This window comes from Mesorhizobium sp. C089B (assembly GCF_030323125.1).
In the GTDB taxonomy this organism is placed as follows: Bacteria; Pseudomonadota; Alphaproteobacteria; order Rhizobiales; family Rhizobiaceae; genus Mesorhizobium.
This window is the reverse complement of record NZ_CP100469.1, coordinates 2,985,568-3,097,763: the sequence shown is the minus strand read 5'-3', so window position 1 is coordinate 3,097,763 and position 112,196 is coordinate 2,985,568. Positions and strand designations below refer to the sequence as shown.

The 112,196-nt window shown below is 63.1% G+C and carries 108 protein-coding genes and 4 pseudogenes (2 of these 112 only partly in view); 46 read left to right on the top strand and 66 right to left on the bottom strand.

Translation table 11 applies throughout. The features are described from left to right. Positions 1-849: the 3' portion of a glutathione S-transferase family protein gene (locus NLY44_RS15375; protein ID WP_023744259.1), read on the top strand. Its footprint begins 138 nt before the window's first position; 849 of the gene's 987 nt are visible here — the last part of the coding sequence; its start codon lies beyond the left edge, outside the window; the stop codon is at positions 847-849. 16 nt (positions 850-865) lie between these two features. Here NLY44_RS15375 and NLY44_RS15370 read toward each other — a convergent pair whose 3' ends face one another. Continuing rightward, complete coding sequence (locus tag NLY44_RS15370; protein ID WP_031195394.1) at positions 866-1,366, bottom strand: NUDIX domain-containing protein; 501 nt, start codon at positions 1,364-1,366, stop codon at positions 866-868. Between the two features lie 71 nt (positions 1,367-1,437). Between NLY44_RS15370 and NLY44_RS15365 the strand changes: the two genes are divergently transcribed. Continuing rightward, on the top strand, positions 1,438-2,364 hold the full coding sequence (locus NLY44_RS15365) for a metallophosphoesterase family protein (RefSeq protein ID WP_023695843.1): 927 nt from the start codon (positions 1,438-1,440) through the stop codon (positions 2,362-2,364). On the opposite strand, the gene NLY44_RS15360 is transcribed toward NLY44_RS15365, so the two are convergent. The 4 genes and pseudogenes from NLY44_RS15360 to leuA all read right to left on the bottom strand — a co-directional run bounded on the left by NLY44_RS15360 (position 2,365) and on the right by leuA (position 7,675). Next, entirely contained in the window at positions 2,365-2,982 is a 618-nt protein-coding gene (locus tag NLY44_RS15360) for a hypothetical protein (RefSeq protein ID WP_023686189.1), read from the bottom strand. A gap of 84 nt (positions 2,983-3,066) precedes the next feature. After that, on the bottom strand, positions 3,067-3,870 hold the full coding sequence (locus tag NLY44_RS15355) for an alpha/beta fold hydrolase (RefSeq protein WP_023686188.1): 804 nt from the start codon (positions 3,868-3,870) through the stop codon (positions 3,067-3,069). A 103-nt stretch (positions 3,871-3,973) separates the two neighbouring features. After that, positions 3,974-5,742: pseudogene (locus NLY44_RS15350) on the bottom strand (tetratricopeptide repeat protein). Between the two features lie 193 nt (positions 5,743-5,935). Beyond that, positions 5,936-7,675 (bottom strand): 2-isopropylmalate synthase, encoded by a 1,740-nt coding sequence (leuA, locus tag NLY44_RS15345; RefSeq protein ID WP_027049872.1) that lies wholly within the window; start codon positions 7,673-7,675, stop codon positions 5,936-5,938. Positions 7,676-8,091: 416 nt separating this feature from the next. On the opposite strand from leuA, the gene NLY44_RS15340 reads away from it, so the two are divergent. Genes NLY44_RS15340 through NLY44_RS15330 form a run of 3 tightly spaced genes read left to right on the top strand, consistent with a single transcriptional unit; the run spans position 8,092 to position 10,354 of the window. Further along, positions 8,092-9,258 (top strand): ATP-grasp domain-containing protein, encoded by a 1,167-nt coding sequence (locus NLY44_RS15340; protein WP_023804784.1) that lies wholly within the window; start codon positions 8,092-8,094, stop codon positions 9,256-9,258. 5 nt (positions 9,259-9,263) lie between these two features. Continuing rightward, complete coding sequence (locus tag NLY44_RS15335; protein ID WP_023804785.1) at positions 9,264-10,040, top strand: esterase family protein; 777 nt, start codon at positions 9,264-9,266, stop codon at positions 10,038-10,040. Beyond that, positions 10,040-10,354, top strand: coding sequence for a nuclear transport factor 2 family protein (locus NLY44_RS15330; protein WP_031192978.1), 315 nt, complete (start codon positions 10,040-10,042; stop codon positions 10,352-10,354). The genes NLY44_RS15335 and NLY44_RS15330 overlap by 1 nt, the downstream gene beginning before the upstream one ends. Positions 10,355-10,364: 10 nt before the next feature. Here the strand turns inward: NLY44_RS15330 and NLY44_RS15325 are convergent, their stop codons facing one another. Further along, positions 10,365-11,900 carry an MFS transporter gene (locus NLY44_RS15325; protein WP_023804786.1) on the bottom strand — a complete coding sequence of 512 codons (1,536 nt, stop codon included), beginning with the start codon at positions 11,898-11,900 and terminating at the stop codon, positions 10,365-10,367. A 146-nt stretch (positions 11,901-12,046) separates the two neighbouring features. On the opposite strand from NLY44_RS15325, the gene NLY44_RS15320 reads away from it, so the two are divergent. Then, a complete protein-coding gene (locus NLY44_RS15320; protein ID WP_023669967.1) occupies positions 12,047-12,943 on the top strand; it encodes a LysR family transcriptional regulator in 897 nt (298 codons plus the stop codon). A gap of 53 nt (positions 12,944-12,996) precedes the next feature. Here the strand turns inward: NLY44_RS15320 and NLY44_RS15315 are convergent, their stop codons facing one another. The 5 genes from NLY44_RS15315 to NLY44_RS15295 all read right to left on the bottom strand — a co-directional run bounded on the left by NLY44_RS15315 (position 12,997) and on the right by NLY44_RS15295 (position 16,633). Next, positions 12,997-13,749, bottom strand: a complete 753-nt coding sequence (locus NLY44_RS15315; protein ID WP_023669968.1) for an SDR family NAD(P)-dependent oxidoreductase — start codon at positions 13,747-13,749, stop codon at positions 12,997-12,999. Between the two features lie 45 nt (positions 13,750-13,794). Beyond that, positions 13,795-14,883: an AbrB family transcriptional regulator gene (locus tag NLY44_RS15310; protein WP_023711109.1), complete on the bottom strand. Its 1,089-nt coding sequence runs from the start codon at positions 14,881-14,883 to the stop codon at positions 13,795-13,797. Between the two features lie 80 nt (positions 14,884-14,963). Then, complete coding sequence (locus tag NLY44_RS15305) at positions 14,964-15,272, bottom strand: putative quinol monooxygenase (RefSeq protein ID WP_023691624.1); 309 nt, start codon at positions 15,270-15,272, stop codon at positions 14,964-14,966. A 79-nt stretch (positions 15,273-15,351) separates the two neighbouring features. Next, positions 15,352-16,131, bottom strand: a complete 780-nt coding sequence (locus NLY44_RS15300) for an SDR family NAD(P)-dependent oxidoreductase (protein ID WP_023804787.1) — start codon at positions 16,129-16,131, stop codon at positions 15,352-15,354. Between the two features lie 73 nt (positions 16,132-16,204). After that, positions 16,205-16,633 (bottom strand): DsrE family protein, encoded by a 429-nt coding sequence (locus tag NLY44_RS15295; protein WP_023686179.1) that lies wholly within the window; start codon positions 16,631-16,633, stop codon positions 16,205-16,207. A gap of 100 nt (positions 16,634-16,733) precedes the next feature. Between NLY44_RS15295 and NLY44_RS15290 the strand changes: the two genes are divergently transcribed. Beyond that, the gene (locus NLY44_RS15290) at positions 16,734-17,822 is read left to right on the top strand and encodes a hypothetical protein (RefSeq protein WP_023804788.1); all 1,089 of its coding nucleotides are present in this window, start codon (positions 16,734-16,736) and stop codon (positions 17,820-17,822) included. 28 nt (positions 17,823-17,850) lie between these two features. After that, positions 17,851-18,555, top strand: coding sequence for a DUF4272 domain-containing protein (locus NLY44_RS15285; RefSeq protein ID WP_023804789.1), 705 nt, complete (start codon positions 17,851-17,853; stop codon positions 18,553-18,555). A 259-nt stretch (positions 18,556-18,814) separates the two neighbouring features. Here the strand turns inward: NLY44_RS15285 and NLY44_RS15280 are convergent, their stop codons facing one another. After that, positions 18,815-19,744: a cation diffusion facilitator family transporter gene (locus NLY44_RS15280; RefSeq protein WP_196813681.1), complete on the bottom strand. Its 930-nt coding sequence runs from the start codon at positions 19,742-19,744 to the stop codon at positions 18,815-18,817. 23 nt (positions 19,745-19,767) lie between these two features. After that, a pseudogene (locus NLY44_RS15275) lies at positions 19,768-21,917 on the bottom strand (anthranilate synthase). 359 nt (positions 21,918-22,276) lie between these two features. On the opposite strand from NLY44_RS15275, the pseudogene NLY44_RS15270 reads away from it, so the two are divergent. Beyond that, positions 22,277-23,047, top strand: a pseudogene (locus tag NLY44_RS15270) (isocitrate lyase/PEP mutase family protein). A 1-nt stretch (position 23,048) separates the two neighbouring features. Here the strand turns inward: NLY44_RS15270 and NLY44_RS15265 are convergent. The 4 genes from NLY44_RS15265 to NLY44_RS15250 all read right to left on the bottom strand — a co-directional run bounded on the left by NLY44_RS15265 (position 23,049) and on the right by NLY44_RS15250 (position 27,339). After that, entirely contained in the window at positions 23,049-24,104 is a 1,056-nt protein-coding gene (locus tag NLY44_RS15265) for a succinylglutamate desuccinylase/aspartoacylase family protein (protein ID WP_023804790.1), read from the bottom strand. Positions 24,105-24,195: 91 nt separating this feature from the next. After that, positions 24,196-25,374: an MFS transporter gene (locus NLY44_RS15260; RefSeq protein WP_023686172.1), complete on the bottom strand. Its 1,179-nt coding sequence runs from the start codon at positions 25,372-25,374 to the stop codon at positions 24,196-24,198. 115 nt (positions 25,375-25,489) lie between these two features. Next, positions 25,490-26,881: an FAD-containing oxidoreductase gene (locus NLY44_RS15255; RefSeq protein WP_023686171.1), complete on the bottom strand. Its 1,392-nt coding sequence runs from the start codon at positions 26,879-26,881 to the stop codon at positions 25,490-25,492. Beyond that, on the bottom strand, positions 26,878-27,339 hold the full coding sequence (locus tag NLY44_RS15250) for a membrane protein (RefSeq protein ID WP_023686170.1): 462 nt from the start codon (positions 27,337-27,339) through the stop codon (positions 26,878-26,880). Before NLY44_RS15250 ends, NLY44_RS15255 begins: the two co-directional genes overlap by 4 nt. 154 nt (positions 27,340-27,493) lie before the next feature. Between NLY44_RS15250 and NLY44_RS15245 the strand changes: the two genes are divergently transcribed. Then, positions 27,494-28,051 (top strand): sugar O-acetyltransferase, encoded by a 558-nt coding sequence (locus NLY44_RS15245; protein ID WP_023686169.1) that lies wholly within the window; start codon positions 27,494-27,496, stop codon positions 28,049-28,051. Between the two features lie 15 nt (positions 28,052-28,066). Here NLY44_RS15245 and NLY44_RS15240 read toward each other — a convergent pair whose 3' ends face one another. Beyond that, positions 28,067-29,062, bottom strand: coding sequence for a GlxA family transcriptional regulator (locus NLY44_RS15240; protein ID WP_023669983.1), 996 nt, complete (start codon positions 29,060-29,062; stop codon positions 28,067-28,069). A gap of 127 nt (positions 29,063-29,189) precedes the next feature. Here NLY44_RS15240 and NLY44_RS15235 point away from each other — a divergent pair, with 127 nt between their 5' ends. Then, positions 29,190-29,828, top strand: a complete 639-nt coding sequence (locus tag NLY44_RS15235) for an isochorismatase family protein (protein ID WP_023748141.1) — start codon at positions 29,190-29,192, stop codon at positions 29,826-29,828. Between the two features lie 521 nt (positions 29,829-30,349). Beyond that, positions 30,350-31,666: a hypothetical protein gene (locus NLY44_RS15230; protein ID WP_023804791.1), complete on the top strand. Its 1,317-nt coding sequence runs from the start codon at positions 30,350-30,352 to the stop codon at positions 31,664-31,666. 61 nt (positions 31,667-31,727) lie between these two features. On the opposite strand, the gene NLY44_RS15225 is transcribed toward NLY44_RS15230, so the two are convergent. From NLY44_RS15225 to NLY44_RS15215, 3 genes are all read right to left on the bottom strand, one after another. Beyond that, on the bottom strand, positions 31,728-33,407 hold the full coding sequence (locus tag NLY44_RS15225) for a formate--tetrahydrofolate ligase (protein ID WP_023741051.1): 1,680 nt from the start codon (positions 33,405-33,407) through the stop codon (positions 31,728-31,730). Between the two features lie 312 nt (positions 33,408-33,719). Beyond that, a complete protein-coding gene (locus tag NLY44_RS15220) occupies positions 33,720-34,844 on the bottom strand; it encodes a DUF2333 family protein (protein ID WP_023686165.1) in 1,125 nt (374 codons plus the stop codon). A gap of 16 nt (positions 34,845-34,860) precedes the next feature. Beyond that, on the bottom strand, positions 34,861-36,165 hold the full coding sequence (locus NLY44_RS15215; RefSeq protein ID WP_023691610.1) for a DUF6638 family protein: 1,305 nt from the start codon (positions 36,163-36,165) through the stop codon (positions 34,861-34,863). Positions 36,166-36,292: 127 nt separating this feature from the next. Here NLY44_RS15215 and NLY44_RS15210 point away from each other — a divergent pair, with 127 nt between their 5' ends. After that, positions 36,293-36,430, top strand: coding sequence for a hypothetical protein (locus NLY44_RS15210; RefSeq protein WP_023686163.1), 138 nt, complete (start codon positions 36,293-36,295; stop codon positions 36,428-36,430). A 68-nt stretch (positions 36,431-36,498) separates the two neighbouring features. Here the strand turns inward: NLY44_RS15210 and NLY44_RS15205 are convergent, their stop codons facing one another. From NLY44_RS15205 to NLY44_RS15175, 7 genes are all read right to left on the bottom strand, one after another. Continuing rightward, positions 36,499-38,409 carry an ATP-binding protein gene (locus NLY44_RS15205; protein ID WP_023806018.1) on the bottom strand — a complete coding sequence of 637 codons (1,911 nt, stop codon included), beginning with the start codon at positions 38,407-38,409 and terminating at the stop codon, positions 36,499-36,501. Positions 38,410-38,801: 392 nt separating this feature from the next. Then, entirely contained in the window at positions 38,802-39,296 is a 495-nt protein-coding gene (locus tag NLY44_RS15200; RefSeq protein WP_286457566.1) for a hypothetical protein, read from the bottom strand. A 59-nt stretch (positions 39,297-39,355) separates the two neighbouring features. Beyond that, positions 39,356-40,501, bottom strand: a complete 1,146-nt coding sequence (locus NLY44_RS15195; protein ID WP_023806017.1) for a hypothetical protein — start codon at positions 40,499-40,501, stop codon at positions 39,356-39,358. 27 nt (positions 40,502-40,528) lie between these two features. Beyond that, positions 40,529-41,617, bottom strand: coding sequence for a hypothetical protein (locus NLY44_RS15190; protein ID WP_023733373.1), 1,089 nt, complete (start codon positions 41,615-41,617; stop codon positions 40,529-40,531). 321 nt (positions 41,618-41,938) lie between these two features. Further along, entirely contained in the window at positions 41,939-42,322 is a 384-nt protein-coding gene (locus tag NLY44_RS15185) for a c-type cytochrome (protein ID WP_023733372.1), read from the bottom strand. 84 nt (positions 42,323-42,406) lie between these two features. Then, positions 42,407-43,585 (bottom strand): glycosyltransferase, encoded by a 1,179-nt coding sequence (locus NLY44_RS15180; protein ID WP_023695820.1) that lies wholly within the window; start codon positions 43,583-43,585, stop codon positions 42,407-42,409. Between the two features lie 14 nt (positions 43,586-43,599). Beyond that, positions 43,600-44,211, bottom strand: coding sequence for a thymidine kinase (locus NLY44_RS15175; protein ID WP_023683669.1), 612 nt, complete (start codon positions 44,209-44,211; stop codon positions 43,600-43,602). A 237-nt stretch (positions 44,212-44,448) separates the two neighbouring features. Between NLY44_RS15175 and NLY44_RS15170 the strand changes: the two genes are divergently transcribed. The 3 genes from NLY44_RS15170 to choV all read left to right on the top strand — a co-directional run bounded on the left by NLY44_RS15170 (position 44,449) and on the right by choV (position 47,553). After that, positions 44,449-45,384 carry a choline ABC transporter substrate-binding protein gene (locus NLY44_RS15170; RefSeq protein WP_023686157.1) on the top strand — a complete coding sequence of 312 codons (936 nt, stop codon included), beginning with the start codon at positions 44,449-44,451 and terminating at the stop codon, positions 45,382-45,384. Positions 45,385-45,520: 136 nt separating this feature from the next. Beyond that, entirely contained in the window at positions 45,521-46,375 is an 855-nt protein-coding gene (gene choW / locus NLY44_RS15165; protein ID WP_023669995.1) for a choline ABC transporter permease subunit, read from the top strand. Then, positions 46,372-47,553 carry a choline ABC transporter ATP-binding protein gene (choV, locus tag NLY44_RS15160; RefSeq protein ID WP_023669996.1) on the top strand — a complete coding sequence of 394 codons (1,182 nt, stop codon included), beginning with the start codon at positions 46,372-46,374 and terminating at the stop codon, positions 47,551-47,553. Before choW ends, choV begins: the two co-directional genes overlap by 4 nt. Before the next feature lie 97 nt (positions 47,554-47,650). On the opposite strand, the gene NLY44_RS15155 is transcribed toward choV, so the two are convergent. Next, positions 47,651-49,678 (bottom strand): transcriptional regulator, encoded by a 2,028-nt coding sequence (locus NLY44_RS15155; protein WP_050588536.1) that lies wholly within the window; start codon positions 49,676-49,678, stop codon positions 47,651-47,653. A 202-nt stretch (positions 49,679-49,880) separates the two neighbouring features. Between NLY44_RS15155 and NLY44_RS15150 the strand changes: the two genes are divergently transcribed. Continuing rightward, positions 49,881-50,966: a PLP-dependent cysteine synthase family protein gene (locus tag NLY44_RS15150; RefSeq protein ID WP_023686154.1), complete on the top strand. Its 1,086-nt coding sequence runs from the start codon at positions 49,881-49,883 to the stop codon at positions 50,964-50,966. Between the two features lie 19 nt (positions 50,967-50,985). Next, positions 50,986-52,461: a pyridoxal phosphate-dependent decarboxylase family protein gene (locus NLY44_RS15145; RefSeq protein ID WP_023695819.1), complete on the top strand. Its 1,476-nt coding sequence runs from the start codon at positions 50,986-50,988 to the stop codon at positions 52,459-52,461. 27 nt (positions 52,462-52,488) lie between these two features. On the opposite strand, the gene NLY44_RS15140 is transcribed toward NLY44_RS15145, so the two are convergent. From NLY44_RS15140 to NLY44_RS15130, 3 genes are all read right to left on the bottom strand, one after another. Next, positions 52,489-52,893, bottom strand: a complete 405-nt coding sequence (locus NLY44_RS15140; protein ID WP_023806016.1) for a YciI family protein — start codon at positions 52,891-52,893, stop codon at positions 52,489-52,491. A gap of 93 nt (positions 52,894-52,986) precedes the next feature. Then, positions 52,987-54,396, bottom strand: coding sequence for an ATP-binding protein (locus NLY44_RS15135; protein WP_023751261.1), 1,410 nt, complete (start codon positions 54,394-54,396; stop codon positions 52,987-52,989). Then, a complete protein-coding gene (locus NLY44_RS15130; RefSeq protein WP_023670002.1) occupies positions 54,393-55,109 on the bottom strand; it encodes a response regulator in 717 nt (238 codons plus the stop codon). Before NLY44_RS15130 ends, NLY44_RS15135 begins: the two co-directional genes overlap by 4 nt. A gap of 258 nt (positions 55,110-55,367) precedes the next feature. Here NLY44_RS15130 and NLY44_RS15125 point away from each other — a divergent pair, with 258 nt between their 5' ends. The 4 genes from NLY44_RS15125 (at position 55,368) to clpS (ending at position 56,880) form a co-directional block, all read left to right on the top strand. After that, the gene (locus tag NLY44_RS15125; protein WP_023683677.1) at positions 55,368-55,670 is read left to right on the top strand and encodes a hypothetical protein; all 303 of its coding nucleotides are present in this window, start codon (positions 55,368-55,370) and stop codon (positions 55,668-55,670) included. A gap of 39 nt (positions 55,671-55,709) precedes the next feature. Continuing rightward, the gene (locus NLY44_RS15120) at positions 55,710-55,940 is read left to right on the top strand and encodes a hypothetical protein (protein WP_023670004.1); all 231 of its coding nucleotides are present in this window, start codon (positions 55,710-55,712) and stop codon (positions 55,938-55,940) included. 153 nt (positions 55,941-56,093) lie between these two features. Continuing rightward, positions 56,094-56,441 (top strand): hypothetical protein, encoded by a 348-nt coding sequence (locus tag NLY44_RS15115; RefSeq protein ID WP_023713954.1) that lies wholly within the window; start codon positions 56,094-56,096, stop codon positions 56,439-56,441. A 133-nt stretch (positions 56,442-56,574) separates the two neighbouring features. Next, positions 56,575-56,880 (top strand): ATP-dependent Clp protease adapter ClpS, encoded by a 306-nt coding sequence (gene clpS / locus NLY44_RS15110; protein ID WP_023670006.1) that lies wholly within the window; start codon positions 56,575-56,577, stop codon positions 56,878-56,880. Between the two features lie 44 nt (positions 56,881-56,924). On the opposite strand, the gene NLY44_RS15105 is transcribed toward clpS, so the two are convergent. From NLY44_RS15105 to NLY44_RS15090, 4 genes are read right to left on the bottom strand one after another with little or no spacing between them, the layout of a single operon-like run. Beyond that, positions 56,925-59,009, bottom strand: coding sequence for a membrane protein (locus tag NLY44_RS15105; protein WP_023806015.1), 2,085 nt, complete (start codon positions 59,007-59,009; stop codon positions 56,925-56,927). A gap of 4 nt (positions 59,010-59,013) precedes the next feature. Then, a complete protein-coding gene (locus NLY44_RS15100; RefSeq protein WP_023806014.1) occupies positions 59,014-61,839 on the bottom strand; it encodes a DUF4159 domain-containing protein in 2,826 nt (941 codons plus the stop codon). After that, positions 61,836-62,750: a DUF58 domain-containing protein gene (locus tag NLY44_RS15095; RefSeq protein ID WP_023711132.1), complete on the bottom strand. Its 915-nt coding sequence runs from the start codon at positions 62,748-62,750 to the stop codon at positions 61,836-61,838. Before NLY44_RS15095 ends, NLY44_RS15100 begins: the two co-directional genes overlap by 4 nt. Next, positions 62,750-63,754: an AAA family ATPase gene (locus NLY44_RS15090; protein ID WP_023670009.1), complete on the bottom strand. Its 1,005-nt coding sequence runs from the start codon at positions 63,752-63,754 to the stop codon at positions 62,750-62,752. Before NLY44_RS15090 ends, NLY44_RS15095 begins: the two co-directional genes overlap by 1 nt. A gap of 144 nt (positions 63,755-63,898) precedes the next feature. Between NLY44_RS15090 and NLY44_RS15085 the strand changes: the two genes are divergently transcribed. Genes NLY44_RS15085 through NLY44_RS15075 form a run of 3 tightly spaced genes read left to right on the top strand, consistent with a single transcriptional unit; the run spans position 63,899 to position 66,428 of the window. Continuing rightward, positions 63,899-64,528: a DUF1285 domain-containing protein gene (locus NLY44_RS15085; protein WP_023670010.1), complete on the top strand. Its 630-nt coding sequence runs from the start codon at positions 63,899-63,901 to the stop codon at positions 64,526-64,528. Beyond that, positions 64,528-65,160: a CoA pyrophosphatase gene (locus NLY44_RS15080; protein ID WP_023683684.1), complete on the top strand. Its 633-nt coding sequence runs from the start codon at positions 64,528-64,530 to the stop codon at positions 65,158-65,160. Before NLY44_RS15085 ends, NLY44_RS15080 begins: the two co-directional genes overlap by 1 nt. Next, on the top strand, positions 65,157-66,428 hold the full coding sequence (locus NLY44_RS15075) for a CCA tRNA nucleotidyltransferase (RefSeq protein WP_031356134.1): 1,272 nt from the start codon (positions 65,157-65,159) through the stop codon (positions 66,426-66,428). Before NLY44_RS15080 ends, NLY44_RS15075 begins: the two co-directional genes overlap by 4 nt. Positions 66,429-66,434: 6 nt before the next feature. On the opposite strand, the gene NLY44_RS15070 is transcribed toward NLY44_RS15075, so the two are convergent. The 3 genes from NLY44_RS15070 to hemF form a co-directional block, all read right to left on the bottom strand. Continuing rightward, on the bottom strand, positions 66,435-66,620 hold the full coding sequence (locus tag NLY44_RS15070; protein WP_023670013.1) for a DUF1059 domain-containing protein: 186 nt from the start codon (positions 66,618-66,620) through the stop codon (positions 66,435-66,437). A gap of 228 nt (positions 66,621-66,848) precedes the next feature. Next, the gene (locus NLY44_RS15065; protein ID WP_023806012.1) at positions 66,849-67,109 is read right to left on the bottom strand and encodes a DUF1344 domain-containing protein; all 261 of its coding nucleotides are present in this window, start codon (positions 67,107-67,109) and stop codon (positions 66,849-66,851) included. A 301-nt stretch (positions 67,110-67,410) separates the two neighbouring features. Next, complete coding sequence (hemF, locus tag NLY44_RS15060; protein ID WP_023806011.1) at positions 67,411-68,325, bottom strand: oxygen-dependent coproporphyrinogen oxidase; 915 nt, start codon at positions 68,323-68,325, stop codon at positions 67,411-67,413. Positions 68,326-68,600: 275 nt separating this feature from the next. Here hemF and NLY44_RS15055 point away from each other — a divergent pair, with 275 nt between their 5' ends. Next, the gene (locus tag NLY44_RS15055; protein WP_023683688.1) at positions 68,601-68,858 is read left to right on the top strand and encodes a hypothetical protein; all 258 of its coding nucleotides are present in this window, start codon (positions 68,601-68,603) and stop codon (positions 68,856-68,858) included. Here NLY44_RS15055 and soxR read toward each other — a convergent pair. After that, positions 68,855-69,301, bottom strand: a complete 447-nt coding sequence (gene soxR / locus NLY44_RS15050; RefSeq protein WP_023806010.1) for a redox-sensitive transcriptional activator SoxR — start codon at positions 69,299-69,301, stop codon at positions 68,855-68,857. The genes NLY44_RS15055 and soxR overlap by 4 nt on opposite strands. A 146-nt stretch (positions 69,302-69,447) precedes the next feature. Then, positions 69,448-69,906 (bottom strand): tRNA (cytidine(34)-2'-O)-methyltransferase, encoded by a 459-nt coding sequence (locus NLY44_RS15045; protein ID WP_023806009.1) that lies wholly within the window; start codon positions 69,904-69,906, stop codon positions 69,448-69,450. 445 nt (positions 69,907-70,351) lie between these two features. On the opposite strand from NLY44_RS15045, the gene NLY44_RS15040 reads away from it, so the two are divergent. From NLY44_RS15040 to NLY44_RS15020, 5 genes are read left to right on the top strand one after another with little or no spacing between them, the layout of a single operon-like run. Continuing rightward, positions 70,352-70,759, top strand: coding sequence for a hypothetical protein (locus NLY44_RS15040; RefSeq protein ID WP_023806008.1), 408 nt, complete (start codon positions 70,352-70,354; stop codon positions 70,757-70,759). 27 nt (positions 70,760-70,786) lie between these two features. Continuing rightward, a complete protein-coding gene (locus NLY44_RS15035) occupies positions 70,787-72,682 on the top strand; it encodes an ABC transporter ATP-binding protein (protein ID WP_023806007.1) in 1,896 nt (631 codons plus the stop codon). A 10-nt stretch (positions 72,683-72,692) separates the two neighbouring features. After that, on the top strand, positions 72,693-74,576 hold the full coding sequence (locus NLY44_RS15030) for an ABC transporter ATP-binding protein (protein WP_023806006.1): 1,884 nt from the start codon (positions 72,693-72,695) through the stop codon (positions 74,574-74,576). A 3-nt stretch (positions 74,577-74,579) separates the two neighbouring features. Continuing rightward, complete coding sequence (locus NLY44_RS15025) at positions 74,580-75,056, top strand: GNAT family N-acetyltransferase (protein WP_023733361.1); 477 nt, start codon at positions 74,580-74,582, stop codon at positions 75,054-75,056. Position 75,057: 1 nt separating this feature from the next. Further along, positions 75,058-75,366, top strand: a complete 309-nt coding sequence (locus NLY44_RS15020) for a DUF6665 family protein (RefSeq protein ID WP_023670023.1) — start codon at positions 75,058-75,060, stop codon at positions 75,364-75,366. Positions 75,367-75,386: 20 nt separating this feature from the next. Here NLY44_RS15020 and NLY44_RS15015 read toward each other — a convergent pair whose 3' ends face one another. Continuing rightward, entirely contained in the window at positions 75,387-75,731 is a 345-nt protein-coding gene (locus tag NLY44_RS15015; protein ID WP_023683696.1) for a cupin domain-containing protein, read from the bottom strand. 314 nt (positions 75,732-76,045) lie between these two features. On the opposite strand from NLY44_RS15015, the gene petA reads away from it, so the two are divergent. The 5 genes from petA (at position 76,046) to NLY44_RS14990 (ending at position 80,749) form a co-directional block, all read left to right on the top strand. Further along, complete coding sequence (petA, locus tag NLY44_RS15010) at positions 76,046-76,606, top strand: ubiquinol-cytochrome c reductase iron-sulfur subunit (protein WP_023670027.1); 561 nt, start codon at positions 76,046-76,048, stop codon at positions 76,604-76,606. Between the two features lie 16 nt (positions 76,607-76,622). Then, complete coding sequence (locus NLY44_RS15005) at positions 76,623-77,966, top strand: cytochrome b (RefSeq protein ID WP_023670028.1); 1,344 nt, start codon at positions 76,623-76,625, stop codon at positions 77,964-77,966. A 23-nt stretch (positions 77,967-77,989) separates the two neighbouring features. Then, a complete protein-coding gene (locus tag NLY44_RS15000; RefSeq protein ID WP_023806005.1) occupies positions 77,990-78,862 on the top strand; it encodes a cytochrome c1 in 873 nt (290 codons plus the stop codon). 186 nt (positions 78,863-79,048) lie between these two features. After that, positions 79,049-80,194: an alpha-hydroxy acid oxidase gene (locus NLY44_RS14995; RefSeq protein WP_023686136.1), complete on the top strand. Its 1,146-nt coding sequence runs from the start codon at positions 79,049-79,051 to the stop codon at positions 80,192-80,194. Positions 80,195-80,203: 9 nt separating this feature from the next. Beyond that, entirely contained in the window at positions 80,204-80,749 is a 546-nt protein-coding gene (locus NLY44_RS14990; protein ID WP_013529989.1) for an adenine phosphoribosyltransferase, read from the top strand. Between the two features lie 108 nt (positions 80,750-80,857). Here NLY44_RS14990 and NLY44_RS14985 read toward each other — a convergent pair whose 3' ends face one another. The 7 genes from NLY44_RS14985 to NLY44_RS14955 all read right to left on the bottom strand — a co-directional run bounded on the left by NLY44_RS14985 (position 80,858) and on the right by NLY44_RS14955 (position 87,138). Next, positions 80,858-81,322, bottom strand: coding sequence for a MaoC family dehydratase (locus NLY44_RS14985; protein WP_023733357.1), 465 nt, complete (start codon positions 81,320-81,322; stop codon positions 80,858-80,860). Beyond that, positions 81,319-81,780, bottom strand: coding sequence for a MaoC family dehydratase (locus tag NLY44_RS14980; RefSeq protein ID WP_023670033.1), 462 nt, complete (start codon positions 81,778-81,780; stop codon positions 81,319-81,321). The genes NLY44_RS14985 and NLY44_RS14980 overlap by 4 nt, the downstream gene beginning before the upstream one ends. Before the next feature lie 77 nt (positions 81,781-81,857). Beyond that, a complete protein-coding gene (gene corA, locus NLY44_RS14975; RefSeq protein ID WP_023806004.1) occupies positions 81,858-82,832 on the bottom strand; it encodes a magnesium/cobalt transporter CorA in 975 nt (324 codons plus the stop codon). Positions 82,833-83,034: 202 nt separating this feature from the next. Further along, positions 83,035-84,138, bottom strand: a complete 1,104-nt coding sequence (gene ychF / locus NLY44_RS14970) for a redox-regulated ATPase YchF (RefSeq protein WP_023806003.1) — start codon at positions 84,136-84,138, stop codon at positions 83,035-83,037. Between the two features lie 95 nt (positions 84,139-84,233). Beyond that, positions 84,234-84,974 carry an aminoacyl-tRNA hydrolase gene (pth, locus tag NLY44_RS14965; protein ID WP_023806002.1) on the bottom strand — a complete coding sequence of 247 codons (741 nt, stop codon included), beginning with the start codon at positions 84,972-84,974 and terminating at the stop codon, positions 84,234-84,236. A gap of 21 nt (positions 84,975-84,995) precedes the next feature. Next, entirely contained in the window at positions 84,996-85,640 is a 645-nt protein-coding gene (locus NLY44_RS14960) for a 50S ribosomal protein L25/general stress protein Ctc (RefSeq protein WP_023686131.1), read from the bottom strand. Positions 85,641-85,905: 265 nt separating this feature from the next. Beyond that, a complete protein-coding gene (locus NLY44_RS14955) occupies positions 85,906-87,138 on the bottom strand; it encodes an ROK family transcriptional regulator (RefSeq protein ID WP_245262497.1) in 1,233 nt (410 codons plus the stop codon). A gap of 239 nt (positions 87,139-87,377) precedes the next feature. Here NLY44_RS14955 and NLY44_RS14950 point away from each other — a divergent pair, with 239 nt between their 5' ends. The 4 genes from NLY44_RS14950 (at position 87,378) to NLY44_RS14935 (ending at position 92,814) form a co-directional block, all read left to right on the top strand. Then, positions 87,378-89,939: an ATP-binding cassette domain-containing protein gene (locus tag NLY44_RS14950; RefSeq protein ID WP_023806001.1), complete on the top strand. Its 2,562-nt coding sequence runs from the start codon at positions 87,378-87,380 to the stop codon at positions 89,937-89,939. Next, positions 89,936-90,925, top strand: coding sequence for an ABC transporter permease (locus NLY44_RS14945; protein ID WP_023806000.1), 990 nt, complete (start codon positions 89,936-89,938; stop codon positions 90,923-90,925). The genes NLY44_RS14950 and NLY44_RS14945 overlap by 4 nt, the downstream gene beginning before the upstream one ends. Before the next feature lie 46 nt (positions 90,926-90,971). After that, a complete protein-coding gene (locus NLY44_RS14940) occupies positions 90,972-91,973 on the top strand; it encodes a rhamnose ABC transporter substrate-binding protein (protein ID WP_023695802.1) in 1,002 nt (333 codons plus the stop codon). Between the two features lie 79 nt (positions 91,974-92,052). After that, positions 92,053-92,814 (top strand): glutamine amidotransferase, encoded by a 762-nt coding sequence (locus NLY44_RS14935; RefSeq protein WP_023805998.1) that lies wholly within the window; start codon positions 92,053-92,055, stop codon positions 92,812-92,814. Positions 92,815-92,836: 22 nt separating this feature from the next. Here NLY44_RS14935 and NLY44_RS14930 read toward each other — a convergent pair whose 3' ends face one another. After that, positions 92,837-93,268 (bottom strand): MarR family winged helix-turn-helix transcriptional regulator, encoded by a 432-nt coding sequence (locus NLY44_RS14930; protein ID WP_023705903.1) that lies wholly within the window; start codon positions 93,266-93,268, stop codon positions 92,837-92,839. Positions 93,269-93,419: 151 nt separating this feature from the next. Here NLY44_RS14930 and NLY44_RS14925 point away from each other — a divergent pair, with 151 nt between their 5' ends. Continuing rightward, the gene (locus NLY44_RS14925) at positions 93,420-94,262 is read left to right on the top strand and encodes an alpha/beta fold hydrolase (RefSeq protein WP_155929564.1); all 843 of its coding nucleotides are present in this window, start codon (positions 93,420-93,422) and stop codon (positions 94,260-94,262) included. Between the two features lie 80 nt (positions 94,263-94,342). Here NLY44_RS14925 and NLY44_RS14920 read toward each other — a convergent pair whose 3' ends face one another. Together NLY44_RS14920 and NLY44_RS14915 are read right to left on the bottom strand one after the other, a co-directional pair. Further along, positions 94,343-95,257, bottom strand: a complete 915-nt coding sequence (locus NLY44_RS14920; RefSeq protein WP_023705901.1) for an alpha/beta fold hydrolase — start codon at positions 95,255-95,257, stop codon at positions 94,343-94,345. A 141-nt stretch (positions 95,258-95,398) separates the two neighbouring features. Continuing rightward, positions 95,399-96,643: an MFS transporter gene (locus NLY44_RS14915; protein ID WP_023670046.1), complete on the bottom strand. Its 1,245-nt coding sequence runs from the start codon at positions 96,641-96,643 to the stop codon at positions 95,399-95,401. Between the two features lie 203 nt (positions 96,644-96,846). On the opposite strand from NLY44_RS14915, the pseudogene NLY44_RS14910 reads away from it, so the two are divergent. Continuing rightward, positions 96,847-97,719, top strand: a pseudogene (locus NLY44_RS14910) (AraC family transcriptional regulator). Positions 97,720-97,755: 36 nt separating this feature from the next. Here the strand turns inward: NLY44_RS14910 and NLY44_RS14905 are convergent. The 10 genes from NLY44_RS14905 to NLY44_RS14860 all read right to left on the bottom strand — a co-directional run bounded on the left by NLY44_RS14905 (position 97,756) and on the right by NLY44_RS14860 (position 105,916). Continuing rightward, positions 97,756-98,727 carry a Bug family tripartite tricarboxylate transporter substrate binding protein gene (locus NLY44_RS14905; RefSeq protein WP_023691573.1) on the bottom strand — a complete coding sequence of 324 codons (972 nt, stop codon included), beginning with the start codon at positions 98,725-98,727 and terminating at the stop codon, positions 97,756-97,758. Positions 98,728-98,873: 146 nt separating this feature from the next. Beyond that, a complete protein-coding gene (locus tag NLY44_RS14900) occupies positions 98,874-99,389 on the bottom strand; it encodes a hypothetical protein (protein WP_023686120.1) in 516 nt (171 codons plus the stop codon). 92 nt (positions 99,390-99,481) lie between these two features. Then, the gene (locus NLY44_RS14895; protein WP_023686119.1) at positions 99,482-100,417 is read right to left on the bottom strand and encodes a ribose-phosphate pyrophosphokinase; all 936 of its coding nucleotides are present in this window, start codon (positions 100,415-100,417) and stop codon (positions 99,482-99,484) included. 141 nt (positions 100,418-100,558) lie between these two features. Further along, complete coding sequence (locus NLY44_RS14890) at positions 100,559-101,155, bottom strand: hypothetical protein (RefSeq protein ID WP_023686118.1); 597 nt, start codon at positions 101,153-101,155, stop codon at positions 100,559-100,561. Positions 101,156-101,210: 55 nt separating this feature from the next. Then, entirely contained in the window at positions 101,211-102,362 is a 1,152-nt protein-coding gene (locus tag NLY44_RS14885) for a M24 family metallopeptidase (RefSeq protein WP_023672036.1), read from the bottom strand. Continuing rightward, on the bottom strand, positions 102,362-103,156 hold the full coding sequence (gene pgeF / locus NLY44_RS14880) for a peptidoglycan editing factor PgeF (protein ID WP_023805996.1): 795 nt from the start codon (positions 103,154-103,156) through the stop codon (positions 102,362-102,364). The genes NLY44_RS14885 and pgeF overlap by 1 nt, the downstream gene beginning before the upstream one ends. Before the next feature lie 151 nt (positions 103,157-103,307). Then, on the bottom strand, positions 103,308-104,372 hold the full coding sequence (locus NLY44_RS14875; protein ID WP_031356129.1) for a class I SAM-dependent methyltransferase: 1,065 nt from the start codon (positions 104,370-104,372) through the stop codon (positions 103,308-103,310). After that, positions 104,369-105,253, bottom strand: coding sequence for a prolipoprotein diacylglyceryl transferase (gene lgt, locus NLY44_RS14870; RefSeq protein WP_023805995.1), 885 nt, complete (start codon positions 105,251-105,253; stop codon positions 104,369-104,371). Before lgt ends, NLY44_RS14875 begins: the two co-directional genes overlap by 4 nt. Positions 105,254-105,356: 103 nt before the next feature. Continuing rightward, positions 105,357-105,596 carry a BrnA antitoxin family protein gene (locus NLY44_RS14865; protein ID WP_023683720.1) on the bottom strand — a complete coding sequence of 80 codons (240 nt, stop codon included), beginning with the start codon at positions 105,594-105,596 and terminating at the stop codon, positions 105,357-105,359. A gap of 149 nt (positions 105,597-105,745) precedes the next feature. Then, on the bottom strand, positions 105,746-105,916 hold the full coding sequence (locus tag NLY44_RS14860; protein WP_023683721.1) for a hypothetical protein: 171 nt from the start codon (positions 105,914-105,916) through the stop codon (positions 105,746-105,748). A 77-nt stretch (positions 105,917-105,993) separates the two neighbouring features. Here NLY44_RS14860 and NLY44_RS14855 point away from each other — a divergent pair, with 77 nt between their 5' ends. From NLY44_RS14855 to NLY44_RS14845, 3 genes are all read left to right on the top strand, one after another. Then, entirely contained in the window at positions 105,994-106,296 is a 303-nt protein-coding gene (locus NLY44_RS14855) for an accessory factor UbiK family protein (RefSeq protein WP_023805994.1), read from the top strand. Between the two features lie 316 nt (positions 106,297-106,612). Continuing rightward, entirely contained in the window at positions 106,613-107,113 is a 501-nt protein-coding gene (locus tag NLY44_RS14850) for a type III secretion system chaperone family protein (protein WP_006202532.1), read from the top strand. 6 nt (positions 107,114-107,119) lie between these two features. After that, the gene (locus NLY44_RS14845; protein ID WP_023672028.1) at positions 107,120-107,479 is read left to right on the top strand and encodes a tRNA-binding protein; all 360 of its coding nucleotides are present in this window, start codon (positions 107,120-107,122) and stop codon (positions 107,477-107,479) included. Between the two features lie 10 nt (positions 107,480-107,489). Here NLY44_RS14845 and NLY44_RS14840 read toward each other — a convergent pair whose 3' ends face one another. The 4 genes from NLY44_RS14840 to NLY44_RS14825 all read right to left on the bottom strand — a co-directional run bounded on the left by NLY44_RS14840 (position 107,490) and on the right by NLY44_RS14825 (position 111,466). Further along, positions 107,490-108,512, bottom strand: a complete 1,023-nt coding sequence (locus NLY44_RS14840) for a glycosyltransferase family 4 protein (RefSeq protein WP_023683722.1) — start codon at positions 108,510-108,512, stop codon at positions 107,490-107,492. A 222-nt stretch (positions 108,513-108,734) separates the two neighbouring features. Further along, entirely contained in the window at positions 108,735-110,150 is a 1,416-nt protein-coding gene (locus NLY44_RS14835; protein WP_023672026.1) for an ATP-binding protein, read from the bottom strand. 76 nt (positions 110,151-110,226) lie between these two features. Continuing rightward, positions 110,227-110,946 carry a response regulator gene (locus NLY44_RS14830; protein ID WP_023672025.1) on the bottom strand — a complete coding sequence of 240 codons (720 nt, stop codon included), beginning with the start codon at positions 110,944-110,946 and terminating at the stop codon, positions 110,227-110,229. Further along, positions 110,933-111,466 (bottom strand): MarR family winged helix-turn-helix transcriptional regulator, encoded by a 534-nt coding sequence (locus tag NLY44_RS14825; protein ID WP_023683723.1) that lies wholly within the window; start codon positions 111,464-111,466, stop codon positions 110,933-110,935. The genes NLY44_RS14830 and NLY44_RS14825 overlap by 14 nt, the downstream gene beginning before the upstream one ends. A gap of 243 nt (positions 111,467-111,709) precedes the next feature. On the opposite strand from NLY44_RS14825, the gene NLY44_RS14820 reads away from it, so the two are divergent. Beyond that, positions 111,710-112,196, top strand: the 5' portion of a protein-coding gene (locus NLY44_RS14820) for a branched-chain amino acid aminotransferase (protein ID WP_023695790.1). The gene runs 407 nt beyond the window's last position; only the first 487 of its 894 coding nucleotides appear in the window; the start codon lies at positions 111,710-111,712; the stop codon falls past the right edge of the window.

Below are 112,196 nucleotides of genomic sequence, written 5' to 3'. Positions count from 1 at the left end.
TTCAAGGCCGAGCCCGGACGCTACCATCTTTATGTCTCGCTCGCCTGTCCGTGGGCGCACCGCACGCTGATCTTTCGCGCGCTGAAGAAGCTCGAAGACATCATCCCGGTTTCAGTCGTGCATCATTTCCTCGGTGCTGAGGGCTGGACGTTTTTGGCCGAGGATGGCGCCACCGGCGACACGCTCTACGGCCTCGACTTCCTGCATCAGATCTACACCAAGGCCGATCCAGCCTATTCGGGCCGGGTTTCGGTGCCGGTGCTGTGGGACAAGAAGGAAGAGACCATCGTCTCCAACGAATCCGCCGAAATCATCCGCATGCTCAATTCGGCCTTCGACGAGTGGGGCGATGCCGCTCTCGATTTCTATCCGCCAGGCCTGCGCGGCGAGATCGACAAGGTCAATGCGCTGGTCTTTCCAGCCGTCAACAACGGCGTCTACCGCGCCGGCTTTGCCACCACGCAAGCGGCCTATGAAGAGGCGTTCGGCGAGCTGTTCGCGGCGCTCGACACACTGGAGGGCCGACTGTCAAAACGGCGCTATCTCACTGGCGAGCGTGTCACCGAGGCCGATTGGCGGCTGTTCACCACGCTGGTGCGTTTCGACCCGGTCTATGTCGGCCATTTCAAATGCAATCTGCGCCGCATCGCCGACTATCCGAACCTTTCGAACTATCTGCGCGACCTCTACCAGGTGCCCGGTATCGCCGGCACGGTGAACCTGCACCACATCAAAATGCACTATTACGGCAGCCACGAGAGCATCAACCCGACGCGCATCGTGCCGGTCGGGCCTGGGCTCGACTATGGCGCGCCGCACGACCGGGCGCGGTTCAGGCAGGCGGCGTGAGCATCGGATTGACAGCCTACCAGTACGGCGATACCGGCTCGCCTTCAAAAACCTCGGCAAGCCGCCGCAGCGTCGCCGGCGTCGTGCCATGCGGCAAGCGGTCGAGCGGAAAGAAGCCTGCTTCGGCGATCTCGTGGTCCGGCAGTTTCGGCGCGGTCTGGTTGAAGGTTTCGATGAGATAGAGGCCGACATGGTCGCGGCGGCTGGAGCGGCGGTTGAAATGCATCGATTTCAGCACCGGCTGGGCTGTCAGCGCGATGTTGCCTTCCTCGGCCAGTTCGCGCACCAGCGCCTCACCGAGCGTTTCGCCGACTTCGACGCCCCCGCCCGGCAATTGCCAGCCGGGAACGTAGGTGTGGCGGATGAGGAAGACAGTGTTCGAGGCGCGATCGTGGATCAGGCCGCGCACGCCCAGCGTCATCGGCCGCCGCAGAAGGAAATAGAGATGGAACAGCCTTGCCCTGAGGCCTGCCCAGCCGGTCTGGCGAAACGCCTGCTCCGGGTCCGATATAGCCATGACTAGCGAAACCGTGGATGGGCAGGAAACAGTGAGTGGAAAGCGGGGAGCGCGTCGCCTATGAAGGAAGGATGTTCAGGCTCGCGCATATTTCCGATGTCCATCTGGGGCCGCTTCCCGGTGTAACCTATCGCGAACTCGCGTCCAAGCGCGTCGTCGGCTACGTCAACTGGCAGCGCAACCGCCGCCGCCATATGCACGATGCCGTCATCGACACCATCGTCGCCGACATGAAGGCGAGCACACCCGACCACCTCACCGTTACCGGCGATCTGGTCAATCTGGCGCTCGACGGCGAGATCGAGATGGCCAAGCACTGGCTTGAGACGCTGGGTTCGCCGGAGGATGTCTCGGTGGTGCCGGGCAACCACGACGCCTATGTGCCGGGCGCCTTCGACAAGGTCTGCCGCTCCTGGGCGGCGTGGATGAGCGGCGACGGCGTGACTGCGCCGATCGACCGCAACGCTTTTCCCTATCTGCGCGTACGCGGCAATGTCGCGCTGATCGGCGTTTCGACGGCGCGCGCCACGGCGCCGTTCATGGCCAACGGCTTCTTCCTCGAAGGTCAGGCGCAAAGGCTGGCGACAGTGCTCGACGCAACGAACAAACGCGGCCTGTTGCGGGTGATCATGATCCATCATCCGCCGGTGCGCGGCGCCGTCGCCCAGCAAAAGCGCCTGTTCGGCATCTCCCGCTTCCACAAGACCGTTCATAGGCATGGCGCCGAACTCGTGCTGCACGGCCATTCGCATCTGCCGTCGCTGTTCTTCATCGGCGGGCGCGGCGCCAGGATTCCGGTCGTCGGCGTCGCCGCCGCCGGGCAGTCGCCAGGCAGCAAGAACCCGGCGGCACAGTACAATCTGCTCGATATTGACGGGGAGAAGGGCAATTGGCTGATTCGCCTGACGCGGCGCGGCCTGACCGGGCCGGCCTTGCCGCCATCGGACCTGCAGGTCATTGAACTCGGCGCGCAGACACCGAGGCCTTCAGATCGTTGATCAGAAGCTGATCTTCATCGCCATCAGACGATCCCAAAACAGCGCGGCCGCCACCGCCAGGCCAACAAGCGCGCCGGCGGCGACGAAGCCCAGGCCTGCAAAGAAGGTTGACCAGCTCTTGCCTGGCGCGGCTGCTTGCAAGGGCGGCTCCGCTTCGACCACCGCAGGGCGTTTCAGGTCGGCGACGGCCGGCTCGACACCGCCCTCCATCATGCGCTGGCGCTCGACGATACGCTCCGCCACATAGCGCGTGACCTGATCGGCGACCGGTTTCATATCGGTCGATTCGGCGAGCACGACGCGGCCGATGCGGGTATCCCTGAGAAAGCGGTAGGTGCGGCGGTCGCGCCCCATGGCGACATGGCTGACGGCGTCGATCCACAGGCGGGGCTGCAGGCCGGAGGAGACGACGAAGTCGAAATTGTCCATGTCGGCGGGCACGTCGGCAAAGACCGGGGCGAGCTCGGCCGCGAGCAGATCAAGCCGCATCCGGTGCGCCTCGCGCATGTCGACCACGACATCGTCGCGATCGGCGAAGGCATTTTTCACATCGCGAACGGCGTCGGACAGTTTGCGGGAGGTGTCGATGGGGGTGATGTTTTCGCCAGTGTCCTTCATCGGCGTCGCCTCGCTGATATGGTTAATTGCGAGTTAACACAGGCGGCGGCAAAATGCACTGGCGAGATGCGGGGCGCAAGTAAGTTAGCTCGCCGCGGCCTCGAATGTCGGACGCAGGCGCCTGCCGCGGCGTGCCATGTTTCGGCGCACGGCCTGGGCGACCACATCAGGCACTTCCTCGACCAGCATATGGCCGGCATCGAGCACGTGATGAATATGAAAATGCGCCGGCAGACAATCAGCCTGGGTAAAGGGCAGCACCGGATCGTCCGTTCCCCAAACCACCATCACCGGCATGTCGAGGGTGTCCAGCTGTTCGCGGGGGATGACCCCCTGCCGCTCGTTCCTGGTCATGACGGCCGATATCTCAATCAGCTTGCGCAACTGGCCGGGGCGACGGCGTAGGTCCGCCAGGACGCCAACGATGCGTTCGGGCGGCGGGCTTCGCGGTCCCGACATGGCGGCAAGGCAGGCGCGGATTTCCCGTCTGTCGGCGGCCGCGGCGTAGCGGCGCAACAGCGGTCCGTTGATCTCGGGGCCAACACCGCCCGGCGCCAGAAGCGTCAGCGAACCTATCCTTTCAGGCTCGGCAAGCGCCATCAGGGAGGCGACCGCGCCGCCCATCGAATGACCGGCGACATGCACCCTTGCTATCCCGCGTGCGGCGATATCGGCGAGAACCGCTCGCGCCGCTGTTTTGGCCGGGCCGCTGCCAGGAAATTCGAGAGACAGTCCGTGTCCCGGAAGATCGTAGGCCAAGGTCCTGACATCGGGCCCTAGCGACGCGGTCACCTCGCGCCAGATATCATGGCAACCACCGAAGCCATGCAGCAGGACGACCGTCTTCGGCCCGGCGCCCCGCTCGGCAACATAGAGGGATGAGACCATGAAAATGTGCGATTATTGCAAGACTGGAGAGGAAATTCGAATCGAGGCTGGATTGCTCCCAGTCCAGACCGATGGCCAGTAAAGTTTTCGCGATCCGGAAAGACTAGCTGGCGTTGCCGAGGCCCGCGGCGCGCAGCGCCTCAACCAGCCGGTCGGTCAGATCGGCGGGATATTTGCGCTCGGCGAAGGCCGCGCGCGGATCGGCGGCGAATTTCGGGAATTTGGTGGTCAGCTCATCCAGAAGCTTGGCTGCCAGCTGTTCGCGGCCGGCAGCCTTGGCACCGATCAGCCGCGCCGCCAGATAGTGCGATTTCATCGCCGTCGTGCGCAGCGACTCGCTGGCTATCGCGGCCTTGTTCATGTCGCCCAGCATGAATTGCCCGGCGAAAAGCCCAAAATCCCACCATGTCGGATGGCCGCTGAACGTCTCAACGGCATGGGTCAGGATGGGTGTTCCCTCGGCATATTTGCCGGCAAAGATCAGGCCATAGCCGTAAGCGGCAGCCATGCCGAGGTCGTAGGGGTTGAGCTCATAGGCCTTGCGCATCCAGCGGATCGATTCCTCGGTGTTGCCGAGGCGCGAGTTGAGGTAGCCGTAGGCGCGGTGCGCATAAGGGCTGGTCGGTCCCATCTGGATGGCGCGATGGGCGAAAGACATTGCCTGTTCGACCGTCGCGCCAGGCGGATAGGCGTAATGATCGGTGGCGGCCTCAAGGGTCAGGGAGGCCAGTTCCGAATAGACCAAGGACGATTTCGCACCCTGGCCGGCGAGCTTGTCCAGGCAGCGATAGGCAGCCTCGTGCGTCCTGGTGCTCTGGTCGAGATAGTATCTGTCGTTGAGGATCAGGCAGCTCGTCAGCCCGGTCTGAATGCCGTTCTGTTCGATGTAGCTGTAGAGCGGGCCGGAGGCGGGAATGGTCGAGCTGAGGATGGCGGCGATACGATCCTCGACGGTGCCAGGTGCGCTGTCGGCGGCCGTCAGACTGCGGGACAAAAGCACGCGGCCGGTCGCCACGCTCTGCAGTTCGAGCGTCACGTCACCTGCCATTGGTCCCGGCAGGACATCGAAAACGAAGCTGGTCGGGTCGGTGCTTGGGTCGCGCTTGCTGTCGGCGTCGCGGCCGATGAAGTCGATGGTGTCGAAACCGGCAAGGCCGGCGCGCAGCGAAGCGGCGACGCGGCCGGCCTCGGGGCCGGTGGCCTTCACGGCGATGTAGACGAGGGGCAGGGCCTCCATCGACGGCGATGCGATGCTGCTCGTTACGCCAGCGGTCTCGACCACGGAGGTCGGATCACTGCTGGCAAGCAATGCGCCGCTGCCCTGGCGCAGGATGAGCACGCCCAGCATGAGGATGACCAGCGTCATGGCGACCCAGAAGAACTGGAGATGGCGCGCCAGCGAAGGCCCAGGTTCTGTAACCCCGCGGCCGTCGCGCCAGCGGGAACGGCGTCAAGAGCCGTCTGGTCGGGCGATCCGGGCAAGGCGGCTACCGCCGCCGCAAGCGGCTCCTGCCCAACCGGCAGGCGTATGGCGTTGAGCTCATAGGACGGCACGTAGCCGCCGCGCGGAATGGCAATGCGAACCGGTTCGGCTATTCCTTCATTGGCGAAATAATGCTGGAGAAGTTCGCGCAGCCGGCCTGCCTGCACCCGGACAACGGCGTCGGTCGACGAATCGAAATCGCCGTCCTTGCCGAAGACGTCCATGGCGATGGAGAAACCCTTGAGCCTGTCGGCTTCGCCGGCCTGCTCGCGCTCAACAAGATAGCGCAGCAACTTGCGCGCGCGCTCGGAACGTCCGAACGTTTCGCTGGCGAGCAGTCGCTCCAGTGTCTCGCGCACTGCGGGGGCGGCAGGCGTGGCATGCTGCAAGTGTCGATCCTCTCGAAGTCGGCACAGGTTGAGGCGCAATCATATAGAGCCTGCACTTCCATACAAGCATGCTTATGTTATGCGATCGCGTAACACACCGGATAGTTGCCGGTGGTTGACACAAAAGACCGGAATTTCCCTCGGCAAATGGGGGATTTCCGGGCGCCGCGGACATTCGGCGCCCGGGAAAATATCAGCCGGCCTTGCGGCCGATTATCCGGTTGGCGGCCGAAACAACGGCTTCCAGCGAGGCGGCGACGATGTTGGTGTTGATGCCGGCGCCGAACAGCTTGCCGCCGGGATATTCCATCTCGACATAGGAAATCGCCGAGGCGTTCGAGCCGCGCTGGAGCGAATGTTCGGAATAATCAAGCACCGACATGTCGACGCCAACATGACGCGACAGCGCATCGACGAAGCCGTCGATCGGGCCGGTGCCGGAGCCGGCGATTGTCGTCTCCTTGCCGTTGTCGAGGATCACCGCCTCGACCACGCGCCGGCCCTTTTTCTCGGTATCGGGATAGGTGTGATGGTCGAGGAACTTCAGTCGTGCGCCGGGCTGGTCGACATAGGTTTCAATAAAGCGGTCATGGATGCGTTTTGCCGGCACTTCCTTGCCTTCGGCGTCGGTGATCGCCTGGATCTCCTGGCTGAACTCGATCTGCAGGTTGCGCGGCAGATTGAGGCCGTAATCGGCCTGCAGTACATAGGCGATGCCGCCTTTGCCCGACTGCGAGTTGATGCGGATGATCGCCTCGTAGCTGCGTCCGACATCGGCCGGATCGATCGGCAGATAGGGCACTTCCCAGACCGGCGTGTTGGCCTTCTTCAAGGCCTTCATGCCCTTGTTGATGGCGTCCTGGTGCGAGCCGGAAAAGGCGGTGTAGACGAGTTCGCCGACATAGGGATGGCGCTCGGAGATCTTCAGCTGGTTGGAATATTCGTAGACGTCCTTCATCCGGTTGATGTCGGAGCAATCCAGATGGGGATCGACGCCTTGCGTGTACATGTTGAGCGCCAGCGTCACGATGTCGACATTTCCGGTGCGCTCGCCATTGCCGAACAGCGTGCCTTCGACGCGGTCCGCACCCGCCATCAGGCCGAGCTCGGTGGTGGCGATGCCGGTGCCGCGATCGTTGTGGGGGTGCAGCGAGATCAGCAGGTTCTCGCGGTCGTCCAGGTTGCGGCACATCCATTCGATCCGGTCGGCATAGATGTTGGGCGTCGACATCTCGACCGTCGACGGCAGGTTGATGATCAGTCTGTTGTCGGCTGTCGGCTTCACGATCTCGGTGACGGCGTTGCATATCTCCAGCGCGACTTCGAGCTCGGTGCCGGTAAAGCTTTCGGGCGAATATTCGAAGCGATAACCGCCGCCGGCCTTGGCCGCCATGTCGGTGATCATCTTGGCCGCGTCGGTGGCGATGCGCTTGATACCGCCGACATCCTTCTCGAAGACGACGCGACGCTGCAACTCGCTGGTCGAATTGTAGAAATGCACGATCGGGTTGGTGGCGCCCTTCAGAGATTCGAAGGTGCGGGTGATGAGTTCGGGACGGCACTGCACCAGCACCTGTAGCGAAACATCAGCCGGCACATTGCCTTCCTCGATGCACCAGCGGGCGAAATCGAAATCGGTCTGCGAGGCCGAGGGGAAACCGATCTCGATCTCCTTGAAACCCATGTCGAGCAGCAGGGCGAACATGCGCGCCTTGCGCTCATGACCCATCGGATCGATCAGCGCCTGGTTGCCGTCGCGCAAATCGACCGAGCACCAGATCGGCGCCTTGTCGATGACCTTGTTGGGCCAGGTGCGGTCGGTGAGGCCGACGGTCGGATAGGGCTGGTACTTGCGGGCTGCGTCCGGCATGTGGCCGGCCGCGTGTTTTACGCTTTCGGCTTCGCCGGATCGGATCTCTTCTCGTGCGTTCATCGTCTTGTTCTCCCGGCGGCTCGCGGATCGGTCTTCAGACGGATTGGTGGCGAGCAGCGCCTTACCAGATTTTCGTTCGCTTGATGTGAAGTGCCAATTTGAACTGGCCAAGGAGCGTGCGCGTAAGCGGCGGTTCGACCGCCGGGCGCTCCTTCAGCGAACCCGGCGATCGCCGATAAGGCCGAGAAGAAGCAGGGTCGATGCCAGCGCGCGCACGGTCTCGCCGGCAAAGCCGGTCGGACGGGAAGCGACGGAGGAGACGCGCGTGTTCATGGCGGGGTTCATACAGGAGCCGCCATGGACAGGCAAGTGGGCTGCCATTCCACCACTCGCGAGCACTCTTCCCCATGCGCGGCAAATGCGCCAGACTTGCGTGTAGCCGGGGCCGCAATGCTTCGCCGTCGGAGGGATCATCCGTGAATTTTGTTTTCTTCTCGCCGCATTTTCCCGCCAACGGCGCCGATTTCTGCGACCGGCTGAAAAAGGCCGGCGCTACGGTGCTGGGCATTGGCGATGCGCCTTATGAGGCGCTGGACGGGAAGCTGAAGGTGGCCCTGTCGGAATATTACCGCATCGCCGACATGGAGGACTACGATCCGGTGTTCCGGGCCATGGGTCATTTCATCCACAAATGGGGCCGGATCGAGCGCTTCGAGTCACTCAACGAGCATTGGCTGGAGCTGGAAGCCAACATCCGCACCGACTTCAACATCTACGGCACCAAGCTCGATTTCGTGAAGAATTTGAAGCGCAAGAGCCGCATGCGTGCATTCTTCCGCAAGAGCGGCGTCGACACCATCGCCCAGCGCAAATGCTCCGACCGGGCCGGCGCCATGACCTTCATCCGCCGCGTCGGCTATCCCGTGGTGGTGAAGCCCGATTCCGGGTCCGGCGCCTCGAACACCTTCAAGATTTCCAACGCCAGGGAGCTTGACCAGTTTTTCAGAGACAAGCCCGAGGACGTGACCTTCGTCATGGAGCAATTCATCGAGGGGCTGGTGGTGACCTTCGATGGGCTGGTCAACCGTGACGGCGAGGTGGTGCTGGCGGCCAGCCACCGCTACGACCAGAGCATCATGGAAGTGGTCAACAAGGATCGCCACATGAGCTACACCTGCTTTCCCAAGGTCCGACCGGCGATCGAAGAGGCCGGCCGCAAGATCCTCAAAGCGTTCGACGTGCGCGAGCGCTTCTTCCACATCGAGCTGTTCGAAACCAAGGACGACCGCGTCATCGCGCTTGAGGTCAACATGCGGCCGCCCGGCGCCTGGATGACCGATGCGATCAACTACACGTTCGACATCGACGTCTACGCGGCCTGGGCCGACATGGTGGTGAAGGATGCCGCCGGTGGTCCTTATGAGGGCAAGTATTTCACCGCTTATGCCAGCCGCAAGCAGCACCTCCATTATTTGCACAGCCATGAGGACGTGCTAGCCGCGCATCGCGACAAGATCGTCCATCATCAGCCGATAGAAAATGTTTTCAGCCGCGCCATGGGAAATTACGCCTACCAGATGCGCTCGAAGGACGAGAGAGAGCTGCGCGCGGCCGTCGCCTACATCCACGCGGAAAAGGCTTAGACGCGATGGACATCTCCTATCACAAGGGTTTCTCCGGCAATCTCGGCCGCGACATGGAATACAAGCGCTACGGCCATGCCGGCCGGCCGGTGGTGGTGTTCCCGACGTCGCAGGGGCGGTTCTACCAGTTCGAGGATTCCGGCGGGGTTGGAGCGCTGGCCGAATTCATCGATACCGGCCGCATCCAGCTGTTTGCGGTCGACGGCGTCGATTCGGAATCGTTCTTCAACAAGCATGCCGGCGCCGCCCACCGCATCGGTCGCCACGAGGCTTATTTCCGATATGTGCGCGAGGAGGCGCTGCCGGAGTTTCTGGCGACCGCCGAGCAAGCCAATGGCGGGCGCAAATTAAAGCCGCTGTTCACCGGCTGTTCGATGGGCGGTTATCATTCCACGAACTTCGTCTTTCGCTTTCCCGAACTCGCCAGCGGCGTCATCGCGCTGTCGGGCGTCTATTCGGCGGGCGACTTCTTCGGCAAGGCGCTGGAAGGTGATATCTTCTACAATTCACCGCTCGACTATCTGCCCGGCACCGTAGACCCAAAGCTGCTTGCCCGGCTGAAGTCGCTGAGGATGATCTTCTGCTGCGGGCAGGGCGCCTGGGAAGAGCGGATGCTGGTCGAGACCCGCAGGCTGGAACAGATCCTGCGCGATAAATCCATTCCCGCCTGGGTCGACTATTGGGGCGGCGATGTCAGTCATGACTGGCCATGGTGGCACAAGCAGCTGGTCTATTTCTTCGGCCGCTGGCTGGATGATGATCTGATGCACCGGCTCGATTGATGACCACACCCGAACCTATCCGCCGCTTTATCGAGGCCACCAATGCGGGTGATAGCGAAGCCGTTCTCCACACGTTCACAGCCGACGCGTCCCTGACCGACTGGGGGCGGTCCTTCCAAGGCCGCCAGCAGATCGCGCGCTGGAACCAGTCGGACAATATCGGCGTGAAGTCCAATCTTCGCATTGTCCGCATCGCCGAGGTCGAGGGCAGCTACCGCGTCCGCATTGCCGTGAAAGGCAATGGCTTCAACGGCGAGGGTGACATGACCTTCGTGCTGGACGGCCACCGCATAGCGAGCCTCGTCATCTCCTGACGCGGCTCAGCTACCCTTCCTGGCAAACCGGCAGAGCAATGGTCTCGTGTTCCACCGCCGATCCACGGCGCAAGCCGAGAAAGACGACAAGGGCGGTGACGATGGTGATTGCCGCCAGCACGATCAGCAGCCTGTCGAACGCGATCTCATAGGCCTGGACCAGGACCGTGGCTCTGGCACCCGGCAAGCGGGCTGCCGCTTCGCCGATGTTGCCGGTCACCAGCAGCTGCGCGGCGGCGGTTGCATCCAGGGAAGACGCCGTTCCCTGAGCCGCCAGTTGGGCTGCCGTGAAACCCGACAGGACTGCCATGACGATCGCCAGCGCCACGCCTTCGCAAGCGACGCGGGCGGTGTTGAAGATGCCGACCGCCATGCCGGCACGCTCTTTCGGCACGACGCCGACCGCAAGTCCGTCCATCAGCCCCCAGGGCAGGGCGATGCCGATGCCGATGAGGATCAGCGGCGCCACCAGCGCTGCGACGACAGGCGGTGTCAGGCTCAGCCAGACAAGGCCGCCGGCGGCCACAAGCAGGCCGACACCGCAGATCGTTGCCGGAGCGATCCAGCGCGCTACCTGGCCGGCGAGCAGTGGCAGGATCAACAGCGGTCCCGACAGGCAGATCATCAACTGCCCCGCCTTGATCTCGCTCATCCCCTCGATGCCGATGAAGCGGATCGGCAACAGCACCAGCAGGACGACGAAGCCATAGGCGGGAGCGGCCGCCAGGAACTGGACGCCGACGAAGCGGGGAAAGCGGAACAGCGAGAGATCGAGCATCGGCCGGCGCACGCGCCGCTCGACGACGACGAAAGCGGCAAAGCAAAGGGCGGCCGCCACGAGAAGCGCGATCACCAGGGGATCGGTCCAGCCGCTCTGCGGCGCTTGCAGCACCCCGTAGGTCAGCGATGCCAGCGCGATCGTAAAGGTGCCGGCTCCCGCCCAGTCGAGGCCGGTCGCATCCGGATCGCGCGATTCCCTGATGGTGCGCAGGCCGAGCAAAGCGGCTGCAATCGCGAGCACTGCCACCAAGACGAAGATCGATCGCCAGCCGAAAGCATCTATGAGCAGGCCCGACGCGATCGGCCCAAAAGCGAGGCCGATGCCGAAACTGGTGCCGAGGAAGGAGAAGGCGCGCAGCCGCAATGGCCCATCGAATTCCTGGGCAAGAGCGGAGGCGCCGCCGGCAAAGGCGCCGGCACTGCCGAGCCCTTGCGCAGCCCTGAGCACATCGAACCAGACGATATCAGGGGCGAACATCGATCCCAGCGATGCCAGCACATAGGTGGCGAGGCCAACAAGGAAGAGCCGCTTGCGGCCATGATTGTCGGCCAGCGCGCCTGATGCCATCAAGGTGGCGGCGAAGGTCAGCATGAAGGCGTTGGTCACCCAGTTGAGCGCGATCGGGCTGCCGCCGAGGTCGGCCGCAATGCGGGAAAGCGCGACGGCCGGGCCGGTGAAGGTCAAGGGCATTGTCATGGCGGCAAGGCATACCGACAACAGGACAAGCCATGGCGCGACCGCGCCGTTTGTGGTCTTCGAGGTCATGGATTTCCTATCTGAACCAGGATCCGCCGGCCTGCCGCAAGCTTGCTGCGCCGGTCGCAACGGGAAGATAGGCTCGCGACACTTCGAGAAAAATAGTGTTAAATCTCCAGATATACCGGACTGAAACGCTCGAATGGAGAGATGCGATGGAACGCCTCAATGGGCTCCTGGCCTTTGCCCGCACGGCTGAGTTCGGCAGCTTCATCGCTGCGGGCCGCACGCTCGGCATCTCGGCATCGGCCGTCGGCAAGAGCGTCGCCAGGCTCGAGCAGGATCTCGGCGTAAGGTTGCTTCAGCGCAGCACGCGCCGCATCGGCCTGACCGAAGAGGGCAAGCTGTTCAACGAGCGGGTGCGGCGCATCCTCGACGACATCGACGATGCCGAGGCGATGCTGTCGCGGAGCCGCGAAACACCGCATGGGCGGCTGCGCGTTTCGACGCCGATCGTGACCTATCATTTGCTGTTCCCGGTGCTGTCCGAGTTCATGGCGCGCTATCCCGAAATCGAACTCGACATCGACTTTAACGACCGCATCGTCGACCTCATCGACGAAGGCGTCGACATCGCGATCCGCAGCGGCGACCTGCCGGATTCGCGCCTGGTGGCGCGGCCGCTTGCACCCTTCCGGCTGCTGTTGTGTGCGGCACCCTCCTATATCGAGCAGCACGGCAACCCGAGCCGCCCGGACGATCTCGTGAACCATTACGGCATCCGCTTCCGCTTTCCCAACAGCGGCAAGCTGCAAGGCTGGCCGTTCATCGGCGGCAGCGCCGAGCCGCAGGTCCGCTCGATGCTGACCTGCAACAACACGGAGGCGCTGAAGGGCGCCACGATGGCCGGGCTCGGCATCAGCTCGATGCCCGATTTCCTGGTCCGCGAGGCGCTGCGTGACGGCCTGCTGCGCACGGTGCTGGACGACCATGTCGACGGCCGCGGCCAGTTCCGGTTGCTTTGGCCGTCCAATCGCCATTTGTCGCCAAAGGTTCGCGCCTTCGTCGACTTTCTTCCCGACCGGCTTGCCGCGACGCTGAGCGGCTCTTGAATTAGTCCTTCGCGGCCGACAGCGACGGCGACAGCACGGAACAGCGGCGCTTCTCAGTAGGTGGCGCGGCCGCCGGAGAGATCGAACGTTGCGCCGGTGGTGAAGGAATTTTCGTCCGATAGCATGAAGGCGATCATCGCAGCCGCCTCTTCGACTTCGACGAACCGGCCTCGCGGCACCTTGCCCAGCATGTAGGCGACCTGGGCCTCAGTGAGCTGTTCGAGGATGCGGGTGCGGGCGGGCGATGGGGTCAGCGCATTGACGGCGATGTCGTGGCCAGCCAACTCCTTACCGAGCGATTTTGTCAGCGCGAGCACGCCGGCCTTGGCGGCGGAATAGGCGGCGGCATTCGGATTGCCTTCCTTGCCTGCGACCGAGGCGATGTTGACGATGCGGCCGTAGCTGCGCGCGATCATGCCGGGCACCAGGCGCTTGCAGCAGTAGAAGACGCCGTTGAGGTCGATGTCGATTATCTGGCGCCAGGCGGCAGGATCATAATCCGCCACCGTCGCTGCCGGTCCGGCGATGCCGGCATTGTTTACCAGCAGATCGACCGGACCAAGCGAGCGCTCGGTTTCGGTCGCGGCGCTGTCGACGGCCTCCATCAGCGATTGATCGCACAGCAAACCCTCGACCCGGCCGAGCGGGGCGAGTTCGGAAACGGCCTTCGCCATGGCGGTCTCGTCCACATCCCAGATGGCGACGCTGGCGCCCGATGACAGCAGTCGCCGGGCGACAGCAAGGCCGATGCCTTGCGCGCCGCCGGTCACCACGGCGACCCGGCCTGAGAGATCGACGGCATTCACACGACGTTTCATGGGCACTTTTCCTCTTCCCTGGATATTTGAATCTCAGTCCCTGACGGCTCTCGCCACCAGCCGCGCTATGCTCGGCCCGGCGATGAGCACGACCAGGAAGCGGGTCGACTGCAAGGCCATGACGAAGGATATGTCGACGTTCTGCGCGGCGGCGGCAATGATGGCGACGCTGTCCATGCCGCCGGGGCTGGTCGCGAGATAGGCGGTCAGCGGATCGATACCAAGGACGTGGCTTATCAGCCAGGCTAGCCCGCCGCAAAAGGCGATCAGCACGACGATAGAGCCGACGATCTGCGGCAGCGCCCGTGTCGCATGACGCAGGATCGCCCGGGTAAAATTCAGCCCTATCGACCAGCCGACCATCGCATAGGAGAGCGCCAGCAGCCATGGCGGCAATTGCATCGCCACGCCGAAGCCGAGATGGACGATGGTGCCGATGATGAAGGTGCCGAGGAAGAAGGGTGACGGCAGCCGGCACAACCGGCCGAGCAGGCCGCCGACCAGCGCCACGCCGAGCGTGGCGGCAAAGGCTGCCGGTTCGATCGGCGGGAACCAGACGATGGCTGGTACCTCGATGCCCGAAGTGTCGACCCACATCTTGGCGACGAGTGCTGCCGTCATCGAGACGAAGATGACGCGCAGATACTGCATGAAGGCGACGAGGCGCTGATCGGCGCCGAAGGCACCGGCCATCAGCACCATGGCAGTGGCAGCACCCGGCGACGAGCCCCAGACCGCGGTGGTGCCGGGCAGGATGCGCCAGCGGCTGATCAACCAGCCAAGCAGGCTGGACGCCGCAAGGGTCGCCAGCACCACGACAAGGACCAGCGGCCATTCCTTGTAGAACACCGAAAAAATGTCGGTGGAGATCGACGCCGCGACCAGACAGCCGACCAAGGCCTGGGCGGCGGCGAACAGCGGCCGCGGCACGCGCACCGTGGCGCCATTGGTGCCGGCAAGGATCGCCGCCAGCATCGGGCCGATCAGCAGCGCCGCCGGCAGTGCGGCGTATTCCAGCGCGCCGGCGAACAGCAGCGAGACGATCAGCAGCACCAGCCACTGCCGAACCGGACGCATGCGCGCCATGCGTTCGACGGCCGGTTGGTCTGGCGAAGAGTCCATGTTTGGGTCTTAGACCTGGAAGAGAAAAATGCGAACGCTGTCTCGGACGAAATTCACGACCCCGACCCCGCGTTGGGATGTCACTCGTTCTTGATGGCGGGCAGGCCGAAACCGCCGGCCGGATGGGTCTCGACCTGGAATTCGAAGCCGGCGATGATCGGCCGGGCCTTGGCGATCGCTGCCTGGACCTCCGGCAGCTGCAGCGAAGCCTTGTGGCTTGCGGCGTCGGTCCACACTTCGGTCACCCAGATCGCGTCGGCATCGGCCGGGTCGCGGGCGATGACATAACTCAGGCAACCCGGCATGGCGCCGGTCGAGGCTAGCAGCACATCCATGATCGCGTCGCGCTGGCCGCGCGCCGCCCGCATCTTTCCGATCAATCCGTACATTGCCTCTCCCCTTTCTTCCAACCTCAGCAAACGTGCGCACGACATGCATGGTTGCGAGACGCAGTATGCAATTGCCGGCTCACGGCATCAACTGGCCACCGTTCACCTCGATCACCTGGCCGGTGATGTAACCACTCAGGAGATCGGAGGACAGGAAGAGATAGGCGCCGACGCAGTCTTCGGCCGTGCCGGCACGCCCTTGAGGAATGGTGGCGACCATGCCCTTCATCTGCTCGTCGGTGGAATAGCGCTCATGGAAGGGTGTCGCGATGGTGCCCGGCGCCACCGCATTGACGCGGATGCCGAAGCCGATCAGTTCCTTGGCCATGCCGCGCGTCAGATTGGAGACAAAGGCCTTGGCCGAACCGTACAGCCCGGCGCCGCCGCCAGCGCCATTGCGCGCCGCGATCGACGAGGTGTTGACGATGAAGCCGCCCTGCTTCTTCAGCCATGGCATCGCCTTGCGCGAGGCCGTCAGCACCGAGCGGGCGTTGAGGTCCATCACCGCGTCGTAGTGCGCCTCGGTCTGCTCCGCATAGGGCACGCGGCCGAGCATGCCGCCGGCATTGTTGACCAGCCCGTCGAGCCGGCCGAATTTTTCGGCGCTCTCCTCGACTACCCGCTCGACATCGGCTGCCTGTGAGAAGTCGCCCTGTGTCAGGAACACCTCACCGCCGCTGTCGCGGATGGTTTTGGCCAGCGTTTCTGCGGCCTTCCGGCTCGAATTGTAGTGCAGCGCGACCCGGCATTTCTGGGCGGCGTAGGCCAGTGCAAGGGCGGCACCGATGCCGGTCGAAGCGCCGGTGACCAGCACCGCCTTGCCGGCAAGATCGGGGATGACGAGGGTGGTCGCGGTCATGAGCACTTTCCTTTGGGCTGTTTGGCCACCCTTCGTAGGCTCTCATGGCCTTCACGTTCAAGCCCGTGGCGGCTCAGGGCCGGAGATAGGCGTAGCCCTGGCGCTGCAGTTCGGCGAGCTTGACGACGCCGCCCTTGTCGGCGGCGTGGAAGCCCTCGAGCAGGTCGGCAAGCGTGATCTCCATGCCTTGCATGGTGTTGCCGCAGGCATGCGGCTCAAGGCCCTGCTGGACAAGGCCGGCAAAGCGTCCCGAGATCGCCGCCGATATGCCTTTCGACTTGAAGCCGGCGAGGGCCGGACCATGCACGACCAACACGATGTCGACATTGCCGCCGGTGCCTTCATAGTGGTTCTTGATGTTGCCGAGCACGAAGTTGACCTTATCGAGGTCGCTGAGGTGATAGGCGACCTTCGGTCTGTCTTCAGCGGCGGCGGCCCGGCTCAGCCCGAACAGGCCGGCGGCACCGGCAAGGCTGGCCCGGAACATGTCGCGTCGACGCATGGCATCCTCTCGGCTTGGCGCTCCCCGCAAATTGCGTGGCTGCGGCCATGATACTAGCATAAATTCACGTTACGTCCTGTCGATGCGAGGAGGGGGTCACATGGCGTTCAGGAAGTGGAAGGTTGTTGCCAGCGCTGGATTTGGCGCCGTGCTGCTCGGCGCGTTTGCGGGTTTTGCCGGCGATGCGCTTAAATTACCCGAACTCAGCCCGAATGGCGTCGATGCGTGTTTCGGCCGCGTCTATGATGCGGCGCACCTCAAGGCGCATCCAAAGCAGAAGGTGGCGCGGATCTTCTTCCTCTATGGCCATGATCCGGTGAGCCATCCGAACGAGGAGCCGATGGCAAACGCCGACACCTCCTACAACGGTTTTCTCACCACCGTGGTGCGCGGCGCCAAGGCGCCGCAATGGGCCGGCGGCTGGTGCAATCACGAGTCCGAGGACGGCAAGTCAGGTCCGATCCGCTGCGGCATGGACTGCGACCGCACCATGGCGTCGCTGAAGCTCGATGACAAAGGCCGCCTGATCCTCACCGACGTCTCGTCCGATCTCTATCTCGACGCCGGATCGGAAGACGAACTGGGCGAAGCCGAATATGACCAGCAGGCTCTGGGCTCGGAGGACAATAATTTCCGCCTCGACCCGATGCCGGCCGCAACCTGCCAGGCTGAATTCGCCAAGATCGACCCGATCGATCCGGCGCTTGGGGCTCCCTTGCGCGAGCGACTGAAGCCGGACCAGCCTTTCTGTTTCGGGCGAGACTACGATGCCGCGCATCTCTCCTCGCATCCCGACCAGGTGACGCAGTCGATCCGGGTCTTCCGCGGGCCGGTCGAACTCGCCTCCTTTGCCTCAGGCGATGTCGCCAACTGGCCCGACGGCTCCGATGTCGCCGTTTCGGTGACCACCAGGAAGAACGGGACGAAGGTCACGCAGACCTATTCCTGCCAGGGTGAAGCGGATCAATGGCGCTGCGCGGCCAGTTCGAAGATGAGCAACTTTTCCTGCGATATCGCGCAAAAGGAAATCTTCCTCAAGCGCGGCGCCAACGGCACCATGATGCTCGCCAATCCCAACAGCAGCCTGGCGATCGTCGATTTGTGCTCGAAGACGGCGGATGGCAAGACGAAGTCGGACGACAAGGTTTACCGGTTGGAGGCCATGCCGCAGTCGGCGTGTGCGCCTTAGTCACTTTAGCAGCCATTTGGAAATGAATATGATGCGTCGCAGCTTTCTTGGTTTTCTGACTTCCTTGGCTTTCATCGGTTCCGCCAACGCTGAAGGCGAGGCTGAGGCTCGCAAGGCGGCCTCAACAGCACAGTTGAAGAAGGAGGGCGTGCCGTTCATCGACCATTTGCCGACGATCGAAACCGAAGCCGAAAGTCGGCGACGAACGAAGGACGAGGTGGTTAAACGCGCCATCGCACTGGTGATCGTGGCCGTCACAGCGGAGACCAATGATCGAAATCTTTTAAGCAACTTGATCAGCCAGTTTGGAGCCGAAGGGTTTTTTACGCCCAAAGAGCAAGCGTTTGTCGGTAACCCCGTTGCAACCGAGCAAGATCGCGCAAATTTTAGCTGGCGCTATGAAGGGGCTTTCGTAATGTTGTGGGCGTTGCAAGTCTTCAAAAACCTTGGGCGTCCAGACAAGCCTTGCGATGTGTCGCGTATGGTTTCGGTGTTGCGTGACCTCGACACGGAAGGGCTGCTCAAGCGGGCCAATTTGCGCCCGCAAAGCGAGCTTCTCGATGCTGCCGATCTGATCTATCGGTACAATTGGGCTGTGATGGATGCGCGGGTGAATGGGAAAGCCGCGCCGGCAGGATTGGAACGAGACGTGGTTGTCGAACGTCATTACGCGCTCAATTGGCTGATTGGGTATATGGGGCAGGAATGGGATAACATCTCGACCGACACATGATGAGCCGATCGCAAGCGGGTGCTACCTTGGATCGGACTTCGCTTGCCGAGTTTGGATTTGACGAACTTAGACGGTTCGCCTGACTACGCTTTTGCCGAGGCCGAGCTGGCGCGCGCTTGAGCAGCAGGCGCTGCCCGATTTGGAGGCAATCAACGCCTGGATGTAGCCATTGGCGGGCTACCCCACATGGCGGTAATGGCGCAATCGATCCGGCGAGGTCGGCAGATCCTCGCCCGAGGATGATGCCCTGAGTTTTTCCTCAAGCAAACGGCACAGCAGTGGTGCCTTTCGGCAGCTTCGCCTCGTCGTCGGGCTCGACATGGATGGTGACGCGCACCGAGGGGATTTCGGCCTTCAGCGCGTCCTCGATGCGGTCGCAAATGACGTGGCTGGCGCCGACCGTCATGTCGGCGTCGACGACCAGGTGGAACTCGATGAAGGTGGCGCGGCCGGCGATGCGGGTCTTGAGGTCATGAACCTCCAGCGCGCCCTTGCAATTGGCCGAGATGATGTCGCGAATGTGCATGTGTTCGGTCGTGTCCACTGCGCGGTCCATCAGCCCGTTCATCGACGAGCCGATGACGTGCCAGCCCTGCCACAGGATGTTGAGCGCGACGATGACGGCAAGCGCCGGATCAAGGATCTGCCAACCGGTCAGGATAGCGCCGACGAGGCCGCCGAAGACGCCGACCGAGGTCACGACGTCGGTCATGATGTGCCGGCCGTCGGCGACCAGCGCCGGTGATTTTGCGCTGCGCCCGGCGCGGATCAGCGTCCAGGCCCAGAAGGCGTTGATGACGGTGGCGACGCCGTTGATCGCCAGGCCCTCCCAGGGTTGTTCGAGCGGGGTCGGCGTCTGCCAGGAGCGCCAGACCTCGTTGAGGATCAAAAGCGCGGCGAGCACGATCAGCACGCCTTCCAGCACCGCCGAAAAATACTCGGCCTTGTGGTGGCCGAACGGATGGTCCTGGTCGGCCGGCTTGTAGCTGACCAGGACCGCCCAATAGGCGGCGGCCGAGGCTATGACGTTGACGATCGACTCCAGCGCATCCGAATAGAGCGCAACGGAGCCGGTGACGTACCATGCGGCAAGCTTGAGCGCGAGCACCACGCAGGCGATGACAATCGACCAGAAGGCAAGGCTGGCGATCCTTTGCCTGGCCGCTGCCTTCGCTGCGATCGCCGCCATGTTGTCCGTCGCCGCCATCGTTTCTAAGCGGCCTTTTCCTTGGCCTTGCGCGGCAGATGCGCAACGATGTTTTCGATGATGCGCATGCCGGCATTGTGGCCGAGCGTCATGATCGATTCCGGATGGAACTGGACGGCGGCGATCGGCTCCTTGCGGTGTTCGAAGGCCATGATGATGCCATCCTCGGTCTCGGCGGTGACGATGAAATCGTCGGGCAGCCGCACCGGATCGGCAAAGATCGAGTGGTAGCGGCCGACGGTCACTTCCTTGGGCAGGCCGGAGAAGATGATTCCGGGCTTGGAGACGCGGATGCGCGACGGCTTGCCGTGCATCGGCACGTGCAACTGCCTGAGTTCGCCGCCATAGGCCTCGGCCAGCGCCTGCAGGCCAAGGCAGACACCGAAGATCGGCAGGTCGCGGGCGCGGGCGTTCTTGATGGTCGCGGCGCAGTCGAAATCCTTCGGCGTGCCCGGTCCGGGCGACAGCACGACGAGATCGGGCTTCAGCCGTTCGAAGACTTCTTCCGGCACCGGCGAACGCACGGTCGAGACATTGGCACCGGTCTGGCGGAAATAGTTGGCCAGTGTGTGGACAAAGGAGTCTTCGTGGTCGACGAGCAGGATGTTGACGCCGTCGCCGACGCGCGCGGTGGTGCGTTCGGCGCCTGCGGCATTGCCCAATTTGGCGTCGCGAATGGCGGAGAGCATGGCGGATGCCTTCAGTTCGGTTTCGGCTTCTTCTTCCTCGGGATGCTGTCGAAGAGCAATGTGGCGCCGGCTCGCACCTCGGCAATGCCGTCCTTGATGCGGATGGTGCGGAGCGTCAGGCCGGTGTTCATGTCGCCGTTGAAATTGACCATGCCGATGGCGCCGCCATACCAGGCACGCGGGCTCTTTTCGTTCTGCTCGATGAAGCGCATCGCCCACAGTTTCGGCGCACCGGTGACGGTGACCGCCCAGGCATGCGACAGGAAGGCGTCGAAGGCATCCATGCCTTCGCGCAGGCGCCCTTCGATGTGATCGACGGTGTGGATCAGGCGCGAATACATCTCGATCTGGCGGCGGCCGATGACGCGCACCGAGCCCGGATCGCAGACCCTGGACTTGTCGTTGCGGTCGACGTCCGAGCACATTGTCAGCTCGGATTCATCCTTCTTGGAGTTGAGCAGCTTCAGAATCTGCTCGCTATCGGAAATGGCGTCGTCGCCGCGCTTGATGGTGCCGGATATCGGGCAGGTCTCGACGCGGCGGCCATTGACGCGCACGAACATTTCGGGCGAGGCGCCGATCAGATACTCGTTTTCGCCGAGATTGATGAAGAAGGAATAGGGCGACGGGTTGATCGACTTCAGCTTGCGCGAGATTTCGGAAGGCTGCGTCTCGCAGCGTTCGTAGAACATCTGCCCGGGCACGACCTCGAACAGGTCGCCGCGCTTGAAACTGTCCATCGCCTTGCGCACCAGATTGGCATATTCGCCCGGCTCATGGTCGCCGCGCGGCGGGATGCGGTCGGCGGTCTTGAACGGTTCGGCAATTTCGTCGCGCGGCAGCCCCTCGGTTGAAAAACCGTCGCCGGAATAATCGTAGCGGTCGGTCCAGGCCTTGGTCGAATAATGGTCGACGACCAGGATCTCGTCAGGTAGGAACAGCACGAGATCGCGCTGGCTCTGTTTGCGCTCAAGCTTGTAGTCGACTGGATCGAACTGGAAGGCGAGGTCGTAACCGAAGGCGCCGTAAAGGCCGAGATTGGCGTCTTCATCGGTCTTGAACAGAGCGGTGATGGCGCGCAGCACAGTAAACACAGAGGGGACGCGGCTGCGCTCTTCCTCGGTAAAGACGCGGCCGGGCTTGGCGACATCGAGGCGGATCAGCTTTTTCGAGGTTTCAGCAATCGTCACCTCGGTAATGCCCGCCAGCGTCTTGCCGATCACCGGCAGCAGCACTTCGCCACGGCCATTCAGCGCCTCGATGCGCATGGCGCGGCCACGCGCGGAAATCACCAGCGGCGGATCGATGATGGCCGTATCCCAGCGTGTGTAGCGGCCCGGATATTCGTAATTCGAGGAAAACACCGCACCACGGCGCGAGTTCAAGCCATCGACATAGGCATCGATCGCACCGGCGTAAGGCTTGTCGTGGCGTTCGCGGGTGATGGTGACACCACCTGCGGTCACGAAGCTTTCCGCGCCGTTTCCAGAGCCTTCATCGTCATTGCCGTCTCCATATGGCTTGTTGGGGCAACGGACCCGGGAATGGCTTTGAAAAAACAAATGGCCGCCCGGACATTCCGTTGCGGCCACCCTCTATTTTCACGCGCACGCGTTCGAACAGGCCGCTGTCAGCGAGCCCACCACCAAATGGTCTTGATCGAGCGCATGTTCATGGGCGAAATCCATAGCGGCGAAAAGCCGGATGCGCAACAGGTTTGAAAGGCCTGTTTGTGGCCGCCGCTTCCGCAGCCCATGGCACATCGCCAAGGCTTGGGGTCCTGCCTAGACTGTTCGTCCAACATCGGAAAGACGGGAAGACAGCAATGACCGAGCAGATCGAGCGCGCACGCAGGTTCCATGCGCTCCACGTCAGGGGCAACCCGATCGTTCTCTACAATGCCTGGGATCCGGGCTCGGCCAAGATCGTCGAGAGGGCGGGCGCCAAGGCGATCGCCACCGGCAGCTGGCCGGTCGCGGCTGCTTTTGGTTATGCCGATGGCGAGAAAATCCCGCTGGAGCTGGCGCTGGACAACATCAGGCGCATCGTCGCGGCAGTCGACCTGCCGGTGACCATGGACCTCGAAGGCGGCTACGGCGTCGAGCCGGAGACTGTCGCCCAGACGGTGACACGTGCCCTGCAGGCCGGCGCCATCGGTTTCAATTTCGAGGACCAGATCGTCGGCGGCGCCGGCCTGCACGACATCGCCATACAGGTGAAGCGGATCGAGGCGGCAGCGGCGGCGGTGAAGGCTTCCGGCATTCCCGCCTACATCAACGCCCGTACCGACATTTTCCTCAAGGCCAAGCCGGATGTGCATGACAGCGTGCTGCTCGACTAGGCCATCGAGCGGGCGCACGCTTATGAAAAGGCAGGAGCGAGCGGCTTCTTTGCGCCGGGGCTCGGCGACGAGGCTCTGATCGAGGCGCTGTGCAAGGCCACCGTGCTGCCGGTCAACATCATCGCGCTGGCGCATGTGCCGCCGCGCCAGCGCCTGGCCGAGCTTGGTGTCGCCCGTGTCAGCCACGGCCCGGTGCCGTACCGGCAAATGGCCGAATGGCTGGAGGCCAAGGCGCGGCTGGCGATTTCGGGTTAGCTCAGTCCTCCAGCGTGCCTGACCTCGCGTCGGCGCTCTTCTTGTTGCCGACCAGCTTCAAGAGATCCTCGCCGGCGCGGATGATGCGGCGTGAGCGGCGGGTCAGGATGACGCCGTCCTGCGGCGCCAGCACTTCGGTGCGGCCACCGGCCTCGCCCGGTGTGTGGACGATGGTGGCGAGGCGCGCGCCCTCGGCGACGCGGTCGCCGGGCTTGACGTCGTAGAGGATGGCGCCGGCCCGGGGCGCCGGCATCATGTCGATGTTCTCCAGCGGCGCGACGAGGCCCTTGAACGCGCCGGGTGCGGGAAGGGCGGTATCGGCGATGACGCCGCGCGCCGCCAGCAGCCGGTAGAGGCCTTCGGCATCGGAACTTGCCAGCGCGCCGTCGACATCCAGCATGCCACGGTATTCTACCGTGGTGGCAACGCGGCGGTCGAGCTTCGCCACGTTGGCGGGGACGTTCTGGTAGGGCATGATCGTGGCGCCCTCGAAGGTGCCGTCGGTGTCCTCGCTCCACAACACCACGGCGTCGATACCCATGGCGGCGGCGCAATCGGCCATCGCCGGCCACAGGCTGGCGTGGACGTAGAGATAGGCAAGGCCCTCGTCGTCGCAATGCAGGTCGAGCACGATGTCGTGGCCGAGCGACAGCTGCACCAGACGGGTCTTCAATCGCTGGTCGGGGGTGCCAAGCGTGGTGTCGGGCAAAAGCTTGGCGTCCGGTGCTGCGAGCAACGGAAAGCCGCGGTTGAAATTGTTGCGGGTGCCGAGATGAAAGCGGCCCTGGTGCTCGCCGAAATGATATTGGGCGCGGCCGATCGGATTGGCCCAGGGCACGACCGTGATGCTGCCCTTGATGCGGCCTTCGGCTTCGGCCTTGTTCAGCGCCGGCATCAGCGCGTCGATGGCGACGACACCAGGCAGTTCACCGGCGTGGAGTGCTGCCTGGAGATAGGCCGAAGGTGCTGCCTTGTCGGCGCCGGCGAAGCGGAACACCGGGAATTCGTAGGAAACGCCTTCGGTGTCGCCGGCGATGCGTTCGATCGATTTCTGCATGGGATGCCTCCAGGATAAGAGGCAGAACACATGCACTTTTGCCGAAGGGCTGTCGATTGGTCCAGTTCGCGCCGCCATGGGCGCAATGGAATTATTCGGCGGCGGCCGGAACCGTCGTTATCGGCGCCGATCCTTCGAGCGCCTGCGAGACAACGGCTACGCTGACCGCCAGCAGGGCCAGCACCGCGCCGACCAGCGGCAAATGAGCATAGGAAACGCCGGCCGACAGAGCCACGCCGCCGATCCAGGCGCCGCTGGCATTGCCGATATTGAATGCGCCGTGGTTGAGCGTGGCGGCAAGGTTCGGCCCTTCCGAAGCCGCTTCGACGACGCGGATCTGCAGCGGCGGCACGACGACGAAGATCAGCAGTCCCCACAAGAAGACGACGCCGATGGCGACGCTGGCGATAGCGCCGAACTGCATGAAGCCGACAAACAGAACTGCCATCAAAAGCAGCGTGCCGATGACCGTCGGCATCAATTTCCAGTCGGCCAGCCGGCCGCCGATGATGTTGCCTATGGTCATGCCGGCGCCGAACAGCAGCAGGACCCAGGTGACCGCGGAGGTCGACAGGCCGGAGACATCGGTAAGGTAGGGCTTGATGTAGGTGAAGACGGCAAACAGGCTGGCCGAGGCCAGCGAGGCGATCAGCATGGCGAGCCAGACCTGCAGCTTGCCCAGCACGCGCAGTTCGCTGCGCAGGCCGCCGCCGCTCGGTTCGACGACATTGGATGGCACCAGCCAGGCGATGGCGGCAACAGAGATCAGGCCGATGCCGACGACGGCGAAGAAGGTGGAGCGCCAGCCGAAGGCTTCGCCAAGCGCGGTGCCGGCAGGAACGCCGAGAATGTTGGAGAGCGTCAATCCCGCGAACATCATCGCCATGGCGCTGGCGCGCTTGTTGCGCGGCACCAGGCTGGCGGCAACGACGGAACCAATGCCGAAAAAGGCGCCATGACCGAACGCGGTGAAGACGCGCGCGGCCATCAGAAGCCAGTAATTGGGCGCAATGGCGCAGAGCAGATTGCCGACGACGAACATCGCCGTCAGCGCGACCAGCACCGGCTTGCGCGGCAGATGCGCGGTGGCCATGGCGACGATGGGTGCGCCGAAGACGACGCCCAGCGCATAGCCGGTGACCAGCAGGCCGGCCGAGGGGATCGACACGCCGAGATCGGCCGCAACCTCCGGCAACAGGCCCATGATGACGAATTCGGTGGTGCCGATGCAAAAGGACGCAATGGCAAGCGCAAGGATCGGCAAAGGCATGGAAAATCCAGACTGAATCGGTTCAATTCAGACTGAACGAGAAGCCTTGCCGCGCGCAATGCACATTGCTGCAACGCACCAATGCAGAAAGCGCTGAGCTTGACGCGGAGCTATGTCAGGCGAGCGGCTTCAGCTCCTGGGCGATGGTTGGCAACAGCTCCGAGACGTTGGGGTGGATATGCACGGCGCGCGCCAGCGTATCGACCGGCGCCTTGGCGTACATCAGGTCGAGCACGCAGTGCACCGCCTCGTCGCCGCCGGGGCCGAGCACGGAGCAGCCGAGGATTTGCCTGGTGTCGGCATCGACCAGGATCTTCATGAAACCTTGCGTCTCGCCCTTTTCGATGGCGCGGCCGACGCGGGTCATTGGCCGCTGGCCGACCAGCGCCTTGCGCCCGGATTTCTTCACCGCCGCCTCGGTCATGCCGCAGCGGCCGAGCGGCGGATCGATGTAGAGCGCATAGGCCTCGATGCGGTCGCTGACCTTGCGCGGATCGTCGTCGAGCAGATTGGCGGCAACGATCTCATAATCGTTGTAGGAGGTGTGGGTGAAGGCGCCCTTGCCGTTGCAGTCGCCCATTGCCCAAATGCCGGGCACGCTGGTGCGCAGCTGGTCGTCGACGGTGACGAAGCCGCGCAGATCGACCGCGACGCCGGCCTTATCGAGGCCGAGATCGTCGGTGTTGGGGGTGCGGCCGAGTGCCAGAAGCACATGCGAGCCGACCGCCGGCGGCTTGCCGGATGAGAAGGTCACGGCGATCTCCTTGCCCTGTCTGGCAAAGCGGATGTCGTCGGCGCCGACATGGACTTCTATGGCTTCGTTTTCGAGGATCGATAGGACGGCCGCCGACACGTCCTCGTCCTCGCGGCCGGTCAGGCGCGAACTCTTCTCGATGACGGTGATTTCAGAGCCGAAGCGGCGAAACATCTGCGCGAATTCAAGAGAGATGTAGCTGCCGCCGACGACGATAAGATGGCGCGGCAAAACATCGAGATCCATCATCGAGGAGTTGGTGAGGTAGTCGACGTCGTTGACGCCCGGCAGGTCGGGCACCGAGGCGCGGCCGCCGGTGTTGAGGAAGATCTTTTCGGCGGTCAGAAGGTCGCCGCCGACACGCACGGTGTTGGCGGATTCGAAGCGGGCGTGGCCGCGATAAAGCGTGCAGCCCTTCATGCCGGCGATCCACGTCTCCAGATTGCTGCGGGAGTCGTTTGTGACCTTGTCCTTGCGCGCCTTGATCCTCTTGTAGTCCACGCCGACAGGGCCTGAGAACGTCACGCCGTAGTCCGCGGCACGCCGCGCCAGATGCGCGGCATAGGCGCTGGCGACCATGGTCTTGGTCGGCATGCAGCCGGTGTTGACGCAGGTGCCGCCGACCAGCTTGCGCTCGATCAGCGCCACGCTCATGCCGGCTGACGTCAGCCGGCCGGCGAGAGGAGGGCCGGCCTGTCCGGCGCCGATGATGATGGCGTCGTATGTCTTGGCGTCTGAGGCTTGGGCAGTCATACCACCGCCGCCACGATCAGCAGGCCGCCGATGATCGCCACCGCGTCCTCGATGAGGGCGGCAGGCAAATCCTTGCCGAAGGCGGCGGCCAACCGGCCGCGCGCTTCGCCGCCGCCATAGGTGCCGATGACAGCACCGATGGCGCCGGCAATCAGGCCGCCAATGGTGGAACCGGCAGTGGCACCGATCACCGCGCCGCTGAAGGCGCCAAGCAGGATGCGGGCGCCGAATTGCTGCGGAACCTTGCGGCTCGGCGTCGAGGGCAGCTGGTCGGTGACCAGTTCGACGATGGCGAGGATGGTGAAGATACCGACGGCGGCCCAATGGCCCATGAAACTTGCCCAGGTGCCGGCCACCGGCAGCCAGCCGAGATAGGCGCCCCAGGCGATCGCGCCCGGCGCGGTCATGGCGCGAAGACCGGCAATGACGCCGATCAGAAGTGCAAGCAAATAGAGCATGTCGATCCCCTCGAAAGCAGGCCCGGGACTGGCCCACGAGGGCAAGCTAGCATAGGTCCTACGTTTGACGAGAGTAGGCGATGGTGCTTCTTCCATCAGCGAGCATTGTACTTTGGTAACCAGTCGAACATGACGAAGGGACGGAGTCGCTGTGATGGCCGGAAGCGAACGCACAAGGATGATTGCAGGCGAATGGTACACCTGCATCGACGACGAACTGGAGGCGCTGCGGGCGATCGCGCGCGATGCGGTGTTCGAGCATAATACGCTACGGCCCCAGCAACGCGGCAATATCGGCCCGGCGCTATTGGCGCTGCTCGGCAGCGCGGGCGCAGGCTCCCGCATCGAGGCGCCGTTCCACTGCGCCTACGGTTTCAACATCCATCTCGGCGACGGCGCCTTCCTCAATGCCGGCTGCACCATCCTCGATACCGCGCCGGTGCGTATCGGCAGGCGGACGCTTCTCGGCCCCAATGTGCAGATCTACTGCGCCGAGCACCACAAGGAGGCCGCTGGCCGTCAGTCGGGACTGGAGATTGCCAGGCCGGTCACCATCGGCGATGACGCCTGGATCGGCGGCAGCGCCATCATCCTCGGCGGCATCAGCATCGGCGATGGCGCCATAGTCGGCGCCGGCGCGGTGGTGACGCGCGACGTCCCTGACAACACCACGGTGGTCGGCAATCCGGCGCGGGCGGTCAAGCGGGGCTGAACTCGTCGTGGGCGGTCAGTATGAAGCCGTGCGTGCCATGCGCTCGTCCGGACCGGCTCGTCGCGAGAATTCACGCCGGTATTGGGCCGGTGACGTCTTGAGCCGTGCGGCGAAATGCTGGCGCAGCGAGGTGGCGCTGCCGAAGCCGGCTTCGAAGGCCACCATGTCCATCGATTTTTCCGTCGCCTCCAGCAGCCGTTGCGCCAGTTCGATGCGTTGGCCGGCCAACCATTCGCCAAAGCTGGTGCCGATCGATTTCTGGAAACGGCGGGTGAAAGTGCGCCGGGTCAGGCCCGCGGCCTCCGCGACGCGGTCGAGGTTGTGCGTTTGTCCGAGCGTTGCCCGCACCGTGTCGAGCGCCAGGGTGAAGCGGTCGGTGGCCGGGGTTTTCGCCAGCGGGCGCTCGATGAACTGCGCTTGCCCACCCTGCCGGTGCGGCGACAGCACGATGTGCCTGGCCAGCCGCAGCGCTACCTCTGCGCCATAGCGGGCGCGCACAATGTGCAGGCAGCAATCGAGCCCGGCGGCGACGCCGGCCGAGGTGACGATGTCGCCGTCGTCGACATAGAGCACGTCGGCGTCGACTTCGATGTCCGGGTATAATGTTTGCAGCCGGTCGGTGGAGGCCCAATGTGTCGTCGCACGCCGGCCCGCAAGCAGCCCGGCGGCGGCAATGGCGAAGGTGCCGAGACAGAGGCCGACGATCACCGCACCGCGCCGGTGCGCGTGGGTGAGCGCTGCCAGGAGCGGCGGCGGAAGTGGGGCCTCGAGATCCTTCCAGCTCGGAATGATGACGATGTCGGCATCGTCGAATGCGGAAAGGCCATACGGCACCGCGATGGTCAGCCCGGCATCGGTGTGGATCGCTCCATCGTCGAGCGCGCAGACGCGAAAGTCGAAACGCGGCAAGCCAAGCTTGGTGCGGTCGGTGCCGAACACCACGCACGGCACGGAGAGGTGGAACGGGCTGATGCCGTCAAAGGCGAGAACGGCAATGATCGGGTCGGCCATGCGTGTTTCCAGCAAGCGAAAAGCGAATTGTCCTAATTCTTTCGAATGATGTCAATCGGGCCACTTTTGGCAGTCGGGCGATCCGCCTATTTTCGACCTATCCCATTCAAGCCCGAAGGAGAACACCATGTCCGCCAATATCACGCCGCGCCGCGCGCTCATCGTCATCGATGTCCAGAACGATTATGATGGCGGCAACCTCGCCATCCAGTATCCGCCGTTCCGCGACAGCGTCGTCAATGTCGCGCGCGCTATGGATGCCGCCGCTGCGGCCGGCGTGAAGGTGGTGGTCGTCAAGCAGATGGCGCCCGAGACCTCGCCAGTCTTCGCCAAGGGCAGCCATGGCGGCGAACTGCATCCCGAGATCGCCCGGCGAAGCCGCGACCACTATGTCGAGAAGTCACTGCCTAGCGCCTTTGCCGGCACCGACCTCGAGGCGTGGCTGCGCGCCAATACCATCGATACGATAACGGTGATCGGCTACATGACGCATAATTGCGACCTGTCGAGCATCATCCACGCCGCGCATGTCGGCTTTGCGGTCGAGTTCCTGTCCGACGCCACCGGTTCGCTGCCTTACGCCAACAGCGCCGGCTACGCCTCGGCCGAGGAGATCCACCGCGTGGTGTCCATCATCCTGCAGTCGCGCTTTGCGGCCGTGCTCAAGACCGCCGAATGGATCGATTGCCTGAAGACCGGTGCTTTGCCCGAACGCGACACGCCCTATGCGTCCAACCAGCGCGCGCTGGCGCGCAACGCTGCATAGGCAAATTGCCGCGAAGGAACAGGGGCGCCGCAGTCTGCGGCGCCCTTTGGCGTTCCTGATCACGAACACCGGGGCGTGGCCTCGTTTGGAAGTCTTTTCGGCTGGGCCCATTCACTTTCGGGATGATGAGCCGGCCAAACGCAAGAAACTCAGATCGGGCTCTATCTCAGGATGGGGAACTGGAGAACAGAGTGAAGTCTTTCACAGACGAAGGCCTCTCTCCGAGGAACGGTATATCTGGATCAAGGGGTGGGACGGGGTAGACTTCCCCGGGAGAAACAAGTGAAAGCGCGAATTGCACGAACTACAGTCGTTCTCGCCTTGGCTGGTGCCGCGGCACTCTTGCCATGGCCCGCTTTCGCCCAGGTCCCTTCGCACGCGCCGGGGACGATCTGCTTCACTCAATCCTTCTGGTGCTGGGCGCAGCCGCCCGGCCCGCCCGGATATCCGTGCGGGTGCCCGTCGCAATACGGCTATGTGCCGGGCTATCTAGGGTAGTCGTCAGGCGGGGGGATTTCACGATGACGACGACACCGGCCGACCCTCTCGTTTCTGGACTCATCGCGGACGCCAAGCTGGTCGCCAACTACGGCCGCTACGGTGTGTTCAAGGACAGTTCCCTGTTTGCGGCCATCGGCAATGCCGAAAAGCTCGACGATGCGACGGCCAGCCAGCCTGAGGTCGTCAATCTTCAGACGGTTTTCAACGATTGTTCCGGCACCGTGCCATTTGCCACCCTGGCGGCACTGCGATCGGGCTGGTCGCCCGGTGACATGTCGCGCAAGACCGCGCTGGCGACGTACTTTCTCGTGGCTCTTTCCGTGCTTTTCATGGTTGTAACCGGAAGATTGACGTACATTTACAACAAGGGAGTCGCGATAAACTCCGAACTCATAGAAATCGACAACAATGATATCAGCGCACGGTTCGGACAGGCGATACGCCAGGTTTGGGCGACGAAGAAACAACTGAGCTCGGCATCGTCCGAGCAGGCTTCGACCACGGATCTGACGCTTCTGAAGGACGCCTATTACAATTCGGAAGATAGCCTTCACGCTCTCGACCAGCGCTTTTCCTCCCTGGTGAGAAGAGCGCAAGGGTTCATGACTGAGGACGCGCAATTCCCGATCTGGGGAATGCAATGGATGTACTGCAAATTTTATTCAACCTCCACGGCAGATGGCGTAGCGGCGGGCCAGGCTCAGTATTCCCAGCAAGGTGCCATAGACCAGTTCTGTGACCAGCCGCTGGGGGTGAGTAAATCCACGCCTCCAGACAAGCTCAAGGAGCTCCCCAATCAGCCGGATGCCTATTGCGCGCAGATAAACACCGAAAAGAAAAACCCGAACAATCTTGAAGGTACGTCTTCGGAAAAAGTGACGGACGTGAATGCCGATTTCGACGAGGCAACGCGCAGCCTGCAGTGCGACGGAGTGATCACGATCGCGCCGAACTCGATCTACACGCTGACCGCGCAGATAAAGACGCTGGACGAGGTTCTCAGCCCATATGCCTTGTGGATACTCCCGGCCTTCTACGGCGCGCTCGGAGCCATCATGTTTCGCATGCGGATGATCCTCAATCCGCTGCTGCCCAATCCACCGCTGTCGCGGCTGATCCACAGGATCGCACTGGGGGCGCTGGCCGGCATGGTGCTTGCCTGGTTTGTAGCACCGGGCACCAAGCTTGGAGAGGAGGCTTCGGGAATAGGCTTCAGCCTCTTCACCTTCTCCTTCCTGTTTGGGTTCAGTCTGGATATCTTCTTCACCATTCTCGACCAGTTCGTCAGCATGTCGGTCGCCGGGATCAAGAAGTTCGGGTCCTCGACAGTGGCGTGAGAAGCCCGGCAAGCAAAAGGGCGCCGCATGGCTGCGGCGCCCTTGGTTGTCGAGACAAATCTCAGAACAGGCCTTCGATCTGGCCGGCCTCGTTGAGGAAGATTTTTTCCGAGGACGGCGCCTTGGGCAGGCCGGGCATGGTCATGACCTCGCCGCAGATGACGACGACGAAGCCGGCGCCCGCCGAAAGCCTGACCTCGCGCACCGGCACGGTGTGGCCGGTCGGCGCGCCACGCAGGTTCGGGTCGGTCGAGAAGGAATATTGGGTCTTGGCCATGCAGACCGGCAGGTGCCCGTAGCCGGCCTGCTCCCAGGCATGCAGCTGGTCGCGCACCGACTTGTCGGCGATCGCCTCGTCGCCGCGATAGATGCGCTGGACGATGGTGTTGATCTTCTCGAACAGCGGCATTGCGTCGGGATAGAGCGGCGCGAACTGCGAGGCGCCGGATTCGGCGATCTCGACGACCTTGCGCGCCAACTCCTCAATGCCGGCAGAGCCATTGGCCCAATGCTTGCACAGGATCGCCTCGGCGCCGAGCGAGGCGACGAAATCCTTCATCGCCTGGATTTCCACCTCGGTATCGGTGGTGAAATGATTGATCGCCACGATCGCAGGCACGCCGAACTGTTTCACATTCTCGATGTGGCGGCCCAGATTGAGGCAGCCCTTCTTGACTGCCTCGATGTTTTCCTTGCCGAGGTCTTCCTTCTTGACGCCGCCATTCATCTTCATGGCGCGCACGGTGGCGACGATGACGGCAGCCGCCGGCTTCAAACCCGCCTTGCGGCACTTGATGTCGAAGAATTTTTCGGCTCCGAGGTCGGCGCCGAAGCCGGCTTCGGTGACGACGTAGTCGGCGAGCTTCAGCGCCGTGGTGGTGGCGACCACCGAGTTGCAGCCATGCGCGATGTTGGCGAACGGGCCGCCATGCACGAAGGCAGGGTTGTTCTCCAGCGTCTGCACCAGGTTTGGCTGCATGGCGTCCTTCAGCAGCACCGCCATGGCGCCGTCGGCCTTCAAGTCGCGGGCATAGACCGGGCTCTTGTCGCGGCGGTAGGCGACGATGATGTCGCCGAGGCGCTTTTCCAGATCCTTGAGGTCGGTGGAAAGGCACAAGATCGCCATCACTTCAGAGGCGACGGTGATGTCGAAGCCTGCCTCGCGCGGATAACCGTTGGCGACGCCGCCGAGCGAGCAGATGATTTCGCGCAGCGCCCGGTCGTTCATGTCCATGACGCGGCGCCAGGCGACGCGGCGGGTGTCGATGCCGAGCTCATTGCCCCAGTAGATGTGGTTGTCGATCAGCGCCGACAAAAGATTGTGCGCCGTGGTGATGGCGTGGAAGTCGCCGGTGAAGTGGAGGTTCATGTCCTCCATCGGCACGACCTGCGCGTAGCCGCCGCCGGCGGCACCGCCCTTGACGCCGAAATTCGGGCCGAGCGAAGCCTCGCGGATGCAGACGATCGCCTTCTTGCCGATGCGGTTCAGACCGTCACCAAGGCCGACGGTGGTGGTCGTCTTGCCTTCGCCGGCCGGCGTCGGGTTGATGGCGGTGACGAGGATCAGCTTGCCGTCCTTGTTGCCCTTCACCGATTTGATGAATTCGGCCGAAATCTTCGCCTTGTCGTGGCCGTAGGGCAAAAGGTGCTCGGTCGGGATGCCGATCTTGGCGCCGATCTCCTGGATTTGCTTTTTCTTGGCGCCGCGCGCGATCTCGATGTCGGACTTCACTTCGGCCATGACGGCTTTCCTTCGGATTGGACGGTGGAGGGGACGGGTTTGATCTCACTCGCAGGCATGTTGAACCCGGGCGCGGGCATGTTCTAACCCTGTCGCTCCCGCGGCGTCAACTTGCATGCAACTATGTTTCCTATGAAGAAAGTGTCTCCGCGGCCGGCCGACCTGTCGCCGGTTCTTCCTGGCTCCGTTGCCGCGCCGTATAGAAGCCAGAGGACGCGACGTTCCGCCGTCTCAAAACAGCCGCCCAATGCACGGAATGCGACAGAGGCGACGGCGCAAATTCGCCATCGCTCGCCGGGAAAGCAGTGAACGCTACTGAGTCAGGACGTTGCTGATCTCGACCATGTTGGAGCGCACGCGAAGCACGTAGAAACCCATCGTCGTCAGGTGCGTCGGCATGATCCAGCCATCCTCGCGGCCATTGGCGATGATGAAGGGCTGGATGCGCAGGGCCGAGACGAATTGCGCATCCATCGTGTCCCACAGATTGCCGAGATGCTTTTCCTTGATGACGTCCTCGAAGTCGGCCTGGGCGCCCTTCATCAGGCCGTAATAGGCATAGAGCTGGCCATAGGCGAACCAGAAGCGGTCGTCGGCGCGGAAGTCGAACCAGCCATTGTTATGGTTTTCGGCGCGCTCCTTGAGGATCGCCGATGTCGAACCGATGTCGGAAGAGATGCGGTCGATATACTGCTTCAGATTGTCGGCGCGGGCATCGAACGTCGCCTGGCAGCTGCCGAGGCGGGCGTTGAAGGAGCGCAGCTTGGTGACGGCATCGCGATAATAGCTCGGCGTCGGCGTCTTGGGGCCGAACGGGTTGAGGCCGAAATACCAGGTCTCCTCGTCGAACTGCAGATTGCCGCGCGCATCCTGCAGGTCGCCGTCGATCTGCGATGTGGTGCGGACACGGCCGAGATTGTCGGCAAGCTCGGTGGCGGTGCGCCGCACCGCCTGGTTGATGCCGCGCTGGAACGAGGCCTTGTTGTCCATGAACGGCGTGTTGTCCCAGTCGATGCCGAACAGGCCGAGTTTGTAGAGGATCATCGACGAGATCCAGGCATTCTGGTTGACGTTGAAGTCCGTCAGGTCGGCCGCCACCTGGGCGATGCCCGAATTGCCGCAGGTCTTGGCGGTGTCGGTGCCGGCGCCGGCCGCGACCTGTTCGCCGGCGGAAATGTTGCGGTTCTCGAAGGTGTATTTGTCGACGTAGTTGGGATCGAACTTGTTCCACCACTGGGTGGCGTAGAAGAAATTGGCGTAGAGGCCGATCAACACCAGAAGCGCGAGGCCGACCACAGCCTTCAGGATCCAGCCGCGCTGCGTATACCAGCGCCCAGCCCAGAGGAACGGCCACAGGATCGCGCCGATGACGAGGCCGATGCCGCGGCCTATCCATTGGAAGATGCGGGTGAAGAAATTCACGATCGGATCAAGCATGGCTCTCGTTCACCCCTCAGTCAGTCAGGCCGTAAAGGCGCGTGCGAAACGCCACTTTGTCTTTCAAATATGTGGTTTTCAGAACGTCCACAACATGCGACCGCCAGGCGTCGCTGTAGCCGTCATAGTCCTTGTAGAAGCCCGGCTTGTTGAAGACGTAACGCGAGACAAAGTCCTGCGGCACGAAATCCGAGATCAGCTGGTTGGTCAGCCAGGCGTCGGGATGGTCGGGCTTGCCACGCACGACCAGGAAGCGCTGTTGCGGAAACACATCCTCGATCTTGAGATGGCCGAGCTGGGCGATCTCACGCTTGGCGGCGTTGAGAAAGGGGAAATTGCCGTCCTTGGTGATCAGATCGGCATGGCCATGGATCCAGGTCTGTAGCCAGACCTTGTCGACCTCGGTCAAATTGCGGTTCGGCTCTGTGTCGCGGATGAGAGCGCGCACCACCATCTCGGCGCGATGCTCGAGATAGCCCGAGCTTTCGACCCATGACGCGCGCGGCAGTTCGATGCGGCCGGTGCTGGCCAGGAACTTGAACACCTTGTCGGCATCGTTGATCGAGAGATAGCTGACCTGCCAGGGCCGCGAACGGCGAAAGCCGGGGGCGGCCGGGTCGCCGATGACGGTGGTCATATCAGGATCGACGAAGACGTAGACGCCGCCGAAATGGCTGGTCCAGTAGGCGTTGTGGCGGAAGATCACCTGGTCGGGCACCAGCGCATTCTCACGGATATCGCCGCAGACCTTCGCCAGCTCCACCATACGGCTCAGCATGGTGTTGTCGCGCCAGGCATCGGGCTCCTGCTTCAGCCGGTCGACCAGCTTGCCGAGTTCGGCGGCCTTGCCCAGCACGTCCTCGGCCGAAAGCACCCTGAACTCGACCTGGCTGATCGACAGCAGATCCTCGATGTCGTTGACCAGGGGAACGGAATCCTCGATCTCCCCGTAGATGACATCCTTGATCGTCAGCGCATCGATGGCGCGCTGGTTCTTGGACATGAACTCGAACATCAGCTGCGAGGTGTTGGAAAAGGCGGTGTGCACCACCGGCAGATCGATCTGCGACGGCGTCAGGATGATGAAGCGGCGGTTGACCTCGTTGGGGTCGAGATAATCGTAATCGCCGCATTCCTCGGCCACTTCGGGCGAGAAGCCGGTGCGGTCGATCTGGAAGCTCTTCAGCTTGGTCGGTTTGAGGCCGAAGGCGACAAGCGCCTTGTTGTAACGCTGGATGAGGTGCGGCTCGTCGACGGTGAGCAAGCGGCCGTAGATCAGCTCATTGTCGCGGAGAAGGTCGGGCTTTTTGGCGTGGCTCATGCAGAACGTTCCGAGTGGCGTTGCCTGTTGTGGCGAAGCGCCAACGCTGACGCCTCCCTCTCCCCGTTCTGCACGGGGAGAGGGCAAGGGTGAGGGGCAGCGCTAGCATTCAAGGACATGTCTCCCCATGGCCTTTGGCGGCAATAAATCGAAGATCATTGGTCCGGATGTGCCGATCGAGGCGCTGTTCGATAGCTGCCAGTATGGTCGTAGCGATCTGTGGTCCACGCATGCGCCGCCCCTCACCCTTGCCCTCGCCCCGTGAAGGACGGGGAGAGGGGGGCGTCAGCGTTAGCGCCAAGCCTTTCAGCACCCGCGGGCAGCGAAGGAAGCTCACGCATTCCACAGCCCCTTCTTCTTCATCTCCTCCATCTCGCGCCCCGCCCGTTCGCGCAGGCGTGCGTCGCGCAGCAGCTTCTCCACCGCGGCGTCGTCGGATTTGTCGGAATAGCGGAACTCCGAGTCGGCGTAGCGGTTGATCTCCTGCATGACCATGTCCATCGAGAACGGCCCACGCAGTTCCTCGATCATGGCTTTCTTCTCGTCGTAGCCCTTGTGCATGAAGGCTTCCGGCTTCTCGAACCAGTCGTCGGGCAGCTCGATGTCCATGGCGCGCATCTTGATGGCGTCGGTGACGTTCTTGATGGCTCGGCCGGTGAAGCGCGGCTCGGCATCCTTGATCAGGTGCAGATAGGTGCCGATGTCGGCCATCGATTTCGGCGCGCCATTCTCCTTCATGTAGCGCTCATAGACCTTCATCAGCCCGTCTTCCTGAGGCTTCTCGTGCTCCTCATAGGCTTCGGTCACCGCGCGCTGGATCTCCTGCGCGGCGTAGAGCTTGTGGTCGCCGAGTGGGATCTTGTGGTTCTTGCCGGCAAGCAGGACGAAGATGTCGATATAGTCGTCGCGGCTCTGTGGGCCGTCGACCAGCCAGCGGGCCCCGGCGCGCTGGCGCAGCGCATCGTCGACATTTTCGGGATAGTTGGAAAACATGCCGAACGAGCAATTGCCGCGCACCACCGTGCCGGCGCCGGCAAAGGCGTCCATCAAGACGCCGGTGATTTCCTGTTGGCCGGCCGAGGCGCGGTCGTCGGAGCGGCGGGCCGCCACCTGGTCGATGTCGTCGACGGTGCCGAAACCGATGACACGTGGGTTCAAGACATTGTTGATGAACTGGCGGCAATTCTGGCCGGATTTGCCTTGGTAGGACGAGATCTGGTCGACGCCGAAATTCTCATAGGCGAAGGGATAGCCGGCAACCTGGCAATAATTGTTGACGAGGCCGGCGATCATCTGGATCAGCGTCGTCTTGCCGGTGCCCGGCGCGCCATCGCCGATGAAGGTGAAGAGGAAGCCGCCGAGCTCGACGAACGGGTTCAGCTCGCGCTCGAAATCATAGGCCATCAGCATCTTGGCGAGCTTAACCGACTGGTATTTGGCGATGTGGTTGCCGACGACCTCTTCGGGCTTCTTGAAGGTCATCACCAGCGGTTTCGAACGCTTGCCGGGCGCGACGTCGAAGCCGTCGAGGGTGAAATCGTCGGCGTCGATGCGGATGTGGGCGTTCTCGAACGGACCGATGCCGTCGAAGCGGCCTTTGCGGGCCAGCAGCCCATCAATGGCGACCCGTGCAAAAGCTCGCGCGCGCGTCGTCAGGTCGCCATCGTCCTTGGCGTCCGCAATCGCCTTGTCGAGACCGGCGACGATCGACTTCACCGCGTCCTGCGGCGTGTCGAACAGGAAGTCGGGTTCGGGGATATCGTTGGGCGCCTCGCCATCGCTGTCGATCAGCTGGAACAGATAGGAGGCAAGGCTGAAGGCCGAAACGTAAGCAGAGGCTGACAGAAGCTTCTTGAAGGTCGCCGCCTCATCGCCCTCAAGAGGCGCACGGGTGTTCTTGGCCTGGAGGCTTTCGAGGTCGGAGCCCTCGGCGAAGACGTCGGAGATGGCGAGCGCTATCGCCAGGCCGCGGCGGGCGCGGAACAGCAGCGTGTGCTGCGGGATGCTCATCAACTGGTCGTCGGGATGGATCGCGGCGACGGTCTTGGTAAGCTCGACCTCGCGGGTACGGCGCACCGAGCCGACCGAGACTGTCGAGACAAAGCGGCGATTGGTGCCGGCAAGTGCTGTGCCGGATTCGCGCGCAGGGTCTTCCAGAACCACGACGCGGGTGATGAAGCTCTGCGCCGTGGCGCGGTGCTTTTCGATTGCGGCTTCCGGGATGGTGGTCAGGCCGGTGTCCATCGTATCAATCCTCCTCGCGACTCACTCTTGTGCCTGCCCTCGCGTGAGCAAAATTGAAAACATCCCGTCAAAGGGTTCGTGATCGGGAAAGCGTTCGGCTTGAAAGATGGCCTCTCCCGGCCCTCCAAGCTTGAAACGGCAACGCTCAGTCCGTGCAAGACAATAAGCGACAGCCTGGTACTCAGTTAGGTCCGCTAACATCGCGCTAACGCAAATCTGATTCGGTTTTCCGTTGTTAGATGGCGGTCCGAATTCAACACGGTCTTCTGGCTCAAATGCATATCTTTTCATCAATCTTGGCCAGTGATATTCGACAAGCTTTTGTCTATTGCCGCAAAAGAACTGAATCACGATTTTTACATTGTAGCTATATCTTGGTTGCCGACTCTGTCTTATTCCAATGATCGGACGGGATGAATTACGTGTTCGGACAGGTAATTTTCGACCAGAACGAGCATGACGCCTCCGGATCGAATGTGACGGTATGCTTCATATTGATCCAATTCGTACCAATAGAAAGTACAGATCGTGTCACCGTCTGTATTTTCATCTTCAGACCGCGAAGTAACCGGTCTGTAGCCGAACCCGGAAAACCATTCGGATAAGCCGGAAATTTGTTGAAGAACAAAAAACGCGGCAAGCGCCGGGTCTGCAACATCGATATAATTGAAAGCTTCAAGCTTCCGCACCCCATCCGGTAATCCTCGATGACGCCACCGACTTTCAACGTGAACCCGGTGTCCGAGAATGCGCTCAAGGTTACGCAATGGTCGGGCGGTCAGTTTGTGTTTCTTGTAAGCACCGGTATGCATATCGACATCCCACCAAGCGAGAACCCGGTAGGGCGATTCATTACTGCGGGAAGCAAGGTTATCCGTTTCGATCACAATCGCCTTCTGCCCCTGACCGCGCCCCGGAGATTGTCAGGCCCACCAAAAATGCCACCTCACACATCGCTGATCACCTGTCCGTTGGACAGAATATGGACCTTGTAGCCGGAAAAGATCTTTTGAGCTTCGCCGGCGGCGTAGAGTGCTTGATAGGCTTCGTGCGGGATCAGGGCGTGGTTCTCGTAGCTCGACACACCCTGGCGCGCGGCTTCGAGATCGTCGGTGTTGATAAAGAATTCCTGCGTCGTCTTATCGCTCGAAAACAGCCCCTTGCGGCCGGGCTTCTCGCCCTTGGAGTAGATCTCCTGGATGGTCCAGGTGAGCAGCCAGGCATTTTCCGGCTTGCGCACCTTGGCCAGCACTTCGGCCACCGTCGAATTGTTGTCGGTAATGCCCGCGGAATAGAAGGGGCCGAGCACGACGCGGCGCAGCTGCTTGGGGTGCAGCGGCTCGAAATCCTTGTCGAGATTGACCGCAATCGTTGCGGGCGAAAGCGTGTAGGCGGAATTCTTCTCGGTGAAATCGTCGAAACGATGGGCGAGTTCGGGGTTGAGCAGACCGTCTACCGGCAGCGGGATGTCGACCCGTTCATTGAGCTTGCCGCTGCTGTCAACGAGCTGCCGGATCATGCTTTCGGAGGAATCCTCCACCGTCACCATGTAGACCAGCGGCAGGTTGGCGCTGCCGTCGAAGCTCGCCCAGTGCACGAGGTAATAGGGGCGCCCGGTCTTTGGATTGACCGAGACCTTGGCCGTCTGCGCCAGCGAGAACGGGCCAAAAGTCTGTTCGCTCTTGACGTCCTCGAGATAGAGCCGCTCGGCCATCGACTTCTGCAGCGCTTCGGGGAATTCCTTGTGGCGCAGGATGAAGTCGGCCATTTCCTCGCGCAATTCGCCGGCCAGCGGAATGTTGGCCAGCCGCGCCTCGGCCTGGCGGCGGTCGTTTTCCAGTTCGAGCAGGTTCTGGAAGACGGGATAGCCGCTGTCGGCGCGCGAAATGCGGAACGTGTCCATGAAGCCGAGCCGGTTGCGCCAGCAGGAAAACGATTTGTCCAGCCGGGCAATGTATTCGGCGACAATCTTGGCGACGATGCCGTGCCGGTAAAGCGGCGAGCGGTCGTCGCGCATGAACACTTCAAGGCCGCTGAGTGCCGCCGTGATGGCGGAAAAATAGCGCGCCGCCGCTTCGTTTTCGGGAGTCATGCCGGTGTGCCCGCGTGCAGCCGCTCCTTACGACTGCACGTAGTTGGCCGAATTGTGCTTCTTCATCACGTCGTCGAAACGGCGGGCGAAGGCGTCGTCGGCGAGCTTCTTGCGGCGCTGGATGTCGGAGCTGGCGACCATGTTCTTCTCGTGCATTTCGAGAAGATCGCCGATGTGCTTTTGCGAGGCGGCGCCAATGCCGGCCATGGTCTCTTCGGCGGTGTTGTCGACCTGGCTGCCCAGCGTGTTGATCTTGTGGGCGACATCCTGCTGGGCGGCGGTCTTCAAGGAATCTTCCAGTGCCTTGTAGAGCACGATGCGCTGCTCGGTATCGATGGTCAGCTTGTTGATAAGCGTCGACTGCGCTGCGATCTGATTGTTGAGCGAATCGACGAAGGTCTGGAACATCGAGGTGTAGCGTTCCAGCGTCTGGCTTTCGGCCAGAAGCTCCTGCTCCTTGGCCTGCTTTTCATTGTATTCGGTCGCCAGTTTCGAGCGCTCGCCCTCAAGCTGCGTGCGCTCCTTCTGACTGGTAGAAGCGGCGATCTTGTTTTCGATGTCGAGCAGCAGCGGATTGACCTCCTCGATGCGCTTCTGCACCGCCTCGAGGTTGGTCATGGTGACCTTGCGGCGCTCGATCACCTGCGACAGGCTGTTTTCCGAGGTCTTGTAGCGCTGGTCGAGGACCTCTTTCTGCGCTTTCAGGATGCCGACGATGGTGTCGGACTTGACCAGAAGCTCCTGCAGATTGCCGGCCAGCGACATGTTGCGGACGCGGTCGGTGCGCATGCGCTGCTTGCGTTGCGCCGAGAAGATACCGACGAAGCTTTCCCAGCCGGTGTAGTTCTTCATGCTCTCGAATTCGGTGCCGAAGACGTTGGTGGCGTCTTCCAGCCCGATGATCAGGTCGGCGATGTTGCCTTCCATCACCTTCTGCTGCTTCAGCACGTCCTCGATGCGGGCATTCTCGATGTCGAAATTGGCGTCTCCGATCTTCTTGTCGGCGGTGGCCAGCGTATCAAGCACGGTGCCGGACTGCTCGATCTTGGAGCGCATGTCCTGCACGACCTGCCTGGTCTTGGCAATTTCGGCATCGAAATTCTGCAATGTCGCCATAGGGGCCTCCCGCTTCGGCTTCCGGTCGCTGGCTGCGAACAGCGGCGAATATATGTGGGGTATCAGGGGATTGAAAGACGCAAGACAAGACCCGCCCCGAAAACAAAAAAATACCTGGTCGTCTTGAAAGGCAATGAAGGCGGGGTCATGGCGTGATTAACCAGCCGGCCAAGTATTGTTCAACTGTCATTGAACTTTGACGGCTGCGAAGAAGTCGATTTCGGACAGTGTGGGTGTCCTGAATTCGACAGGGGACTCAACGAGTTGCAAGCGCGAGACAGCTGGCGGAAGCCGTCGCCATCAGGCTACCCATCGCGACGTTTAAGGCTTCGGATCGGCCTTCAGATAGGCGATGACGTTGGCGATGTCCTCGTCGCTGCTCAGGCCGGAGAAGGCCATCCTGTTGCCCGGCACTTTCAGCTTGGGAGCGCCAAGATAGGCTTTGAGGTTGGCTTCGTCCCAGACGAGGCCGGCCGCGCCGGCGTCCTTCATGGCCTGCGAATAGTTGAAATTCTGGGCGGTGCCGGCGGTCCGGCCGACGATACCGAGGAGATGCGGGCCGACCTTGTCGCGGTCGCTTGCCGCCTCGTGACAGGCCATGCAGCGGTAGAACACTTTCTTGCCAAGTGCTGCATCGCCGTCGGCCTGCGCGGCGAGGATACTGGCCAAGTAAATGACAAGGGCTGATGAAATGGCTCGAAGCATGGCGGTTCCCGGCTGGCTCTGGCTGAGGGAAAAATAGGCTGCAGGCCTTAACAAACGCCGTATGCCGCTGGATAGCAGCCGGGCTCAATCCGTGCGCGGGATCGCCGCGACCGCCTGCTTGACCTGCTTTTCAATCGCCGCCGACGAATGATTGTCGCGCACGAAAGCGCGGCCGATCTCCGCCATCTCGGCGGCCGCTTGCGGGCGTGTCGCGAGATCGATGATTTTCAATGCCAACTTGCCGGCATCGTCGCTGGACAGGAAATGCCTGCCCGCCTGCAGGCCAAGCCCTTCGACGGCCTTTTCGGTAGCGGCGACGACAAGGCCCGCCGCCATCGCCTCCAGCACCTTGATGCGGGTTCCGCCGCCGAAGTGCAGCGGGATCGGCGCATAGCCGGCGCGGCCAAGCAATTCCGGCAGATGCGGCGGGTTCTCGATCAACCGCAGACCATGCCTGGTGCATAGACCGCGCACGACATCGCGCGGGTTTCTGCCGGCGACGGTGATCGACCAGGGCCGGCCGGAGGCGGCGAGGCGCGGCGCCATCGCGCGGCCGATCTGCTTGACGGCATCGATGTTGGGGAAATAGCCGAGATGGCCTATGAAACACAGGCTGAGTTCACTGAAGCGCTCGGCAGCAATCGGCAGGGAAAGCACGCTCTCGTCTGGAATGGGGTTGGCGACGAACCTGACGTCGTTGACGGGGCCGAGAGCGGACAGAAGCGCTTCGTCGGCCCGCGAACAAACCCAGACCTGGTCGGCCAGGGCAGCCGCACACCTGTCGGCTTCGCGCGCCTCTGCCTTCCTTCGCCTGTTTTGGCGCCAGTCTCGAATTTGCTGCCACAGCGTCAGGCCGGCGATCCGGTCGGACACCGTCCGGGAATCAATGTTGTGCTGGTCAAGGACGGTGCGCGCGCGATGCTTCGGCGCCAGCGTCAGCAGCTGCGAAAGCACGATCTCCTCGATTACCACGAGATCGGGCGCGAATTCCCTCCAGATGGCGTCGGCCTCGGCCAGCTCGTCGTCCGGCATCATATGCACGGTCGGGTGCGGGCCGCGCCTGCCCCACGGCGCCCTGCCGCGCGCTGCCTCGATGATCCGGTGACGGATGTTCGGCGGTGTGGAGGGTGCCGGGGCGCCAGTCAGGCTTACCGTCAGGACCTCGCCCATCGATGCCAGGGCGCGTGCATTGGCGGCGTTCCGGATCTCTCCGCCGGAGACCGGCGGAAACGGGCAATCGACTGTGAACTGCAGAATTTTCATGTTGTCCCGGCCGTTCAGCCTCTGGTGAAGCCAATGAAATCGTCAGGCGCGGCGCGGCCCATTTCCTCTTCCCAGTGGCGGCGGCAGAGCGAGATATAGACGTCCTTGCCGATCGCCACCTGTTCGCCTTGTCTGGCCACCTTGCCGTCAGCGCCGAGACGCACGACCATCGTCGCCTTGCGGCCGCAGCGGCAGATGGTGCGCACTTCGCGCAGATCGTCTGCGATGGCGAGAAGCGCTCGCGAACCGGAAAACAGATTGCCCTGGAAATCGGTGCGCAGGCCGTAGCACATCACCGGGATGTTCAGCCGGTCGGCGATACGGGCGAGCTGCCAGACCTGCTCTTCCTCGAGAAATTGCGCCTCGTCGACAAAGATGCAATGCACCGTCGTATGTTCGTGATGCTCGGCGACGCGAGCGTAGAGATCGTCGCCGTCGCGGAACATCTCGGCCTCCGTCTCCAGGCCGATGCGCGACGAGATCAGCCCGGTGTCGCCCTTTCTGTAGTGGCCGGCGACGAACAGCATCGTCGTCATACCGCGTTCGCGATAATTGTAGGACGCCTGCAGCAGCATTGTCGTTTTGCCGGCATTCATCGTCGCATAGTGGAAGTAGAGCTTGGCCATGCCGTCCTTTTAAGCCGAGTTGGCGCGGCGCGGGGAGAGGGCACCGCTGCATTTGATGGGAAAAGCCGTCTGCAATCGAAAAAGCGGCGGGCGTGTCGCTGTTTGGCCAGTCCGCGCCGTTGATCGTGATTGTCTTAGCGCTTGAAACCACACCAGAATGGTGTTTGGCTGACGAAACAAGGCGGGCAGAGAAACCGTAACTACGCTTCGCCAAAGAATCACAATGGGAGACTGCCAATGTCGCGTATGAACACCTTCGTCGCCGGCCTCGGCCTGGCGACTTTTCTGTCCACGAGCGCTGCACTTGCCGGCGATCCGGAGAGCTGCAAGGCGGTGCGCCTTTCCGATGTCGGCTGGACCGACATCCAGGCAACCACCGGCGTCGCTTCGGTGCTGCTCACCGCGCTCGGCTACGAGCCGCAGACGATCCAGCTATCGGTACCGGTGACCATGGCGTCGCTGAAAAACAAGGATCTCGACGTCTTCCTCGGCAACTGGATGCCGTCGATGACCAACGACATCAAGGACTACACCGCCGATGGTTCGGTCGAGACGATCGGCACCAACCTGACCGGCGCCGGCTACGGCATCGTCGTACCGACCTATGTCGCGGAGGCCGGCGTCAAGTCGCTGACCGACATCGGCAAGTTCAAGGACAAGTTCAACGGCAAGATTTACGGCATCGAGGCGGGCAATGACGGCAACCGCATCATCCTCGACATGATCAAGAACCCGAAGGACAATCTCGAAGGCTTCGAGCTGGTCGAGTCCTCGGAAGCCGGCATGCTGACGCAGGCCGAGCAGTCGATCAAGAACAATGAGTGGATCGCGTTCCTCGGCTGGACGCCGCATCCGGTGATGGGCGCCATGAAGCTCACCTATCTCGACGGCATGGGCGACAGCGGCTTCGGCGCCGCCACCGTCTACACCAATGTGCGCAAGGGCTACACCACCGAATGCCCGAATGCCGGCAAGTTCATCGCCAACCTGAAGTTCAACCTGGACATGGAAGGCGAGATGATGGACGCGATCCTGAAGGGCGGCGACGCCAACACGGTCGCAGCCGACTGGCTGAAGAAGCACCCTGACGCGGTTGCGCCGTGGATTGCCGGCGTCACCACCTTCGATGGCGGCGATGCGGCAGCGGCGGTCAAGACCGCGCTCGGAAGCTGAGCCGACTAATTCGGCCAAGCCGAACCAGGAAGGGCAGCCAATCTAGAAAAGGCTGCCCTTTTTCATATCCTGTGAGAAGATGACCTAATGAGAGCGGAGGCCGGAAGCAGGCGGTCTCTCGCATGAGAGGGGCGATATGGATCCGATTTCGAAATTCATGGTCGATCACAAGATACCGATCGGCGCCTGGGGAAAGGCGTTCTTCGGTTTCCTCACCGACAATTTCGACACCGTGTTCAGGGCCTTCTCGAATGGCCTCAATTTCCTGCTCGACGGGCTGGTTGGCATCCTTTTGATGGTGCCGCCGGTGCTGCTGGCGCTGATCATCGCCATCATCGCCTGGCTGCTGCAGCGCTCGCGCCCGCTGGCCATAGGCGTCTTTCTCGGCCTGATCTTCATCATCAACCAGAACCTCTGGAAGCAGACGGTGCAGACGCTGGTGCTGGTCGTGGCCGCCGCCGCCATGGCGATGGCCATCGGCGTGCCGCTCGGCATCTGGGCCGCGCACAAGCCGAAGGTCTACCGCATCATGCTGCCGGTGCTCGACCTGATGCAAACGCTGCCGACCTTCGTCTACCTGATCCCGGTTCTGACCCTGTTCGGTCTCGGCAACGCGCCCGGCCTCATCGTCACCATCATCTTTGTCATCCCGACCGCGGTCCGGCTCACCCATCTCGGCGTCGTCTCGGTGCCGAAGTCGATCATCGAGGCCGGCGAGGCGTTCGGCGCCACCAAGCAGCAGCTGCTGTGGAAGGTCGAGCTGCCCTCGGCCTTGCCGACCATCATGGCCGGGCTGACGCAATCGATCATGCTGTCGCTGTCGATGGTGGTGTTTGCAGCACTGATCGGCGCCGGCGGCCTCGGCACTGAAATCAACCGCGCGCTCGGCTCGCGCCGCATCGATCTCGGGCTCGAGGCGGGCCTGGCGATTGTCGTACTCGCCATCGTGCTCGACCGGATGACGCGTATCGGCGTTGGAGGCAAGAAATGACCGTCGCCGTCGATTTCAAAAATGTCGATATCGTCTTCGGCTCCGACCAGGCCGGTTCGCTGGCTCTGATCGACGGCGGCGCCACGCGCGCCGAAATCCTTGAAAAGACCGGCAATGTGCTGGGTTGCGCCGGCGCCAGCCTGACCGTGCATGAGGGCGAAATCTCGGTGCTGATGGGCCTGTCCGGCTCCGGCAAGTCGACGCTGCTGCGGGCGGTCAACCGGCTCAACGTGGTGTCGCGCGGCCAGGTGCTGGTCAAGGACGGCGACAATATCGTCGATGTCGTGACCTGCGATCAGGCGACGCTGCGGCGGCTGCGGCAGAAGCAGGTGGCGATGGTGTTCCAGCAGTTCGGCCTGCTGCCTTGGCGTACGGTGGAGGAGAATGTCGGCCTCGGCCTCGAACTCGCCGGCGTGCCGGAGCAAGAGCGCAAGGAGCGCGTGCAACGCCAGCTGAAACTGGTCAATCTCGACCAGTGGTCGAAGAAATACGCGCATGAGCTGTCCGGCGGCATGCAGCAGCGCGTCGGCCTGGCCCGTGCCTTCGCCACCGAGGCGCCGATCCTGCTGATGGACGAGCCGTTCTCGGCGCTCGATCCGCTGATCCGCACCAAGCTGCAGGACGAATTGCTGCAGCTGCAGGCGGAGCTGAAGAAGACCATCATCTTCGTCAGCCATGATCTGGAAGAGGCGCTGAAGATCGGCACCCACATCACCATCATGGAGGGCGGTCGCATCGTGCAGACCGGGGCGCCGGAAGACATCGTGCTCAAGCCCGCCAATGACTATGTCCGCGACTTCATCGCCAATGTGAATCCGTTGTCGGTGCTGACCGCCTGGAACGTCATGCGCGACAGCCGCGACCTCGAGCACGGCGATAATGGCTGGGTGTGGCTCGACCGGCGCAAGACGACGCGTTTCAAGATCGACGAGCACGGGCTGGTGGCGGCGGCGGAACGCGACGGCAAACCGGCGGTATGGGTGTCGTGCGCCGATGTCGAGGCGCAGCCGGAGGAGACGGCGCAAGTGTTCTGGGCCAACCCCGGGACCTCGCTGAAGACGGTGATGCTGGCCATGCACCGCTCGCAGACGGCACCCGTGGCGCTGTTCGACGACCAGTCGCGCTTTGTCGGCGCGATCGGGATACGCGATGTGCTGAGCGCGGTGTTGCGGCGCTAGATCATGATGAGATTTGGTTGAAATCTCATCATGATCTAACCCTTTGTTGGAGCATGATCTTTTCCAAAAACCGGTACCCACTTTTTGGGATCATGCTCTAAGCCAGCCCGATGCGCGTGGCGCCGAGCTTGAACAGGGCTGTGGCATCCCGGTCGAAGCGGAAGGTGTCGATGAAGTCGTCGGCTCGGTAATCCGGAAGCGTCTTGCGGATGGCGGCGGCGAAGTTTTTCGCCTCGTCCAGCCGCCCAGCCAACGCCAGGCAGTGGGCGGCGATCGACAGGATGATGACATGTGCGTTGGGGCGGGCGGCCGCCTTCAGCGCCCATTCGGCCGCCTCGTCGAACTGGCCGAGGCGGACATGCGCCATGGCGCGTGCGCCCAGCATGCCGAACAGCATCGGGTCGAACGGCGACAGATGGCGCGAATGATCCGACGATCCGATCGCCGCGTGCGGGTCGCCCGACTGCGAATGCACGAAGGACAGCGCATAGTGGCCAAGCGCGAAGTTCGGGCTGAGGTCGACGGCTCTTTGCAGTTCTAGCACGGACGCATCACCCTCGCCGCGCAGCCACAGCGCCCGGCCCATCGCCCAGTGCGCGGCGGGATTATGATCGTCGACCAAAACGCTCTGGCCGGCCGCCTCAAAGGCAAGCGCGCTGTCCTGGTCGCGGTCGCCCCAGCGCTGGAAGGCGCTCTGCCAATGGGTGAAGGACAGGCCGGCATAGGCGCGGGTAAAGGTCGGATCCTGCTGCAGTGCGATGCCGAAGAAATGCCTGGCCTGCTCGTTTTCGCTGCGGGTGAAGCGATACATATGCCAGAGTCCTCGATGGTAGGCCTCCCAGGCATTGAGCGAATTGGGCGCCTTCAGCATGGCGCGGTTGCGCTCGACCATCTCTATCTCGGATGAGATGAAGGCCACGATGCTGTTGCCGATATCGTCGAGGACAATGAAGATGTCCTCGGGCTTGCGCTCGAAGGTCTCGGCCCAGACGATCCTGGCCGTGCGCACCTCGACAAGCTCGACGGTGACGATCAGGCGGCCGGTCAGGCTGCGCACCGTGCCGGTGGCGACATAGTCGACATCCAGCCTGCGGCCGGCATCTTCCGGCGCGATGTTCTTTTCTGCCAGCGCAAAGACCGAGCCCCGGGCGATTACAAAGAAGTCCCTGAGCTTGGCGAGGCGGGTAATGATGTCGTGGGTCAAGCCGTCGGCCAGCCCACCACAAACGCCGCCGGCATCTTCGGCAAATGGCATCACGGCAAGCGAAGCTTTGTGGGGCGCCGCGGCTTCGGTGGGGGCACGCGCGATCGGGCTGTGGCCCGCCACCGGCGCTACCGCAGGCTGTGCCGGCAAAGTCGCGCAGTGACGTTCCGCGCGAATGGCAAGCCACGCCTGGCGCACAGGGCCAAAATCCAGCTCTTCCGATTGGAAGAGCGATGCTGCTGCGGCAAGATGGTCCTCGCAGGCACCGAACTGGCCGCGCCGCGCCAGCCTCACCAGGAGTGCGACATGGGCGCTGCTGTCGAACGGGGTCAATTCCAGCCATTTTTCGAGATGGGCGGAGACGTCTTCGGAATCGGCCGGCAGCGTCTTGACCAGATGTTCCAGTATAGCAGCTTGGCAGGAACCGAAACGGCGGCGCTGCGCGGTCAGCCAGCTGTTGAAGAGAGGGCTGCGGTCGATCTCCAGCCCTTCGAGGAAGTCGCCGACGAACAGGTCGGAGAGCAACTGCAGTCGCGTCGGCTCGAGCGTTTCGATGCCTGCGGCAGCCGCCGCCGCGACATCCAGAACGTCGACTGAGATGCCGTCGAGATCGAGCGCGATCGTATCGCCCGATGTTTCGATCCTGCGGCGGCCCGGTTCGTCGAGCGCGGCCCGCAGCTTGCTCAGGCACCAGCGCAGCTCACCCCTGGGATCATTTGGAACATCCCACAGCAACTCGCAGAGCTTGCCACGTCCGACCGGATGGGGCGCCAGCGCCAGATAGGCCAGCAGCGCGCGCAGCTTGCGCGATGCCGGCAAGACCACCGGGACGCCGTCGCGCGCAATTGTCGGCGGCCCAAACAGGCGCACGACAACACCTTGATGGCTGCTCGCCAGGCTCGATTCCACGCCAGATACCACGCCTGCTCCCACGCTGACCTGCCGGCCCCTGCTTTACCACCGAGCACGACAAAGTGCACCCGGCTCGCAAAATTTGTGCGCCGAATGTGGTGTTTACCACACTGCCGCACGTCAAGGACCTGTAGTGCGGCAAGGTGTCGAAATCTCGCCGCCCAAACCGCCGGTGTGTAACCGGCCCGTGAGCAAGAACCAGGAGTCTACCATGTTGCATCAGCAGAAAATCAGAACCACGGCCGGCCGCGGCCGCCTGTTCGACAGCATTCTCGACACCATCGGCGACACGCCGGTCATCCGCGTCAATAATCTCGGACCGGCGCACGCCACCATCTACGTCAAGGCCGAGTTCTTCAATCCGGCGGCGTCGGTGAAGGACCGGCTGGCGCTCAACATCATCGAGGAAGGTGAACGCACCGGCGCGCTCAAGCCTGGACAGACCATTGTCGAGGCGACCAGCGGCAACACCGGCATCGGTCTTGCCATGGTCTGTGCGCAGAAGGGCTACAAGCTGGTGGTGACGATGGCCGACAGTTTCTCGGTCGAGCGCCGCAAGCTGATGCGGATGCTGGGCGCCAAGGTGGTGCTGACGCCGCGCGCCGAGAAAGGCTTCGGCATGTACAAGAAGGCGGTGGAACTGGCCGAAGCCAATGGCTGGTTCCTGGCCCGCCAGTTCGAGACCAAGGCCAACGCCGACATTCATGAAGCTACCACGGGACGCGAGATCGTCAACGATTTCGCCGGCTCGCGGCTCGACTATTTCGTCACCGGCTACGGCACCGGCGGCACCGTCGCCGGCGTGGCGCGGGTGCTGCGCCGCGAGCGGCCTGAGACCCGGATCGTGCTCACCGAACCGGCCAACGCGCAGCTTGTCGGCAGCGGCAAGCGGCAGATGCGTGGCGCCGGCGGAGCGCCGGCCGCCAGCCATCCGGCTTTCGAACCGCACCCGATCCAGGGCTGGACGCCGGATTTCATCCCGCACGTCCTGCAGGAGGCCATCGATGGCAACTTCTATGACGAGGTGATGCCGATCGCCGGGCCGGAGGGCATGAAATGGGCCAAGGCGCTGGCGCAGCAGGAAGGCATCTTCACCGGCATTTCCGGCGGTTCGGCTTTTGCCGTGGCGCGCCAGATCGCCGGCACAGCGCCGGCCGGATCGGTGATCCTGTGCATGCTTCCCGATACCGGTGAACGCTACATGACCACGCCTTTGTTCGACGGCATCGAGGCCGAGATGAATGCGGAAGAGCTTGCTCTCTCGCGCTCGACGCCCGGTTGCCAGTTCCCGGCATGATGACGCGGGAGCAAATTGCATGGACGCGATGCCTGGACACTCGGCTACCAGTACCGAGGAAACGCTTGACCCCTCGGACTGGGCCGATGTGCAAAGCCTGTCGCATCGGATCGTTGACGATGCCGTCGCTTACCTGCGCGATGTCAGGCAACGGCCGGTGTGGCAGGAGATGCCTGGAGATGTGAGGGATTTCTTCACCGCCTCGCTGCCGCAATCGCCGACCGCGCTTGCCGACATCTATGGCGATGTCGTGGACAAGGTGATGCCCTATCCGATGGGCAACATCCATCCGCGCTTCTGGTCCTGGTATATGGGGTCGAGCAATTTTACCGGCGCGATCGGCGATTTCCTGGCGGCAATCCAGGGCTCCAATCTCGGCGGCGGCAACCATGCCGCCGCCCTGATGGACGGCCAGGTGGTCGACTGGTGCAAGCAGATGATGGGCATGCCGGCTTCGGCCAGCGGCACGCTGGTCAGCGGCGGCTCGATGGCCAACATCATCGGGCTCACCGTGGCGCGCAACACCAAGGCCGGCATCGGCGTGCGCGAGCACGGCGTTGGAGCAATCGAAAAGCCTTTGCGTTTCTATGGCTCGGACCAGGTCCATTCCTGTCACCGCAAGGGGATGGAAGCGCTCGGTCTCGGCAACAAGGCGCTGCGCCGCATTGCCAGCGACGCCGGCCTGCGCATCGACATTGAAGGTTTGAGGACTGCGATATCGGAAGATCGCGCGGCCGGGTTCAAGCCGGCCTGCATCATCGGCAACGCCGGCACTGTCAACACCGGCGCCATCGACGATCTGCAGGCGCTGGCCAAGCTGGCGCATGAGGAGGACCTCTGGTTCCATGTCGACGGCTGCATCGGCGCGCTGATCGCGATCGCGCCTGAGAATGCACATCGCGTCGCCGGCATCGAATGGGCCGATTCCATCGCGCTCGATCCGCACAAATGGCTGCATGCGCCTTTCGAGGCAGGCTGCGCGCTGGTGCGGGATGCCTCGGCGCATCGCAAGACCTTCGCGGTGACGCCGGAATATCTGGAGTCGACACCGCGCGGCCTCGCCTCCGGCCAATGGCTGCACGATTACGGCCTGCAGACGACACGCGGCTTCAAGGCACTCAAAGTGTGGATGGCGCTGCGGGAACACGGCGTCGAAAAATTCGGCCGCCTGATCGACCAGAACATTGCGCAGGGGCAGTATCTCTCAGGGCTGATCGCGGCCGAACCAGCGCTCGAACTGACGGCGCCGACCAGCATCAACATCGTCTGCTTCCGCTATCGCGCGGATGGTCTCGATGGCGAGCGCGCGAAAGCGCTCAACACCGAGATCATGCTGAGGCTGCAGGAAGACGGAACCGCCGCCATTTCCGATACCACGGTGCAAGGCCGGCATTGCCTCAGGGTGGCGATCAACAACCACCGGACCCGGCGCGAGGATCTCGACCTTCTCGTCGCCGAAACGGTCCGCCTGGGCAACGAGATCGCTTCTGCCTGACCGGCCATGGGGTAGAGCAAGCGGCTCTCAGCCGCTGGCGGCCTCCTGGAAATCGCCCTTCGTCACGGGGAACGCCAGGCCGGGAAGGTAAAATGTGATCGGCCGGATTTCGTAGACTGCCGAGGGATTCACGCGGCGCAAGTCGCGCGCGGCTGCAATCGCCGCCTCCTGCGTGGCGCAGTCGAGGACATAAAGACCCAGCAATTGTTCCTTGGTCTCGGCAAACGGCCCGTCGATGACGATGCCTTCGCCCGGACCGCGCAGCGTCACGGCGTCGGCGGTCGCGCCCAGTCTTGCCGCCGGCCCGAGCTTGCCTTCGCGGGTCAATCTGGCATTGACCTCGAGCAGGTCGTGCATCAGCGCCGCGTCCTGCTGCGGCGTCAGGGACTGGATGGTCTGTTCGACGTGATAGGCCAGGATGGCGTAAAGCATGCGGCGATCTCCTCCTGTTCCAGCGGCCGCACTATTGCAAGGTTGGGTTGGTTGATCCACCCCCGGTGCCCATCGAGACGCTAGTCTGCTGCCTTATGCCGCCAGCGGCAGGCTGAGCTCCGTCAGCAGGCCGCCGCGAGGATGGTTGGACAGGTTGACATCGCCGCCGGCGGCACGCGCAATGTTGCGGGCAATGGTCAGGCCTAGCCCGAGACCGCCGGTCTGGCGGTTGCGCGATTGCTCCAGCCGCACGAAGGAACCGAACACCTGGTCGAGCTGCGCCTGCGGTATGCCCGGCCCCTCGTCGCGGATAACCAGCGTGACCGCGCCGTCCGACTGCCGCAGGCTGACATGGGCTTTCTTGCCGTAGGTCACGGCATTCTGGACCAGATTGTTGACGCAGCGCTTGAGCGCCACCGGCCGCGCCATGCAGATCATGCCACGCGGCCTGGCGCCGTCATGGTCGAACGTGACGTCCTCGAAACTGTCGGCGATCGATTCCACCAGCGACCAGAAATCGATCCGCTCGCTCTTCTCCTCGGTGACTTCGAAGGTGGCGAAGTCGATGACGGAGCTGGCGATGCTCTCGATGTCGGCGAGGTCGTGGGCGAGCGCCTCGCGCGCCGTCGATCTGCGCAACAGCTCGAGGCGCAGCCGCATGCGGGTCAGCGGCGTGCGCAGATCGTGGGCGAGCGCGGCGGCCAGATGTTCGCGGTCCTCGACATAGTCGCGCAGCCGGACCTGCATGGCGTTCACGGCTTTGGCCGCGGCGCGGATTTCGCGGCTGCCGGTCTCGGCGATCGGCGGGCTCTTCAGGTCCGTGCCGATCCGGTTGACCGCCGTTTCCATCATCCGATAGGGCGCCGTCAGCCGGCGCAGCGACCAGATCGACATGATCACCACCAGGGCCGCGATCAGCGAATAGAGCGGCAGGCTGTCGAAGCTCAATATCGGTCCGACCGGCGTGTTGGGCTCGGTGAAATTCAGCCATTGGCCGTCGGCGAAGCGGACAGATGCCGTCAGCTTGTCGCTCTGGGCGAAGCTGGCCGCCAGCGATAACAGGTCACGCTCCACCGCGCCCACATCCTTGGTCACGGCCACACCGCCAGGCGCGTTGGCTGCCTGGGTTGCCGGATCGCGCCGGACGCGGGCGTCGGTGATGCCGAATTTCGACAGCCGCCCGACCAGGATGTCCTCGAGTTCGGCCAGTTCGTCGTCGCCGGCGATCGACGAGGTGACCGCGGGCGTGTCCGAAACGGTGAGCGCATAGGTGGCGTTGAACAGACCGGAGGCCGTCAGCTTGCGCTGCTCCGGCGTGTCGTCATGCATCAGCTGCACCAGCGAATAGGCGCGGTCGTTAAGCCGGTAGAGATCGACCTCGTCATTGGCGACGGCACGATCGCGCGAGACGATGTAGAGCGTGGCGACCTGGCTGATCAGCAGGCCGGCAATGACGATGAGCAAAACCCAGACCGGCAGGGTTTGCGGCAGGAAACGTCTCATTCGGAGGTGGTCTCGGGCAGGAACTGGTAGCCGCCGCTGCGCACAGTCAGGATCAGTTTCGGCGTCTTGGGGTCGTCTTCCATCTTGCGCCTGAGACGGCTGACCAGGATGTCGATGCTGCGGTCGAAGGAATAGTCGCTGTCACCGCCGGAAAGCTCGATGAGCTGGTCACGGGTGAGGACGCGCTGCGCGCTTTTGACGAAGGTCTGCAACAGGTTGAACTCCGCCATCGTCAGTTCGACCCTGACGTCGCCCGGCGCCATCAGCCGGCGGCGCGAGCAGTCCATCGTCCAGCCGGCAAAATGATAGATCTGCTTGGTGGTGGCCCGCTTCGGCTCGGCAGCACCATTGCGCCTCAAAACGGCGCGGATACGGGCCAGCAGCTCGCGCGGATCGAAGGGTTTGGGCACATAATCGTCGGCGCCCATTTCCAGGCCGACGACGCGGTCGGTGGTCTCGGTGACCGCCGTCAGCATGATGATCGGCGTCGAGTAGCTGGCGCGCAGGTCGCGGCAGAGCTCCAGCCCGCTCTTTCCCGGCAGCATCACATCAAGCACGATCAGGTCTACCTGCGTGCGGCGCAGTATGTCTTCCATCTCGACGCCGTCGGCGGCAACCGTGGTGCGCAGGCCGCGCTTCTGGAAGAATTCCTGAAGCAGGTCGCGAATGCCCTTGTCGTCGTCGACGATCAGTATGTGCGCATCGGATTTCACGGCGATCCTGTCATTGCTGGCGGCCGGTCGGCGGCTGCCTTCTGAGTCTGCTTCTGTGGCGTCACCCACACGATAGAATTCTGGCCACATGTTGGCCAGCGGCGATGATCGCCCGCAAAGCCGATTTGCCAGAAACAATTCAGAAACAAAATTCTATAGTCCGGAAAAACTCCCGAAAAAAATCAAGGGCATAAAGGGTGCCGTGGCGGTCAGGACATCGGCTGCGACGCGAAGTCTCCGGAGTAACGGACATCACCAATGCACAGGTTCACGATCAGCTTGATGGGTGCGCTGCTCAGCATTCCGCTCGTCACAGCCGCGGTCGGAGCCACAACCGCAAAGGTGACGCCGATCACAAGGAGCGAGCGCTGCATCGATCTCAATCGCCAGGTAGACGAAGCCCTTGAAACCCATGCCGCGGCAACGCAGGTCACCGCGGCGAAAGCACTGCAAAGAAAGGGAAACCGGTTCTGCGCCAACAAGAAACAGGCACAGGGTATCCGGATGCTCGCGAACGCTTTGAAGCTGCTTGGAGTGACACCGATCGACCCGGTTCAGTGACACTCGAAACACGACCCGCACAAAGAAGGAAATGAAGCCATGAAAAAGTCCATCCTCTCCGCCACCGGTCTCGCCGTCGCTCTCGCTTTCGCAATGCCGGCTCTGGGCAATGCCGCTGCCACCACGACCGCTGCTCCGGCTGCTTCCACGACCACCGCTCCGGCGACCACGACCGCCAAGCCCCCGGTGAAGAAGGTCGTCGCCAAGAAGCCCGTCAAGAAGCACAAGAAGGCGAAGAAGGTCGTCAAGACGGACGCCCCGAAGGCCTGATCCAGACAGCCAACAGGCTTGTCTGTAACAAGGCCGCTCCAGCACCCCCCCGGCTGGAGCGGCCTTGTCGTGTGAGCATGATTACCCGTTGATGGGTGCCGGCCACCCAGGACTTTAACCCGTTTGCAATGCCGGTCCGGTATGATAGCCCGCATGAAGAAGCGGCTTTCATCCATTCTGCGCTCGATGGCCATCGGCGGCCTTGTGGCCTCGGCAATGGTCAGGGTGCTGATCCAGTTCACCGCCAGCCCGGTGCCCGATCCGGTGAGCGGGCGCACAGAGCCGTCGCTGTTTGCACCGGCAATCTCCAGCAGCTGGCAATACATCACACCATGGCAAAGCCTGCTGCTTACCGTGATCACCGGCGCGGCGCTGGCCTGCTTCTTCGGCTGGCTCGCGGTCGCCTGGGTCGAATACAAGGCGGCCGGATCAAGGCCGGATGCGGCATCCAGCGCACGGCAATTCCAGGCTCGTCGCGTCGCCAATCGCCAGGGCCGTTGAACCGCAGCATACACTTCCTAAATTTGTGAACGGCAGCACTTCCGGGAAGCCGGTTTGGCGCGCCGATCAAAATGGACGACGGCTTTCCCCCATGACAAAGTGAGAGCGACCCCTCGCGCGATACCGGTTCCCGATGCCTGAAATCAGTTCCAAACCCCGCACCAAGACCAAGCCGCGGACCGAGCGGCCGAAGCTCTACAAGGTCATCCTCATCAATGACGATTTTACGCCGCGCGAATTCGTGGTGACGGTGCTGAAGGGCGAGTTCAAGCTCAGCGAAGACCAGGCTAACCGGGTGATGATCACCGCGCACCGGCTCGGCGTTTGCGTCGTTGCCGTCTTCACCAGGGATGTCGCCGAGACCAAGGCGACACGGGCCGTCGACGCGGCCAAGGCCAAGGGGTACCCGCTGCTGTTTACGACGGAGCCGGAGGAGTAGGTTGAGCGTCTTTCTCCCCGTATAGTGACGGGGAGAAGGGATCCTTACCTTCCCTCTCTGTACCACATCGCGCCCATGGCCAGCAGCAGCAGGCAAAGGCCGAGGAAGCCGCCGAACAGGGGTACGCGCGAGACGGCTTTGAGCACGCTGTCGTCGGTGCTGCGCAGGCCGATCCAGTCTGCGCCCGAGGCCGCACCGGAGGCGCGGACCGGGACGATGGAGGGCAGGGCGACGCTGCCGGTGAGCTGGCCAAGGGTGGAGGAGGCCGCCAGCCGGCGCACGCTGCCGCCGGTGGCCTCAGTCGGAGCCTTCAACCGGTCCTCGGTAGAGACGACGTCGGAGAATTCCGGCGCGTTGACCGGGCCGACATGGGCGAGTGCGGTCAGGTCACCATTGCCGATCTGGTAGAGGCCGATCTCCTTGGTCTCGATGCTGCCCAGGAAAACGCCGGGTTCGGACTTCTCCAGCTTGACGATCAGCGCCTTGCCCGAAGGGGTGATCACCTGCGCCGGGCCGGGATCGTCGCTCATCGTCTGGCGGCGGATTTCCAGCATCATGCCGCGGCCGTCGGCGGTCAGCCGCTCTTCCTCGAGTTCAGGTTCCTTCATCAGCCAGTGGGCGATGCGGCGGTAAAGCTGGACATGCGGCCCGCCACCCTCGAAGCCGCGCGCCCATAGCCAGCCCTGATCGGACAGAAGCATGCCGACGCGGCCTTCGCCCTTATGATCGAGCAGAAGCAGCGGGCGGTTGTCGGCGCCCTTCATCACCACTTCGCCTTCGGGGTTCTGCACGCCGATGGTGCGGAACCAGCGGCTCCAGCGCGGCGGCTCGGTCGCCGAGCCGTCGAGGCCGCGCGTCACCGGATGGCGCTGGCCGAGATCGGTGAGGCGCGGATAGAAGGCCTTGTCGATGACTTCGCCGGTCGGCATTGCCGGCAGCGACGACATTAGCGGGGTGCGGGCGATCGAGGAGTCGCCGGCATATTCCGGCCCGGCGGCGATCAGCAGCGCGCCGCCCTTTTCGACGTACTCGGAGATGTAGTCGTAATAGAGGATCGGCAGCACGTCGCGGTGCTGGTAGCGGTCGAAGATGATGAGATCGAAATCCTTGATCTTCTCGACGAACAACTCGCGGGTCGGGAAGGCGATCAGCGACAGTTCGTTGATCGGCGTGCCGTCCTGCTTTTCCGGCGGCCGCAGAATGGTGAAATGGACGAGATCGACCGAGGCGTCGGATTTCAGCAGATTGCGCCACGTGCGCTCGCCGGCATGCGGTTCGCCGGAAACCAAAAGCACGCGCAAGTTCTCGCGGATGCCGTCGATCAGCGCGATGGCGCGGTTGTTGGCGTCGGTCAGTTCGCCCGGCTCGCGGTCAATAGAGAGTTCGACGATGTTGCGGCCGGCGCCGGGGATGGTCACCTGCAGCGGCATCGCCTGGCCGATGGTCGCTTCTTCGACCGCGACCTGCTCTCCATTGACCGAGACGCGGACATCGACCGGGCCGGTTTCGCCGTCGGTGGCGATGACGCGGTAGGTCATGTCGAGCGGCTTGCCGACGAGGCCGAAGCGTGGCGCGTTCTCGAAGCGGATGCGGCGGTCCTTCTCGTGCTCGTTGCCGGTGATCAGCGCGTGCAGCGGCGCATTGAAGTCGGGGGCGGCCGGTGCGTCATGCACCTCGCCATCGGTGATCATGATGGCGCCACCGATGCGCGAGGGCGGCACGTCGCGGAAAGCGCCTTCAAGCGCTGCAAAAAGCTTGGTCTCGGTGCGCTCGTCGGCGGCTTCCGACTTGCCGGCCTCGACGACGCGGACGTCGAACTGCTTGAAGCGGCCAAGGCGCTGCTGCAAACCGGCAAGCGCTTCGTCGGTCTGTTTGGTCCGGTCGCCGATATCCTGGCTCTGGCTGCGGTCGACGATGACGGCAACGACGCTCTTCAGCGCCTCGCGCTCCTCATCGAGGAAGACCGGATTGAGGAGTGCTGCGCCCAGCGCAATCAGCGCCGCGAAGCGGAAGATCGCGCCGCGCTGGCGAAACCACAAGCCGACAGCCGCCAGCACCAGCAGCGGTGCGAGCACCAAAGCCAGCAAGGGCCAGGACAGCAGCGGTTCGAAGGAAACCGACCAGTTCATAGGCTTACTGCCCCAGCCGTTCGAGCAGGATCGGCACGTGCACCTGGTCGGATTTGTAGTTGCCGGTCAGCATGTACATCATGATGTTGACGCCGGCGCGCAGCGCATAGATGCGCTGCATCGGATCCGATGGCACGGTCGGCAAAAGCGGGTCACCATTCTCGTCGACGGCCCAGGCGCCGGCAAAATCATTGGCGGTGATCAGGATCGGCGAGACGCCGTCGCCGACGCGTACCGGCCGATTCTCGGCATTGCTGGCCTCGAGCGAGGCTTCCACCCAGAGCGGGCTGCCGGAGAAGCGGCCGGGAAATTCGGGCAGGATGAAGAAGGATTTGGTCAGCACATGGTCGGCGGGCACCGGCTCCAGCGGCGGCACGTTGAGATTGCCGAGAATGTCGCGCAACCGTTCCGTCGCCGGGCTCGCCGAATCCGCACCGATGCCGTTGGCGAACTGGTCGCGCGTGTCGAACAGCACCGTGCCGCCCTGCTGCATATAGGCGTCGATGCGGGCGATCGCGGCTTGGCTCGGCATCGGCGCGGAGGGGTCGATCGGCCAGTAGATCAGCGGATAGAAGGAAAGCTCGTCCTTCGAGATATCGACGCCCGCCGGCGCGCCCGGCTCGAGCGCGGTCTTCTCGATCAGGAAGCGGGTCAGGCCTTCGAGCCCGGCGCGGCTGATCGAATCGTCACCGGGCACACCGGTCAGCACATAGGCGATGCGGGTCTTGGCAATATCCTCGATAGCCGCGGCATCGCCGGGCTTGGCATCGTCGGCGCGGGCGAGGTCGGCATGGCCAAACAGCATGCCGAGGCCAAGCAGCAGCGCAGCCGTCGTTGCCGCAGCCGAGCGGGCGCGGCGCGGCCGGCGCGAGATCAGCCCGCCCATCCAGAACACCGCCAGCGTGTCGAGTAGCATAAGCACAAGTGCCGCTGTGACCAGCGATCCCTTGAGGTCGCGCGATTCATCGAAAGCGTACTGGATATTGGTCACCGGCACTGTGAATTGCGGGCGCACCAGCGGCGCGAAGGCGGTGGCCGGGTCGAGCAGATTGTGGGCGAAAACGCCGGTTTCCGAGCCATAGAGGCCGGGCGGGTTCTCGAACGTCACCGGCAGCGAGCCGGCGCCGGGGACCAGCGGTCGTGCGTCCGGCGTCGGCGGCACCAAAGTGCCGTCGGCGGCTATCATGCGATAAGGCGCCAGCGACGTAGCAGCGGCTTCAGCGTTGGCGACCGCCGCACCCTGGTTGCGCGACAGCTGCACAATGCGCCGCAGCATCTCGACGAAGCTGCCGGAGATCGGCAGCGTCGACCATGTCGCTTCCGGGGTGATGTGGAACAGAACCAGCGTGCCCTTGCCCTTCTTCAACCCGGTCACCAGCGGGGTGCCATCGGCAAGGGTTGCCCAGGTGCGTTCGACGATGTCCGGCGTCGGTTCGGCCAACACCTGCCGGCTCACCGTGATCTCGGCCGGCGGTGCGAGGTCGGCGAACGGGCCGTTCTTCGGGAATTCGGTCACCGCTTGCGGCGTCGTCCATGACAGCGCGCCGCCAAGCGAGCGCTCGCCGGTGCGCAGCCTGACCGGCAACAGATCATCGTCATTGCCGGCGGCGGCCAGCCGCGAACCGGCAAAGCGCACCAGCGTGCCGCCATTGTCGACCCAGTCGACCAGCCGCTGATGGACCTGCGGCGGAATGGTACCGATATCGGCCATGACGATCATCGCCGGCTTCTGGTCGAGAAGCTGCGGGATGGCGTCGGCGAGATCGACGCTCGACGGTTCGACCAGATCGGCGAAAGGCTGCAGCGCGCGCCTGATGTAATAGAGCGGCGACAGGAGCGGCTGCGCCTGGTCGGCCTCGGCCTGCGATAAAAGTCCGACGCGGCGGCGCTTGGAGCTTTCGTCGAGCACGCGCACCGCACCTGCCTGGCGTTCGCCGTCGAGCGCGATCGAGGCGAAGTCGTTGCGCAGTTCGAACGGCACCGCCATCGTGCCGGTGGCAGTAGTCTCACCCGGCGCGAAGGTCAGCGTCGCGTCGGCGATGCGGCGGCCCTTATCGTCGAAGGCGCCGGCGGTGACTTGTGCCGGCGCCGGATCGCCGGGCGCGCGGATGGCGGTCAGGGCGAAGCCGTCGACCTGATTTTCGGCGCCAGTGAGCCCAGTCAGCGCCAGCCGGTCGGAATTGGCCCAGACGACACGGGCGGCGTTTTTCGACAGCAGTGTGTTGAAGGCGGCCTCGTCGCCCTTTGCCGCAAGACCGTCGGCGAGAACGGCAACGCTGGCGCCGGGCAAGGCTTCCAGCACGCCGGCGACGCGGGCATAGACAGCGGGTCGGTCGGTCGGGATCGGCCTCGGCTTGGCGGCGCGCAGCCGGTCGAGGGCAGCCGCCGCATCGAAGGGGCCGATCTCGGCGTTCGGCTTTTCGGCGGTGAAGGCGATGACGACCGGTACGCCGTTCGAACCGGCATCGGCGATCAGCCGCTGGGCGGTGGCGACGCGCTTGCCCCAGTCGGCGGCACTCGCCCAGTCATTGTCGATGACCAGCGCCAGGGCGGCGCCCTCGGCCGGCAATTTTTCGCGCGGATTGAAAACGGGTTCGGCTAATGCCGCGACGACAAGGGCTGCCATCAACAGCCGCAGCAGCGTCAGCCACCACGGGCTCTGCTGCGGCGTTTCCTCGCGCTTCAGCACGCGAGCGAGGATCTTCAGCGGCGGAAAGATTTCGGACTGCGGCTTGGGCGGTGTGAGCCTGAGCAGCCACCAGATCACCGGCAGCGCCAGCAGGCCCCACAACACCATGGGAGCGCCAAAGGAGAGCGGCAGCCAGCTCATGCGCCGGCCTTTCCCACGAATGCGCCATCGGCGGTCATCGCCATGTGGATGCGCACCAACGCCTCGGAAGCGAGGCGGTCGGTGTGGTTGACGGTGTAGCTCCAGCCGAGGCGCTTGCACCAGCTGGCCAACTCCTGGCGGCGGGCGGTGTAGAGCAGGCGATATTCGTCGCCGAGCATTTCGGCGCGGCCGGCGGTCAGCTTGTCGCCGGTCTCGGGATCGGTGAATTCGGTGCGGCCGGCATAGGGAAAGGTCTCCTCCGCCGGATCGGCAACCTCGATCAGATGCGCACGCACGCCATGCCGCGCCAGCACATCGAGCCATTCCATGGTCTCCTCGACCGGGTCGAGGAAATCGCTGACGACGACGATGTCGCAGAAGCGGCGGATGGCGGACAGGTCAGGCTTTGCCGGCGGGTCGGTGGCGTGCATCAATTGCGCCGCGATGCGCTCGGCGCCGTTGCGGGCGGTGAACGGATCGGTCAGGCCGGGCCAGGCGATGCGCTCGCCGCTGCGAGATAGCAATTCGGCCATGGCCAGTGCCAGCACCAGCGCGCGCGATTCCTTGGAAACGCTGGCGCCAGTCGATTTGTAGAGCATGGAGGGCGATGGGTCGGCCCAAAGCCACACCGTGTGGGCTGCTTCCCATTCGCGGTCGCGCACATAGGTGTGGTCGTCCCGGGCCGAACGGCGCCAGTCGATGCGCGAGGAATCGCCTTCGACATAGGGGCGGAACTGCCAGAAATTCTCGCCGATGCCGCGCTTGCGGCGGCCATGCCAGCCGGCAATTACCGTATTGACGATACGGCGTGCCTCGACCAGCAGGTCCGGCACCAGCGAAGCCCGCAACCGTCCCCTGGCGAGCGCGTCGCGCGTCGCTGCCGGTGCCTGGACTTCGCCGATACGCGCCATCAGATTCCTTTGGCCAGTTTCGCTACCACGTCGCGCACGGTCGTGCCCTCGGCGCGGGCGGCAAAGGTCAGCGCCATGCGGTGCTGCAGCACCGGTTCGGCCAGCGCGCGGATGTCGTCCACCGACGGCGCCAGCCGCCCGTCATAAAGCGCGCGCGCACGGGCGCACAGCGTCAGCGCCTGGCTGGCGCGCGGGCCGGGACCCCAGGCGACATGCTTGTCGGTCTCGGCATTGCCCTGGCCGGGACGCGCCGAACGCACCAGTTTGAGGATGGCGTCGACGACGCTTTCGGGCACCGGCATACGGCGGATCAGCGTCTGGATTTCCCTCAGCCGCGCCGGTTGCAGCACGTTTTGCGCCTTGGCGTCCTCGATGCCGGTGGTCTCTAGCAGAATGCGCCGCTCGGCCTCGATTTCGGGGTAAAGGATGTCGACCTGCATCAGAAAGCGGTCGAGTTGCGCTTCGGGGAGGGGATAGGTGCCTTCCTGCTCCAGCGGGTTTTGCGTCGCCAGTACATGGAAGGGCGCGGGCAGGTCGTGGCGAATGCCGGCGATGGTGACGTGATATTCCTGCATTGCCTGCAGCAGCGCCGACTGGGTGCGCGGCGAGGCGCGGTTGATCTCGTCGGCCATCAGCAATTGCGCGAAGATCGGGCCGGAGATGAAGCGGAAGGAGCGCTTGCCGGCCTCGTCCTGTTCCATCACCTCTGAGCCGAGAATGTCCGACGGCATCAGGTCGGGTGTGAACTGGATGCGGCGCGAATCGAGGCCGAGCACGACACCGAGCGTTTCGACCAGCTTGGTCTTGGCAAGGCCGGGCACGCCGACCAGCAGCGCATGGCCGCCGGCAAGCAGCGCCACCAGCGTGCGCTCGACCACCACTTCCTGGCCGAAAATGACACGGCCGACGCCGTCGCGCACCCTGGAAATATCGGCCAGCGCCGTCTCGGCCTGGGCGATCATGTCCTTTTCGCTGATTGGGCTTTCCTTGACCATTACGCTCATGCCGCATCGATCCTTGTGCTGGAAGTACCGGCTTGCACTGTAGTGCCTTAGAATGCCGCGATTCGGCTTCGCCTGGCGCCTACGAATGAATTTAAATCACAGACTTAGGCTGACAAGCGGAACAACAGTGACTATTTCGTGACCATGACGGAACGCTCCGAACATCGCGAACACAGCCTTGCTGCCGCAACCGAGGCGCGCGGTCTCGAAGCGTTGATCTCGCGTGCGGCTCGCGCCGGCAAGGGCGCGGCGCCGGTGGAGCGCTGGAATCCCGACTTTTGCGGCGATCTAGACATGGAGATCAAACAGGACGGAACGTGGTTCTATCTCGGCACGCCGATCGGCCGCATGCCGCTGGTGCAGCTGTTTTCCAGCGTGCTGCGCAAGGACGAGGATGGCAGGACCTATCTGGTGACGCCGGTCGAACGGGTCGGCATCCGCGTCGTGGACGCGCCTTTCATCGCGGTTGAAATGGATGTTTCCGGCGCCGGCGCCGAGCAGACCATCACTTTCCGCACCAATGTCGGCGATGTCGTCGAGGCCGGACCTGGCCATCCGCTGCGCTTCGTCGACGAGAACGAGACCGGCGGCCTGAAACCCTATGTGCTGGTGCGCGGGAGGCTGGAAGCGCTGGTGGCGCGGCCGGTGATGTACGAACTGGTCGAGCATGGCGAGGAGATCGATATCGGCGGCAAGACGATGTTTGCCGTGCGCTCGAAAGGCGAAATCTATCCGATCATGCCGGCGGAAAAACTGAAGCGGCTGAGCGCATGATGGATCAGGTGAGGCCGCCGCCGTTTTCCACAGCGGATTTTCGCGCGCGGGTCGCCGCGCAAGCTGAAGCCCATGCCGGCGACGATTATGGCGATCATCGCTTCAACCCCGGCCATCCACGGTTGACGCAGCTCAAAGCGCTGCGCGACGCCGCGGTGCTGATCCCGGTCGTCGATCATGGACGCGATGCGACCGTGCTTTTGACCAAGCGGGCGGAAAAACTGCGCAGCCATTCCGGGCAGGTGGCTTTTCCTGGCGGCACCATTGATCCCACCGATGCGACCCCGGAAGCAGCGGCCTTGCGCGAGACCTTCGAGGAGATCGGCCTCGGCCATGACCGCATCGAGATCATCGGCCGCATGCCCGATTATGTCGCCGGCAGCGGCTATCGCATCGCGCCGGTGCTGGCGATCGTCGAGCCCGGTTTTACGCTGTCGCTCAATTCCGACGAGGTCGACGCCGCCTTTGAAGTGCCGCTTTCGTTCCTGATGGATCCGGCCAACCACACCAGGGACAGCCGCATGTGGAACGACCTGGAATGGTTCTTCTACGATATGCCCTATGGCGGCCAGCGCATCTGGGGCGTCACCGCCGGCATCATCCGCACGCTCTATGAAAGGCTCTATGCTTGAGTGATCCGATATCGCTGGCGGGCAGAGCCGACTGGCTGGGTGAAAAGCATCTGCAGCGGCTGCTTGCCGTGCTGGCGCAGGGCGGCGAGGAAGCCCGCATCGCGGGCGGCGCGGTGCGCAATGCGCTGATTGGGCAGCCGGTCGCCGATATCGACGTTGCTACCACTTGCCTGCCCGAGGAAACCGTTCGCCGCGCCGAGGCGGCGGGCTTCAAGGCGGTGCCGACCGGCATCGAGCACGGCACGATCACGGTGATTGCCGGCGGCGCGCCCTATGAGGTCACCACGCTGCGCGCCGACATCGAGACCGATGGCCGCCGCGCCAAAGTGTCGTTCGGCCGCGACTGGAAGGCCGACGCCGAACGGCGCGATTTCACCATCAACGCGCTCTATGCGGAGGCTGACGGGACGGTCGTCGACCTGGTCGGCGGCGTCGGCGATATCGAGGCACGAAGGCTGCGCTTCATTGGCGATGCCGAGCAGCGGATCCGCGAAGACTATCTGCGCATCCTGCGTTTCTTCCGCTTTTTCGCCTGGTATGGCGAGGGTCGGCCCGATGCCGAGGAATTGAAGGCCTGCGCCCGGCTCAAGGACGGGCTCGCCCATCTCTCGGCCGAACGCATCTGGTCCGAGCTGAAGAAGTTGTTATCGGCCCCAGATCCGTCGCGCGCCTTGCTGTGGATGCGCCAGGCCGGCGTGCTCACCAGCGCCCTGCCGGAAAGCGAGAAATGGGGCATCGATGCCATTCATGGGCTGACCAAGACAGAGAAGGATCTGGGCTGGGCGCCGGACCCGCTGCTCAGGCTGGAGGCGATCGTGCCGCCCGATGCGGAGAGGATGAAGACACTGGCCGAGCGGCTGAAACTTTCGACCACTGAGGCGGAGCGCCTGCGCCACTGGGCGCTGACGGCTGCCGTCGAGCCCAAGACAAGCGAAGCGGAACTGGCCAAGAAACTCTATTCCGGCGAGCCCCAGGGTTTTCTCGATCGCCTGCGGCTGTCGCTGGCGTCGGCGCGAGCGCGGGCTCTCGAGGACAATGACGCGCTGGTTCAGGCCGGCGGGTTTTCGCGCCTGCTCGCTTTTGCGCTGAAATGGGAAAAACCGGTGTTCCCAGTCAAGGGCGGCGATCTGACGGCGCTTGGTGCGTCGCCGGGGCCAATGCTCGGTGCGATCCTGAAAAACCTGGAAAAGGAATGGATCGGGTCCGGCTTTGCGCTCGATCGCGACGCGCTGCTGGAGCGCGCCGCGGAAGCCTTGAAGGCCAGATAGGACTGCTCAGGCCGCGTCGCGAACTTTCTCGATGCGCGAGCGGATCGCCTCGATCATCGTCTCGCGAATGACCGTTTCGCCATGTGTCTCGCGCATATGGTCGACGGCGCGGCGCATGACCTCGGCTTCCTCACCGGCACGCGTGTGCCACTCACAGCCGGGAACCAGCGAGCCGCAATGGAATTCCTTCATGGGATTTTCTCCTTTCCTCCTTGGAGCCTGTGCCTCTCATGGGCACGAAGCTCCGCCATCTCTGTTCCGCGCCCTGTCACAGCAGTCGGTTTCGGGGGCACGCACGGGGGAGCTAGCATAACACGGTTCGACCATTTTAGTTGCCGTGGGTGCGAAAAAGGCGGAGCAGCGCTGCTCCGCCCCTCTTGTCAGGCTAAGCCAAGGCAAGACCGTTCGGTCTTGTCCCCATCACTTCACGATCTTGACGGACTCGGCAACCTTGTTCTTGCCGCTCATGTCCCAGGAAACGCGGACCTTTTCGCCGGCCTTCAAGCCAGGATCCTTAAAGGTCTTGGGCAACGTAAAGGTGGATCCATCGTCCAGAACGAGGCTCATGGCCGTGCCGTCATAGGTCTTGACCGTGCCCGTGGTGTGCTTGACTGCGGCAAAGGCAATCGAGCCGGAAGCGAGAAGGGCAGCGGCGGTTACCGATACAATGAGCTTTCGCATGGTAAGTACTCCTGGAAAATGCGGGCATTCGTTTGGGAAAATGCTCCGCTTCGTTAGCGGGCCGTCCGGTCGCGTCGAGTCGCGATACCCTTTCATGACGCAATTCCGAATGGAAAACCGCTACGCACTTTTCCTGAAATTGCTGTCGGGCGAACCGCCGGCGCTTCCCGACCCGGAAACGACAAATAGTCGTTCCATTTCAACTGCCTATTAGACGAAAAAGATAATCCCGGAGCCACATTCGGTGCCCAGATTCAGGGAAGTGGACGCCATTGTGGCTCACGTTGCGCTCACAGAGAGTTTACGGCCACCTGACCTCCGGCGGCAGGCTGGACAGGATCGAGGCGACATTGCCCCCGGTCTTCAGGCCGAAAATGGTGCCGCGATCGTGAAGCAAGTTGAATTCTACGTAACGGCCGCGGCGAATGAGCTGCTCGTCGCGGTCGTCATCGGTCCAGTTCTCGTTGAAATGGGCGCGAACCAGGTGGCCGTAGACGACAAGGAAAGAACGCCCGACATCCTGGACGAAGTTCAAATCGGCATTCCAGCCGCCTTTCTCCTCGCCCGAATGCAGCCAGTCGAAAAAGATGCCGCCGACGCCGCGCGGCTCGTGGCGGTGCGGCAGATAGAAATACTCGTCGCACCAGGCCTTGAATTTGGGGTGGTCGGCGATCGCAGCGTTCTTCTCGCAGGCGAACTGCATGGCTCGATGGAAGGCGATGGTATCGGGGTCGTCTTCGGTGCGATGGCGATCAAGCACCGGCGTCAGGTCAGCGCCGCCGCCGAACCAGTGGCGCGACGTCACGACCATGCGGGTGTTCATGTGCACGGCCGGCACGTTGGGGTTCCACGGATGCGCAATCAGCGAAATGCCTGATGCCCAGAAGCTCGGATTCTCCTCCGCGCCGGGCATCTGCTTCCTGAATTCGGGCGAGAACTCGCCATAGACGGTCGAGGTGTGGACGCCGACCTTCTCGAAGACGCGGCCCCGCATCATCGACATGGTGCCGCCGCCGCCCTTTCCATTGTCGCGTTCCCACGGCGTCTTCTCGAAGCGGCCGGGCGACCATTCTGCCAGCGGACCGGTCAAGTCGTGCTCGATCTGCTCGAAGGTGGTGCAGATGCGCTCCCGCAGCGTCTCGAACCAGAGCCTGGCCTTCATTTTCTTCTGTTCGATGTCGGCTGGCAGGCCTGCCGGTATTTCTGGTCGTTCCAAAATGCTGTCTCCGGTCGCAGCCGACAAAGGACCTAGTGGAGTGAATTTGACATTTGCACACAGCGTGGCGCAGGGCACGACGCAAATGTCAAATTCGAAAACTCTGCTAGAAACATAAACTTGCTAGCGGTCCTTGTGATTCCAACATTCGCAACGGCGCCTGGGGATTAGGGAGGCGAATGTTGGAATCGGACCACTAGCCTTTTCCGGGCGCGATCCCTAATCTCTTAGGGGCAAGGGTCAAGTGTCATCTGGTTCGGCCCAGGAGTTCTTTCATGCGCACGCCGGCAAGACCGCCGCTGCATGGCCTGAAGAAAAGGCTCGATCGTTCACGCGCCGAGCGCGAGCGCATGCCGCGTGACGGGTTTTTGCGGGAGACCTTTGTCTTGCCGCGCCCCGATGCGCGGCTCAAAGCCAAGGAATGGTTCGAACGCTTTCCCAAGCAGGCCTACTGGACCGAGATCGAAAGCTGGTTCGAACGGCCAGGCGACGTCATCGAATTCACGATACGGCGGCTGCCTGCGGCGGATTAGAATTCCGCAAGCAGTCGCCTTGCGCCCGGCCCTTGCGCACTCAAGCGATCTTCCCTGTTTCGCAGCGGGCATTTGTCGATCGACATGCAGCCGCAGCCGATGCAGTCGGTCAGGCCGTCGCGCAGCTTCTTTAGCTGAGTGATCTTGCGATCGAGGTCGTCGCGCCAGCCGGTCGACAACAGGTTCCAGTCCTCGCGCGTCGGGGTACGGCCTTCTGGGAGCGATTCAAGTGCGGCGCCGATCTCGGCTAGCGAAATGCCGACCTCTTGGGCGATCCGGATGATTGCCACCCGCCGCAGCACGTCGCGGCCATAGCGCCGCTGGTTGCCCGACGTGCGGTGGCTGCGGATCAGCCCGCGCCGCTCGTAGAAATGCAGCGCCGAAACCGCCACGCCGCTGCGCATGGCCAACTGGCCGACCGTCAATTCCTTTACCGGAGCCATCTCGATTTTCCGCTTGACCTCAACTTAAGTTGAGCTTGTAGCCAGGAAAGGTCGATAGGGCAATTGAGGAGAAGGCGATGTGCGCCTGGGTGAGAATGATGCAAGACGCAACGGCCGTTGGCGATGACGACAACGCGCTGAAGGGTCTAGCCGAGCTGCCGGATGGCTTCACCGGCGACCATGGCGACCGACAGCGCGACGTTGATGCTGCGCGTGCCCGGCTGCATCGGGATCGTCAGCCGCCCATCCGCCGCCTGATGGACAGGATCCGGCACGCCGGCGGATTCGCGGCCGAACAGCAGGATGTCGCCTTGGGCGAAGCTGAAGCCCGCATAGGGGGTCGCGGCTTTGGTGGTGAGCAGCACCAGCCGGCAGGCTTCGCCCTTGCGCCAATCCTCGAAGGCGTTCCAGTCGACATGGCGGGTCAGGGCAGCCATTTCGAGGTAGTCCATCCCGGCACGCTTGAGCGCTTTGTCGGAGAGCGGAAACCCGGCTGGTTCGATGATGTCGACGCCAAGGCCGAGGCAGGCGGCGAAGCGCAGGATAGTTCCGGTGTTGCCGGCGATGTCAGGCTGGTAGAGGGCGATGCGGAGACGGTGGTTCATTTCCGCGTCTTTCTAATAAGTGGCAGATCGGCCACAGCGGGTGGCTGGTTTTGGAAATTGCTGGACCTGCGGGTGGCCATTTTCTGCGAAGTCGATTATACCGCACGCATTGTCAACCCGAACCGATGGAGGGGTATTTCATGATGACCATGCACATCCAGCGCCCCTCCCGTGGGCTTACCTGCCTGCTGGCGGTTTCGGTACGACGATTTACCTGATTTCTTAGATCTGATCGCACCGATTCCCGCCGAACCCGATTTTCGGCTCTCGAAGGAATCCTGCGATGTTTTTCAACCGGTTAAAGGGGCCAAGCGCCCCAGCTGAGCATGTCGCGACCGAGGCCTATCCTCGTGTCCCGACGGATACAATCCGTGCCTCCGGCCGAACGCCGGCGCACGACATTGCTTCGCCTTTTTATGTCTATTTTCACACGGAGGACGGACCGATGTTCGATCCCTATAAGATACCGGGTTCAAGAAGCCTGCACGAACGCAAGACGGCGACCTGGGCGTTGCTGGTCGGCGAGACCTATTCGTCGGCGGTTCACGCGCAGACCCGCCGGCGTCCGCATCGCGGCATGTTGCCGGATGTCGATTTCTCGCGTGCGGTTCCCGACCACAGCCGGCCGTCGCTGGTGCGCCGGATCATCCGGCTGATCCGGCCGGGCGCGAAAAACCGGACTGGCGGCGGCGTGCCGTCAGCTCATTCGAAGGCTCCTGTCGGTGAAAAGCCCGCAAGTCCCTATATTGCGCGAAGCAGGACCGATGGCCCGGGTGATTCCGGGCCGTCGGTCCCCGCCGACGTACGGTCTGGGGACGCGGAGCGCCCCGGGGATTTTTCCCGCGCCGCATGAGCGGACAAAAGTTTTGTGAGCATCACTATGTTCAGCTGGTTTGAAAGAAGGCTCGATCCGTTCCCCGCAGCGGAACCGGTCGAGCCGCCGAAGACGCTGGTTGCCTTCTGCGTGCATTATACGCGCGGCGCCTGGCCATACATCATCGTCGACGCGGTGCTGGTGACGGCGATTGCCATCGCGGAAGTGTGGATGTTCGGCTTCATGGGCCACATCGTCGACTGGCTGTCCGGGCAGAACCGCGAAACCTTCCTGCAGACCGAGAGCTGGAAGCTCGCCGGCATGGCCTTCGTCGTGCTGTTCGCGCTGCCGGGTACGGTATGGCTGCATTCTTTGCTCAACCAGCAGACGCTGATGGGCAACTACCCCATGCGCATCCGATGGCAGGTGCATCGTTATCTCTTGAAGCAGTCGATGAACTTCTACCAGGACGAATTTGCCGGCCGCATCGCCACCAAGCTGATGCAGACGGCACTCGCCGTGCGCGAATGCGTCATCAAGGTGATCGAGGTGCTCAATTACGTCATCGTCTATTTCCTCGGCATGCTGTTCATCGTCGGCTCGGCCGACTTGCGGCTGGCGGCACCTCTCGGCGTCTGGCTGCTCGGCTATATCGGGTTGTTGCGCTATATCATCCCGAAGCTGGGCAAGGTCGGCGAGGCGCAGGCCAATGCGCGCTCGACGATGACCGGCCGCGTCGTCGACAGCTACACCAACATCCAGACGGTCAAGTTGTTTTCCCATGCACGGCGCGAAGCAACGTTCGCCAAAGAAGGCATGGCAGGCTTCCTCGACACGGTCTACCGGTCGATGCGGCTGGTGACGGTGCTTTACGGGCTGCTCTATATCCTCAACGCGCTGCTCCTGTTTTCGGTGACGGCGCTGGCGCTGTGGCTGTGGCTCGGCCAGGCGGTGACGATCGGTGCCGTCGCCGTGGTCATCGGCCTCGTGCTCCGTATGTGGGGCATGTCGCAGTGGATCATGTGGGAAATGTCGAGCCTGTTCGAGAACATCGGCACGGTGCAAGACGGCATCGCCTCGATCTCGCTGCCGCGCCTGGTCGAAGACCGGCCGGGGGCGAAGGACATTGCCGTCACCAAGGGCGAGATCCGCTTCGACGACATTCGTTTCCACTATGGCAAGCAGAAGGGCGTCATCGAGAACCTGTCGCTGACGGTGAAGCCCGGCGAGAAAGTCGGCATTGTCGGGCGCTCGGGTGCGGGCAAGTCGACGCTGGTCAATCTCCTGTTGCGGTTCTACGACCTCGAGAACGGCCGGATCCTGATCGACGGCCAGGAGATCGCTTCGGTGACGCAGGATTCGCTGCGCGCGCAGATCGGCATGGTGACGCAGGACACTTCGCTGCTGCATCGTTCGGTGCGCGACAACATTCTTTACGGGCGGCCCGATGCGACGGAGGAAATGCTTGTCGAGGCAGCCGGGCGGGCCGAGGCGCTGGAGTTTATCGGCAGGCTTTCGGATCACACCGGACGTAAAGGGCTCGACGCTCATGTCGGCGACCGCGGCGTCAAATTGTCCGGCGGCCAGCGGCAACGCATCGCCATTGCTCGCGTTATGTTGAAGGACGCACCGATACTTATCCTTGACGAAGCGACGTCGGCGCTGGATTCCGAAGCCGAGGCCGCCATCCAGGAGAATCTCTACAAGCTCATGCAAGGCAAGACCGTCATCGCCATTGCGCACCGGCTGTCGACCATCGCGGCGATGGACAGGCTCGTCGTCCTCGACAAGGGCCGTGTCATCGAGGAGGGGTCGCACGAGGAACTCGTCGCCAGCGGCGGGCTCTACGCGCAGCTCTGGCAGCGCCAGTCGGGCGGGTTCCTGCTCGATGACGGTCCGGTCGATGCCGCCAATGACGCTGTTGCCAACGACATCGGCGTGAAGGGTGAAGCCGCAGAGTGATGACGTCAGCATGATGACAGCCGTCTATCGCTGGTTCGAGGACTGGGTCTATCCGTTCAGGGAGCCGGCGGACCTTCGGCCACCGTCAAGCGTCGGCGGCTTCCTCTGGCACTATGTCGGCCAGGCGAAGTTCGCCTTCTTCGCCATGCTTGTCATCGGCGGCATCGCGCCGCTGATCGAGGCCGGGCTTTTCTACTTCGTCGGGCGGCTGGTCGATATTCTCGATCAGCTTCCCGGTGAACGCAGCTGGGACGCGCTGTGGACCGCCGCCGGGCCTGAGCTTGTCTTCATGATCGCAGTGGTGCTGGTCATCCGCACCATCGTCGTCGGCCTGTCGGCGCTGGTCAACGAACAGACGATCACGCCGGGGTTCTACAATCTGGTGCGCTGGCAGGCGCACCGGCACGTATCGCGCCAGTCCTACACCTTCTTCCAGAACGATTTCGCCGGCCGTATCGCGACAAAAGTCTGGCAGGCGGGGCAGGCGACCGGCGACCTGATGGAGAGCTTCATCGAGGTCATCTGGTTCATGCTCATCTATACGGTGACGACCTTGGCGCTGGTCGCCGGGCTGGATCTGCGCCTGGCCGTGCTGGTGGTGATCTGGATCCTCGCGTTCGCCTGGCTGGCCAAGCTCTATCTGCCCTCGATCCGCAGGCATGCCGAGGCCACGGCTGAAGCTGGCTCGATGATCAATGGGCGCATCATCGATTCCTATTCCAACGTGCAGACGCTGAAGCTGTTCTCGGCCGACGGCGACGACCGCTACATCAAGAACGGCTTCGACATCTATCTCGATGCACTACGGCCCTTCACCCGCCGGCTGACCGGCGTGCGCATGGCGCTGACGACGCTGTCGGGCATCATGATCACCGCGATTGGCTGCTTTGCCGTCTATCTCTGGGTCGAAGGGTCGATCACCGTCGGCGCCGTCGCGTTCACGCTGTCGCTGGTCTTGCGGCTCAACATGCTGCTCGGGCGCGTGATGATGCAGCTCAACGGCATATTGCGAAATCTCGGCGTCTTGGAAAACTCCAAGGCGCTGATCTCGCAGCCGCTTGGCCTTGTCGATGCGCCGGATGCGAAAGAGCTTGTCGTCGCCGGCGGCCGCATCGAGGTGAAGAATGTCGAGTTCCACTACGGCAAGGGTTTTGGCGTGCTGAATGGCATCGACCTTGTGGTCAAGCCTGGCGAGAAGGTCGGGCTGGTCGGGCCGTCCGGTGCGGGCAAGACGACCTTAGCCAATCTCATCCTGCGCCTCTACGACCTCGAGAGCGGGAAAATCCTGATCGACGGGCAAGACGTCGCCGAGGTGACGCAGAACTCGCTGCGCGCCAATATCGGCGTGGTCAGCCAGGACACGGCGCTGTTCCACCGCTCGCTACGCGACAACATCAAGCTCGGCATGCCGGATGCAACTGACGCCGAGGTGATCGCGGCGGCGAAGAAGGCCGAGGCGCACGAGTTCATATTGGGCCTGCGCGACAACCGGGACCGTACCGGCTACGAGGCTTTTGTCGGCGAGCGCGGCGTGAAACTGTCGGGCGGCCAGCGCCAGCGCGTCGCGATCGCCCGCGTCTTCCTCAAGGATGCGCCGATCCTGATCCTCGACGAGGCGACCTCGGCGCTCGATTCCGACATCGAGGCGGCGATCCAGGAGAATCTGGCCAGGCTGATGGAGAACAAGACGGTCATCGCCATAGCGCACCGGCTGTCGACCATCGCCGCGCTCGACCGTCTTGTGGTGCTGGACGGAGGCCGCATCGTCGAACAGGGCACGCATGACGAGCTGGTGGCGCTCGACGGGCTCTATGCGCGGCTGTGGAAGCGGCAGTCCGGCGGCTTCCTCTACCACGAGGAAAGCGTGCTGGAAGAGACACGGCCGGCGGAGTAGGGCATGGCAGCGTCGCCTGATATCGGCTACGTCCTCAAGCGGCTGCGGCCAACCGCGCCGGCCTTCGATGCGCTGAAGGAGGAGAGCCGGCTGGAAGGCTACTGGATGCTGGTGCGGCTGGCGGATGGCTGGGCGGGCGGCCGCAACAAGTTCCTGAAACGAGGCGAGGCGCTGTTTGGTGCATGGCATGGCCGAGAACTCGCTGGTGTGTGCGGGTTGAACATCGATCCTTATTTCGAAGGCAGGGACCACGGCCGGGTCAGGCACCTGTTCGTCAGCGCGCGTCATCGCCGCAGCGGCATTGGCCGCATGCTGGTCGAGACCGTCATTGACAGGGCACGTCAGCATTTTGCCGTGCTGAACACCCGCGCGCCACAAGAAGCCTTTGGGTTCTATGAACGGCTTGGTTTCCAGCCGGTGGTGAGCGAAGAATTCGTCACGCACCGCATGATGCTCTCTCAAGACATAAAAGGAGGCTGAGATGTCACTGCGTCCGCCATCCCTAGGCGCCTCGGCTGCCGAAGCCGCGTTCGACGCCCTCGGCCATGAGATATTGGCTGAAAAGGCCGCAGCGCTCGGCCGTGCCGGCCAACGGGTCGAGGAAACGCTGGCCAAGCTCCGTCAGAACAACGGCGACGAGGAGCAGCGACCGCGGCTGCTCAAGGAGGCTGCCGCGGCGGTGCACGCCTATTTCATCCAGCGTGAACTCTGCGGCCTGCGCCGGCATGAGTCGGCCATCCGCGAATACGATATCCCAAGGGCCGTGCTGGTCAGGCTCGGTGCAAGCTAGAGGTCACCAGCCGGCAACAATCATTCCAGCCATTCGGTGATGAAGCTGCCGTTTTCGTGGATGTCGGTCGTTTCGAGCGGGCCTGGGCCAAGATTGGTGAATTTGTGCGGCGTATCGGGCGGCACGATCAGGATCTGGCCGGCCGTGGCCTCTATCTGCTGGTCGCCGATCGTGAACAGGCCGGTGCCTTGCCGGATGATGAAGATTTCACAATAGGGATGCGTGTGCAGGCGCGGGCCGCCGCCAATCTCTTCCTGATAGTTGAAAATCAGGCAGGAGTTGGAGTCGTAGGCGCCGCATTGCAGTTCGCCCTGCCAGCGGCCGGGCGTCCTGGTCCAGGTCTCGCGGTCGATAATATGTGCCATGCCGGCGAAACTAGATCACGGCAACCTATCCTGTCGAGACAGGCGGGGAGCCTCGGATTTGCTGATATTTCCCTGTTGTTTAGCCGCCTTTGCCGACCTTTGGGCATCTGGCCAACTGACGCGCTGTTCTGTCCCCGCGACAATCTGCCCTTGTGGCTTCAGCCCGCTGGACAAAAACGGGCTTCACGCATAAACCGAAATCCAAATGCCGGAGGAATTCGCTAGCTTGTTCGCCATGCGCTGTCGGGCCGGCGCGATGGAGCGGGGACAAAGCTCGGCCGCCGGCTCGGAAGAGGCGAAAGGATCAGGCACCCGTGAGCGCAACCGACACCCAGGATCCCAACCGTCGTGATTTTCTCTACGTCGCCACCGGCATGGCCGCAGTCGTTGGCGCAGGCGCCGTTGCCTGGCCGTTCATCGACCAGATGCGCCCCGATGCCTCGACGCTGGCGCTCGCCTCGGTTGAGGTTGATGTCGCCTCGCTGACGCCTGGCATGTCGCTGATTGTCAAATGGCGCGGCAAGCCGGTCGTGGTGCGCAACCGCACCGAGCAGGAGATGAAGGACGGCGAGGCCGTGAACCTTGCCGACCTCAAGGATCCTATTGCCCGCAACGCCAATCTGCCCGCCGATGCGCCGGCGACCGACGCCAACCGCACCACGCCCGGCAAGGAAGCCTGGATGGTGATGGTGCAGGTTTGCACGCATCTGGGGTGCATTCCGCTTGGCCAGGAAGGCGATTTCGGCGGCTGGTTCTGCCCGTGCCACGGTTCGGTGTACGATACCGCCGGCCGCATCCGCAAAGGCCCGGCGCCGGAAAATATGGCCGTGCCGGTATTCAAGTTCATTTCCGATACCAAAATCCTTATCGGTTGAGGCAGGGGATAATTCGATGAGCGAGGGACACTCGACCTATACGCCCAAGACCGGTATCGAACGCTGGTTCGACGCCCGCATGCCGCTGCCGCGCATGGTCTATGACAGCTTCATCGCCTATCCGGTGCCGCGCAACCTCAACTATGCGTGGACCTTCGGCGGCATCCTCACGATCATGCTGGTGGCGCAGATCCTGACCGGTATCGTGCTGGCCATGCACTATACCGCCGACACCAATCTCGCCTTCAATTCGGTCGAGAAGATCATGCGCGACGTCAATTCGGGCTGGCTGTTGCGCTACATGCATTCCAACGGCGCCTCGTTCTTCTTCGTCGCCGTCTACATCCACATCTTCCGCGGGCTTTATTACGGCTCCTACAAGGCGCCGCGCGAGCTGCTGTGGATCCTCGGCTGCATCATCTATCTGCTGATGATGGCGACCGGCTTCATGGGCTATGTGCTGCCCTGGGGTCAGATGAGCTTCTGGGGTGCCACCGTCATCACCGGCTTCTTCAGCGCCATTCCGCTGGTCGGCAACTGGATCCAGGAACTGCTGCTCGGCGGTTTCGCCGTCGACAACCCGACGCTCAACCGCTTCTTTGCGCTGCATTACCTGCTGCCGTTCATGATCGCCGGCGTCGTCGTGCTGCACGTCTGGGCGCTGCACGTGGTCGGCCAGTCGAACCCGACCGGCATCGAGGTGAAATCGAAGACCGACACCGTTGCCTTTACGCCCTATGCGACCATCAAGGATGCATTCGGCATGATCGTGTTCCTGTTCTTCTTCGCCTATTTCGTCTTCTACCTGCCGAACTTTCTCGGTCATCCGGACAATTACACGATCGCCAACCCGCTGAAGACGCCGGCCCACATCGTGCCGGAATGGTACTTCCTGCCGTTCTACGCGATCCTGCGCGCCATCACCTTCAACATCGGGCCGATCAACTCCAAGCTCGGCGGCGTGCTGTGCATGTTCGGCGCCATCGTCATGCTGTTCCTGGTGCCTTGGCTCGACACCTCCAAGGTGCGCTCGGCGGTCTACCGCCCCTGGTACAAGCTGTTCTTCTGGCTGTTCGTCGCCGACGCTGTCCTGCTTGGCTGGCTTGGCTCGCAGCCGGCGGAAGGCGGCGGTCTGTTGACCCTCCTGATAGGTGAGGTCTCGGGCAACTACGTTGGCTACGCTCAAGCGGCGACACTGTTCTACTTCGCGTTCTTCCTCGTCATCCTGCCGGTGCTTGGCCTGATCGAGACGCCACGCAGACTGCCGAATTCGATCACCGAGGCGGTGCTGGAGAAGAACAAGGGTGCCGGAGGAGGACATCCGGCCGGTGCGACCGCCGCGCCGGAAACCAAAGGCTGAGTGAGAATCTAAGGGGATTTGGCATGAAAAAGATTCTCACCTCGCTCGCCCTGCTAGGCGTGTTTGCCGCTGGCATCGGAGCCGTCGGCAGTGTGGCGATCGCCGCTGAAGAGGCGCACAACGCGGCGGCACCGACGCATTTCCCGATCCACGAGCCGAAGGAGATGGACTGGACTTTTGCCGGTCCGTTCGGCACCTACGACAAGGCGCAGCTGCAGCGTGGCTTGAAGGTCTACAAGGAAGTCTGCTCGGCCTGCCACTCGATGAATCTGGTGGCGTTCCGCACGCTGGAGGTCCTCGGCTATTCTGAAGCGCAGATCAAGTCCCTGTCGGCCGAGTACACCATCCATGATGGACCCAACGATGCCGGCGACATGTTCGACCGGCCGGGCAAGCCGTCAGACCATTTCCCGGCGCCGTTCGCCAATGAGGAGGCGGCTGCCGCTTCCAACGGCGGCGCTGCCCCACCGGATATGTCGCTGCTGGCCAAGGCGCGCGGCGTCGAGCGCGGCTTCCCGCGCTTCGTCTTCGACATCTTCACGCAATATGCGCAGGGCGGCCCGGACTACATCCATTCTCTGCTGACAGGCTACGACGAGACGCCACCTGCCGGCATGGTGATCCCCGAAGGCACCCACTACAATCCATACTTCATGTCCGGCGTGTCGCTGAAGATGCCCAAGCCGCTCTCCGACGGCCAGGTGACCTACGATGACGGTTCGCCGCAGACGATCGACCAGTATTCGCGCGACGTCTCGGCGTTCCTGATGTGGGCGGCCGAGCCGCATATGGAAGACCGCAAGAAGACCGGCTTCCGCGTGCTGGTGTTTCTGCTTCTGTTCGGGGCGCTGATGTATCTGACCAAGCGCAAGGTGTGGGAAGGCGTGGCGCACTAAGCCGCATCTTATTCCTCGGAAATGGAAAGGGCGTCTTCGGACGCCCTTTTTGCTTGCCAAACCGGACATGGTTCGCATCTTGGCGCAGCAGCCGTCCAGTAAGAAGTCCGTTGGCACGCCGCCATGCGATTGGTATTGCACGCGCGCCCGGCGGATCGCCGGCTAAAGGGGCATTTGGGATCGATGATGCGGCTACGCGACTGTCACAACTTTTCCGATTTCCGGCGCATGGCCCAGCAGCGGTTGCCGGGGCCAATCTTCAACTACATCGATGGCGCGGCCGACGACGAGGTCACCTACCGCCGCAACACCGAGAGCTTCGAGCGCTGCGACCTCGTTCCCAACGTGCTGCGCGGGGTAAGCGAGATCGACATGTCGGTGACGGTGATGGGCCAGAAGCTGGCCATGCCCGTCTATTGCTCGCCGACCGCCTTGCAGCGGCTGTTCCATCATCAAGGCGAGCGCGCGGTGGCCAAGGCTTCGGCCAAATTCGGCACGATGTTTGGCGTGTCCTCGCTCGGCACCGTCAGTCTTGAGGAAGCGCGCAAGATCAGCAGCAGCCCGCAGGTCTACCAGTTCTATTTCCACCGGGATCGCGGCCTCAACCGGGCGATGATGCAGCGGGCGAAAGCGGTTGGAGTCGAAGTGATGATGCTGACCGTCGACAGCATCACCGGAGGCAACCGCGAGCGCGACAAGCGCACCGGCTTTGCCATCCCCTTCAAGCTCAACCTTGCCGGCATGCTGCAGTTCGCGCTGAAGCCGGGCTGGGCGATCAACTATTTCACCCATGAGGGATTCAAGCTGCCGCAGCTCGACGAGCATGTCGACATGGGCGGCGGCACGATGTCGATCAGCCGCTACTTCACCGAGATGCTCGATCCGTCGATGACCTGGGACGATGTTGCCGAGATGGTCAGACTGTGGGGAGGTCCGTTCTGCCTCAAGGGCGTCATGTCGGTGGAGGATGCCAAGCGCGCCGTCGAGATCGGCTGCAGCGGCATTGTGCTGTCCAACCACGGCGGCCGGCAGCTGGACGGCTCGCGGGCGGCGTTCGACCAGCTGGCCGAGATCGTAGATGCCGTCGGCGACAGAATAGACATCATCATGGATGGCGGCGTGCAGCGCGGCACCCATGTGCTGAAGGCGCTGTCGCTCGGCGCCAAGGCTGTTGGCGTCGGCCGCTATTATCTGTTCCCCCTGGCGGCGGCCGGACAGCCGGGCGTCGAGCGGGCGCTGGAGCAGATGCGGATCGAGATCGAGCGCGGCATGAAGCTGATGGGCTGCAGTTCGATCGAACAATTGTCGCGCAACAACCTCCGTTTCAGGTAATCTCGACCCATGAAATCCTCGCTCGAAGACACGCTGCTCGCCGCGATCCGCACCATTCCGGACTACCCCAAGCCCGGCATCCTGTTTCGCGACATCACCACTTTGCTCGGCAATGCGCGCGCCTTTCGCCGCGCCATCGACGAGCTGGTGCATCCCTATGCCGGGCAGAAGATCGACAAGATCGCCGGCATCGAGGCACGCGGCTTCATCCTCGGCGGTGCGGTCGCGCACCAGCTTTCGGCCGGCTTCGTGCCGATCCGCAAGAAGGGCAAGCTGCCTTACGAGACGGTACGCGTCGCCTACAGCCTGGAATACGGGCTGGACGAGATGGAGATGCACAAGGACGGCGTTGCGCCGGGCGAGAAGGTGATCCTGGTTGACGACCTGATCGCGACCGGCGGCACGGCGGAGGCGGCGGTCAAGCTGCTGAGGCAGATCGGCGCCGATATTCTTGCCGCGTGCTTCGTCATCGACCTGCCGGATCTCGGCGGACGGGCGAAGCTCGAAGCGCTGGGCGTGCCGGTGCGGACGTTGATCGGGTTTGAGGGGCATTAGAGAGTAGGGAGAAGGGAGTAGGGAGTAGGGAGTAGGGAGGGAAGCTCCGCATTCCGTGCAAGGCGCAGCACCCACTGCTGCCTAATCCCTACTGCCTAAACCCTAGCCCTACCCAGCCTTCACCAGCACCGCGCTGTCGAACTCCAGCACCTTGTCGCCTGCCGAATCGGAACCTTCCGAGCGCAGCGCCAGCAGGCGCCAGCCGGGGCGGGTGGCAAGCGGGCGGTGGGACAGGGCCGTGCGCATGAAGGTGACGGTTTCTCCGGCATAGACCGGCTTTGGCCATTTCAGGTTCCTGAAGCCGGGGGAGGGGCCGAATTCTGGTACCGGGCCGGGTCCGGTCCATTGAGAAGCGTCCATAGGATTTTTGAGATTGAGCTTCATCCACGTGGCCGCGGTGTGCCAGCCTGAGGCGCAGAGGCGGCCGAACACGCTTTTCTTCGCCGCCTCCTCGTCGACATGAAAGACCTGTGGATCGTATTTGCAGGCGAACGCCTTGATCGCCTCGGCTTCGAATGTGTGCGAACCGAGGTTGATGGTATCGCCGATGCGGAAGAACGCGTCGAGGCTCATGCGCCGGCCTCGCGGGTCAAGAACATGACAGTGTTCTCAAGTTCGAAGACGCTTTCACCGCGCTGGTTGAACAGTTCGCTGCGCAAGGTGACGAGGCCGAGCTGAGGCCTGGATTTCGACAGGCGCCTGGCGAGCACGCTGGTGCTGCCGGCCAGCGTGTCGCCGGCCAGCACCGGCTTCTTCCATTTGACCTGGTCGATGCCGGGCGCGCCTTGCGCGGTCGAGTCGAGCAGGAAGGCGTCGCACAGCATGCGCATGAAGATCGCGCAGGTGTGCCAGCCGGAGGCGGCCAAGCCGCCAAGGATGCTGGCCTTGCCGGCGGCTTCGTCGAGATGCATCGGCTGCGGGTCGAATTCGGTGGCGAATTCGATGATTTCGGCCGCACTCACCTGCTTGGCGCCGAGGTCGATCGATGCGCCCTCGGTGAAATCCTCGTAGGCCCAGCTTTTTGCGGTCATGATCCCAATCCGGTTGTCGATCACCGGGCATCCGGATGCCGTCCGGGCGGCGTTTGGTCAAGCGAATTCTATTGGGCCTACAACCAGCCGCGGCGGCGGAAATACCAGAACGGCAGGATCGCCGACAGGATCATCAGGCCGATGGCGAAGGGATAGCCGAGCTCCCATTTCAGCTCCGGGATGATGTCGAAATTCATGCCGTAGATCGAGGCCACCAGCGTCGGCGGCAGGAAGATGACGGCGGCGACCGAGAAGATCTTGATGATGGCGTTCTGCTCGATCGAGATCATGCCCAGCGTGGCGTCGAGAAGGAACGAGATCTTCTGCGACAGGAAGGTGGCGTGGTCGGCGAGCGACAGCACGTCGCGCGACACGGTCTTGATGCGGGCGCGGATGTCCTTGCTCATCTTGATCTGGGTCGCGACATGGGCGAGGAAGCCAGTGAGGCGCTGCAACGAGATCAGGCTGTCGCGGATCGAGGAGGCGATGTCCTCCTTGCGGCCGATGGCCTTGAGCAGTTCCTGGAAATCGCGGTTGCGCTTGTTCACCTTGGTCGAGCGCGCTTCGAAGATATCGCGCGAGATCGTCTCGATGTCGCGGCCGGCGCGTTCGAGAATGTCGGCCAGCCGGTCGACGATCGCCTCCAGCAGGCCGATCAGGATGGTGTTGCCGGTGGTGCAGCCGGTCGCCACCTTCTCGGCGCGCAGCGGAAAGGTCTTGAACGCCTTCGGCTCATGATAGCGGATGGTGACCAGTCTCGGGCCGGCAAGCACAAAGGTAACCGGCGACATCAAGGGATCATCGATTTCGGTCTGCGCCGGCAGGGTGGCGGTCATGAAATAGGCGCCGTCCTCGATGTAGAGGCGGCTCGAAATCTCGATCTCCTCCATCTCCTCGCGCGTCGGGATGGCAACGCCGAGCCAGGTCTCGATCGTCGTTTCTTCTTCCTTGGTCGGGTTGAGAAGGTCGGCCCAGACGACGTGATCGCCATTGGCCACGAGATCGTCGGCGAGGCGCAGGCGATCATTGTCGACGACGAAGGCCTTGATCATCGCCGAATCTCCGTTGGTTGAGCCCAAGAGGTTTCGTTTGATAGCGATGGGTCTTGCACGCTCCGCCGCTCCCACGGGGACGGCCAAGTCGCATGCAAACGGCCATAGACCCGGTGCCAAGGGCAGTCAAGCGACGCGGCATGCCGGCTCTCCACTTGACGAAGCCGTGATCGGCCGCGGTCAGCGCGCCAGCCGCGGCGCCTCAGGTATTGAACTTGAACAGCAGGACATCGCCGTCCTGGACGACATATTCCTTGCCTTCGTCGCGCGCCTTGCCGGCTTCCTTGGCCGCCACTTCGCCGCCTAGCGTGATGTAGTCGTTGTAGGCGATGGTCTGCGCGCGGATGAAGCCGCGCTCGAAATCGGTGTGGATGACGCCGGCCGCCTGCGGGGCCTTGTCGCCCTTGTGGATCGTCCAGGCGCGCGTCTCCTTCGGCCCGGCGGTGAAATAGGTGATGAGATGCAACAGATCGTAGCCGGCGCGGATGACCTTGTTGAGGCCAGGTTCGTCGAGGCCGAGCGAGGACAGGAACTCCATCTCTTCGTCGTCGGAGAGCTGGGCGACTTCGGCCTCGATCGCGGCTGAGATCACCACGGTGCCGGCGCCTTGGGCGGTCGCCATCTTCTCCACCGCCTTGGTGTGCTCATTGCCGGTAGCGGCGTCGGCTTCGGCGACGTTGCAGACATAGAGTACGGGGTGTGAGGTCAAGAGGTTCAGTCCCTGCAGGATGCGCAGGTCTTCCGCTGAAATGCCCTTGAGCAGGATGCGGGTCGGCTTGCCGGCTTGCAGCAGCTCGAGTGCTGCCTCCATCATCGGCAGCACGGTGGTTGCTTCCTTGTCCTTGCTGCCGGCGCGCTTGCGGATCTGCACGATGCGGCGCTCGAGGCTGTCGAGGTCGGCGAGCATCAGCTCGGTCTCGACTGTATCGGCGTCGGCGACAGGGTCGATCTTGCCCTCGACATGGGTGATGTCGTCATCCTCGAAGCAGCGCAGCACATGCACGATGGCGTCGACCTCACGGATGTTGGCGAGGAACTGGTTGCCCAGCCCTTCGCCCTTGGAGGCGCCGCGCACCAGGCCGGCGATGTCGACGAAGGAGATGCGGGTCGGGATGATCTCCTTAGACTTGGCGATTGCGGCGATCTTCTGCAGCCGCGGATCAGGCACCGCCACCTCGCCGGTGTTCGGTTCGATGGTGCAGAACGGATAGTTGGCGGCCTGCGCCGCCGCCGTCCTGGTCAACGCGTTGAAAAGCGTCGACTTGCCGACGTTGGGCAAGCCAACGATGCCGCATTTGAAACCCATGTGTCCGGTCCTATCGGGAAACTAGAAATTTGATGAGGGCTATGGGCGATAGGAGTGAGCAACGTCAAGCCCCGCGGTCCCGATCCTATCGACGCTCAGTCCTTCTTGCCGAACAGTTTCTTCAGCATGGCGGCCATAGGGCCGCTTTCCGGCAGCTTGGCCGGCGCCTGCTGTGGCCGTGCCTGGCGGATGTGGCTTTGAGCTTTCGGGCCCTCAGCCTTCGGCGCCTTTGGCGGCGGCCGGTCGTCGTCGCCGGTTGGCGTTAGTTTGTCGCGCAAGGCCAGCGTCACCCGGTTCATGAAAGAACTGTCGTCGCCCTTGGCCAGCAGCCCGGCATCGTCGGCGATGGTGTCGAGCAGCACGTCCAGCCATTCGCGGTCGGCCTTGGCGAAATCGCCGAGCACATGGGACTGCACCATTTCCCGGACGCCGGGATGGCCGACGCCGATGCGCACGCGGCGAAAGTTCTTGCCGAGATGCTGGTCGAGCGAACGGATGCCGTTGTGTCCGCCGGCGCCACCGCCGACCTTGACCCGCAATTTGCCGGCCGGCAGGTCGATCTCGTCGTAAAAGACGGTCAGCGCCTCGGGGCCGAGCTTGTAGAAGCGCAAGGCTTCGCCGACCGCCTGTCCCGACAGGTTCATGAAGGTCTGCGGCTTGATCAGCAGAATCTTCTCGCCGGCAATCGTGCCTTCGGCGATCAGGCCCTGGAACTTCTTCGACCAGGGCGAAAACGAATGGCGGCGGGCAATTGCGTCCGCCGCCATGAAGCCGACATTGTGCCGGTTATCAGCGTATTTCGCGCCCGGATTGCCGAGGCCTGCAAAGACAAGCATCGTGAACTCCAGGCCCGAAAATTACTTCTCTTCGGCAGCAGGAGCCGCCGCTTCGGGGGCTGCCGCTTCCGCCGTCTCTTCCGTCTCCGGCTTCATCGCCGAGGAGCCGGCAATGGTCGCGATGGTGAAATCGCGATCGGAGATCACCGGCTTGACGCCGGCCGGCAAGGTAACCGCCGAGATGTGGATCGAATCGCCAATGTCGGCGCCGGTGAGATCGACGGTGATGAATTCCGGGATCGCATTGGCCGGGCAGTGGAACTCGACTTCATGACGCACGATGTTGAGCACGCCGCCGCGCTTGATGCCGGGCGACTTGTCTTCATTGATGAAGTGCACGGGCACGTCGACGTTGACCTCGGTGTCCTTGCCGATGCGCAGGAAGTCGACATGGACCGGGAAATCCTTGACCGGGTCGAGCTGGAAATCCTTGGGCAGAACCTGGATTTTCTTGCCGTCGACATCGATCGTGGCGATCGTGGTCAAAAACCCGCCGCCATGGATTTTGTAGAAGACGTCCTTGTAGTTCAGCGCAATCGCCAGGGGAGGCTGTCTGTCGCCGTAGATAACTGCAGGCACTTTACCGTTGCGGCGAACTGCACGGGCGGACCCCTTACCGACCTGTTCGCGCGCTTCGGCCTTGAGCTCGTAAGTATCGTGGCTCATGGCATTTCCTTTCGCGTTTTATGGAGCGTTTGCGGTGGCAGTGTGCCTGGACCGTAAACGTCGAAAGCCGCCAGGCCTGGATGTCCGAATGCCAGAAACCGCATACGCGGAGCTTTGTTCGGGATCACAAGGGAAGGCAGCCTTCCGCCGCGTTGCCTCCAAGGGTGTCTACGCGGGTGGCGGCTCTATAGCGGAAGGCGGGCAGGCGTGCAAGCCATGGCGGGCAAGGGCGGCCGATGCCTGCGTTGGGCGCGCCGCATTGCGCTCAGGCCGGCAGGTCGGTGGGCGGATTTGATCCGTTTCCCTTGGCGCCGCCGAGCGTGGACAGAGCGCTCAGCAGTTTCGTCCGGTCCTTGCCGATCATGAGCACGCCGCTGTCGGGCGCCAGCAGCGCCGAGAACGGAAGCATGGCAGCGCCGATCGAGGAGGCCTCAGGGCCGAATTGCCCCGACACGATCTCCGGCGTCACGATGCCGATTGCGCTGGCCTGGTTGAACTGGGTCTGCACCCTTGCCAGCAGTTCGAGATGGATCGGCCTGGGCAGGATCGAGTCGAGAACGATGGCCTCGATGTCGATGATGGAGGTGATGGCGATGATCGCCTCGACCAGCGCGCTCGCACAATCGTCGATCCATTCGAACAGCGGCACGCGCGCTTCGGGTGGCAACGGATCGAGTTCCCGCACACGATTGATCACCACGCCGCGCGACCTCAGGTGATTGACCAGCACATAGATCGAGGCGCGATGCAGCAGGCTCTGGTAGCGCGCAGGCTTCGCCGCCACCGAATCGAGGCTTGAGGGCGAGACCGGCAAGGGTCCGAGGGCAGCGCTGTTGCCATGCGGCCCGGTATGGACCCTGCCGCCTTGCACCAGGCCGCCGCCGACAAAAGTGTCGATCGAGATGTGCATGAAATCGCGAAAGCGGGCGCCGGCGCCCTGGACAAGTTCGGCCAGCGCCGCCGACGTGGCGTCGTTTTCCACGAACACCGGCGTCTTCGCCGGCGTGGCAAAGCATGTCGTCAGGTCGATCGCCTCCCAGCGGCTGCCGAGATCGTCGGGAAAGCCGAGTTCCTCGCTCCAGCCGCCGAGGAAATAGGGTGAGGCAATGCCGACGCCGACGATGCTGGCATCGCCAAGCCCATCTACCAGCTTTTCGAAGGTGGCCAGCGCCATGTTGCCGGCCTTCAGCACCAAATCAGGATCGGGGAAGCGGTATTCGTGCGACTCTCTTGCGCGGATTTCACCGGCGAAGTCGACCAGAACGGCTTCAAGCGCACGCCGGCCGATCTTGATGCCGACGCTGTAGATGCGCTCCGGCGTCAGCCGGTACAGCGTGGAGGGCGAACCGCGCTGCCCGAACCTTTTTCCCACTTGCTTTACGAATCCGGAAGATTCCAGGCCGTCGACGATGGCAGCGACGGCCGCCGGCGTCAGGCTTGCCGCGCGCGCCAGATCGGACTTGGAGGCTTCCTTGAGGCGACGGATGGCGTCGAGCACGAAACGCTCATTATAGTGCCGAACTTTGACAGAATTGCTGCCTTTCCCTGACAAACCCGCACTCCCCAAATGTCCCATTCCCGGCGCGAAGCCCGCAAACCACCTGCGGCCGAGCGCACCCTGCGGTGCCTATGTTGGCGGCGACAGTGCGCGTCGGAACCATGGAAGTCAATTTTGCCGTTGCGCCTTTGCGCTATTTAATATAGCAAATTGAATAAATAACTAGTCAGGGAGGAGACGTGCTGCACTCGGGCACACAAAGCGAAGCCGACGCTGCGGTGGTGCGGGCTGTTCCCGTTGCCCTGGTTCAGGCGACGAAGGCTTTCGGCGGCACGATTGCGCTCAAGGACGCCTCCTTCGAATTGCGCTCCGGCGAGGTGCTGGCGCTGCTTGGCGAAAACGGCGCCGGGAAGAGCACCTGCGTGAAGCTTCTGGCCGGTGTGCATTCTCCCACCAGCGGTCATGTCGAGGTTGACGGCAAATCAGCCGTCTTCCATTCGCCGCATGACGCGCAGGCGGCCGGCATTGCGGTCATGCACCAGCATCCTGGCTTGTTTCCCGATCTGTCGGTGGCGGAGAACATCTATCTCGGCCACATGCCGCGCGACCGCTTTGGCGGCATCGACAATGCCGCCATGCTGGCCGGCGCCCGCAAGGTGCTGGCTACCGTCGGGCTCGACGTGCCGGCGGCAACGCGGCTGGGAACACTGCGTACCTCTGAACAACAACTGGTCGAGATCGCCCGCGCGCTGTCGCTGGATGCCCGCGTGCTGATCATGGACGAGCCCACGGCGGCGCTGTCACAGCGCGAGGTCGAGCGGCTGTTTTCCGTCGTTGCCGATCTCAGGCTGCATGGCGTGGCGATGATGTTCGTCGGCCACCGCATGGATGAAATCTTCCGCATCGCCGACCGCATCGCCGTGCTGCGTGACGGGCGCCTGATCGGCGTCAAGCCGAAGGCCGAGCTTGGCCGCGCTGCCGCCATCAGCATGATGGTCGGGCGTGAAGTCACCGACCTCTATCCCGAACGGCGCCATGCCTCAGGCGCGCTGGTGCTGGAGGCGAAGGGACTTTCGCGCGCCGGCGGGTTTGCCGGTATCGACCTCAAGCTTCACGCCGGCGAGGTGCTGGGGCTTGGCGGCCTGGTCGGCAGCGGACGCACCGAGATTGCGCGCGTGCTGTTCGGTATCGACCGGCCCGACGCCGGCGAAATCCTGATCGACGGCAAGCCCGTGCAGTTCGCCTCGGCGCGCGACGCCATGGATGCGCGCATCGCCTATGTGTCGGAAGATCGCATGGGCCAGAGCCTGGTGATGGATTTCTCCATCCTCGACAATGCGGTGCTACCTGTTCTCGACAAGGCCGCACAACGCGGTCTCTACGGCACCGACCGCGCCATCGGTCTGGTGGCGGACTGGCTGAAGCGCATGAAGCTGCGCTTTTCCGGTTATGGGCAGCCGGTGAAAGAGTTATCCGGCGGCAACCAGCAGAAGGTGGTGCTGGCCAAATGGCTGCGCACCGAGCCGCGCGTGCTCATCCTCGACGAGCCGACGCAAGGCATCGATGTCGGTACCAAGGCGGAAGTGCATGCAATGATTGCTGACCTTGCCGCGCAAGGCATGGCGATCCTGCTGATCTCGTCAGAGATGCCCGAACTGATCGGCATGTGCGACCGCATTATCGTGCTGCGCGAAGGCCGCCAGACTGCCGAGTTTTCGCGCGGGCAAGCCACGCAGGAAAAAGTACTGGAAGCGGCGACCAGGACCGATGAACGTGCCGGCCAGGCAGCGCAGATAGAACGCGCCGCCGAGGAGGAAAAGGCAAAAGGACCGTTCGATTTTCTGAAGCGGCGGGAATTCGGCCTGCTTGCGGCAATGCTCGCCGTCGCCATTCCGGTCACCATCATCAACCCGCGCATGGTGAGCGCGGCGAACCTCACCGCTGTGTCGATGGACGCGGCCTTGCTGATTGTCGCCGCACTGGCGCAGATGCTGGTGCTGATCACCCGCAACATCGACCTGTCGATCGCAGCTGTGATCGGCCTCTCCGCCTATATGGCGGCCAGCATGGTTCAGGCCTATCCCGGATTGGACATCGGCATCGGCCTGATCACCGCCTGCGCGGTCGGCGGCTTTGCCGGACTGCTCAACGGCCTTGTCGTTACCAGGGGAAAGATCCCGGCCATCGTCGTTACGCTGGCTTCGATGTCGATCTTCCGCGGTTTCAACTCGATCTGGGCGGCGGGCGACCAGGTCAGCGCCGACGAAGTCACGCAAGCCTGGCTCGACATGACCGGGCTGAAGATCGCAGGCGTGCCGCTGATCGTCATCATCGCTATTGTCATCCTGTGCGCCGGCTATGTGCTGCTCTATCGCACCGCAACCGGGCGCGAGCTGTTTGCCACCGGTTCCAACCCGGACGGCGCAAGGCTGATCGGCATTCCGGTCGACCGGCGCATCCTGCTGGCCTTCGGCATGGCCGGCCTGCTAGGCGGCCTGTGCGGCGCCCTGTGGGCTTCGCGCTACGCCACCATCGATGCCCGCGTCGCGCTCGGCTTCGAACTCACGGTGATCGCCTCTGCGGTGGTCGGCGGCGTCGCCATCCGCGGCGGCTCGGGCACGCTGCTCGGCATCATCCTTGGCGCGCTCACTCTCTTGGTCATCAAGAACGGGCTGACGCTGGTGCGTGTCGACCCGCTCTGGCTGCAGGGCGTCTATGGCCTGGTGATCCTGGTTGCCATCGGCATCGACACCTTCATCGTGCGGCGTGCCGAACAGGCAAGACAGGCGAGGGCGAGATGAGAAAGTTTATCCGCTCGATCGACTTCTGGGATCTGCTGCTGGCGACCGCCTGCATCGCCGTCTTCATCTATGCGGCGGTCTTCGTGCCGAATTTCGTCTCCGGCTTCAACCTCTCGCAATTGGCCGCAAGCGCCTCGGAAAAGGCGTTGCTGATCCTGCCGATGACGCTGCTCATCATAACCCGCGAGATCGACCTGTCGATCGCCTCTGTGCTGGCGTTGACATCCGTGATTTTTGGCCTGCTTGTCCAGGCTGGCGTGCCGACGCTGGCCGCCATTCCGCTGACGCTCGTCTTCGGCGGCCTGCTCGGCGCCTTCAACGGCTATCTGGTGTCGGGCCTCGGGTTGCAGTCGCTGGTGGTGACGCTCGGCACCATGGCGCTCTATCGGGGCATTGGCTACATCCTGCTCGGCACCGGTTCGGTCAACATATTGCCGCCGGCGGTTGTCGATTTCGGCATCAGCAATCTGCCGGGCACACAAATCCCGTGGACCATCGTGCCGTTCCTGCTGCTGGCGCCGATCTTCGCGGTGGTGCTGCAGAAGACGCCGACCGGCAAGCGCATCTATGCGCTTGGCGGCAGCCCCGAAGTGGCGCGCTATTCCGGCATTGACACGCGCCAAATGGTGCTGAAGCTTTTCGTCGTTTCGGGCCTCGTCGCGGCCATCGCCGGCATCGTCTACACCGCGCGCCTTTCCAACGCCCGCGCTAACAATGCGCTCGGCATGGAGCTCGATGTCATCACCATCGTGCTGCTCGGCGGCGTCAGCGTCTTCGGTGGCAAGGGGCGGCTCACGGGGGTCATGCTGGCGCTGCTGTTGATCGCCATCATCCGCAATGTGCTGGCGCTCAACCAGATCGGCGGCGACGCCCAAGGCATGATCATCGGCCTGCTCCTGATCGGCTCGCTGCTGGTCTCCAACTACTGGCGCTCCCTGGAGGAGCGGCTGTCAAGATCGCGCGTCCTGCGCGAAACCAAGGGGTGATCTCGGGCCCCTTTCTTCAAGCCCGAATTCTGACGGAGGAGACACAATGAAAGCGTTTAGAATAGCTCTGCTCGCATCCGCGGTTCTGCTTGCGCCGGCCTCGCTGGCCTACAGCCAGGAATGCGCCAAGGAACCGGTGACCGTCGGCTTCCTGCCCAAGCTCGACACCGATCCCTACTTCAAGGTGGCTTTCGGCGGCGCCGAAGAGGCGGCGAAGGAAATTGGCGGCACCGCCACCCAGGTCGCCCCGTCGCAGGCGACGGCCGAGGCACAGATCGAATTCATCAACAGCCTTGTGTCGCAGAAGGTCGGCGTCATCGCTATCGCCGGCAACGACGCCAATGCCGTTGCGCCTGCGCTGAAGCGCGCCGTTCAGCAAGGCGTCCGGGTGATCTCGTACGATTCCGACGTCGCGGCCGATGCGCGCGCGGTGTTCGTGAACCAGGTGAAGGGCGACAGTCTGGCCGAAATGATGCTGGAAAGCGCATTCAACCTCAGCGGCGGCGAAGGCGAGTTCGCCATCCTGTCGTCGACGCCGACGGCGACCAACCAGAACGCCTGGATCGACTTCATGAAGGCGAAGATGGCGGCAGAGCCGAAATACGCCAAGATGAAACTGGTGCAGGTCGCCTATGGCGAGGAGAGCGAGCAGGTCAACCAGCAGCAGGCCTTGGCGCTGGTGCAGGCGTTTCCGGATCTCAAGGTGATCATCGTGCCGGCAGGCATAGGCCTTCCGGCGGCCGCGCGCGCACTCGAGGAAGCCGGCATGATCGGCAAGGTCAAGCTGACCGGCCTTGCGCCGGCCACTTTGATTTCGAAATACATCAAGGATGGCGCTGCCCAGGATATCTGGTGGAATGTCACCGATCTCGGCTACCTGTCCTATCAGGCGGCCCAGGCGCTAGCGCAGTGCAAGATCACCGGCAAGGAAGGTGAGAAGTTCACGGCGGGCAGGCTCGGCGAATACACGATCGGGGCCAGCGGCGAACTGATCCTTGGCCCGGCCAAGATCGTGACGCCGGAAAACCTGGCCGAGTTTAAGTTCTAAGCCTCCCAAGGCCCGGCGGGCGCCGGTTCAAGCCGGCGCCCGCTCGTTCAATTGTCAGTCGAAAAGCGTGAGGGCGACGATGAAACTCTTGCTGGCAGGCGAGACCTTCGCGGCGACGACGTCGGTCGCTGCCGGCGGCGACGTTCTGACAAGTGCGACATGGGTGAATGGCGCGACGGCCTTCAATGCCGCCCTTGCCGCAGAGGGCATAGCGGTGACGCAGATCGGTGGCGATCGCTGTGCGGCCGAATTTCCGTATGACCTCGACGCGCTGGCCGAATACCAGGCGGTGGTGATCTCCGATGTCGGCGCGCTGACCTTGCTGGTCACGCCGGAGGCCCGCGCCGGGCGCATCGGCGTCAACCGCCTCGACGTCCTCAAGGCCTATGTCGAAGGCGGCGGCGGGCTGATGCTGGCCGGCGGCTATATGGGGTTCCAAGGCATGTTCGGCACGGCGCGTTTCCACGACACCCCGGTCGAGGACGTGCTGCCCGTGCGCTGCCTGCCATTCTCGGACGGGCTGGAAGTGCCGCAAAGCCTGCAGCCGTCGATCCTTCAGGCGTCGCATCCGATCCTTGCCGGTGTCGCGGGTCCGTTGCCGCCGATCCTCGGCATGAACAAACTCGATTTTAGGCGCGACGGCTCGTCCCAGCTTCTGGCGACCTGCCATTATCGCGGCACGGACTGGCCGCTGCTTGCGGTTCGTGAGCATGGCCGTGGCCGCACCGTCGCGTGGGCGACCGACATCGGCCCACACTGGCTGTCGCAGGACTTTTTGGGATGGCCGCTCTACGGCAAGCTGATGGGCAACGTCGTGCGCTGGCTGGCCGGCAAGGATTAAGCCTGGCGTGTTTGTAGGGCAGCTAGTCCGGCTTGCTGCTCAACGCTTCGCGCAGCGCTTGGATCCGCCGATTCAAGGCATCGAGATCAGCCATCGTCATGCCCGAGCGTTCGATCAGGGTTTCGTTGAGGCAGTTGCACTGGACGAGCAGCGCGCGGCCGGCAGGCGTCAGGTCGACCTGCACTTGGCGCTCGTCCGTCTGGCTGCGCTGGCGGGTGACGAGACCGGCCTGTTCCATGCGCTTCACCAGCGGCGTGATGGTGCTCGATTCCAAAGCGAGCCTGTGCGCAATCGAGCCGACCGACATCCCGCGGGCTTCGGCAAGTGCGTTCAGCACGAGATATTGCGGATAAGTGATGCCCATCTCGTCCAGCATGGGCTTGTAGGTGCGATTGATTGCTATGCTGGTGGCGTAAAGCGTGAAGCAGAGCTGGTTGTCCAACGGGAGAGGCACGAGGCATTCCTTTAGCCGACTGAGCACATCAATATGTACCACGAAAAATGATATCGCGATACATATTTTGTGTAGACAAGGATTTGGACCTGCGCTAGTCGTATGGTTATCGCGATATTGATTATCGCGGAAGCAATCAATGGAGAGCGAGATGACCAAGCCCGGCAGCAGCACGATCACCACCAAGGATGGCACCGAAATTTTCTACAAGGATTGGGGAACGGGACAACCCATCGTCTTCCATCACGGCTGGCCGCTGAGCAGCGACGACTGGGACGCCCAGATGCTGTTCTTCCTGTCCAAGGGCTACCGCGTCATTGCCCATGACCGGCGCGGCCATGGCCGCTCGACCCAGACCGATACCGGCAACGAGATGGACACCTACGCCGCCGATGTCGCGGAGCTTGCAGCGCATCTCGACCTCAAGAACGCCATCCATGTCGGCCATTCCACCGGTGGCGGCGAAGTGGCCCGTTATGTCGCGAAGTACGGCTCCGGCGGCCGTGTCGCCAAGGCCGCATTGCTCGGCGCGGTGCCGCCGATCATGCTGAAGACGGCGTCCAATCCCGGCGGCCTGCCGATCGAGGTGTTCGACGGTTTCCGCTCCGCCCAGGCAGCCAACCGCGCCCAGTTTTTCCACGACGTCGCGGCCGGCCCGTTCTACGGCTTCAATCGCCCCGGCGCCCAGGTGTCGCAGGCTGTCGTCGAGAATTGGTGGCGCCAGGGCATGATGGGCGGCACCAAGGCGCATTATGATTGCATCAAGGCGTTCTCGGAAACCGACTTCACCGACGATCTGAAGGCCATCGAGGTGCCGGTGCTGGTGATGCATGGCGACGACGACCAGATCGTTCCGATCGCCGACTCCGCGCTGCTGGCTGTCAAGCTGCTCAAAAAGGGCGAGCTCAAGGTCTACAAGGGCTTCCCGCACGGCATGGCGACGACCCATGCCGATGTCATCAATGCCGACCTGCTGGCGTTCTTCAAGGCCTAGAATCGTCCAGGCGGATAGGCAAATGCAGCCGCCGTCAGGCGGGTGCATTTGCTTTCGTCGAAATGTCAGCGGGACAGTGCCTATTTATCGAGAAAACCAGTGATCAGTTTGACGGTGTCGTCGGGGTTTTCCTCCATGATCCAGTGTCCGGAAGCGGGCACGATGCCGCCCGTTACATCGGTCGCAACAAGCCGCAGGAGATCGGCCTGCGTAGTGCCAGCGGATTTTTCACCGCCGACAGCCAGTAGCGGCATGGTCAGTTTGCCGCCGGCGGCAAGCATCGCCTGGTTGTCGATCGCGTCCTGGTCAAACGCCTTGAACTGCTCGAAAGCGTCATGCATCGCATGCGGGCGGGCATAGAGTTTGGCGTAGTGCCTGCGCGTCGCCTCGTCGATCTTCTTGGGGTCAGCCGACAGCTCGTTGTAGAAGCGGTCGAGATAGATGCGCTCGCGCCCCGCGACCAGCCGCTCCATATCAGGGCCGCGGAAGTTGAAGTGCCAAAGCAGCGGGCTTTGCTTGATCTTTTCCCAGTCGCCTATGCCGGGCAGCGGCGCGTCGATGATAACCCATTTGGTGATGCGCTTGGGATACTGAGCGGCGAGCGCATAGCCGACCATGTTGCCGATGTCGTGGGTGACGAGATCTGCCTTGTCGATCTTCAGGGCATCCAACACGCCGGCGATGTCGACGGCCTGGTTCTTCTTGGCGTAGCCCGCTTCCGGGTGGGCCGACAGACCCATGCCGCGCAGGTCCGGCACGATGACGGTGTGGTCCTTTGCGAGGGCGATGGCCGCGGCGCCCCACATGTCTCCGGTATCGGCAAAGCCGTGCAGCAGCACGACGGCGGGACCCTTGCCGCCAACGCGCACATAGAGTTTGGTGCCGTTGGTTTCGACGGACTGCGTCTTGAAACCCGGCGGAAAGGGAACGATGCGTGCCGTCGCCGGCAAGGTAACAAGAAGCACACCCAATACGGCCAATACGATCTTGCGCATGTCATCCCCCAGAGACGTCGAAGGCCCCAAGCCTTCGTTGATGACTATCTCTAGCAGGCTTTTCAACCAGCGCATGGTGAAAGAATCACAGAGGGCGCAGCAATGCCGCGCCCTGCGTCAAATCCGCAAAATCGACCGGTTTTATCTGGCCGCCGCTTGCGCCTTCCTGGCTTCCTTCATGTTGGGCAGGAACACCGTCAGCAGGCCGAGCAGCGGCAGATACGAGCAGATCTGGAAGACGAAATCGATGCCCTTCATGTCGGCGACGACGCCGAGCACGGCGGCTGCAATGCCGCCCATGCCGAAGGCGAAGCCGAAGAAGATCCCGGCGATGGTGCCGACACGTCCCGGCACCAACTCCTGCGCAAACACGACGATGTTGGAGAAGGCCGAGGACAGGATCAGGCCGATCAGCACCGTCAGCACCATCGTCCATTCGAAATTGGCGTAGGGCAGCGCCAGCGTGAACGGCAGCACGCCGACGATCGAGAACCAGATCATCGCCTTCTGGCCGTAGCGGTCGCCGAACGGTCCGCCGAGCAGGATGCCCAGCGCCGAGGCGCCGAGGAACAGGAACAGCATGACCTGGCTCATCTGCACCGACACGCCGAACTTATGGATGGAATAAAAGGTGTAGTAGCTGGAGAGCGAGGCGATGTAGGCGTTCTTGGTCAGCACCAGCAGCGTCAGCACCGCCAGCGCTCCCATCACCTTCTTGCGCGGGAAGGGGGAGACGAAGCTTGCCGCCTTGCGATTGCCCTGCGCGGCGCGCATCCGGCTGTACCAGCCGCCGACCCGCGACAAAACGATGATGCCGATCAGAGACCCGACGGCGAACCATGAAATGCTGGTCTGGCCGAAGGGCACAACGATGAAGGCAGCGAGCAGCGGCCCCATCGACTGGCCGAAATTGCCGCCGACCTGGAACAAAGATTGCGCCAGGCCAAAGCGGCCGCCGGAGGCAAAGCGGGCAATGCGCGAGGATTCCGGATGGAAGATCGCCGAGCCGATTCCGATCAGCGAGGCGCCGACCAGAAGCAGCGCATAGTGGCCGGCATAGGCCAGAACGATCAGGCCAATCAGCGAGGACGCCATGCCGTAGGGCAGCGAATAGGGCATTGGCCGCTTGTCGGTGATCATGCCGATGACCGGCTGCAGCAGCGACGCCGTGACCTGGAAGGTGAAGGTCAGAAGACCGATCTGCCAGAAATCGAGACCGTAATTCTCTTTCAGCAGCGGATAGATCGCCGGCAGCAGCGATTGCATGATGTCGTTGATGCCGTGGCAAAAGCTCACCGCCAGAATGACGGTGAAGGCGGTCGCCTGGGCTGAAGGGAGGCTGGCGCTTGGCTGCGGTGCAATGCTGGTGGCTGTCGTATCGGTCAAGGCAGGCTCCGAGGTCTTTTTGGCGGGTGTTTGCCCGCGGGCAGGCTTGGCGGCCGCTCCCGCGGACCGCCTTAAGGACGCTCGTCTGAAGCGCTTGGGCGACGCCCCTGCGGAGCGCCTTGGGGATGGCTGCCTTATAAGCCGCTTGCGAGGCGACTTCTTTCGTGGTTTGGTCCAATAGTTTCGCAAGTGGGCCATAGCCGATGCCACATGGCAGGGACATCTTCCGCGCCGGCAATGCCGATCTCGGCCGATTGCACGAAAGCCGCTGGCAGTGGCTGGAGGAGGTTTCCGGGCCGGCGGTGGCTTTGCCGACCGAATATCCGGACGGTTACCTCGTGCCGCAACACCGCCACAGCCGCAGCCAACTGCTGCATGCGCTGGTCGGTGTCGTGCTGGTGACGACCAGGTACGGGCGCTGGATGGTGCCGCCCGACCACGCAATGTGGATACCGGCCGGCACCGAGCATTCTGTCGAAATGCTGGGCGACGTCTCGATGCGCTCGGTCTATGTCATGCCGGGCGCTATCCCCGGCCTGCCGGAAGGCTTGCGTGTCGTCGGCGTCACCGAGCTGATGCACAGCCTGATCGTAGAATCGGAAAAGCTGCCGCAAGGTGGCGAACTGGAAGGCCGCGGCGGGTTGATCATGAACCTCTTGCTGCACGAGATCCCGACCTTGCCGGAACGGCCGCTCGGCCTGCCGTTCCCGTCTGATCCCAGGCTGGCGGCGCTCTGCTGACGCTTCGTGGCGGCACCGTCGCCGCATGCCACGATCGACGAGTGGGCCGATGCCGCGGGGATGAGCCGGCGCTCCTTCACCCGCGCCTTCCAGCGCCAGACCGGACTGTCCTTGTCGACTTGGCGCCAGCAGGCCTGCCTGTTTGCGGCACTTCCCAGGCTCGCCGATGGCGAGCCGATCACCAGGGTGGCGCTCGACCTCGGTTATGACAGCGTGCCGGCATTCATAACCATGTTCAAGCGCATGCTCGGGGCCTCGCCGCGCGGCTATATGCGCGGCGCCCGCGACGAAGGCATGCGGCGGGCTCAGCCTCGACTTGAGGCCCCGGCGCCGTAGCGCCAGGAAAAAGCCCGCAGCACTTTGTCGTAGGCCCTAGTCCAGCTGAACGCCGCTGGCCTTGACGATCGGTTCCCATTTGGCGAGTTCGGCCTTCACATGCGCTCCAAGCTCTTCCGGGGTGGAGGCCACTATCGAGGCGCTGAACTGGGCCATGCGGGCGATCACATCAGGGTCTTTCAGGGCTTCAACTGCCGCCTTCTGAAGAACGGCGACGACCTCCGGCGGCGTGCCTGCGGGCGCGAACAGAGCGTTCCAGCTGTAGGTTTCATAGCCGGGAATGGTTTCGGCAATGGCCGGTATGTCGGGGAAGGAGGGAACGCGCTCCTTGGTGGTGACGCCAAGCGCTCTCAGCGTCCCGCTCTTGATATGGCCCGATGAAGAGGGGAGGTTGTCGAACATCATCGGCACCTGATTGCCGATAACGTCGTTCAAGGCCGGTCCGGCGCCCTTGTAGGGAATGTGCTGCATACTGACGCCGGCCATCGTCTTGAAAAGCTCGCCGGAGAGATGCAGCGGGGTGCCATTGCCCGATGAGGCGTAGGCATATTTGTCCGGGTCCTTCTTCAGCATCTCGATCAGTTCCTTGACGTCCTTGGCGGGGAATTCAGGGTTTACGACCAGGACGTTTGGCACCAGCACGAGCAACGATATCGGCGCAAAATCCTTCTCCGCATCGTAGGGCTTTGTCTTCAGGATCAGCGGGTTGAGCGCGTGGGTTGCGACCGTGCCCATCAGGATCGTGTAGCCGTCCGGTTCGGCTCGGGCGACCTGGGCAGCGCCGATGCTGCCCCCGGCGCCGCCGACATTTTCGACGACAATCTGCTGGCCCAGCTTTTCGGACATCTTGTTGGCGACCAGGCGCGCGACCAGATCCGTCGAGCCACCGGCGGAAAAGGGGACAACCATGGTGATGGTCCGGTCCGGAAAATCGGCGGCCCAGGCCGCCGGTGCTGAAAGGGTGGCTGCGATGGAAACCGCGAGCCCGAGCAAAGTCCTACGCCGCATCTGCTACTCCTCCGTTGATTGGAGGGGCAGTATGGCCATGGTGAACTCCTCGCACAATGCAACCATGGACTGACTGCCCGCCTCAGGAGATCGGGCTTGACACCGATGCTTCGGTTGGCGTGCGCGAGAACGCCTCACCCCTCAGTTCAATCAGCCTTGGTCCAGCTGAAAACAAGCCATTTGTATCGTGACGTCTCTTCAGGCTCGGCCGTGTAGGTCATCTGCATGTCGCCGCCCTCGGCGTAGATGTCGAGCCTGGGCGCCGTGTCCAGTTCGAGCCACAGGGAATCGTTCTTGAACGACCATGTCCCGCACCAGACGCAAGGCCCCGATGCCGGGTCACCCGGTTGGTGAAAATTGTAGCGGCCGTCCGCCGTGATCTCCAGATAGTCGAAGGCGCCATAAAAGGCGGTCACAGTCTGCTGAAATTCGGTCGCAGACGCTTCCTGGTCGGGCTTCGCCGGCTCTTTCAGATCACGCGGTGGCCGGATTGCGGACCCTGCGATGCTCCATTTGCCGATGAAATCCTTTTCGGTGGGAAGATATTCCGTTTGCGCCTGCGCGGTCGAAACCGGAGCGATTGTCGGCGCATAGGCCGCGCTGGCGATGCCGATTGCGAGAAGCATTCCTGCGATGCCTGCAGCCTTGATTCGATTGCGCATCAGCTGGCTCCTTTCACGACGGTTTGGGGCAGATTCCAAAAAGGAGATTACCCCCGAGCCAGGCCCGTGGGCACGCTTTTGGGCAACATGGATTAATCGAACAGGCTCGACACGGACTCTTCGGTCGCTGTGCGCGAAATCGCCTCGCCCATCAGGTCGGCGATGGAGATGACGCGGATATTCGGGGCGTCGAGCACGCCTTGCGTCGGCTGGATGGAATCGGTGATCACCAGTTCCTGCAGCTTCGAGCCGCTGATCCGGGCGACCGCACCGCCCGACAGCACGCCGTGGGTGATATAGGCGGTGACGCTGGTAGCGCCGTTGGCGAGCAGCGCATCGGCGGCGTTGCACAGCGTGCCGCCGGAATCGACGATGTCGTCGATCAGCAGGCAATCCTTGCCGGCGACCGCGCCGATGATGTTCATCACTTCGGATTCACCGGGACGTTCGCGGCGCTTGTCGACGATGGCCAGTTGTGCGTCGAAGCGTTTGGCGAGCGCGCGGGCGCGCACCACGCCGCCAATATCGGGCGAGACGACGACGACATTGGCAAGCTGTTTGTATTTTGCCTTCACGTCGCGGGCCATCACCGGCACCGAGAACAGATTGTCGGTCGGAATGTCGAAAAAACCCTGGATCTGGCCGGCATGGAGGTCGAGCGTCAAAACGCGGTCGACGCCAGCGCGGGTGATCATGTTGGCGACCAGCTTGGCCGAGATCGGTGTGCGGCCCGAGGCCCGGCGATCCTGCCTGGCGTAACCGAAATAGGGGATGACCGCGGTGATGCGCTTGGCCGAGGAGCGCATGAAGGCATCGATCATGATGAGCAGTTCCATCAGATGATCGTTGGTCGGGAACGAGGTCGACTGCAGGATGAAGACATCCTCGCCGCGCACGTTTTCCTGGATTTCGACGAAGATTTCCTGATCGGCGAAGCGTCTGACGCTGGCCTTGCCCAGCGGGACATTGAGATAGCGGGCGACCGCTTCGGCCAGCACCCGGTTGGAATTGCCCGCGAAAAGCTTCATGCACCGTTCCTGGCGAAGGATGGGGAGGTCCTCTTAATCGGGCTTGTAGCGAGCCGTGCCGGTATTGCAAGCCTCGTTGACGGGAATCCGCCGGCTAATCTCAAAAACGTCAACAGTGAACGGAAGCCGGTAACAGGCGGATCAGCCGGCGCTGCCGCCGAGCCAGGCCGCGAACTGGTCGATCGTCTGGTCGGCGATCGCCTGCATGGTAGCGGGTGCAACCGCGGGCCAGCCTTCGGCGGCATTGACCGAGGGCGCCTTCTGCTGGCCATTGATGCGGTGTAGCCGGTTGCCAGCGGGGTCATAGACGTCCCAGACATAGATAACGGTGGTATCCTTGCCTTCCGTCATGGTCGAGAAGTAGCCCTTCAGCACATGGGTGGCGGCCTGGTCGGCGCTGCCGGCAAGGGTGATGCCGCGCTGCTTGGCGCGTGTCTGCAGTTCGGCCGTCAGCGGCGTTGCCGCTTCCACGGAGGCGCCGACGATCGGCGCGATCTGCAGCCGGGTCTTCGACAAAGCGGCGGCGCTCTGCGCGGGGTTGGCGGGTGTCGTGGCGCCGACGGCCGGCGCTGGTGTGGCGGCGGGCGCGATGCCCGGGGCAGCCAAGGGCTGAGCCGGTTGGGCCGAGGCTGCCGGCGGCGTGATGGCGGACGGCTCAAGGACGTCCTTGGCATTGGTGCAAGCGGCCAGCACAAGCGCTGCGAGCAATGACACGGTCGTCACATGCGATCGTCTCATCTGCCCGAAAACTCCTTAGTCGCGAACGCCCCCGCGTGGACCAACCATTATGGATTCACTGTACGATCAAGTCGAGATCATGGCGTGAAAGCGGCTTCGGCTGGGATTCGGTGGTCAGGTAGGTGCGGCCAAGCGTCATCGCCGTCTCGGTTTCGGAGTCCATGATGATCATGTGCGCGAACAATGTCATGTTGGGCGCGATCGGCTCGGGATTGCCCTGGTAGAACATCGGCATATCCATCCAGGACGGGGTGAAGCGGGCGCCGACGGAATAGCCGCAGGCGTTCAACCGATGCTTGGTCAGGCTGTGCGCCTCCAGCGTGCGGGCATGCGCGTCGAAGACGTCGCCGAAGGTGTTGCCGGGCGTCATCGCCTTCTCGACCGCCAGAAGAGCCGCGCGGGCGGCGTCGAACAGCTCCTGATGGCGCTTCGACGCCTTGCCGGTCAGCACGGTGCGCATCATCGGCGCGTGATAGTGATGGAACACGCCGGCCCATTCGAGCGTCAGCTGATCGTTCTTGGTCAGCTTGCGGCGCCCGGCCTTGTAGCGGCAGAGCAGCGCGTCGATGCCCGAGCCGATGATGAATTCATTGGCCGGATAGTCGCCGCCGCCGGCAAACACCGCGCCCTGCATGGCGGCAAGGATCAGCGCTTCGTCGCCGCCCTGCTTGATCAGCGGCAGGGCCGCGTCGAGCGCGTCGTCGGAAAGGTTGGCCGCCTTTTCGGCCTTGGCGATTTCAGCCGGGCTCTTGAACAGGCGCAGACGGCCGACAATACCGGAGGCGTCGGCGATCTGGCCGAAGGTCTGCAGCTGCTCGTCGACGCGGCGGCCATTGAAGGCGGTCAGGCCATGGGTGTCGTATTCGACGCCGATGCGGGCGCCGAGGAGATTGAGGTCGTTGAGCAGGTTGCGCAGGTCGATCGCCGGGTTGGCGCCGTCGCGGTCGGTCCACAGCACGATGTTGTCGATGATCGAGGTGTGGCGCGCCTGGCGCAAATCGGCCGAGCGGGTGAGCAGCACCATCGAGCCGTCAGCCTTCACAACCAGGCACTGGAAGAAACAGAAGCCGAACGTGTCGTAGCCGGTTAGCCAGTACATGCTCTCCTGGGCGAAAAGCAGTACAGCATCGAGCTTCTTTTCCGTCATCTCGATCATCAACCGGTCACGCCGGGCGTCAAATTCCGACCGTTCGAAATGCAGCGCCATTATCCGTTCTCCAAAACAATTGCCGAAACCTGCCGACCGTAGTCCGGTTCCTTGCGATGCGTCGCGCGCCGGTAGGAAAAGAAGAGATCCTCCTCGGCATAGGTGCAGCGGCCAAGCCCCTCGGCGGTCACGCCAGCCTTCTTCAGCCGGTCGACCGTATAGAGGTTGAGATCGAACATTGCATGCGCCGGATTGGCCGAAGGCGCGAAATAGCCGATGTTTTCGGCATCGGCTTCGACGAAACGGGCGACGAATTCCGGCCCGACCTCGTAATTGTCGGGGCCGATCGAAGGACCGAGAACCGCAATGATGCGCTCACGGCGGGCGCCGAGGCTTTCCATCGCGGCAATGGTGTTTTCAAGCACGCCGGTGAAAGCGCCCTTCCAGCCGGCGTGTGCAGCGCCAATGATGCGCGCTTGCGCATCGGCGAACAGCACCGGGCCGCAATCGGCCGTCGAGGCGCCGATGGCGATGCCCGGCCGGTCGGTGACGATGGCGTCGGCCTTGGGCCGCGGGCCGGGAAAGGGTTCCCTGGCAATAACGACATCGGGCGAGTGGACCTGATGCGCGGTCAGGAGATGGCTGGCCGGCACACCCATCCAGGTAGCGACGCGGCGGCGGTTCTCGGCGACCAGCATCTGATCGTCATCCGACCCGGTGCCGATGTTAAGTCCCTGATAGATGCCGCCGGAGACGCCGCCGATACGGGTGAAATAGCCATGGCGGATACCTCGCGGCTTGGCCGCTTCCAGCAGCGGCGAGCGAACAGGATCCGGTTTGGTCTGATTCAGCATGGATGGGTTTGTTGTCCGCGCCGGCGTTTTCGTCAAGGCGAAGTTCGGCCGAGTGATTGCGACAGTGCTGCCGCGTCGACTTTGCATTGGCCAAAAGCAGGCATGCGACCATAGGCGGCGTCGCGGGACGGCTTGTAACGATCTCTGAGGGTCAGACTGGCTGATGCGGCAGGATTTTCAGGATTTTGAACAGCGTGCCCATGCCGTCGGATCCGGCCAGGCGCTCGACAGCATCGGCAATGGTTTGTCGTGCCTCTTGGCTTGCCTGGCTGCCCAACTGGCCAGCTCGCTCAAGCAATCCCATGCCAAGCAGAAAGTCGCCCTGCGTCGCCAATTCCACATCGAGGCCATGTGCCCGCACGACGGCGGCCAGTGCCGCGAAGTCGACATGGGCGGTGAGATCGGCTTCGCCGGGATTGGCCAGCACATCTTCTGGGGCGTGTCTGCGCACGGCCTGCAATGTGTCGCCGAAACCGGGCTGGAGATGGCCGTAATCGGGGAACAGCCCGGCGCCGCCGTGGTCGGCCATGCGTTCGGCAATGGCCGCCATCAGTGCCGCGCGGGCCGGTGCTATTTCGAAAATAGAGCCTTGTGGCGCCTCGGCGGCGTCTTCCGGCAGCAGCGTCGCCTCGACCGAGCCGGCGCCGGCGAAGAAGCTCAACTCGTCTGAGACATCGAGGCCGATCACCCGTTCGCGCCAGCCGGCGCCGGCGCGGATGAACTGGCGGATCGGCACAGCGTCGAACAATTCGTTGCCGACAATCAGCAACGGCGCCTGCGGTAGTGTGGCGATGGTTTCGTGCCAGCCGAGCTCAACCGAAGTTTCGGCAAGCGTCTGCTTCTGGATTTCGGTCAGCCGCGGACTGGTCTCGACCAGAGCGAAGGAGGCTCCGGCGGCGATAGCCGGATCGAGCCGCGTCAGGGTGCGAAGCATGTCCTTCATCAGCGTGCCGCGGCCAGGCCCGATCTCCGCGATGGTGACCGGCAGGGGTCGGCCGATCGCCAGCCAGGCCTGATAGAGCCAGACGGCGACGAGTTCGCCGAACATCTGGCTGATCTCGGGTGCGGTGACGAAGTCGCCGGCGGCGCCGAACGGCTCGCGCGTGGTGTAGTAGCCGTCGCTGGGATCGAACAGGCAGAGCGCCATGTACTCGTTGACGGGGAGGGGGCCGAGCGCGCCGATCAGGTCGACGATGCGGGTCTTCAGCCGTGTCATGCCGGCTGTGGTTGCGGCGCCGGTTTGGCTGTGGCCATCGCCCAGATGCCGGCCAGCACCATCGGCAGCGACAGCACCATGCCCATGGTGAGCCAGCCGCCGAGGAGGTAGCCGAGCTGCTGGTCGGGCTCGCGGAAGAACTCGACGAAGATGCGTGACAGGCCGTAGCCGCAGATGAAGGCGCCGCCGACGAAGCGCGGCGTCTTCAGCTTTAGCCGCGAATGGGTGAGGAAGCGCAGGACCAGGAACAGCACCGCGCCCTCGAGCAGCGCTTCGTAGAGCTGGCTCGGATGGCGAGGCTCCAGGCCCGCGACACAACCCGCCACGGTCTGCTGGAGACGCTCGTTGCAGAAGACGACGCCCCACGACACGTCGGTCACGCGACCCCAGAGTTCCGCATTGACGAAGTTCGCGATGCGGACGAGGCCGAGCCCGACCGGCACGCCGGCTGCCACCACGTCGAACAGCGTCAAGGTGCGGATGCCGCGCCTGAGGGAAAACAGCGTCATGGCGAGGATGACGCCAAGCAGGCCGCCATGGAACGACATGCCGCCCTGCCAGACGGCGAAGATGTCGAGCGGGTGGTCGATATAGCGCTTTAAATCGTAGAAAAGCACATAGCCGGTGCGTCCGCCGAGCACGACGCCGACGGCGGCCCAGACGATGAAATCGTCGAGGTCGATCGGCTTCATCGGCAAGACGCCATCAGGCCACAGCCTTGTGTTGGTGACGAGCCGCTTGGCGTACCACCAGGCGAACAGGATGCCGACGATATAGCCGATGCCGTACCAGTGCACAGCCAGCGGGCCGATCTGAACCAGGATCGGGTCGATGTTGGGGAAAGGCAGCGAAGCCATCGGCAGCAGGAAATAGTCGTTCAACAGGGTCTCCCGGAAGGGCTCGCGTTCGGGCGCGGACCATGCGGCAGGGTTTTGGCGGGGTCAAGGCAAGGTGACGACAGCCTGATCGTCAGAGATAATGGGCTCAACCCTGCGGCTTGCCGGCGACCAATTGCCTGAGCGCATCGTTGATCCTGTCTTGCCAGCCGGGGCCATCTTCCTGGAAATGGTCGAGCACGGCGCGATCGATCCTGATCGAGACAAGCTCGCGAACGTTTGGTGCGGCGGAGGGTTCGCGAATGGGAGGCGCGGGTTTCTTGACCGGCTTGAAGGCCGCTTCAGCGGCTTCCATCGGATTGGTCGGTCGGCGCGGGGGCGTTGCCATTGGTTGATCCTGAATGAGAGTGACTCTTGCCTGGAGCAAGTCGTGAGGAAAACTAGGCCGCTGGTCTGTGAAGACCAGTAACTTCACTTGGTTCTCTCTGCCATTGCCCTGTATTTGGCTTCAAGCCTGTCCAGCACCTCGTCGCCAGGCTAGACCCGGCCCGCACTGGCATCCGAAATGCCCTTTGCGAGTGCTGCATCGAGTGCTGCAAAGCGCTTCTCCAAGTCCGCACTGTCCGTCACGGCAACCGTCGTTCCAAGAATCCATTTGCGATAATAGCAATCTGTCGGCCGGACCGTGAGCCAAATCGCGTCCGACATGAAGCCGCACCAGCTTCAACGTTCTTGCATTCCGCAGGCAGTGCCACTACGTCAATTCCAGCAAGCGAGGATTTGCCATGTCGACCGGACCGAACCGCATTCTCGATGAATTCGCCAAGCTGATGACCGATGCCGCGGGTGCCGCACAAGGCGTGCGCCGCGAGGTGGAGACTGCCTTCAAGGGGCAGGCCGAGCGCATCCTCAACACCATGGATGTGGTGCAGCGCGAGGAGTTCGAGGCTGCCCGCGACATGGCTGCCAAGGCCCGCGAAGAAAACACCAGGCTGGCCGCCCGCATCGATGCGCTCGAGGCCAGGCTTGCCGAATTGACCGGACAGGTCGCACCTGTGGCTGCGGCAAAGCCCAAAGCAAAAAAATAAAATTTGAACTTTTCCACAAAGCACAATCCGAAAAAATGCTTTGCCGTGAATCGTTTACCGGCGATGCATGAATCTTTGTGACAGCGCCTTTCCACATGCTGATGACGCAGTGCGAAAAATTAGGCTGTTCACGCGACTCCCGATCAATAGACTGAATTTGTTGCATGATTCGGAGCAGGGTCATGCGGCCGGGCGGTGGGGTCCGGTCCGGGGTCTTTGTGTCGTGAAGTCCTGGCCGTCCGAGTTCAAGACAAGATTGTTCGTCGTGTGTGCCCCGCGGAGCGTGTGGCGCTCCCCTGAACACAGGAAGCATTCCATGGAACTTCTCGAACTCGAATTCTCCCGCGAAATCCATCCGGTGGATGTCATCGAGCAGGTCGCCCATAACAATGACTGGTCCTTCGAACGGGCCGGCGATGACGAAATCTCGATCTCGGTTGCCGGCAGCTGGACCGACTATCACGTCTCCTTCTCATGGATGGAGGATTTCGAGGCGCTGCATCTGGCCTGTGCTTTCGACATCAAGGTGCCGGAAGCCCGCGCGCTGGAAGTGATGCGGCTTTTGTCGCTGATCAACGAGCAGATGCTGTTTGGCCATTTCGATCTCTGGGAGCAGGAGGGCGCGATCATGTTTCGCCAGTCGCTGCTGCTCGCCGGCGGGGTCGAACCGTCGAGCCAGCAGGTCGAGGTGCTTTTGTCGTCGGCGCTTGAAGCCTGCGAGTGCTATTTCCAGGCCTTCCAGTTCGTTGTCTGGTCGGGAACCTCGGCCAAGGATGCGCTGGCCGGCGTCCTGTTCGAGACCTATGGCAACGCTTGAGCTTCCATGAGTTCGAGCAGCGCGCGCAAGCCCGAGATCAGCTTTGCCGATTTTGATCGTGTCGACATCCGTGCCGGCACGATCGTCGAGGCCGAGCCTTTCCCCGAGGCGCGCAAACCCGCCTTCAAGCTGAAGATCGATTTCGGCCCTGAGATCGGCGTGAAGAAATCCTCGGCACAGATCACGAAATACTATGCGCCGGAAACGCTGGTGGGACGGCAGGTGTTTGCGGTGGTGAATTTCCCGCCGCGCCAGATCGGTCCGTTCATGTCGGAAGTGCTCACGCTCGGCTTCCCTGATGAGGAAGGCGCCGTGGTCCTTGGCGCCATCGAGCGCAAGGTGCCGGACGGCGGCAGGTTGTTTTAGGAAGATTGCGTCAGGCGGCCAGCTTGCGCCTTGTGCTCAGCGCCTCTTCGACCGTGTCCATGAACATTTCGGCGCAGGCTTTCCAGCTGTAGCGCATGGCGCGTTCGCGCGCCTCGGCGCGGTCGACATTGAGCGCGGCGAGCGAGGCCTCGCGCAGATCGGTCGACACCGCGCCGCCGATGCCGTCGCCGACAATGTCGATCGGTCCGGTGACCGGATAGGCGGCCACCGGCGTGCCGCTGGCCAGCGCCTCGATGATGACGTTGCCGAACGTGTCGGTGCGGCTGGGGAAAACGAAAACATCAGCCGAGGCGTAGATCTCGGCCAGCTCATCGTTCGGGCGATGGCCGAGGAAGTGCGCCTGCGGGTACTTCGCCCTGAGCCTAGCCAGTTCCGGTCCTTCGCCGACGATCACCTTGCTGCCGGGCAGGTCGAGATCGAGGAAGGCGCTCAGGTTCTTCTCGATGGCGACGCGGCCGACGCACAGGAATACCGGGCCGGGAAAGCCGAGGTCCTTCTTCTTGTCCGGGCGGAAGTGATCGGTGTCGACGCCCCGCGTCCACGGCCTGAGCTTGGTGAAGCCTCGCGACGCAAGGTCCTCCGCCAGCGACTGGGTGGCGACCAGCGTGCCTTGTCCCGAATTGTGGAAATCACGCAGCCAGCGATAGGCCCAGCTCTCCGGCACCGGCAGGCGGGCGCTGAGATATTCGGGAAAGCGGGTGTGATAGCTGGTGGTAAAGGGACGGCCAGCATTGCGGCAATAGCGCCGCGCCATGATGCCGAGCGGGCCTTCGGTGACGATATGGATATGGTCGGCCTTGCGAGCCTCGATCAGCCGCGCGACATGACCGGGCGTGGTCAGCGCCAGCCTGATGTCGGGGTAGGTCGGCAACGGCAAGGTGCGAAAGATGTTCGGGGTCAGGAAGTCGACCGCAACGTCGAAGGTTTTCAGCGTTTCGGTGAGCCGCTCCAGCGTGTGGACGACGCCGTTGACTTGCGGCCGCCAGGCGTCGGTGACCATCAGGATGCGCATGGCGGTCCTTTGCTCGGGTCGACGGTTGCCTTGATGCGATAGCGGTACGGGCCGGCTGCCCTCGCTTCGCTCCACCGCACCCGGGCATGCACGAGGTCGAAGTAAGGCGGCTGAGCCGAATCAACTGAGGTCGCGCGCTTCATGCGCGCTCTTGACCATGGTTTCATGACGGGCGGATGAAGGTGGTTTTTGGCCGAGCCCGCCTTCCAGATCATGCTTTGGTCAGGCGGGCACCTTGATCACCGCCCGCAGGCCGCCGAGCGGGCTGTCTTCCAGCATGATGTCGCCGCCATGGCTGCGGGCAATATCGCGGGCGATAGAGAGACCAAGGCCGGTGCCGCTGGCGTCGAGGTTGCGCGCCTCGTCGAGCCGCACGAACGGTTTGAACACGTCCTCGCGCTTTTCCGGCGGGATGCCCGGACCGTCATCGTCGATGGTGACGACGAGTGAGCCGCGGCCGTGATCGGCGCTGATCTCCACCGTCTTGGCATAGCGCAAGGCATTGCCGGCGACATTGGACAACAGCCGGGCGAAAGCGTGCGGGCGCACATGCACGTCCGGATCACCGGCAAGCACGGTCGATAGCTTGCGCTTGTGCAGCGACGCCTCCTCGCCGAGCTTTTGGAAATAGGCCTCGAGATCGAAATGGCCGGCATCTTCCGACGCTTCGCCGCGGGCAAAGGCGATATAGCCTTCCAGCATCGACTGCATGTCGTCGATGTCCTGGTTGAGCGCGGCCTTGGTCTCGGGCTTGCCGCCAGCCAGCGCCAGCTGCAGCTTGAAGCGGGTGAGGATGGTTCTGAGATCGTGGCTGACGCCGGTCAGCATGGCGGTGCGCTGTTCCAGCTGGCGTTCGATGCGCTCGCGCATCTGGATGAAGGCAAAGCCGGCCCGTCGAACCTCCTCGGCGCCGCGTGGGCGGAAATCGCGCGGCATCGGCCGGCCCTTGCCGAAGCTTTCGGCGGCCTCGGCCAGAGACAGGATCGGCCGGATCTGGTTGCGAAGGAAGGGGATGGCGATCGTCAGCAGCACCAGCGACGTCCCGACCATCCAGATCAGGAAGATGTGGGTGTTGGAGGCATAGGCCTGGCTGCGGCGCACGAAGACGCGCAGCACCTTGCCCTCGAGCTGGATGCGGACCTCGACGATGTTGGAATTGCCGACCGTGTCGATCCAGAACGGGCGGTTGATCTGGCGGGTGATCTCGGTGGAAAGGACGTCGTCAAGGATCGAGAAGAAGGGCTTGGGTCCAGGCGCCGGCAACGGGTCGGGCGGCAAGAGGTCGACCTTCAACTGCATGCGGTCCTGGGCGATGCGGATGATGTTGGCGTAGTCGCCATCATGCGGATAGGTCTCGATCATGTCGATGATCGCGGCGATGTCGCGCACGGTGGCCTGCGACAGGCGCTGCGTCACGGTTGCCCAGTGGCGTTCCATGAAGTCGAAGGCGACGACCGACTGCAGAAGGATCATCGGCGCGATGACGATGATCAGCGAGCGGGCATAAAGCCGCTTGGGCATATAGAACGCAACCAGCCGCCAGAACCGCTTCCAGGCACGCGGCATTGCTTTCAGCGCGCGTGATACGCGCGCGCCAAAGCCGCCTTGTTCCGGCCGTTCCAGTTGCGTGGTCGCCATTTATCCTTCCGCTGGGTCAATGGCCGCTGGTCGATGGCCACATATCTATGGCCAAAGGGCGGCCGTCAGCGGCATTCTATTCCACGCTGAGCCGATACCCAATACCGCGCACCGTCTGCAGCCAGACCGGATTGGACGGATCGCGCTCGATCTTGCGGCGCAGCCGGTTGATCTGAACGTCGATGGTGCGCTCGCCGACTTCCGAATCGTCGCCGACAAGCTCATGGCGCGGGATGGTTTCGCCGGCCCGCGCGGCAAAGATCGCCAGGATCTCCTGCTCGCGGTCGGTCAGCTTCAGAGCCTCGCCGCCCCGCTTCAGCTCGCGCCTGGCGATCTGGAAGGTGTAGGGGCCGAAGACCAGCTGCTCGACCTTGGGCGTCGTCGCCGGGCCGCCGCGGCGCAGGATGTTGTTGATGCGCAGGATCAGTTCGCGCGGGTCGAAGGGCTTGGGCAGATAGTCGTCGGCGCCGGCCTCGAGCCCGGTGATGCGGCTGTCGGTTTCCGATAGCGCGGTGAGCATCAGGATCGGCACGTTCTTCTCCGCCCGCAGCGCCTTGGTGAGGTCGACGCCGGTCTCTCCGGGCATCATGACGTCGAGGACAAGGAGGTCGAAGTCGAGCCCGGCGAGCTTGCGCCTGGCCTCGCCGGCATTTCCGGCGACAGTGACGCGAAAACCGTTTTCGGTCAGATATTGCTTGAGCAAATTGCGGATGCGGGTGTCGTCGTCGACCACAAGCAGATGCGGCGCATCATCGTCCGGCGCTGTCGGCTGGTCCACCCTCTCAATGGTCTCCATGGCTTTTCCCTGACATGTTTGCAGGCACAATGTCGATCTGCGCCCTTAGTTCCGGATTGACCATGGCTTCCAGGAATCGTTCGATCAAGGGGCGCTCGCTGGCTCCGGAATCTTCCAATGCAGCACGGATGCGGCGTGACTGTGGCCGCGCCAGGGCCAGCGCCAAGGCGCGGCCCTTGGCTGTCGGATAGAGCTCCCGCTGGCGGCGGTCGCGCGGACCCTGCAATTGCACGATATGGTCGGTGTCGATCAGTTGCTTGAGCACCCGCGCCAGGCTCTGCTTGGTGATCTTGAGCACGTCGAGCAGTTCAGCGACCGTCAGTCCCGGCCGGCGGTTGACGAAATGCAGCACCCGGTGATGGGCGCGGCCAAAGCCGTAATCGGCCAGGATCTGGTCCGGATCGGAAGTGAAATCGCGATACGCAAAGAAGAACAGTTCGATGATGGCGAAGTCGATGCCGTCCTCGTCGGTGATCGGCGTCTTGATCGGTTTTCCGGCAGCTGGGCTTCGATCCGTCATCATTTCTCCGTCCATAGAGGGAAATATGTCAGTACTATTGACGTAATTCCCCTGCAATGGTAATTTTTGGCAAGCTTTTGGGCGGATTGCGAACGAAAAGGGAAGGGAGTGCGGTTTTTCCGGAACTTCCTGAGTTTGCCAGAGTTCGATTCTCCGCTTACGCTTCAAGGGCCGCCCGACGCGGCTGTCGCGCAACAAAAACAACACCAATGATATGCGGGTCGCCGCCCGCGGGAGGTTTCCATGGCATCCGTTCCCTTCGACCAACTGGACGGCTTCATCTGGATCAACGGCGAGTTCGTCAAATGGGCCGACGCCAAGATCCACGTGCTGACCCACGGCCTGCACTATGCCAGCGCCGTCTTCGAGGGCGAGCGCGCCTATGGCGGTGCCATCTTCAAGCTCAATGAGCACACCGAGCGTCTGCATGAATCGGCGCGCCTGCTCGGCTTCAATATTCCCTATTCCGTGGCCGAGCTCAATGACGCCTCGACCACGCTTCTGAAGAAGCAGGGTTTCCAGGACGCCTATGTCAGGCCGATCGCCTGGCGCGGCAGCGAACAGATGGGCGTGTCGGCGCAGAACAGCCGCATCAACTGCGCCATCGCCATCTGGCAATGGCCGAGCTATTTCGACCCGGCGCAGAAGCTCAAGGGCATCCGTCTCGATCTGGCGGAATGGCGCCGGCCCGATCCGCGCACCGCGCCGTCGAAGTCGAAGGCCGCCGGCC

Excerpts from the sequence above, each read along its gene's own strand:
- soxR (WP_023806010.1), bottom strand. The coding sequence starts at position 69,301 with ATGGCTCCGGTAAAGGAATTGACGGTCGGCCAGTTGGCCATGCGCAGC.
- NLY44_RS14835 (WP_023672026.1), bottom strand. The coding sequence starts at position 110,150 with ATGGCGACCACGCAACTGGAACGGCCGGAACAAGGCGGCTTTGGCGCG.
- NLY44_RS15265 (WP_023804790.1), bottom strand. The coding sequence starts at position 24,104 with ATGCAGAAATCGATCGAACGCATCGCCGGCGACACCGAAGGCGTTTCC.
- NLY44_RS15145 (WP_023695819.1), top strand. The coding sequence starts at position 50,986 with ATGGACGCGATGCCTGGACACTCGGCTACCAGTACCGAGGAAACGCTT.
- NLY44_RS15090 (WP_023670009.1), bottom strand. The coding sequence starts at position 63,754 with ATGAGCGTAATGGTCAAGGAAAGCCCAATCAGCGAAAAGGACATGATC.
- NLY44_RS15065 (WP_023806012.1), bottom strand. The coding sequence starts at position 67,109 with ATGCGAAAGCTCATTGTATCGGTAACCGCCGCTGCCCTTCTCGCTTCC.
- NLY44_RS15025 (WP_023733361.1), top strand. The coding sequence starts at position 74,580 with ATGGCAGCGTCGCCTGATATCGGCTACGTCCTCAAGCGGCTGCGGCCA.
- NLY44_RS15085 (WP_023670010.1), top strand. The coding sequence starts at position 63,899 with ATGACGGAACGCTCCGAACATCGCGAACACAGCCTTGCTGCCGCAACC.
- pth (WP_023806002.1), bottom strand. The coding sequence starts at position 84,974 with ATGCTTGTCTTTGCAGGCCTCGGCAATCCGGGCGCGAAATACGCTGAT.
- pgeF (WP_023805996.1), bottom strand. The coding sequence starts at position 103,156 with ATGCTGAATCAGACCAAACCGGATCCTGTTCGCTCGCCGCTGCTGGAA.
- NLY44_RS15325 (WP_023804786.1), bottom strand. The coding sequence starts at position 11,900 with ATGACCTCGAAGACCACAAACGGCGCGGTCGCGCCATGGCTTGTCCTG.
- NLY44_RS15230 (WP_023804791.1), top strand. The coding sequence starts at position 30,350 with ATGACGACGACACCGGCCGACCCTCTCGTTTCTGGACTCATCGCGGAC.
- NLY44_RS15170 (WP_023686157.1), top strand. The coding sequence starts at position 44,449 with ATGTCGCGTATGAACACCTTCGTCGCCGGCCTCGGCCTGGCGACTTTT.
- NLY44_RS14860 (WP_023683721.1), bottom strand. The coding sequence starts at position 105,916 with ATGTCGGACGCGATTTGGCTCACGGTCCGGCCGACAGATTGCTATTAT.
- choV (WP_023669996.1), top strand. The coding sequence starts at position 46,372 with ATGACCGTCGCCGTCGATTTCAAAAATGTCGATATCGTCTTCGGCTCC.
- NLY44_RS15220 (WP_023686165.1), bottom strand. The coding sequence starts at position 34,844 with ATGCTTGATCCGATCGTGAATTTCTTCACCCGCATCTTCCAATGGATA.
- NLY44_RS15225 (WP_023741051.1), bottom strand. The coding sequence starts at position 33,407 with ATGGCCGAAGTGAAGTCCGACATCGAGATCGCGCGCGGCGCCAAGAAA.
- NLY44_RS15015 (WP_023683696.1), bottom strand. The coding sequence starts at position 75,731 with ATGGCACATATTATCGACCGCGAGACCTGGACCAGGACGCCCGGCCGC.
- NLY44_RS15295 (WP_023686179.1), bottom strand. The coding sequence starts at position 16,633 with ATGCGTCGACGCGACATGTTCCGGGCCAGCCTTGCCGGTGCCGCCGGC.
- NLY44_RS15030 (WP_023806006.1), top strand. The coding sequence starts at position 72,693 with ATGATGACAGCCGTCTATCGCTGGTTCGAGGACTGGGTCTATCCGTTC.
- NLY44_RS14995 (WP_023686136.1), top strand. The coding sequence starts at position 79,049 with ATGCGGCTACGCGACTGTCACAACTTTTCCGATTTCCGGCGCATGGCC.
- NLY44_RS14825 (WP_023683723.1), bottom strand. The coding sequence starts at position 111,466 with ATGACGGATCGAAGCCCAGCTGCCGGAAAACCGATCAAGACGCCGATC.
- NLY44_RS15255 (WP_023686171.1), bottom strand. The coding sequence starts at position 26,881 with ATGACTGCCCAAGCCTCAGACGCCAAGACATACGACGCCATCATCATC.
- NLY44_RS15095 (WP_023711132.1), bottom strand. The coding sequence starts at position 62,750 with ATGGCGCGTATCGGCGAAGTCCAGGCACCGGCAGCGACGCGCGACGCG.
- NLY44_RS14865 (WP_023683720.1), bottom strand. The coding sequence starts at position 105,596 with ATGGCAACGCCCCCGCGCCGACCGACCAATCCGATGGAAGCCGCTGAA.
- NLY44_RS15290 (WP_023804788.1), top strand. The coding sequence starts at position 16,734 with ATGGCGTTCAGGAAGTGGAAGGTTGTTGCCAGCGCTGGATTTGGCGCC.
- NLY44_RS14920 (WP_023705901.1), bottom strand. The coding sequence starts at position 95,257 with ATGCGCAAGATCGTATTGGCCGTATTGGGTGTGCTTCTTGTTACCTTG.
- NLY44_RS15305 (WP_023691624.1), bottom strand. The coding sequence starts at position 15,272 with ATGTACGGATTGATCGGAAAGATGCGGGCGGCGCGCGGCCAGCGCGAC.
- NLY44_RS15250 (WP_023686170.1), bottom strand. The coding sequence starts at position 27,339 with ATGCTCTATTTGCTTGCACTTCTGATCGGCGTCATTGCCGGTCTTCGC.
- NLY44_RS15195 (WP_023806017.1), bottom strand. The coding sequence starts at position 40,501 with ATGACTCCCGAAAACGAAGCGGCGGCGCGCTATTTTTCCGCCATCACG.
- NLY44_RS15245 (WP_023686169.1), top strand. The coding sequence starts at position 27,494 with ATGGCCGGAAGCGAACGCACAAGGATGATTGCAGGCGAATGGTACACC.
- NLY44_RS14905 (WP_023691573.1), bottom strand. The coding sequence starts at position 98,727 with ATGCGGCGTAGGACTTTGCTCGGGCTCGCGGTTTCCATCGCAGCCACC.
- NLY44_RS15125 (WP_023683677.1), top strand. The coding sequence starts at position 55,368 with ATGCACAGGTTCACGATCAGCTTGATGGGTGCGCTGCTCAGCATTCCG.
- NLY44_RS14925 (WP_155929564.1), top strand. The coding sequence starts at position 93,420 with ATGACCAAGCCCGGCAGCAGCACGATCACCACCAAGGATGGCACCGAA.
- NLY44_RS15120 (WP_023670004.1), top strand. The coding sequence starts at position 55,710 with ATGAAAAAGTCCATCCTCTCCGCCACCGGTCTCGCCGTCGCTCTCGCT.
- NLY44_RS15215 (WP_023691610.1), bottom strand. The coding sequence starts at position 36,165 with ATGAGCCACGCCAAAAAGCCCGACCTTCTCCGCGACAATGAGCTGATC.
- NLY44_RS15240 (WP_023669983.1), bottom strand. The coding sequence starts at position 29,062 with ATGGCCGACCCGATCATTGCCGTTCTCGCCTTTGACGGCATCAGCCCG.
- NLY44_RS15070 (WP_023670013.1), bottom strand. The coding sequence starts at position 66,620 with ATGAAGGAATTCCATTGCGGCTCGCTGGTTCCCGGCTGTGAGTGGCAC.
- NLY44_RS15000 (WP_023806005.1), top strand. The coding sequence starts at position 77,990 with ATGAAAAAGATTCTCACCTCGCTCGCCCTGCTAGGCGTGTTTGCCGCT.
- NLY44_RS15280 (WP_196813681.1), bottom strand. The coding sequence starts at position 19,744 with ATGGCGGCGATCGCAGCGAAGGCAGCGGCCAGGCAAAGGATCGCCAGC.
- NLY44_RS14845 (WP_023672028.1), top strand. The coding sequence starts at position 107,120 with ATGAGTTCGAGCAGCGCGCGCAAGCCCGAGATCAGCTTTGCCGATTTT.
- NLY44_RS15135 (WP_023751261.1), bottom strand. The coding sequence starts at position 54,396 with ATGAGACGTTTCCTGCCGCAAACCCTGCCGGTCTGGGTTTTGCTCATC.
- NLY44_RS15335 (WP_023804785.1), top strand. The coding sequence starts at position 9,264 with ATGGACATCTCCTATCACAAGGGTTTCTCCGGCAATCTCGGCCGCGAC.
- NLY44_RS15045 (WP_023806009.1), bottom strand. The coding sequence starts at position 69,906 with ATGAACCACCGTCTCCGCATCGCCCTCTACCAGCCTGACATCGCCGGC.
- NLY44_RS15370 (WP_031195394.1), bottom strand. The coding sequence starts at position 1,366 with ATGGCTATATCGGACCCGGAGCAGGCGTTTCGCCAGACCGGCTGGGCA.
- NLY44_RS14895 (WP_023686119.1), bottom strand. The coding sequence starts at position 100,417 with ATGAAGCTTTTCGCGGGCAATTCCAACCGGGTGCTGGCCGAAGCGGTC.
- NLY44_RS15330 (WP_031192978.1), top strand. The coding sequence starts at position 10,040 with ATGACCACACCCGAACCTATCCGCCGCTTTATCGAGGCCACCAATGCG.
- NLY44_RS15055 (WP_023683688.1), top strand. The coding sequence starts at position 68,601 with ATGCGCACGCCGGCAAGACCGCCGCTGCATGGCCTGAAGAAAAGGCTC.
- choW (WP_023669995.1), top strand. The coding sequence starts at position 45,521 with ATGGATCCGATTTCGAAATTCATGGTCGATCACAAGATACCGATCGGC.
- NLY44_RS15100 (WP_023806014.1), bottom strand. The coding sequence starts at position 61,839 with ATGAGCTGGCTGCCGCTCTCCTTTGGCGCTCCCATGGTGTTGTGGGGC.
- NLY44_RS15115 (WP_023713954.1), top strand. The coding sequence starts at position 56,094 with ATGAAGAAGCGGCTTTCATCCATTCTGCGCTCGATGGCCATCGGCGGC.
- NLY44_RS14875 (WP_031356129.1), bottom strand. The coding sequence starts at position 104,372 with ATGACACGGCTGAAGACCCGCATCGTCGACCTGATCGGCGCGCTCGGC.
- NLY44_RS15260 (WP_023686172.1), bottom strand. The coding sequence starts at position 25,374 with ATGCCTTTGCCGATCCTTGCGCTTGCCATTGCGTCCTTTTGCATCGGC.
- NLY44_RS14900 (WP_023686120.1), bottom strand. The coding sequence starts at position 99,389 with ATGCGCAATCGAATCAAGGCTGCAGGCATCGCAGGAATGCTTCTCGCA.
- NLY44_RS15180 (WP_023695820.1), bottom strand. The coding sequence starts at position 43,585 with ATGAAAATTCTGCAGTTCACAGTCGATTGCCCGTTTCCGCCGGTCTCC.
- NLY44_RS15210 (WP_023686163.1), top strand. The coding sequence starts at position 36,293 with ATGGCCTTTGGCGGCAATAAATCGAAGATCATTGGTCCGGATGTGCCG.
- NLY44_RS14935 (WP_023805998.1), top strand. The coding sequence starts at position 92,053 with ATGAAACTCTTGCTGGCAGGCGAGACCTTCGCGGCGACGACGTCGGTC.
- leuA (WP_027049872.1), bottom strand. The coding sequence starts at position 7,675 with ATGAACGCACGAGAAGAGATCCGATCCGGCGAAGCCGAAAGCGTAAAA.
- NLY44_RS14830 (WP_023672025.1), bottom strand. The coding sequence starts at position 110,946 with ATGGAGACCATTGAGAGGGTGGACCAGCCGACAGCGCCGGACGATGAT.
- NLY44_RS15355 (WP_023686188.1), bottom strand. The coding sequence starts at position 3,870 with ATGGTCTCATCCCTCTATGTTGCCGAGCGGGGCGCCGGGCCGAAGACG.
- NLY44_RS14850 (WP_006202532.1), top strand. The coding sequence starts at position 106,613 with ATGGAACTTCTCGAACTCGAATTCTCCCGCGAAATCCATCCGGTGGAT.
- NLY44_RS15300 (WP_023804787.1), bottom strand. The coding sequence starts at position 16,131 with ATGACCGCGACCACCCTCGTCATCCCCGATCTTGCCGGCAAGGCGGTG.
- NLY44_RS15310 (WP_023711109.1), bottom strand. The coding sequence starts at position 14,883 with ATGGACTCTTCGCCAGACCAACCGGCCGTCGAACGCATGGCGCGCATG.
- NLY44_RS15285 (WP_023804789.1), top strand. The coding sequence starts at position 17,851 with ATGATGCGTCGCAGCTTTCTTGGTTTTCTGACTTCCTTGGCTTTCATC.
- NLY44_RS14960 (WP_023686131.1), bottom strand. The coding sequence starts at position 85,640 with ATGAGCCACGATACTTACGAGCTCAAGGCCGAAGCGCGCGAACAGGTC.
- corA (WP_023806004.1), bottom strand. The coding sequence starts at position 82,832 with ATGATCAAGGCCTTCGTCGTCGACAATGATCGCCTGCGCCTCGCCGAC.
- NLY44_RS14990 (WP_013529989.1), top strand. The coding sequence starts at position 80,204 with ATGAAATCCTCGCTCGAAGACACGCTGCTCGCCGCGATCCGCACCATT.
- NLY44_RS15185 (WP_023733372.1), bottom strand. The coding sequence starts at position 42,322 with ATGCTTCGAGCCATTTCATCAGCCCTTGTCATTTACTTGGCCAGTATC.
- NLY44_RS15140 (WP_023806016.1), bottom strand. The coding sequence starts at position 52,893 with ATGCTTTACGCCATCCTGGCCTATCACGTCGAACAGACCATCCAGTCC.
- clpS (WP_023670006.1), top strand. The coding sequence starts at position 56,575 with ATGCCTGAAATCAGTTCCAAACCCCGCACCAAGACCAAGCCGCGGACC.
- NLY44_RS15205 (WP_023806018.1), bottom strand. The coding sequence starts at position 38,409 with ATGGACACCGGCCTGACCACCATCCCGGAAGCCGCAATCGAAAAGCAC.
- NLY44_RS15080 (WP_023683684.1), top strand. The coding sequence starts at position 64,528 with ATGGATCAGGTGAGGCCGCCGCCGTTTTCCACAGCGGATTTTCGCGCG.
- NLY44_RS15105 (WP_023806015.1), bottom strand. The coding sequence starts at position 59,009 with ATGAACTGGTCGGTTTCCTTCGAACCGCTGCTGTCCTGGCCCTTGCTG.
- NLY44_RS14885 (WP_023672036.1), bottom strand. The coding sequence starts at position 102,362 with ATGGCGCTGCATTTCGAACGGTCGGAATTTGACGCCCGGCGTGACCGG.
- NLY44_RS14890 (WP_023686118.1), bottom strand. The coding sequence starts at position 101,155 with ATGAGACGATCGCATGTGACGACCGTGTCATTGCTCGCAGCGCTTGTG.
- NLY44_RS15005 (WP_023670028.1), top strand. The coding sequence starts at position 76,623 with ATGAGCGAGGGACACTCGACCTATACGCCCAAGACCGGTATCGAACGC.
- NLY44_RS15035 (WP_023806007.1), top strand. The coding sequence starts at position 70,787 with ATGTTCAGCTGGTTTGAAAGAAGGCTCGATCCGTTCCCCGCAGCGGAA.
- NLY44_RS14980 (WP_023670033.1), bottom strand. The coding sequence starts at position 81,780 with ATGACCGCAAAAAGCTGGGCCTACGAGGATTTCACCGAGGGCGCATCG.
- NLY44_RS14945 (WP_023806000.1), top strand. The coding sequence starts at position 89,936 with ATGAGAAAGTTTATCCGCTCGATCGACTTCTGGGATCTGCTGCTGGCG.
- NLY44_RS15175 (WP_023683669.1), bottom strand. The coding sequence starts at position 44,211 with ATGGCCAAGCTCTACTTCCACTATGCGACGATGAATGCCGGCAAAACG.
- NLY44_RS15360 (WP_023686189.1), bottom strand. The coding sequence starts at position 2,982 with ATGAAGGACACTGGCGAAAACATCACCCCCATCGACACCTCCCGCAAA.
- NLY44_RS14985 (WP_023733357.1), bottom strand. The coding sequence starts at position 81,322 with ATGAGCCTCGACGCGTTCTTCCGCATCGGCGATACCATCAACCTCGGT.
- NLY44_RS14855 (WP_023805994.1), top strand. The coding sequence starts at position 105,994 with ATGTCGACCGGACCGAACCGCATTCTCGATGAATTCGCCAAGCTGATG.
- ychF (WP_023806003.1), bottom strand. The coding sequence starts at position 84,138 with ATGGGTTTCAAATGCGGCATCGTTGGCTTGCCCAACGTCGGCAAGTCG.
- NLY44_RS15320 (WP_023669967.1), top strand. The coding sequence starts at position 12,047 with ATGGAACGCCTCAATGGGCTCCTGGCCTTTGCCCGCACGGCTGAGTTC.
- NLY44_RS14840 (WP_023683722.1), bottom strand. The coding sequence starts at position 108,512 with ATGCGCATCCTGATGGTCACCGACGCCTGGCGGCCGCAAGTCAACGGC.
- NLY44_RS15040 (WP_023806008.1), top strand. The coding sequence starts at position 70,352 with ATGTTCGATCCCTATAAGATACCGGGTTCAAGAAGCCTGCACGAACGC.
- NLY44_RS15150 (WP_023686154.1), top strand. The coding sequence starts at position 49,881 with ATGTTGCATCAGCAGAAAATCAGAACCACGGCCGGCCGCGGCCGCCTG.
- NLY44_RS15020 (WP_023670023.1), top strand. The coding sequence starts at position 75,058 with ATGTCACTGCGTCCGCCATCCCTAGGCGCCTCGGCTGCCGAAGCCGCG.
- NLY44_RS15365 (WP_023695843.1), top strand. The coding sequence starts at position 1,438 with ATGTTCAGGCTCGCGCATATTTCCGATGTCCATCTGGGGCCGCTTCCC.
- NLY44_RS15235 (WP_023748141.1), top strand. The coding sequence starts at position 29,190 with ATGTCCGCCAATATCACGCCGCGCCGCGCGCTCATCGTCATCGATGTC.
- NLY44_RS15190 (WP_023733373.1), bottom strand. The coding sequence starts at position 41,617 with ATGGCGACATTGCAGAATTTCGATGCCGAAATTGCCAAGACCAGGCAG.
- NLY44_RS14940 (WP_023695802.1), top strand. The coding sequence starts at position 90,972 with ATGAAAGCGTTTAGAATAGCTCTGCTCGCATCCGCGGTTCTGCTTGCG.